Genomic DNA, 107,529 nt, shown 5'->3' with positions numbered 1-107,529 from the left:
CCTTCTCCGTTACCAACCTGCTATCTTTCAATGATCTTTCCGTTAACCCTTTTCCGCCAACGGGACGCAAAAGTAGGGGTCCTTTTTCATTCTACCAAAATTTTCATTGTTCCTGCACCACCACATCTCACCCATACCGCCACCATGGCCGGTTACAACGATCATATTTATTTTTGGACATTAGATGTTAGACATTAGATGTTAGAGGATTGGTTTTGGCGGGCGGGCGCAATTTGTATACTGCAAACCGCCAACTAAATTATTCCCACAGGAACAACACCATTTACCTTAAAATAAGATCGTTCGCAACCAACAATTACCAACAAAAAAACCGGCTGCATCTTACGATACAGCCGGCATCTGTTATTCCAAGCCTGGCAGGTGTTGCCTTCCTACCATATTTTAGCGCGTACGCTATCGGCACGCCACATTTTATCGCCTTCTTTTACATTGAACGCCTTATAGAAGGGCTCAAAGTTGCTCAGAGGACCGTTACAACGCCAGATACCGGGCGAGTGCGGATCGTTCTTGATCAGCTCCATAGAGGTCTTAGGCAGCGCCTTACCCCTCCATACCTGGGCCCAGCTGAGGAAGAAACGCTGATCGGGTGTAAAGCCGTCGATCTTCTCATTGCTCTGACCCTGCTTGGTCTTCTTAAACGCAGTGTAGGCAATGGTTACGCCACCCAGATCGGCAATGTTTTCGCCCAGGGTCAGCTCGCCCTGCACATGAATGCTGTCCAGTACGGTATAGCTGTTGAACTGATCAACAACTTTATGGGTTCTGGCTGCAAATTTCGTAGAATCTTCGGGTGTCCACCAGTTTTTCAGGTTACCGTCGGCATCGTATTGAGCGCCCTGGTCATCGAAGCCATGGGTCATTTCATGACCAATTACGCCGCCGATACCGCCATAATTCACTGCATCATCGGCATTGAAATCGAAGAAGGGGAACTGCAGGATCGCAGCGGGGAAAACGATCTCGTTAAACGCGGGGTTGTAGTAAGCGTTTACGGTAGGCGGCGTCATTCCCCACTCCGTCTTGTCTACAGGTTTGCCCAGCTTGCTGATCATATAGTTGTACTCGAAAGCGGAAGCGTTCATTACATTCTGTACATAGTTATCGGGAACAATCTTCAGGCTGCCGTAGTCTTTCCATTTGTCGGGATAGCCGATTTTCTTAATGAAAGTATTCAGCTTGGCAAGTGCTTTCTGCTTGGTTACATCGCTCATCCAGTCCAGACCTTTGATACGCTCTCCAAAAGTTTCCTGCAGGTTGTTCACCAGCTCCAGCATACGCTTCTTGGCTTCAGGCTTGAAGTGCTTGTCGACATACAACTGGCCCAGCTGGTCGCCCACAGCGTTGTTCACGATATGGATCACCCTTTTCCAGCGGGCTTTCTCTTCCTGCTGTCCTCTGAGGGATCTGCTGTAGAAATCGAAACGGGCATCGCTGAATTCTTTGCTCAGGTAAGGCGCCATATCGCTCACGGCGTTGTACGCCAGGTATTGCTTCCAGGTATCGATCGGGGTGGCTTTCATCTGGCGCGCCAGCTCCACAAAGAACTTGGGCATGCCTACGATGATGCTATCCTGGCCCTGGATCTTCAGCTTGCCCAACAGGGTTGCCCAATCAAGGCCTGCTGTTGCTTTGGTGATACCGGCAATATCGAATTTGTTGTACAGGCGCTGCGGATTACGCATTTCGATCGGCGTCAGCGAGGCGCCGGCCAGGGTTTTCTCCAGGTTGAAGATCTTCTGGGCATTGCCTTTGGCTGCGGCCTCATCCTGGCCCATCAGCTGCAGTATTTTCTGTACGTATTTCTGGTATTCAGCCCTGATCTCTGCAGAGCGGGCATCGGTCTTAAAATAATCGTCCCTGTTGGAAAGGCCCAGACCACCCTGGAAGAACTGGGTGATCATCCTGGTCACATTCTTATCATCAGGAGAGATGTAAAAGCTGAAAGCGGGATTCAGGCCTTCTGTATGCTCGAGCGCGATCTCGTCCATCAGCTGCTGCGCATTGGTTACGGCATTGATACGATCGAGCACCGGCTTCATCGGCGTAATACCGGCCTTGTTGATGTTAACGGTATCCATACCGCTTTTATAGAAGTCGCCGGCCATACGTTCCTTGCTTCCGGCTGCTGCTTTATCGTTCTTGGCGGCATCTTCGAGCAGGGTATGCAGGTCGTTGAGCGTACGCTCGCCCAGCTCATCAAAGCTGCCCCAGCGGGTCTGGTCGCCGGGAATCGTTGCTTTCTTCAGCCAGGCGCCGTTGGCATATTCGAAGAAGTTATCGGCCGGGCTTACCGTGGTGTCCATATTGGCCCGGTCTATGAATTTAAAATCAGCACTCTTCTCCGCCGATTTTTCCCCGCCTTCTTTGCAGGAGGTGATGCCTATGGTACCCAGGGCAGCGCCGGCGAGTAACAGTTTTGCAAATTTCATTTTAAATCGTTTTTTTAATGATAAGTGCAAATGTACTCTTTCATTCTACTTTTCCTATAGCGCAAAAAGGGGGAATTTTAGGGGGATAAAGAACAGGAATGAGGTCCAGCAGCAGGCGTATTTTTTATACATTTGCCTCAAAGCATCGACCATGCACCTGACAATCATTAACGGCCCCAACCTCAACCTGCTGGGCACAAGGGAACCCGAAATATACGGCAGCCGCAGCTTTGAAAGCTTCCTGGAGGAGCTGAAGACGCGGTTTCCTGCAGTTCGTTTCGACTATTTCCAAAGCAACGGGGAAGGCGCGCTGATCGACAGGATACAAGCCTGCATGGGCCGTACCGACGGCATTATCTTCAACGGCGCAGGCTATACGCACACGAGCATTGCTATAGCCGATGCCCTGGCTGCTGCTGCAGTACCCACAGTGGAAGTGCACATTTCCAATATCCATGCACGCGAAAGCTTTCGCCAGCACAGCTATACCGGCGCCAAAGCCATTGGCGTGATTACCGGCCTGGGCCTGGAAGGCTATGCGTTGGCGGTACAATACTTGCTGGACGCCCTGCAAAAGGAGAAGAACTAAAAGCGAATGTTTTCTTTTTGCTGCACGATTATTTTCATTGAATAATCCTCGTGCGCCATGTCATGGCTGCTCCCCACGCTACCTTAGTGTCACTAATAATCTATAAACACTTATTTATGACACTGGAAAACATGGCGGCCTTAAAGGCAGCTACAACAAGCACAACGGAAATTGCCACCATAAAAGGCTATCATACAGCAGGCGATGGCGGCGGTGGAGATTTCTACTGGGATTCGTCAGCCACAGAAGCGGATAACCAGGGAACCATTATCGAATCAACAACCACCGGTACCGGCCGATGGAAGCGGATCTACCCCGAGGGTAGTATCAATGTAAAATGGTTTGGAGCACAAACCGGTACTCTTACTGACCAAAGCGCCGCATTCAATAAGGCCATCCAGGCTTTAAGCGCCAGCGGAGGAGAGCTGTTCATTCCTGCCGGTGCTTATGAGCTGTATGGCGGCATTACGCTAGTCAGCAACCTGACGATTAACGGCCCGGGCGCCATACTCAAAGGAAATATGGCAGGCATAGATGTTCACCACGTCGTCATCCGTCCGGGACTGACGATGCAGCAGAACAATGGCAGTCACGTTATCTTTTTCAATGGGGCGCAGACTTCTTCTATCCGGATCAGCGGCATCAACATTGAAGGCAAACTGAACACTGGCTTTTCTTCCGATGGCATTTTATTTTATCAATGCGGTAAGGAATTTTGGGTAGAAGATTGCCGGATATCCGGCATCAACAGAATAGGCATTACAGTAGACACTTGTGCAGGCGAGGCTTATATACAGAATAACAACGTCAGTACCTGTCGAAACGGCATCCATATCGAAGGCTCCAGCGATGTGATCTGCAGTGGAAATATCCTGGACGATTGCGGCAACAGCAGCTATGGAAGCGCCGTCCATCCTTATTTTTCGCCTATCGTATTCAGCCATGCCAATAATCTCCGTTTTACCGCGAACACATTTAGAAACAACACCAGGACAATCGACATACAGATATGTCCCTGCGATAACGTCACGTTTTCGGACAACATCGGCCTGCCTTCAGTTGTAACCCATTCCATCGGCAGCAGCATTTATGTGTCCAATATGACCTTCCGTAACAATACAGGAGGCGGCCTCATCCCGGACCAGGATGGTATCGACTTCAGGGGAAGATTTATCTTCGAAAACAACAGTCAGTTCGGAGGTATCAATATCTCAGGCTTCCAGCATGTGCTGGTAAAAAACAATACCAACACAACAGCCCCATTCGATATCAGGGCCTTATCTACTCTTGCCAACAGTTATCTTGAAGTAACCGGCAACGTGCACACTTGTCAGTATTATGGCGTGCTTCAATCAGATATCGTTTTGTTCTGCAATAACAGTTTTTCTGCCAGCTACCATTCCGGTTACCCCGGCTATGTGGGCTACCGTTTTTACGGACCGGGTAAGGTTGTTGCACGCGATAACAGAAGCAGTGGCATTACCGGCTACCATTTCTGGTTTGATGATCCTAACGCCGATATTACGGTAGACAACAATACCCTGCTCGGCATCACAGTGATGAATACAGGAAATCCGGCCTACCCGGCCACTGCCGATCTGCATATCAAACAAAAGCCAGACATCTACCAAATGTCTGCAGCACCTACAAGCGGTACTTTCAAACGGGATGATATCGTCTTCAACACAGCGCCTTCGGCTGGAAGTCCGTCTGGCTGGGTTTGCACTGCCGCCGGCACACCCGGTACCTGGAGCGCACTGAGCACTTTATGAGAGCTGGTAAGGCAATACACAGACCCAACGCTACCTAATGCAAACCGCCCCATTGTCCATGGGGCGGTTTCTGTTGTGTCGAAGGGCATTCAGCTATATACTTTTCAGCTTTTGGATCATTTCAGCCGGATCGGGCGCACTAAACACCGTATTGCCCGCTACCAGCACATCGGCGCCGGCCTGAACGATTGTGGCTGCATTGTCCAGCGTTACGCCACCATCGATCTCGATCAGCGCTTTGCTGCCTGTGGCGGCGATGAGCGCTTTCAGCTGCGCGATCTTCTTCAGTGTGTGCGGGATGAATTTCTGTCCGCCAAAGCCGGGATTCACACTCATCATGCACACCAGGTCGATATCGGCGATAACGTCTTCCAGCGTGGCAATGGGCGTATGCGGATTAATGGCTACACCTGCTTTCATACCTTCGGCATGGATCATTTGTATCGCGCGATGCAGGTGCGGACAAGCTTCGATATGCACCGAAAGGTAATTGGCGCCGGCTCTGGCAAATTCACCGATGTATTTTTCCGGCTCGACGATCATCAGGTGCACATCCAGCGTTTTGGTCGCTTTGCGGTTTACCGCAGCGATTACGGGAAGACCGAAGCTGATGTTGGGCACAAAGCGGCCGTCCATCACATCGAGGTGAAACCAGTCGGCTTCGCTGCTGTTGATCATATCGACATCTCTTTCCAGGTTCAGGAAATCGGCAGAGAGCAGGGAGGGAGCGATTAAAGGCATGTTTAACGTTAAATTTTCAATTTGATTTTGGCGGGGAAAGGCAGCGGCAGCTACCGGTTAGCTTCCCCGATTTACGGCGCAAAAATAGGGATGTTTTCCCAGCCAGGCGATAGAAAACCGGCGCTCATTTTCCAAAAAAATCTTTATCAGTTTTTTACACATACCTCTGTGAACAAGCTGTGAATTAGGCTTAACTTTGGCCCAAAACAGTGGATAAAGCTGTGGATAGTATCGATCGGCGTGCGCACATGGTGTATAACCTGTTTATTGACGGATTAAAAAATTATTGTCCGAAATGTTTTACCGCTCTGCTTTTTGAACTTACCTTAGCCGTCCCTTAAAAAGTACTTAACCTTTTCTTAATAGTAGAATTTTAGACAATATATTGAGTATCCGGATGACGAAAACAAGCAGCACACTGGTTGCAGACGCATCAGGAGGAATACCATAAACCCATTGTTGAAACCGAAGCTTTGTTGCACACATTTGATCATCCCCGGTCACGCCATACCGGTAAAAGTTCCGGTTCCGCTAAAGGACCTCTGACAGGGAGATTCGAACAAGAAAAGGTTCTTTGACTTTGAAAGTTTTTGTTTTTAAAAACCAGGAGTGGCACCAACTCCATTCAAAGAAAAGAACGAAATGTCAGTAAATGTAAAGAAAGAACTGGGCAGGAGCCGCAAGCCTGACCTTAACAATGTAATGTACGGCAAGATACCCCCCCAGGCCAAAGAGCTGGAGGAAGCCGTACTGGGCGCAATCATGCTGGAGAAAGACAAACTTTCGGATGTGCTGGAAGTGCTGCCCTCGCCCGATTGTTTTTATGTCGACGCTCACCAGCGCATCTATGCTGCCATCAAACGGCTGCCTGAAAAGGGCCAGGTGGTGGATCTGCTTACCGTGACCGAAGAGCTGCGCAAAACCGATGAGCTCGAGCTGATCGGCGGCGCTTACTTTCTGACGCGCCTCACCATGAGCGTGGTCACGAGCGCCCACGTAATCGCCCACGCCCGTATCGTGATGGAAAAATACATCCAGCGCGAGCTGATCCGTATCTGCGGCGAGATGATCACCAATGCTTACGAAGACAAGACCGACGTCTTTGACCTGATGGACAAGGCCGAAACCGACCTGTTCGAGATCAGCAATAATTTCCTGCGCAAGAACTATTCCAGCATGCAGGATATCCTGGTGGAAACCATCGAACAGGTGGCCAAAGCCAGGGACGAGAAGGATGATGTTACCGGCGTTCCATCGGGCTTCCCTTCGCTCGATGCCATTACCGGCGGCTGGCAGCCATCCGACCTTATTATCCTGGCTGCCCGTCCGGCGGTAGGTAAGACCGCCTTCGCGCTGAACCTCGCCATGAATGCGGCGATGGATCCGCGCAAGCCCCGCGGCGTGGCGATCTTCTCGCTGGAAATGGGCAACACGCAGATCGTAAAGCGTATGCTGAGCTGTGTAACCCAGGTACGGCTGGAAAACATCAGCCGTGGCAAAATGGAAGACTATGAATTTACGCAGCTGACCCAGCGTATGGAGCCCCTGGCCAAGGCGCCCATCTTTATCGATGACCAGGCCGGCCTCAATATCTTCGAGCTGCGCGCCAAATGCCGCCGCCTGAAAACCAAGAACGATATCGGCATGATCATTATCGACTACCTGCAATTGATGCAGGGTTCCGATAAAGCCGGTAACCGTGAGCAGGAGATCAGTAAGATATCGAGGGAACTGAAAATGCTCGCCAAGGAGCTGAACGTGCCGGTGCTGGCGCTTTCCCAGCTGAGCCGTGCGGTGGAAACCCGCGGCGGCGACAAAGGTAAGATACCGCAGCTGAGCGATCTCCGTGAATCGGGTGCGATCGAGCAAGATGCCGACATGGTTATGTTCATCTATCGACCCGAGTATTATGGCATCAGCAACGACGACAGCACTGGACAGCCTTTCGACGGGGAAACGCATATCAATATCGCCAAGCACCGTAACGGCCGTCTCGACACCGTGAAGCTGAAAGCCATCCTGGAATACCAGCAATTCGTGGAGGCGCCCAAAGATGACTGGATGGGCGGCGGTGGCGGCTTTACCGGTGGCGGCTTCGACGATCCTTCTGCGGGCATACGCAAGCATCCCGATGATTTCGGCAACAGCAAGCTGATCATGAGCCAGAATTTCCAGACAATGCAATCCAAGGCCAACAATATGGATTTCGAAGACGATGAGTTCACACCCAAGTCCAGGCTGAAAGGTCCCAAGCCCAACAGCGATGACGACGCACCCTTCTAGTCCCGATCTTTATGCGAAAAATCTTTATCCTGTTTCTTCTCTCCGGCCTCTTCGTTATTCCTGCCAGCGGGCAGGAAATCAGGACGATCGTGCCGGGGCAAGCCGATACGGCGATCCGGATCAGCCGGGAGAGCAGCCCCGTCCTGTCGGTCCTGTTGAAAAAGAAAGCCACCTATCATATCTCTGTTCAGCAAAGAGGAATAGATGTCGTCGTCGTGCTGAAAGATCCCGGTGGAAAGGTGATCAAAGAGATCGACAGCCCGACCGGTACGGATGGCGAGGAGGTATATGAATATACCGCTGCTGATAACGGGGCGCATCAGCTGGTCGTTAAGCGGCTGGATGAAAGCGGTAATCCCGGGGAAGGAAAGATTGATGCCAGCGTATCGCTGATACCGGCTGCTACGCTGAAAGAGCGGGAGCGCATCCGCAAAGCGTTGGAGCCGGAGAACCGGAAAACTGTGCTCACAGCCGATATCGACCATTTCTGGGAAGCATTCGACCGCCTGCCGCAATGCAAAACTCATGCTGATAGCGTGCAAACCATTCAGAAGCTATACCTGGACAGGGCTACCGACGGCCTTATCGATTTCATCAGGGTGCGCCAGTTCACGGCCGAGAAATTCGTGAAAGCGATTGCCGCGCGTTCCCGGTTTTACCAATCCGTACGCCCCAATACGCTGGAAGCGAAAAAGGCTGTTCCCCAGATCGAAGACATCTTCCACAGGTTCCAGCAGCTTTATCCCGACTTCCGCCCCTTTAAGGTCTGCTTTGCAATAGGCATAGTAGGTTCCGGCGGCACCACTTCTGAACGCTTTGTGCTGGTAGGCACCGAAGTCGCCTTGTCCAGCGACAAGGTAGATCTGTCAGAGTTCAGGGACAATGCCTACAGCAAGCAGCTGATGGGTACAGAGCCCCTGCAGCAGAAGATACGGAACATTGTCGCTCATGAATGTGTTCACACCCAACAGGTATTCAGGCCCGATACTAATGCTGTCGTCTGCAGGCAGCTGTACCTCTCCCTGCATGAAGGTATAGCCGATTTTATCGGCGAGCTGCTGGCGCAAGGACAGCTCAATGCTTATATCCACAGCTATGGCGACCAGCATGAAGCAGCGCTGTGGCAGGCTTTCAAGGAAACCTTATGTAAAAACGACGCCACAGACTGGCTCTACAATTACAACGAGGTCAAAGGCAAGCCGGCGGACCTCGGCTACTATATGGGCTACAGGATCGCACAGGCGTATTACGAGCAGGCAAAGGACAAGCAGCAGGCCGTAAGAGAGATCATCCGGCTGCGGGATCCCCTGCAATTCCTGCAGGAAAGCGGTTATGACCGCAAAATGCTGCTGCATGCCGCCGCCGGCAATTAACGAACCATATTTCTTTTCACATGCGCGCTGTACTACAAAGGGTTTCGCAGGCTTCAGTCACCATCGACGGCACCGTGAAAGGCGCCATCGGCGCCGGGCTGCTGGTATTGCTGGGTATTGAAGCTGCCGATACGGATGCCGATATCAGCTGGCTGAGCAAAAAGATCGTACAGATGCGCATCTTCGGCGACGAGGCCGGATTGATGAACCGTTCGGTGCAGGATATCGGTGGTGAAATCCTGCTCATCAGCCAGTTTACCCTGCATGCCGCGACACAAAAAGGGAACCGGCCTTCCTTCATTAAGGCCGCCCGGCCGGAGCAGGCGATACCACTTTACGAAAAAATAATCCGGCAACTGGAAATCGACCTGGGCAGACCCGTGGCTACCGGTTCTTTCGGCGCCGATATGAAGGTGGCCCTCGTCAACGACGGCCCGGTAACTATCATTATCGATTCGCAAACACCTTTGTAAGCCTCACCTCACAGCCTTTTCCTCTACCGCTTTTGTAATGGAATTCGCCGTACTTTTGCAGCGATGACTGCACCTTATTCTACCGGCGAGCCGGCCTCCAGGGTAGTTCCCCTGCCCCATTCCGACCTGAGCAAAAAAGAGCAGGTAGCGGGTATGTTCGACCGTATTGCGGGCCGCTACGATTTCCTCAATCACTTCCTCTCGATGGGTATCGATAAAGGCTGGCGCAGGAAAGCGATCCAAAGCCTGAAACCCATACAGCCCCGCCAGATACTGGATGTGGCTACCGGTACCGGCGACCTGGCGATTGCTGCGCTTACGCTACAGCCCGAGCGGGTAACCGGTGTCGATATTTCGGAAGGGATGATGGAGATCGGCCGGAAAAAACTGGCAGAAAAAGGCTTGTCGGACAAGATTGTCCTGCAATATGGCGACAGCGAAGCCCTGCCCTTCGGTGACAGCAGCTTCGATGCGATCACCTGCGCTTACGGTGTCCGCAATTTTGAGCACCTGGAAAAGGGCCTGCAGCAAATGAGCCGGGTATTGCGTCCCGGCGGCCGTGTAGCCATCCTGGAGTTTTCCCAGCCAAAAAAGTTTCCCATCAAACAATTATACCGCTTTTACTTCCGTTATATACTGCCGGTGTTGGGCAAGAGCGTATCGAAGGATGCCACGGCATATACTTATCTGCCGGAATCCGTCGCCGCTTTTCCTGAAGGCGCTGCTTTTTGCACCATTATGGCGCGCAGCGGCTTTACCCACGTCAAAGCCCGGCCGCTGAGTTTCGGCATTACCACCCTGTACACTGCCGAAAAGGCCTGATTTTTAAGCAGGAAAACAACTATTGCTTATCTTCGTCAGATATGACCATAAAAGCGAAAGCATTAAAGACGGGTTTACTGATAGCCGTGCTACTGTGTAACCTGGCAGCCCGGGCACAGCACCATGTTCCCAACATGCCTGAACATGACTCAAAACTCTACTACTTCGGGATCACCTTTGGCTTCAATTATTCTGCTTTCCGGATCAACAATACGCAAAGCTTTGCCGAACACGATACTTTCCGGTCAGTGCAGCCTTCCTATGGCCCGGGATTTAACCTCGGTATTATGGGCAACCTGCGTCTGACCAAATTCGTCGATCTCCGTTTTATACCGGCTCTCGTTTTTTCCGATAAGAAAATAACGACCGTAGACCAGTTTAATAAAGAAGAAAGCCGTAGTGTCGAGTCCATTTATATGCAGTTGCCCCTGCAACTGAAGTTCAAAAGCGACCGTATCAACAATTTCCGTTTCTACGGTCTGCTGGGCGGCAAGCTCGACTACGATCTGTCGGCCAATTCGCGCAGCCGCCGCCAGGATGAATGGTTAAGGGTAAGTGCCGTGGATTACGGCGCCGAGGTGGGTATCGGCTTTGAGTTCTTTTATCCTAACTTCATCTTCTCCCCGGAGATCAAGCTGAGCCAGGGTTTCCGCAATACCAATTACAAGGACTCGCAAATCCCCCTTTCCAACACCATCGACGCCATGCGCACCCGCATGATCACCATATCGATCCACCTTGAAGGCTAAACCGGTGCACTTCCCAACCTTATATCATTTTACGATATACTTAAATTATTGTTTACGATTTGCAACTGTTTAGGACAGACCCTACTTTTGTGCCCTGCATTTGATGATTAAACTTTTTGATCGCAATCGCATTATTATTTGACATAAATCTTCAATTCCTAAACTGTAAATTATCTGATCATGGCACACACGCTTCCCGCCCTGCCTTACGCGCCCAATGCGCTGGAACCCCATATCGACGCTCAAACCATGGAGATCCACCATGGCAAGCACCACCAGGCTTATGTCGATAACCTGAACAAAGCAATCGAAGGTACCGATGCAGCGAATCTTTCCCTGGAAGAGCTGATGAAAAATATATCCAAGTATCCTGCTGCTGTGCGCAACAATGGCGGCGGCCATTACAACCACACGCAGTTCTGGACCATTATGAGTCCCAATGCCGCCACTGCGCCGCAAGGCAAGCTGGCCGATGCCATCAACGAAGCATTCGGCGGACTGGACGCGCTGAAAGAAAAGATCGCCAACGCCGGCGCTACGCGCTTCGGCAGCGGCTGGGCCTGGCTGATCGTGAAGGATGGCAAGCTGGAGGTTACTTCTACACCCAACCAGGACAATCCCCTGATGGATGTAGCTGAAGTAAAAGGTACTCCCATCTTCGGTATCGATGTATGGGAGCACGCTTATTATCTAAAATATCAGAATAAACGTCCTGACTACCTCAAGGCGATCTGGAACGTAATCGACTGGGCTGAAGCTGGCAAACGCTACGAAGCGGCCCTATAAGCGCTGCACATCAATCAATGAGCCGCCGGAATTGTTCCGGCGGCTCATTTGTTTTTTAACGGCGCTCCCCGATCTGCTGGCGCCACATCGCGTAGTACAGCCCGCGCGCAGCTACCAGGGCGTCATGGTTGCCCTGCTCCGCTATCTTTCCTTTTTCCAGCACGATAATGGTATCGGCATGCATCACGGTCGACAGGCGATGTGCGATGAGGATGGTGATCTGCTCGCGGCGCCCCGATATCTCCCGCACCGTTTCGGTAATCGCTTCTTCGGTAAGCGAATCGAGCGCAGAGGTGGCTTCGTCGAAGATGAGCAGGCGCGGCCTGCGTACCAACGCTCTTGCGATAGAGATCCTTTGCTTTTCCCCGCCCGACAGCTTCAGCCCTCCTTCTCCCAGCACTGTATAGATGCCCTGTCCGCTGCGCGACAGCAATGCATCGCAGGATGCCTTGTGCAGCGCCTCCTTTATTTCTTCATCGGTAGCATTGGGTTTTACATAGAGCAGGTTGTCTCTGATGGTACCGGCAAAGAGCTGCACATCCTGGGTAACGAAGCCGATCTGCCGGCGCATATCATTGTAGCGGATCTTCTCTGCCGGAATATCGTTAAAATAAATAGCCCCGCCTACCGGCCGGTACAAACCTACCAACAGCTTGATCAGGGTTGACTTACCCGAGCCAGAAGGGCCTACGAAGGCAATAGTATCGCCTACCTCTGCCCTGAAGGAGATGCCGTCGATCGCATTATCTGCTGCAGCGGCATGGCGGAAAACAACCTCGTCGAAACGCAGCTCGGATAAGGCGCCCAAAGGTTCCGGCTCTTCGGGGCGGCGCTCTACCGACTTCTGCATTAGCTGATCGAAAGTATAGATGGAAGCCTCGGCCTCTTTATAGGAGACCAGTATATTGCCCATATCCTGCAGCGGAGCGAAGATAGCGGTCGAAATAAACTGCATGGCAATGAGCTCGCCGGGGGTAAGCACATGCCTGAAAATAAGCCAGAGCAGGGTAAACAACACCGACTGCCGCAGCAGGTTGAGCGTGGTGCCCTGCCAGAAAGAAAGGAAACGGACCTGCTTTACTTTTTTCATCTCCAGGTCGAAGATCTGCTGTATATGCTCCCGCATGCGCCGCACCTCGGGATAAGTAAGCCCCAGGCTTCGTACCAGCTCAATGTTGCGTAGGGATTCGGTAATGAGACCCGAGAAGCGTGTCGTTTCTTTATTGATGCTGCGCTGCACCGTTTTGATCTGGCGGCTGAGCATACCGGTAAAGCCGCCAAGCACCACGAAGCCGATCAGGAACACGGGGATCAGCAGCCAGTGCTTGGTAATGGCATACCAAACAAGGAAGCCGAAGCCTACCAGGGAAGAGAAGAGAATATTGGTAAAAGCGCTCACAAACTTTTCGGTATCGGTGCGCACCTTCTGCAATATGGCAAGGGTCTCGCCGCTGCGCTGGTCTTCAAATTCACGGAAGGATAGGCGCAGGGTCTGCTTCAGCCCATCGTTAAAGATCTGCATACCGAAGCGCTGCACAGCCAGGCGCATGATATACTCCTGGAAGCTGCGGGCCAGCCGGGCCAGCAATGCGATGCTCAGCGCGATGAACAGCCAGAGCAGCACACCCTGCACCAATTGATCTTCAGGCAGCTTTCGGGGATTGGCAGCGTAGCCATCGATGATCTTGCCGAAGATCAACGGATCGATCATAGTGAGCAGCTGTGCGGCTCCGGCCAGCAGCAGCGCCAATATAATGAGCCGGCTATGCGGTTTCAGGTATTTCCAGAGTATTTTCATAGGCCAACATATACCGGGAAACAGCTGTCCCCGCCGGATGTTCGGGCGGGGACAGCAAGCAGTAAGTTTATGGCATCAGGGCTTTCTGCAGCCGGTCAAAAAATTCGGGCTGTGGTACCTGCCGGCCTATCACCCACATGGCGAAGTGCTCGGCCGATATTTCTTCAGGATGCAGGATATAAGGCGTGTTGCCACTGATCTGCGTCATCAGTTCCGGCACCTGGTCGATCTGGTATAGTACACCTGCGCCGTCTTTCATAACCGGCTTCTTGCTCTTATCGGTACCGGACACTTCCAGCAGGCCTACATTCATGTAATCGCCGAGATTGTATTCTTCTTTATAATCTCTCTGGCTGTACAGCTGCAGCACCAGGTCTTTCGGCTGTCCGTTCACATTTACCCGGATATAGTGTTCAATAAAGGGACAGTCGGGATTGGTGATCACTTTATTGTTCATCGCTTCACTGGTATTGATGCGGTTGCATTTTTTAAAGCCGAAGACCGCATAGACCTTATCCCTTTTCAGTTCGTTGAAACGGGAATACACATGGAACAGCTCATGTGCTACCAGGTGGGCGTCGATTGATTGCTGCGCACTGGTGTGTAGAATGATGCGGTTGCCGCGGGTATAGCCTTCCGCCTCAAACTCTTCTTTGCCGGCCGTCTTGATCAGCTGTATCGTAGCCGGCAGCTTCAGCTTTACTTTATGGTTTTTTAAGAATGTCTCGATCTCGGCAAAGGATTGCTTCAGCTGTTGTTGCTCTTCGGCCGGCCAGTTGCGCACTTGTTCGGCTGCTCGCGCCAGATAATCTTTTTCCGTAGCGTCTGCCTTACCCAGGCGGATCTGGAGGTCGAAAGGCTGCAGGGCTTTGGTATAGGCATCGGATTTGCTGTTGGCCGCAGCAGCGCCGGTACTGTCGAGTAGCTCAACCGTACAACCGGCAAAGGGAAATTTCAACTGGGTACCGGCTTCAGCCTGCAGCGTGCTTATGGCAAAAAGAAGTGTATATCCTATTTTTTTCAGCATCGTTTTCGGGTGATTTATTTGATTGGAACAAGCAGCAAGTTATTTAAAAATCGGCAACCGGCATAGCCCACATAACAGACCGGGCCGTCACTAACGACAAACGCCGCTCCGGAGAGCAGCGTTTGTTCCTGATAGAAATCTGTGTTAGCGGAAGCCGTTGCCGGTCTGCTTCACGATCTTTACGGTGTGCTTGCGGCTGCCGCTCACTACGATCACGAAGTAGGTTCCGTCGGCGTAGCCTTCAAGTGAGAAGCTGGAGAGCAATTCCTTCACCTGCTGCTTCTGCGCCAGAGTCTTGCCCGCGATATCGGTCAGCAGAATGCTGCAGCCTTCGTTCAGCAAAGGAGCATCCAGCCTTACATTGATCTGCGTTTCAGAAGGATTGGGATACACCTGGAAGGAGGCGTTTGCAGCAGTGGAAAGACCTGTAGCTGCCAGCGCTTGTTCCTGTTGAACGAGCGGCGTATCGGTAGGAGGTGCTGGCCGCTGACATTCAAGGGCGCGTTGGATGCGGTTGCCGTTCTCGTCATAGTAGATCTTGATCTTGCAGGTTTGGGCGTGTGTGCCTATAGCCATAAGCGCCAGGACCAAAGAAGATAATATCGTTTTCATTTTGATTTTCTTTTTTTGTACACAATCAGGAAGGTTGTTCCTGTATAAGATCGCAACTAAGCCAGGCATTACCTTGCACCGCGATACCAGGTATCCGCTTCAAACTCATTAGTTCCCGGCATACCATAAGAATCCTCTCCATAACGGATCTGCTCCCATATGCCTTTCAGCTGCATATTACCAAAGCCATTGAGCAGCTGCTGCATAAAGTGTCCGTACTCGTGCAGGTAAGTATATTTATCCTTCCCCGGTACAACCAGGCTCCGTCCCCAGGTAACGCCCCTGCCAAAGATAATGCCATAGATACTTCCCCTCCTGAACAGCGGTGTAAACTTACCCGGCGATGGCGCCTTGGCCAGCTCTTCTACCTTTTTCAATCCTTTCTGTACATCTTCATCAGGTACTATACCAGCGCCGAAAACAGATATCATCACGCCGGTCTGGGCCAGGTTTCCTTTGATACCGCCATCCATGCCCAGGAAGGCACCTTCCAGTATATTCCTGCCCGTAGAGGCCGCCGATATACCTCCGCTCACAAATCCTGCGGCAGCCCCGGTAACACCCGACTGTGCGATTTCACCAACAATGTTGGCAAAAGCTCCGCCTTCTACTCCCGAGAACTGAGGCATAGATCCAGCCACCAATCCGCCGGCAACGCTTCCGGCCAAGGTAAGGTCTATCTTATCACCCATGATCATTTTGGTGACCATCTGGCTGGTCGTCGCTTTTAGAATATTAAAACCTACAGACTGGAAGAATGCGCTGCTGCTTACACCTGCCGCAAAACTTCCGATACCGGCACTGAGACCACCTGCAATACCACCAAACAACGCGGCTTTACCGAAGCCACCCCAGGTCCAGCTACGTCCGGCCATAATGCTGTAGGCTGCCGCCGAAGATACGGCACCCAGCAACGCGCCATATGCAACTGCAACCAGCAGAGGAACGACTGCGACAAAATGTCCGCTGGGATCCGTATAACGTAAGGGGTTATTCAGTGCATAGGTATAGCGGTTATAGCCCTGAGTATTGTCCTGTCCCATAATAAAGGGATCGGGTCCAAGCATACGGCCCAGCAGCGGATCATAGATTCTTCCGTTCATATTGATGAGCCCGAACTGCGGCAGGTGCTCATGAGCGGTGTACCCGCGATCCCAGCCATTGCCCGGTCCGGTTACTGCCAGCGCCGCCCATGTCTGCGGATCACGCGCCCGGCCCCAGGCATCGAAGCTTTTTTCTTCAACAATCGTACCGCTTTCATCGAAGATCTGGGTGATGCTGCCCAGGTGATCGGTCGACACATAATATGTCCGGTCCACTCCGTCTTTCCGCTCCAGGATAGCGACAAGCGTTCCTTCCGGGCCGTAAACGTAAGTCCTCTCTCTTACACTGCCGGTAATTGCATCAATCTCCTTTTCAAAATTCTGAGCATAATATTTTGTCTTCTGCAGGACATTGTTCTGATAGATGTCCATCTTGCTTCTTTCGCCATCGGCCCAATAGGCGAAAGCGGCATTGCTGTTCCCTTCTGCTATGGTGGCTACCATTCTGAAAGGTGTATAAGTAAGATTTTGTTCAACCGAAGGTATATTGACATAAGGGGAGATTTCGCTTACTCTGTTGGCCTGATCGTAAGCGAAAGTACCGGCATCCGATTTTTTCCAGATATTTCCATTCTGATCCGGTGTGTAATCGACAGTCTGTGTTACCATCATTGCAGGGAAAGGCCCTGTTACTTGTCCCTGCGCAACAGTAAGACGATTCAGATCGTCGTAGGAGAAATCTTCCTGCAGGTTATACTTATAGTCTTTACGCCACGAAAGATTGCCGGTGGCAGGCTGGATCTGGTAGCCGAAGTTGCGCAAGGTTACTGCAGGAGAAGTATTGCTGCCCTGTATAATAGTCGACTGCCCGGTAAGGTATCCATAAGTATCGAAGCTTTGCGTCGATTTGAAGCTGAACGGTATCACGCCTAATGGTCCGGAAGTAAACTGGCTCTGATAGCCGGAAGTCGTTACCTGTCCGAAGGCATTTTTGTTGACCACCGAGTACATATATGCAGGCAATGGCCCCATTGGCGTACCGTATGTCGCGCCGGGTTTTCCTATAGCCGCCAGGCTGCCGTCGTTCTCATTGTAGGTGTATTCAACAGTCGCATTATTGGGATAAATAGTTGACTTTAGTCGTCCGTAGATGTCGTAAGTGTATTGGGTTTTGAATGATAAGCTTCCTGTAATCTGCTCTTCAAAGTTCACTTTGCTACCTAAACCATGATTATAGTTATGGGTAGCGCCGGGACCGGTAAGCATTGTCATTTTGCCGCAGCTGGGTCCTGCTGCAGCGGTATTGTAGGTGTAGGTATATACACCTTCAGGACCTGTCTTATCTTTCAGCGCACCCAGCTCATTATAGGTAAAGGTATAGGTTACGCCCTTAGGATCTTTCTGACTGATCATTTCATCGTACACATTGTAAGCATACTCAAAGCTGCCATAATTGGGATCCGTCTTTTTCTTTTGCCTTCCCAGATCATCATATTCAATAGTTTCTACGGCCACACCATTTAGAGTAGTCATTTTCTTGTTACCACTACTGTGATAGATATACTCGAGCATACCCCCATTATCTTCCGCAGCAACTATACGGCCGCTTTTGTCCATATAAGTCTTCTGCGCCTGGCCGGCAGCGTTGGTGGCTGTCGTAATATACTTGTCTCCCACCAGCGCGTAAGCGTAGGTAGTATTGTTGCCCCCAGGGATATTATGATAGGTTCGACGGCCATAGTTGTCGTAACCGAAAATACTGTTCTGCAGCGTCGTTCCCTCGAAATAAGGATTAGAACGCCGGGCGAGCTGCCCTTTACTGTCGTAGCGGTCGTCTACAAAGATCATCTGGCCGTTATAGCCGGTTACCGCCACACGGCTCACACGGCCCAGTCGGTCATAAAAGGTGTATGAAGGGCCTGCTGTATTGCTCAACTTTTGTACAGCGTACTGCGAGAAAGAAGTTGCATAGGGATTGCCTGCAGCCTGGATGTAATTCAGGGTAGTACTTTTACCGTTATTATCGGTAATCGTCTTCTCTCTGCCGAAAGCATCATAAGTATATGTGGTCGTATATCCATCGGGGTCCGTTTCCGTTAGCTTCAGACCGCTTATAGCATTGTATGTGGTCGTCTTTTTCACATTAGGGTAAGCCTCATTGTACGACTCTGTAACGTATCGTTTTGATCCCTCATAAGTCCAGCGCTGGATGCGGTTGGTCAGACCGGCAGCCGACTCCTGCTTTCTAACCAGATTACCATATTCATCGTACCAGTACGAACTGGTTAAAGCATTAGCCGTACCGGGATCTTTAACCGATTGGATGAGCCATCCAAAAGTATTGTTGTAGCTGAACGTCTCCTTACGGGTATATGAAGGTTGCCCCTGCCGCGTAGCAGTCGTCGTTACTGACGATGGCTTGGAATAAACATACACCGGCACCGGATTGCCGCCCATGACATCGGCATAATTCGGATAAGTGAAGGTTTGTGTAACCGTTTCCAGTCCGCTACCTTTGGTGATCGTCGTACTTGAAGGCTTACCAATATTAATGCTGTAGGTGACGCCAAATGGTATCAGCTGTGGAGGGAAAGTATAGTTGTTATTTGTTTTCACTGTAGCTCCGGTAATATAGTCGGAGGTGCCGGATTCTGACACATAAGGCAGTATCCGCTTATTGCCATAGTCGTAAAAAGCATAAGTACTGTATGAAGAATTCATAGTAACCCCTGCCTGCTGTGCCCATTTGCTTTGCAGGTAGGGATAAGCATAAGTACCGTTCAGCCCGAAGTTTTTTCCTTCGAGCATATCCTTCGTCACATTGTAAGCCGAGATCTGGTCAAAGCCCAGCAGGCCTTTTCCATGAGCATTCAGCTTAAGGCTTTTGTAAGAATAGTTAACATCATTTCCAGCCGTTCCGGTGCCATTGTCATTATTCACCACGGCCACTACCTTGATTGGCAGGGTTCTTTTTACAAAGGGATAGAGATACAGATTAGTGCCCGGACTGTACACCGAAGCATTCGTCAAGGGCTGATAGGTTACCTTAGTGGTAGCGCCCAGGCCCGACTTTACCTGTGTCAGCAGATGTCTCGATTCATTAGGATGGAAACTAACGACATAAGGCAGGCGATCTGAGATGAAACGTGTCGTAAAGTCGATTGCACCATCTCCGTTGAAATCACCCAGGAAATAGTCAATCGATTCGTAGCCCACCTTGGCAAGATCAAGGCCGGGCACTTCCGATACAAAAGTGTTGTTGCCCTTGGAGTAGCGGATAGTTGGGTCGTACAGCTGCCCGAACTCCATTACACTGCCTGTATAATCGTAGATATCATCCTTCCCATCTCCATTGAAATCACTGATCAATATGGGCCGCATCACATCAGGATCCATATTGCTGTAAGGCTGGGCCATCGACAGGCCCGCACCTGCAGTAAGGTTGATTTGCCCCGCGCCGTTGCCATAACCGACCTCCCATCCAACGCCGTCGTAGTAAGTCAGCACATCGGTAATGGCATCACCATTGAAATCACCGGTATATACATTGTGCCATTGAGAAGGATAGCCGCTGCTGCCAACAAGCCTGAACGCGGGAGAACCTACTACAGGAAGATTATTAGCATCATAGGTAACATTCATTTCATAGATATAGGCAGTACCACCGCTGATCTGCATAATATCCGACTTACCATCGCCATTGTAGTCTACCACAAACAGCTTAGCGCCATTGGCACCTGTAAAAGGCAGTCCGTAAAAGGACTTCGCAACATAGACGGGATACGGTGTAGGTGCATTAAATGGGCCGGTAGTGGTCGTTGCTGTATTGTAACGCTCCCCCATCATATAGGAAATATTATAGGAGGAATTGCTATTGGTGGATACTGCAAACAGCTCAGATTTACCATCGCCGTCAAAGTCACCGATAAGCGGCCAAAGGTTACCGAAGTTATCTGAAGTACCGGGATTGGCGGTGGGTACTATAGGGCGGTCCAAAGGGGTGATACTATTGCCGCTGGATAAATAGATATAAAATCTTTGCTTTAACGACTGGCAATTGCAGGGGCTGTATGCCTGGCTTTGAATATAGACGAAGTCATCCTTTCCGTCGCCGTTATAATCGAAAGCTATTGATTTTGCCTGATCTCTGGTTTTGATCGTATTTTTCAGGTTGTTGAATGCAGGATCGTAATTAAGTGTGCCGCTTTGTACCGGAACATAAGCATTGGGCTCGCCCTGGTTGATAAAGAGCGTAAAGCTGTTATCATTGTTCGCTGTGGAAAAGCGCAGCAGATCCGTTTTACCATCGCCATTATAATCACCCACGGCAAAAGAACTGTTTGCGCCCGACTGGAGCTCGCTATGAGCAGCCAATGCAGTAGGCGTGACCGGCCCATAGCTGAGCTCGGTAGCAGGCAAGGCTTCTGCCTGGTCTACACCTTGCTCTTTAACCCTCACCAGATGCGTATAAAAATCATCGCTGTATTCGGGAAGATAAGAGCGGTAATAATGCCATAACGTCCCTTCCTTTTGTATCACCGAAATCTTGTTGATCTTCTTTGTCGATGCGATCTTCCCTGCAGCAAGATAATTGAAATTGGGATCGGCGTTGGTTGTGTAGGAGAAGGAAACATAAGTCTGAAAAGTGGTACCGGTAATCTGGTTACAATTGTACTTGATCGTACTGGGCACTACTTCGCCGTTGTTGTTGACATATTCATAGGTAATGTAATTTCCTTTAAGATCGGTAACCTTGCTAAGCATCCACATATAAGGTTCTGTACGACCAGGCACAACTGCCTGAGCATTGGCCGTGGCGCCGTATTCATAAATGCGCCCCTCCTGATCGGTAATCGTAAATGAGGCAGGGCCATTACCAAGGGTACCATTGGCTACAACCGATCTGAAAGTCTCGATCTCAGTACGGTACTGAGAACCCGCTGCACCATATGCACCGGAAGTGACGAGCAAACGGTTACCATCCAGAACAAACTTATCAGCAGTAGTAAGTGCAACGCCGGTTACGACTTTATCGTTGTATATCGTATTGCCCGACCGGGTAATCGCCGAAAGGCCGCCGATCGACCATCCCATACCAAGCGGCCCGTTACCACCCTGGCTGTTGTAGGTTAATGATATTTCAGGCTGCAGGCCGCCAACACCCTCGGGGACTTTGATGGGAATAGCATAGCGCGCGCCTCCGAGATCCGAGACATCAAATACCCCCTCGGTGCTGCCGACCACCGTAATCTGTGCGGAGGAATGGAGTACCTGCAAGAAAAGAAGTAAAAAGCATAAAAATGATCTCATATATAAGGTATCTTTAGATCACAAAACTATAACGGTACCTTAACAAAAGCAATAGAAGATGGATATATTTTTATTTATAAACGATAAAACCCTGCAATTTGCAGGGTTTTTAATGATTTATAAACATTTGACAATAAAAAAGCTACTTCCCGATCTGCACCCTTAACGAAGCAAAAACACTGCGCCCGGTGGTCAGCATCAGGCCGCTTCCACCGCTGTGCGCTCCGCCGCCTACACCGGCCGCGGCAAGATTAGAAACATTAGCCAGGTTACGCACCCCTGCGGTGAGCTGGATCCGTTCTTTGTAAAATGATTTTTCTACTGAAGCATCGATATTGTGATAGCTACGCAGCCTTCCGGTAAACAACCCTCCTCCTTCAATACCGCCGATGACCGGCTGCGGTCCGGTGTACTTATAGAACACGGCAATACCGGCGCCCCATTTGGGTATATCATAACGCGCATTACCGGTCACTTCGAAATAATGGAAATTTGGCACAGTATCCAGGCCTGTAATGGTCTCCAGGCTCTTGGTATAGCTGGCTCCCAGGTTCACCCGCAGGTTTTCCCAGCGCAGCTCATTGTTCAGCTGGACCACAATAATACGGGTATGCCCTATATTGGAATTCGTAAAGCGATTGGTTATCCTTCCCGAGTCTTCCAATTGCCTTAAAGCGATCTGGTCTTTTACATCATCATAGAAGCCCGTCAGCGAGGTCAGCAGGCTGCGCCTTCCTTTTTCAAAGAAGGTATAGGCTGCCGATGCCTGGAAGTGATTGCTGTATTCGGCCTTAAGATCGGGATTTCCGTCGATGTTGTGGTTGCTGTCGTGAAAATCGAGATACAGCTCCTTTAGCGTAGGCGCGCGGAAACCGCGGCTGTAGGAGCCCCGGAAATGTAATGCCCTGGTAGGTTTGTACAGGAAGCTGAGCGACGGCGATATGGGCGCGTTGTACAGCGTATTGTGCGTAAAGCGTATAGCTGGCTGCAGCGTAAGCGTAGGCAGTGCTTTGATGTCCGTAGTCAGGAACAGGGCATAGTCGCCCATAGACTTGTTGCCGTCTTTGATCTTTTCTACACCCCGGGCAAATTCGGCGTTAATGTCGTAACCGAAGGTATAATTGAAGATGCCGGCTTTATTGTTATACGTGGTGCGCGATGTTATGTTGTCGAAAGTATTGACGCTCTGATCACCGGGAAGATCACTCAGCCGGCGTTCCAGCGTGCTCAGGTCAGTATTGTAAGTTGTCCGGCGGCGATGATACAAAGCATAGCTGTTGTTGCTTTCCCAATAGCCATTAGCGCCGGTCTTCCATCTCAACTGCAGGCGGTTGATGAAACGGGTGGTGCGGAAATACATATCCCTCGCCGTCTTGTTGAACTCGTTCAGCGGATCGGGCACAGCATCTTTGATCACGAGATTCTCAGTGGTCAGGTCGCCGCCATAAGTCAGCACTGTATTCTCGCTGAAGCGGTGGATATATTTGAGGTTGCCGATGTACTGCTCTTTGGGCTTCCAGTCGGGGTTCCTGGGCAACGGGCCTCCGGCCGAATCCCAGCCCTGGAAAAAGTTCCGGGTAAAGGTCAGCGAAAGATTGTCCTTTTCCCAGCTGCGGGCAAGGTCGGCGCCGAAGTTATAGCGGCCTATAGATTCGTAGAACGCATTGGCGCCGGCATTCCAGCTGTGCTTGTTGGTCTTGGTCGTCAGGTTGATCACGCCGCCTATCGCATCGGATCCGTACATCACGCTCATAGGCCCCTGCACAATCTCGATCTTTTCAATATTGGCCATATTGAATTGTCCCAGGTCCACATTGCTGGCTTCTCTGCCATTGACCGGCAGACCGTCGATCATGATCTTCACATTGGCGCCGCTCAGCGCGCGCATATTCATCTGGCCGCCCAACATGCCGTCCTGCGAGATATTGATGCCCGCCTGATTACGCAGCGCCTCCTGGAGGGTAACAGCTCCCTGGGCCCTGAGATCAGCAGCCGTAATAATCTTGTACACCGACACGGCTTCGTCGAGCCGGGTAGGCCGACCAACACCGGTAACCACCACTTCATTGAGCCCGGTATATTTCTGGTCCAGGCTGATGGTGAGCAGGCCGGCCGGCGCCGCATTCAATGTTCTCACCAGGGGAATAGAGCCCATATTGCTGATCTCGAGCTGCGCCGGGTAAGCCTGGATATTGATCCTGGCTTCGCCGTTCACATCGCTCAGGCTGCTTCCGGCCGGTTGGGCATCGCTTTTCAGCAGCTTCACCACCACACCGGGCAAGGCTTCTCCCGAAGCATCGACCAGCTTCACGGTCACCTCCTGCGCCGGCACGCGCACAGCAAAGCACAGCAGCAATAAGGGCCATATGATTCTGTACATAGCTTACAATCGTTGTTTATTGGAAAAAACATGCTCCGGCACCATCGTACCGAAGCATGTTCCTGTATGGTTGGTTATAAGCAAGCGCTTATTTTACGACCATTTTCTGTGTGGTATTGAAACCGGCTCCGGAAAGATTAATCATATATATGCCTGCGGGATACTGGCTTACATTCAACGGAATCTGCCGGAATCCGGATTTGATATCCTTAACGGTCTTCATTACCACGCGGCCGTTCAAATCAACGATGGTCAGCTGCGCATTTTTCAGGTCCTGCTTTACATCAACCAGCAGGTTGGTCACGCCGTTTACCGAGGGATTGGGCACCACAACCAGGTTGCTGACAAAAGCATTCACGGCTTCAATACCTACGGGCGGGGGCTTGGTATATACCTTACGTTTCTGCAGACCGATCCTGCGGAAACTGGTTCCGGACTGGGTTGCGAAATAATCAAAATAAACCTGCCAGATATCGCCGTTCAATACTTTGATGAAATAGCTGCGGTTCTCCGTAAGGCTCCATGACATGCCGTTCAGGAATTTCCAATCGTTGCCGATCGTATTCAAGGCAGAATCGTAGTTTGAAGCGGGAATGGTAGTATAGTCTACACTGCCCGGGGCAGTGCCGTCTGCCTGTGCTACGCTGACGTTATAATTCTGCAGCACACCGGTTACGCCCTGCAGACCCTGGCTGCCGTAAAGGTCCATGTAGTTGGAGAAGACAAAATCCCATGAGGTCCTTGCAGGCTCCCTGTCCAGGACTTGCTTCGTTTCAAGGTTGTAATATTTAAACAGCTTGTCTGATCCGGCGGTGCTGATGCTGATGGTATCCACATCAGTGCTGCCCAGCTCGCGATAGTACAGGGTCCATTCGTTACCGTTAACCAAAGCGCGGGGCCAGAAAACATAAGATTTGGAGATCGTTACCGGTCCGCCCATGCTGCTCGCTTCAAAGTTCAGCAGGAACAAAGTATCGCCGACCACGCTATGGTCGGGATAGCCGCCGGGAGCACCAGCCATATAATAATTGCCCCAGCCGTAGTTGAAGGGACTGCCGGTAGCAGCAGCGTTAAACGCGCCGTTCGCGTAAGAAGAGGTGTCGTTGTGCAAAGCATGCGCAGCGCCTGTTTTGCCAACCGTATCTGCCGCAGCGATTGTCATAAATTCCGTCGCGTTCTTACCCAGCGCATAGAGCTTTACAGAAGGGCCGTTCTTGCGGGCTTCGTTGGTCCATATACCGGCGCCGCCGTGGTAAGGCACGGCAAAAGAGATGGCCTGAACCGCAATATGCCAATTGGTTTCGGGCACTGCGGGTCCGGACTGACCATGCTCAAGGCTGTAGTAAATATTGTCTACATAGTTAACGCCCATGCTTACCGTGTCAGCGATCCAGCTTTGTGCCTGGGATGCTGTAGCCAGCGCAAGCGCTCCAACAGCCATTGTGTATTTTAATTTCATAGTACTTGTTTTTCGCCGGCAAAAGTACACCTGCAATTCCGCACATCATGTAGCTACATGATTTTATGACAGAAAAATGACAGTGCTCCCTGCTAATAACTCATTGATAATGCGCCAAAAAACTAAGGGGACGGAATGATCTTCGCCCCCTTGGTTTTCAGTCTTTTTTATCCAAAATTACTGTCCGGTTTAAATCGTAGCTGCGCTGGTTCGGGGCCGGTAAAAAAAGAAAAGCAGCAAGCCCCCGATCACCAGGCAGGCTGAGATGATCTCGGCCTGTGTAGGGTGAATGAATCCCCAGTCGTATTTGTAATTGACCCGCACCAGCTCGATCAGGAACCGCTCCAGTCCGTTCAGGACAAGGTAGATGCCGAATAATTGCAGCGGCCGGTTAAAGCGCCGCCGGATCGCCCACAGGAACAGGAACAGCAGGATACAAACTGTCGCCTCGTACATCGAAGTGGGGAATACGCCCGCAGGCAGCACATGCCGGTACTCGCCGCTGTCGCCGGGAATGGCGATGCCATCATTGTTCACATTATGCGGAAAATTCTGTGCAAACAACCAATCGGGAAGCCAGCCGGGCGCCGGTGCATATTTATTCGGGATCACCTGGTTCAAGTTCCTGTCAATAAATTGATCGGGATACCGCTTCAGCATAGCCTCGTAATCCTGGAAGGAGCTTTTGGCCAGGGTAGCGTCGGCCTGGGTTACATAAGCGCTGTTGAAGATACCCCAGTCGCCATCGCCCGAGAACTGGCAGCCGAGGCGTCCGACCCCGTATGCCAGCATTAGCGCCGGAGCAGCGGCATCGCAAAGATGAGCGAAGGAAAATTTCTTTTTACGGGCATACAGGTACAAGGCTACGGTAGCCGTGATCAGTCCGCCATAAAAGGTAAGTCCCGAAGGCGACAGCAGGTTACCTACCGGATCATGAATAAAATTGTCCCAGGTCTCGAAAGCATTGAACAGCTTGGCGCCGGCAAAGCCTGCGATCGCCGCAATGAACAGTATATCGGCAACACGGCTATGGGGATAAACAGCGACCTGTGTCTGCTTGCGGCCTGCGGCCTGCAATTTCTTTTTGCTGCTGTAACGCGAGTACACAAATACTGCTGCAAGCAGCACACCGCCCAGCAGGTTGCCCCGGGCCGAAAACAGGAAATCAACAGGGTTCTTCGATGCTTCCGAAGCGTTCAGGAACAGGCCCAGGACTTTAAAGCCAACCAGGAAACCCAGCACAGCCATCCATATCAGCTCTCCGGTAGACGCAGGCTTGCCGCTTTCTTCCATTATGATCTCAGGCTTGAAAAAGCCTTGCTCTTTTTTCCGCTTCAGCTCACGGGTTACCACCAGGGCGGCGCCAAGAAAGCTGAGCGCTACAAAAAAGCCGAAGGTCTTGACGAGGCTCAGGCCGGGAATATCGATCCCGAATAAAGATTGGAAGAGGTAATGAAAATCGGGATACATCTTGGATGGTATACAAAATTTGGAATGAGCAAAAGTAAATACGCCACAGGAGCGGTGGCGTTCCGGCGCTTCTAGCTCTTCATATTCACGTACTGCAGCGGCATTTCCAGGTTGGCGCCATTGCACAGCCGGATCACGTCCTGGAGATCGTCGATCTTCTTGCCCGTAACGCGGATAATGTCGTCCATGATCGCTGCCTGAACTTTGCTGCCGCTGTCTTTGATCAGCTTTACGATCTTCTTCGCGTTGTCTTTATCGATACCGTTGCGGATAGCCACTTCTTTGCGCACATATTTGCCCGAGGCCTGGAAGGGCTTGCTGAAGTCGAAGCATTTGGCATCCAGCCCCTGCTTCAGCGATTTGGAGATGATCACATCTTCCACCTGCTGCAGCTTCATATCACTTTCCACCTCAATCTTCAGCGTCATTGCTTTCTTATCCAGCTCTATCTCCACGTGGCTGCCTTTGAAATCGTAGCGGTTGGTAATTTCCTTTTTAACGACATTGATCGCATTGTCCAATGTCTGCACATCTACTTTACTGGCGATATCGAATGAGGGCATAAGTTTAAATTTAGGAGGAGCAAAGATACAAAAACAGAACGGAGCTGCCCAAAAGAGAAGGGGACAGCTCCGCCGTTACTTCCCGGGAACCGGTCAGGCCCCTGCGGGATTTTATTCATTTCCGTCCCAACGCTTATTTCAGGTTGAACGCTTTCTTTACTTTCGCTACATAATCCAGCTTTTCCCAGGTAAACAGCTCCACTTTTACTTTCTTCTCTTTACCATCGGGTGTGGTGAACACTTTGGTCACCACTTCGTTCTTGCGGCCCATATGACCGTAAGAAGCGGTTTCGCTGTAGATGGGATTGCGCAGCTTCAGGCGCTGCTCGATGAAGTAAGGACGCATATCGAAAATGCCTTCCACGATCTTTGCGATCTCACCATCGCTCATATCTACTTTGGCCGAACCATAAGTATTGATGTAAATGCCCATGGGCTGCGCCACGCCGATCGCATAGGAAACCTGTACCAGCACTTCGTCGGCAACGCCTGCAGCCACCAGGTTCTTGGCAATATGACGGGTAGCATAGGCTGCCGAACGATCCACTTTGGAAGGATCTTTACCCGAGAAGGCGCCACCGCCATGCGCACCTTTACCACCGTAAGTATCCACGATGATCTTACGGCCGGTAAGGCCGGTATCGCCGTGCGGGCCGCCGATCACGAATTTACCGGTGGGGTTGATGTGGTACTGGATCTTATCGTTGAACAGGCTGGCAAATTTCTTGTATTTCTTTTTCACGCGGGGGATCAGGATGCTGATGATATCCTTCTTGATCTTGTCCAGCATTTTAGCTTCTGTATCGAAATCGTCGTGCTGTGTGGAAACCACGATCGCATCGATGCGGATCGGTTGGTTGTTGTCGTTGTATTCCAGCGTTACCTGAGACTTGGCATCAGGACGCAGGTATTTGATCTGCTTGTTCTCGCGGCGCAGCTCGGCCAGCTCGATCAGGATCTTATGTGCCAGGTCAAGCGCCAGCGGCATATAGTCTTCGGTCTCGTTGGTAGCATAACCGAACATCATGCCCTGATCGCCGGCGCCCTGCTCTTCTTTTTTCTTGCGGTCAACACCCTGGTTGATATCGGCCGATTGCTCGTGAATGGCTGAAAATACACCGCAGGAGTTGGCCTCGAACATGTATTCACTCTTCGTATAGCCAATCTTCTTGATTACGTCGCGGGCAATGGTCTGAACATCCAGGTAAGCTTTAGACTTTACTTCGCCTGCCAGCACGACCTGACCGGTCGTTACCAGGGTTTCACAGGCAACTTTTGACTCGGCGTCAAAAGCCAGGAAATGATCGATTAAAGCGTCGGAGATCTGGTCTGCAACCTTATCAGGATGTCCTTCTGAAACGGACTCCGAAGTGAATAAGTAAGGCATATTTGATTAAACAGTTTATAAAAAAATTTCTCAAAGGTAGGGGAATGAGAATAAATACGCAAAGCGGGAACTTAATCTTCCTTATCCCGGATGGTATCGGCCGGGATACGTTCGACATCGACAGCCTTTTGCTCTTCTTCGATATAAAGCTCTTCTCCCCCGATAAGATCCAGGGTTGAAATATCAACCTTCCAGCGCTCGCGGCCTTCTATATCGCGCTGGCGCAGCAGCCGCAGCTTGTTGAATGGAAGGATCTTGGGCTCGGTGGTATAGGATACGATCACGGTACTGTCCGATTCCTTTTTATTACCGGTGATCTTTACTTTGAAATGCTCGGCCTTTTCTTTCTTGACCGACTCGGGGATTTCCTTGGCAAAGGACGCCCATATATCCAGCAGCTCCCAGGTATTCCTGGTCGACAGGGACCGGGCGGTCTCATAGTCCATCTGCACAAAGCTGTTGAGGAACTTTTCCGTAACCGCCTGGGGCGAATTGGTATTCTTGCAGGAGTACAGCACTGTTGCGGCAAGCAACATTACCATAAAGAGACTTGTTTGCTTTTTCATCATTTAACTTTCGGCATGCGAATTTACTGTATATAACCTATTCTGCAAACCAGCGCCATGTCCTTGCGGACAAACAGGTTGTCAACCGAAACAAAGCTGAAGCCGGAAGCCTCTGTCAGCGGGAGATACTTTTTATCGCCCGTCGTCTCCAGCATGGCCTTATACACAAACTCGGTGCAGTATAGAGCACTGTCGGTGGTCAGGTCGAAATGCGGATCAAAGCGGCGGCGCTCCTTAAAGTAACGGAGCGCAACGGTATACAGCTTTTCTGCCTGCGCGGGCCGCAGCCGGTAGCGATAAACCGCATAGCCCAGGTTTTCGGCGGGCGAAATATAGGCGCAGAGCGAATCGCGGCGCAGGAGCGCATCGGGATCGGCTGCGCTGCCGATACAATTGTATACGAAAGGATAGCCGTTCTCGATGAAAACAATACCGGCATGAGAGTAGTTTTTGTCGCGGGTATTGACCCGCTTGAACAATGCGCTGATGGCATCGCTGCCCGAACGCAGCACCAGGTCGCCATTGCGTACAATACGGATAGCGCTGTCGGCGCGGGCCCTGTTCCAGGAATGGGCAGCCCTGCGGTCGCCGGCGTTCAGCGTTGTGACCGCAGGCCGGGGATTCAGCTCGTTCCTGATCCAGCGCCGGTTGTACACAGCGACAAATAACAGCAGCATGACGATCAGCAGACCACCTTCTATCCTGCGATGCTTGTTTTCTGAAACCTCATGGCTCATGTGGGCAAATATAAGACACCTTGCTTTAGCAGGCGGGAAACAGCCCGGATGCTTAATTCAGCTGCGGATGCAAAGGCATATTGGCCAGGAAGGCGAAAGCGCTGCCCAGCGAACGGATGGAGTCTTGCCATACCCGGCCCGATTCGGTACCGAAAATGAGATCGTTGAAGCTGTCGGCTACCAGCCAGGCGCCTTCTTCAAGCTCCGCCTCCAGCTGCCCTTTGTCCCAGCCGGAATAGCCGATGAAAAGACGGAGCATGGCCGCGTCGGGCTCATGATGTTCCAGCACATACGCCAGGTGAGCATACGAACCGCCCCAGAATACCCCGGGCAGCACCTCGGCGCCACCCATCAGCTCCGGCATCTTGTGTATGAGATGCAGGGTATCGTTGCGTACGGGGCCGCCCTCGAATATCGGCAAGGATACATTGTTCAGCTCGGGCAGCAGATCGCTTATACTGCTGGACGAAGGCCGGTTCAATACAAAGCCGATGCTGCCGTCATCGCCGTGCTCGCAGAGCAGCACCACCGTGCGGGCAAAGCCCGGATCGGTAAGGAAAGGCTCAGCGATCAGCAGCTTTCCCGCTGCCGGCTTGATATTGGTCGATCTGCGCAAGTCAAGTATATCCATTAATGAACGGTTTGTCGTTATAAAATTAAACCACCGCTCCTTAAATCCAAGTTCTTCGTTTCATTATTTAGGCATACTCCCGTTTCTTAACAAAGCATTGTTTGTTAAAACTAAAAACCAAAACGTTAAGTATAAAGTAATAATCGCTTGCATCCTTTACCTTTGGCCAAGCTATGAAAAGAGTTTTCCCCTCCATTGTGATCCTTATCACCCTTTCCTTAGTGGGCCTTATGATGTTGCAGATGTCCTGGATCCAGAACGTGCTCCAGGTGCAGAAGCAGAACTACTACCTTGACCTGGAAAATGCATATGTGGGCATCGTTAAAGGCATCAAGGAACGGCTGGCTTCCGTGCTGGGCGTTAATCCCAAAACCGCGGCCTGGGAAAGCCGCGAAGCTTCCAATTACTTCTGGGAACAGCTTAACAGGATTCCTTCCAGTGAGATCAACGATCTCATCAAGCAGGAGCTGAACAAGAACGGGATCGATCTCAGCTACGAGTTTGCCATCATGAGCAACGACTGGAATTACAGCGCGATCAAATCGCCGGGCTATAACATGGACCTTATGTTCGCCAACTCTTTTCATAAATCGATCACTGCCGATAACCGCTACTTCATTTCCCTATACATCAACAAGCCCAAAAATTATATTCTCCGCCGTACCTCCTGGATGATCGGCGCATCTGTCCTGTTTACCGTGATCATCATTTCCGCTTTCGCCGTCACAGTGCGCACGGTATTCCGGCAAAAGCAGCTCTCAGAGATCAAGTCGGATTTCATCAATAACATGACGCATGAGTTTAAGACGCCGCTGGCGACCATATCACTGGCAGTCGATGCCCTGGGCAATCCGAAGGTACAGGGCCGCGGCGACCAGATCGATTATTATACCGGCATCATACGTGAAGAGAACAAACGGATGAACAAGCAGGTAGAGAAGATATTGCAGGCTGCTCAACTGGATACCAACGACCTCGAGCTGAACCTGCAGACAGTGGATGTGCATGACGTAGTCGCCAATGCTGCGGCCAATATTATGCTTATGGTGGAAGAGAAGCATGGCACCCTGGAGCAAAAGCTGGTGGCCAAACGCTGGTTTATCAAAGCCGACGAGGTGCATTTTTCCAATATCATCGCCAACCTGCTGGATAATGCTATCAAATATTCCAAGGATCCTACTCACATTGCGATCGAGACCAGCAATCCCAATGCCAAAACGATAGCGATCCGCATCAAAGACAATGGCATCGGCATGTCCAAAGAAACGATCGGCCATATTTTCGAGAAATTCTATCGCGCGCATACCGGCAACCTGCACAATGTAAAGGGTTTCGGGCTGGGCCTCAGCTATGTTAAATCGGTTGTCGATGCCCATCAGGGCAAAATAAAAGTCGACAGCACACCAGGCAAAGGCAGCACCTTTACCCTTGAATTCCCCATGACATAAGTCAATAAAATAAATATCTCTTTTTTGCGTTTGACAAGTGAACGTTCATTCAAACCCAATGCACAAAGGGTAAATGTAAGTCATATAATCATTTGTTTAACAAATACATAAAAAGACAATAATGTGACATAAGAAATAAATCCATCTTTATTTCTCCTTATTGACGAAGCCCGTTTTCATCATATTAACACGAGATTAACTGGCTTATATATGTCATCCCCCTAAGATATATTAGAAATTCGCTATCTTTGCCCGACACTACCCTATTCCCCTCCATTTATAAACCATAAAAGATTTGCTTATCGGACGTAATCTTACACAATTTATTTAATCACTTATCTTAAATAGTATATACAATGGAACAAACAGTGTCAGCAAACACTTTGGTAATTCGGAAAGAAGAAGCAAATGAGCCGATTAAGCTGGATTATGTGGCGGTGAAAAGTGCCGCAATGACCTTAAGAGCGATTAACCACAAACTGCGTCAACAAATCATAAAGCTGCTGGAAGAAAATAAAAGGATGAACGTTACTGACATTTATGTAAAGCTGCGCCTGGAGCAGTCGGTAGCTTCACAGCACCTTGCTATCCTGCGTCGCGCCGATATCGTGATCACGGAGCGTGACGGTAAATTCATCCACTATGCGCTCAATCATGCACGCATAGCCTCTGTTGGTCATTTCGTGAAAGAGCTGATCAATTCAGAAAAATAAAAACACTAAGCTAAAAAAATGAAGCCCCGCAAGGATTTGCGGGGCTTTTCCATTGAAGCAGAACGATGTATTCGGGTAAAATTGCGGTCGTACCTGAGCACGGGTGCTGAACCGTATACAGTGATCAGGTAAGGGGTTTCACAGGTTCAATGTTTTATTCGTTTTAAAGATAGGGCTTGTTTAAAGAATAAAAAGCAGGAGTAGATCGTTCGGTTCATTTTATCGGAATAGGGTTTTGTACGGGGCTAGTAATGGCTTTTGTGTTATTGCAATGTAAAGGTGCAATAAGCCCGGGGCTTCCACAATTAAAATATTCCGTTAAATTCAGTGATCAGAACAGGTCTTTGATCGCTTTAATTTGCCTCAAACGTATAATAATCAAAGTATTAGGACACTTTAATTTCTTCTTCATTTCAGTATTCCGGAATACCGTATCTTTATTATCGATAATATACTTTCAAACGGAAGTCCGATGTCTGCTACGGAAACACGTAAGAACGAGGTGCACCAATTGGTACGCAACCTGGAAGGGCATGAAAAGGCTTATTACAAAAAGATGGCCAAGCGCTACGCAGACCGTAACCAGTCCCTGCACCTCCAGCTTTTCGAACTGCTGGAAAACAGTGCCGTCAACGATGAGAAGCTGTTCATGAAGAAGATGGGCGTAAAAACAGCTTCCCATTTTTCAGGACTGAAGAACCATCTCTGGAACGATATCCTGTCGTCGATGGTCTACCAGCGCCGCAAAGATCCCCTCATCCGGCTGCAGTTCATTATGCTGGAAGCCGAGGCGCTGATGGCCAAGAACCTGGTGGCCTCAGCCGAAAAGCTTGCTGATATGGCCTGGGCTACAGCCTTGAAATATGAGCTGTACAGCACCCAGCTCAAGCTGCTACAGCTCTACTATAAAATACTGCCTTACTACGACTACAAGCATTTTAAGAAGGAGAGCGCCCGCCTGCTGCTGCTGCAACGAAAGGTGCTGCAACGGCTGCAATGGGAGCAGCAGCTGCAGGTCCTGCGCCGCGAGCTGATCACCTTCAAACAGTTCACCTATCTCCGCTGCACCCCGGAGCAATTGCAACGCATTGCCGCTATTGAAGACGAACTACACGGGATCGACCTGGATGAAGATTGCGTATTGCTGCAGCTCCTCCGCCATTTCAACCTTTGCGCCGCTGCCCACCTGGCTTACCGTTTCGGGCAATGCGCTGTTCATGTCAAGGCACTGACCCGGCTGTGGCAGCAGCATCCGCATCATATAGGACAAAGCCCCGCGCTGCTGTTCAATTGCTGCGATTATATATTTTACAATGCTTTTGCCCTGAAAGACCCGGAGGCGGCTGCACAATACCTGGACGTCTACGAGACACTGGCCGCCGGGCACCTGGACAGGAACGAGCTGGAACGCTGGGAGATCATGTCCTTTCATACCCGGCTGAAGATCTTTCACAAACAGGCGCAGTATGCCGAGGTGGCTGCGCTGCTTGAACGCAGCGCTGCCGATATTCTTGCCAAAACGCATCGCGCCCTGCCCCCGGTAATGGGCCTATCGATCATCTGCTCGCTCTGCATCTCCTACTTCGTGCTGGAAGCCTACGATAAAGCGGAAGACCTGCTGCTGGATGCCGTCAATATCAACCAGGACCTGCAGCGGGAAGATATCCTGTATTTCACCTCGATATTTTACCTGCTCATTCTCCTCGAAAAGAAAAGCTTCCTGCAGCTCAGCAATGCCATTTCCACCAATTACTTCCGCCTGTACAACAAGAAAAAGCTGCTGCCTTTTGAAAAAGACCTGATGCTCTTCCTGAAGCACCTGGTGGGCGCGGCCGGCGAAAAAGAGCGGCTGAACATCATCCGGGGCTTTATGGGACGGCTGGAACATTACCGCCACGACCCGGTAAAAGAGCTGTACTTTCTCTACTTCAACTACTACGGCTGGCTGGAAAGCAAGATCGAAAAGATCAGCTATACCGCCTATATCACCCGACAGGTGGCGGCTCAGTCGCCGGCCCCTGCTCAGACCTGACATTCCCACATTCGGCGGAGCTGCTGTCAATAACTTTTGGCGCCGCCACGCGGAACATTCTGAAATCAAAGTTATTTTTGCCTGGAACATGGCAAAGAAATCTGCAGAAGAAACCCCGTTGATGAAACAGCACCAGGCGATAAAAAGCCGTTACCCCGATGCGGTATTGCTGTTTCGCGTAGGCGATTTTTACGAAACCTTCAAAGAAGATGCGCTGATCGCATCCAAAGTGCTGGGCATTACCCTGACCAAAAGGGCCAATGGCGCGGCGTCCCATATCGAGCTCGCAGGCTTTCCTCATCACTCGCTCGACACCTACCTGCACAAGCTGGTCAAGGCAGGCCATCGCGTGGCGATCTGCGACCAGCTGGAAGATCCCAAGGCCGTAAAAGGCATCGTGAAACGTGGCGTTACCGAGATCGTAACGCCCGGTGTCGCCGTAAATGACAAGCTGCTCGAAAACAAAAGCAACAATTTCCTGGCTGCCGTATACCTCGACGAAAAAGAGAACGGCGTGGCCTTTCTCGATATCTCCACCGGGGAATTTTTCGTGGCCCAGGGCAATATGGAATACATGGATAAGCTGCTGCAAAGCTTTCAGCCTTCCGAGGTGCTGATCGCCAAAGGCAAACAACGCCTGTTCAAAGAAGCGCTGGACCAGAAGTATTATACCTTTTCCCTCGAAGACTGGATTTTCCAGCACCATTACGGCTACGAGACCCTGATGCGTCACTTCGATACGCAATCGCTCAAAGGCTATGGCATCGAAGAGTGGCCGGCAGCCATCATCGCCGCCGGCGCTGCCCTGCATTACCTCAAGGATACGGAGCACCCGCATATACAGCACATCAACTCCATACAGCGCATTACAGCCACCGAGTTCCTGTGGATGGACCGGTTTACAATACGTAACCTGGAGCTGATGCACAGCCCCGTGGAGAACGGCTATACCTTGCTGCAGGCCATGGATCATACCCTTACGCCCATGGGCTCGCGCCTCCTCAAGCGCTGGATCATTTTTCCTCTTGCTGATAAGGCGCAGATCGAACAGCGGCTCGACTGGGTTTCTGCTTTTATCCGCAACCAGGATGCTGCTGACGAATGCCGAAAGCACCTGAAGCAGATCGGCGATATTGAGCGTCTGGCCGCCAAGGTCCCTTTGAAAAAGATCGGCCCGCGGGAAGTGATCCAGCTGGGCCGCAGCCTTCAGCATTGCGCCGCTGTCAAAACCTTAGGCGGACAGATGGAAGGGCAGGTTGCCCTGCTAACGGCAGGCATTGACCCCTGTACCGATATCCAGGATACCATTACCAGCCAGCTGAACGAAGAAGCGCCGGTAGCCGTCAACAAAGGCGGCGCTATTAAAGAAGGTGTGCACGAGGAGCTGGACCAGCTGCGCAAGATCGCCTACAGCGGCAAGGAATACCTGCTGCAGATTCAGCAGGCCGAAAGCCAGCGTACCGGTATCCCTTCCCTCAAAGTCGCCTTCAACAATGTATTCGGCTATTATCTCGAGGTCACCAATACCCACAAGGATAAGGTACCGCCCGAATGGATACGCAAGCAAACGCTGGCCAACGCCGAACGTTACATTACGCCTGAGCTGAAAGAATACGAAGAAAAGATATTGGGCGCCGAAGAAAAGATCGCCAGCCTGGAGCTGCAGATCTACGATGCGCTTGTCGATAAGCTGCAAACCGCCCTGGGCCGCATGCAGCAGAATGCCCAGGCCATAGCGCGGATCGACTGCCTGCTGTCCTTTGCCCATATTGCCAGGGAATACCAGTATTGCCGCCCGCAGATGAGCGACGACCAGGTGCTGGACATCAGGCTGGGCCGGCATCCTGTGATCGAGCAGCACCTGCAGCCCGGCGACAGCTATGTGGCCAACGATATCCTCCTCAACAAAGAGGAGCAGCAGGTGATTATCCTCACCGGCCCCAATATGAGCGGTAAATCGGCCCTGCTGCGCCAGACCGCGCTCATTACCCTGATGGCGCATATGGGCAGCTACGTACCCGCAACGGCCGCCCTGATCGGCCTTACCGATAAGATATTTACCCGAGTGGGGGCCTCCGACAACCTGAGCGGCGGCGAGTCTACCTTTATGGTCGAGATGAACGAAACGGCCAGCATTGTCAACAACCTCAGTGCCCGAAGTCTCATCCTGCTTGACGAGATCGGCCGGGGCACCAGCACCTACGATGGTATCTCGATTGCCTGGGCGCTGGTAGAGCATATACAGGGCCACGCACACAAGCCCAAAACCTTATTTGCCACGCACTACCACGAGCTGAACGAACTGGAGCACAAGCTGGCCCGCGTAAAGAACTACCACATTACCCATAAGGAAACAGGCAACAAAGTGATTTTCCTGCGTAAGCTGGAGCCCGGCGGCAGCCGCCACAGTTTTGGTATCCAGGTAGCCCGTATGGCCGGCATGCCCGCATCGCTCACCGACCGAGCCAACGAAATACTGGCCGTGCTGGAAGAAAAACATGCCGACAACACGTCCACCGAAAGGGTAAAGAAGATACCGGTGCAGAATTTCCAGCTGAATATCTTCGATGGCCTGGGCGAAGACCTGCGCCGGATACAGACCCAGCTGTTCACGGTAGACATCAATACCCTTACCCCCGTGGAGGCCCTCCTGAAGCTGAACGAGCTGAAAGATATTGTAAAGGTGTATCAATAATTTTATACCCCTGTTCACTGCAGAGACGTTGCATGCAACGTCTCTGCAGATAAAAGTGGCGAATTAATGATTTCATTCCCGGGGCATATAGCGAATACAACCATTATTGCCGAAGTTTGTTGGTAAAGCAAATTCCGGGAAAAGATGGAAGTAACAGTAAGACAATTACAATCAGATGATTATGCAGGGCTGCGCGCGGCCATGATCGAGGCCTACGACGGTATCGGCGGGGTATGGCGCGAAGCCAATATCGACAAGCTCCTGGACATATTCCCCGAAGGACAATTTTGCGTGGAGGTAGACGGCAAGGTAGCTGCCTGCGCCCTATCTATTATCGTGCAATACGAACTGTTCGGCGACGAGCACACCTACGAAGAGATCACCGGTAATTATACCTTCGATACCCATTTCGACGATGGGGATGTGCTGTATGGTATAGAAGTGTTCGTGCATCCCGACTATCGCCAGCTGCGCCTGGCCCGCCGCCTTTACGATGCGCGGAAAGAGCTGTGCGAAAACCTGAACCTGCGCGAGATCATGGTAGGCGGACGCATTCCCAACTACCACCTGTACAGCGAGCAGCTCAGCCCCAAGCAGTATATCGAAAAGGTGAAAGCAAAGGAGATCTACGATCCTGTACTCAGCTTCCAGCTGTCCAACGATTTTCACGTAGCCAAAATACTGACCAATTACCTCAGGGGCGACAAACAATCGCATGAATATGCCGTGCTCCTGGAGTGGAACAACATTTACTATTCCCGGAAGAAGAATGCCCTCAGCGACAGCATCATCCGCATTGGCCTGGTGCAATGGCAAATGCGTCCTTTCGCCGACATGGATAAATTCTTTGAACAGGTAGAGTTCTTTGTGGATGTGCTAAGCGAATACAAATCGGACTTCGCCGTGTTTCCCGAATTCTTCAACTCTCCGCTGCTGGCCGAGTTCAATCACCTCAGCGAATACGAAGCCATGCGCGAACTGGCCAAGAAGACCGAAGAGATACGGAAAAAGATTGCCGAATATGCCATTGCTTATAATGTCAATATCATTGCCGGCAGCATGCCCGTAGTGGAAGGCGGGCACTTGTATAATGTCGCTTATCTCTGTCACCGCAACGGCAAAATGAGCGAATACCGCAAAATCCATATCACGCCCAATGAGACCAAGTACTACGGTATTACGGGTGGTGACAAGATCAGCGTGATCAATACCGACTGTGGCAAGATCGGCATCCTTATCTGCTACGACGTGGAATTTCCCGAACTCTCCCGCCTGCTGGCCCTGCAAGGTATGAAGCTCCTGTTTGTGCCTTACCTTACCGATACCCAGAACGCTTATATACGGGTGCGGCATTGCGCCATGGCCCGGGCTATCGAAAATGAATGCTTTGTGGCTATCGCCGGTTGCGTGGGCAATCTTCCAGGGGTCAACAATATGGACATCCAGTTTGGACAGGCTGCCGTATTTACGCCTTCTGACTTTGCCTTTCCCATGAATGCGATCAAGGCGGAAGCAACCCCCAATACCGAGATGACCCTTATTGCCGATGTAGACCTCAACCTGCTTAAGGAGCTGCATCACTATGGCTCGGTGCGTACAATGACCGACAGGCGCACAGATCTCTATGAGGTAAGCATGCGGAAGAAATAAGCGTTTAACAGAGCCTTATGTATTTAGCGGGTTACCTTTTCAATCTTCCGGGTATAAACAGGTAACTCTAAAACTTACAGCGATGAAAAAACTGATCTTAATGATGGCCGTAGTTGCCGGATTCGGTATGACTGCCTGTAACAATGCCACCGAGAATAAAAATGATGCAGCTGCCGATTCTGTAAAGGAGCAGGCGCAACAAACGGCCTCCGACATGAAGGAAAATGCCGCTGCAGCCTCCGACACCATCAAGTCTGCAGCCAATGCAATGGAAGATTCTACCAAAGCAGCGGCTAAAGCCGTAGAAAAAGCCGGGGAGGAGAAGGCGAAAGAAATGAAAGACCAAAAGAAATAAGTAAGCCTGAAAGCAAAAACAAAAGCAACGGCGCCGGTAAACCGGCGCCGTTCGCATTATTATGGATGTTTCTTCATCATTACTTATTGTGCAGCTTGGCTTGCTTGCCCAGCAGCTCCTCTACTGTTTCCCGGTACATTTCATCGGGAATGCAGCAATCCACAGGGCATACTGCAGCGCATTGCGGCTCTTCGTGGAAGCCCTGGCATTCTGTACATTTATCAGGAGTGATGTAATAAGTGTCTACAGCAACCGGGTCATGCGGCGCCGTTGCGGTGGTCACAGAGCCATCCATTAGTGTAAAATCGCCTTTTACGGTCGTACCATCAGCAATCTTCCATTCTACGCCACCTTCATAAATGGCGGTATTAGGGCATTCCGGCTCACAGGCTCCGCAGTTAATGCACTCGTCAGTTATTTTTATAGCCATAATAATATGCTTATTTGTGATCGTGGCCCGGCGCTGAATCCCGGTGATCCCCCCATCCGGCCACCCTTGTCGATTAAAAATTGTTTATCCGGCTGCAAAACTACAATTTCGCAGTCAGAAAATTGCATTTCTATGTCAGTATTGGATGAAAGAATCGCCCTTATGGTACGCCTGGGCCATTACCTCGCAGATAACAGTGAAGCCTGGCAAAATGTTGTGGCACAAGCGCACCGGATGAACGCCTGGTTCGTGCCCGAATATACGCAGCTCGCCGTTACCGGTATTGCCGAAGCTTTTTTACAGGAAGACCGGCTCAGGAGCTGGCTGGCAGCCTATCCTGCCCTGACCGGACAGCCTTCGGATAAGACCGTGGGCCTGGTGATGGCCGGCAACCTGCCACTGGTCGGCTTCCACGATTTTCTCTGCGTCTATCTCAGCGGCCTTAAGCTGGTCATCAAGCTGTCGTCGAAAGATACTGTGCTCTGGGAGCACCTGCTGGGCCTGCTGGGCGAATGGGATCCCGCCTTCCGCGACCAGGTGAGCACCGGCGATATGCTGAAGGGCTGCGATGCCTATATCGCGACCGGCAGCAACAATTCCGCCCGTTACTTTGAGCAGTATTTTCAAAAATACCCGCACATTATCCGCAAGAACAGGACCTCCGTTGCCCTGCTGGACGGCACCGAGACGCCGGAGCAGCTCGACGGCCTGGCGCAGGATGTCTGCACTTATTTCGGTCTCGGCTGCCGCAATGTAACCAAACTGTATGTGCCCGAAGGTTATCGTTTCGAAGACCTGCTGCCCGTGTTCAATACCTTCAGCAGTCATATGGATCACCATAAATACAAGAACAATTACGATTTTCAGCTGGCCATTTACCTGCTGAACAAGGTGGCATACATGAGCAACGGCAGCCTGTTGCTGGTGCCCGGCGAAAGCCCTTTTGCACCCATCGGCGTGCTGCATTATGAATATTATACCGATAGGGAAGCCCTGCTGGCGCAGCTGGCAAGCGACGACCGGCTGCAATGCATCACGCTTAAGGGGGCCGCTGCACTGCCCGGGACTACTACAGCAACCCATGCTTTTGCCGTGCCTGCCGTAGAGACCCGCGTCTTTGGGACCAACCAACGGCCGCAGCTGAACGACTATGCCGATGGTATCGATACCATGGCATTTCTCTCTTCCCTGCTGTGAGGCCACGACTTGCGGCCGGTAATTTTAAACGCTGGAAGCAATCGCGGGTCAAAGAGGGACGTGTAAAGCCAGTCCCGTTTCTTAAAAAACCTCAAAAAACAAATTCTTAACCATCCTGTATCTCAAAGCAATGTATTTTTGGTACAGCTAAAAAGTTAAAATTCTCTCCGTTAAAATTTATGGTGAAACTCTACGTTTAAATAAGCATCCAATTACCTATTAAAACAAGAGAGCAGAACTATGAAGAAAATAATTGTTCCGGTAGTCGTTACCGCAGCGGTAACTTCCCTGCTGACCATGTGGGGCTTCAGCAAACTTTCAGATAAGAAGCTTTTCCTTTCCGGCAACAACGATATCCCAATCCATTATGCGTCCAATACGGGCATGACGGCAACACAGCCGGTCGATTTTTCACCCGCTGCAGAAGCTTCGGTCAGATCGGTGGTGCATGTGAAAACCCTGACCCAGGGCAAAACCGTGCTGGCCCAGGATCCTTTCGGTTTCTACGGACCGCAGCAGTACCGTATGCCCGACCAGATGGGCGCGGGATCGGGCGTGATCATTTCCCGCGACGGCTACATCATCACCAATAACCACGTGGTGCAGGGCGCCGACCAGGTACAGGTAACTTTTAATGACCGCAATACGCAAATCGCCAAGGTAGTGGGCACCGATCCCGGTACCGATATCGCCGTGCTGAAGATCGACGGCAGCGATCTGCCCTATATGGAGCTGGGTAATTCGGATAATGTCAAGCTGGGCCAATGGGTACTGGCTGTAGGCTATCCGCTGAACCTGGACGCTACGGTTACGGCAGGTATCGTAAGTGCCAAAGGCCGCGCTATCGGGCTGAATGCTGCCCGTGCGAAAAGCGGCGCAGTGGAATCGTACATCCAGACCGATGCCGCTGTGAACCCCGGCAACAGCGGCGGCGCCCTGGTGAACACACAGGGACAGCTGATCGGTATCAATGCCGCCATCGCATCGCCCACAGGCAGCTATGCAGGCTATTCTTACGCAATCCCCTCCAACCTGGCCCAGAAAGTGGCCGGCGACATTATCAAATACGGATCCGTACAAAGGGGTTTCCTGGGCCTGACGCTTGTGGACCTGAATAAGATGACCGAACAGTCGGCCGAGCAATATGGCTTGAGCAGCGGCGCCTTCCGTGACGCCAAAGGAGTGCTGGTGCAAAGTACCGTACCCAACAGCGGCGCAGCGGCAGCCGGTTTAAAACGCGGCGATATCATCACGTCGATCAACGGTGTTTCCGTAACCAGCGCCAACCAGCTCACCGAGCAGGTAGCCCGTTTCCACCCCGGTGATAAGATCAGTGTTGGCTATATCCGCAGCGGCAACCTGGCCAATGTTTCCGTGGAGCTGCGCAACCTGTCGGGCGCCGGCAGCGTGGGCAAGGGAGCCAGCATGGCCTATTCCGGCGCTACCCTGCGCAACCTCACCGATATGGAAGCCAGCAACCTGGGTGTCGACGGTGGTGTTATGGTAACCGATATTGCCAACGGCAGCGCGGCCAAACGCGCAAATATCCAGAAGGGCTTCGTGATCCTGAGCGTGAACGATGAAATCATATCCAACCTTAGCGACTTCCAGAGTGCCGTGGCGCAAGCCAATGACGGCGTGCAGGTAGGCGGTATGTATCCTGGCAGAAGGGGCATGTATTACTATGGCTTAAACGACAACAACGGCGGCAGCTATTAAGCGCACTGACCGTTTTACAAAGAATACTTGAACGCCGCCCACCCCTGATGTACAGGGTGGGCGGCGCTGCTTTTACCGTATGCGTTCATCCTGCCAAAGGATTTTCCCCTGAACAAAGGAAGATACTTATCTTGCAGGCATCAACAGATATTGCCTTTGGAAGAAAACCGTACGATATCCAGGAAGCTACGCCGCAACAAGCCGGCCCTTATAGCGCTGGGCTTTATCCTGCTGACGGCGCTGATGGCGCTCTTCGCCTATCCCCTGGCCGCCGACAATACACCGCTGGCCAACAATATGGTGGTAGAGATCAGCGCCAGGCCCGCGGGTTACCGGCAGCAATTCCTGCTGGTGCCCAAGCAAAGGGTGCCGCAGCAACCTGGCTGGCTTAACGGCCTGCTCAATGGCAAACCTTCTGCGTACGCTTATGTCCCCATCAACGGCTATTTTATCTCCGGAGACACCTTAAAAGCCCGGCATCACGTAGATATAGGGCTGGAAGATACCCTGAGCTACCCGCTCAGCAGGCTGGGCCTTCCGGCAGGGCAAACCGCCAAGAGCTGGATAGACCAGCATCGCATTACAGAAAGACGCTTCCTGCTGGGCACCGACCGCTATGGCCGGGATATCCTGTCGCGCCTGCTCATTGGCGCCAGGGTGAGCATTACGGTGGGTATCATTTCCGTATTGCTGTCGCTGAGCATCGGTATCCTGCTGGGCTCGCTGGCCGGCTGGTATGGCGGGGCCACCGACAACGCGATCATGTACCTGATCAATATCCTCTGGTCTATCCCCACCCTGCTGCTGGTTTTTGCCATCACCCTTACCATCGGCAAGGGGTTCTGGGAGATCTTCATTGCCATAGGGCTTACCTCCTGGGTAAGCGCGGCCAGGCTTATCCGGGGCCAGGTGATGCAGCTTAAGGAAATGGATTTTATTGTTGCAGCGAAAGCATTGGGCTTTAAAGACAGCCGCATCATTTTCCGGCATATCCTGCCCAATATTGCAGGCCCCATCATGGTGATCGCCGCCGCCAACTTCGCCACGGCCATCCTGGTAGAAGCCGGCCTCAGCTTCCTGGGCGTGGGGGTTCAGCCGCCGACTCCTTCCTGGGGGCTCATGATCAAGGAGCATTACAATTTCCTGATCGCGGGGCACCCGATGCCGGCATTAATACCCGGTATGGCCATCATGGTGCTGGTGCTGGCCTTCAATATACTCGGCAACGCCCTGAGAGACGCGATCGATGTACGCTAAGATTTCTGTATCCTTATTTGCCTTACCCTAATCCCGAATCCATTATTTTTGCACCTGTATATCATCAACCTTTATATTAACCTGATTTAATGTTACCCATACAACTATTCCGGCAAGATAAAGACCTTATCCTGGCCGGGCTGAAAAAGAAGCATTTCAAAGAACTGCACCTCGTGGACGAGATCATCGCCCTCGACGAAGAGAAAAGACAGATACAACAACAGAGCGAAGCACTCTCCGCCGCATCCAACGCGGCATCCAAAAGCATAGGCCAGCTGATTGCCGCCGGGAAGAAAGAAGAAGCAGAAGAGAAGAAGCAGGAAGTAACCCGGCACCGCGAAACAGCCAAAGAGCTGGCCAACCGGCTGGCGGAGGCCGAACAGCGCCTGCACCAGCTGCTACTGAGCCTGCCCAACCTGCCGCATGCCTCTGTACCCGAAGGCAGAACGCCCGAGGAAAACGAGGTGGTACGCCAGGGCGGACAGCTGCCCGAGCTGCACACCGATGCCAAGCCCCACTGGGACCTGGCGCATCAATACAACCTGATCGATTTTGAGCTGGGCACCCGCATTACCGGCAGTGGTTTCCCTGTATACATCAATAAGGGAGCCAGGCTGCAGCGGGCCCTTATCCAGTATTTTCTCGATTACAATACTGCAGCCGGCTATACCGAATACCAGGTACCGCACCTGGTCAATGAAGACAGCGCCTATGGTACCGGACAATTGCCCGATAAGGAGGGCCAGATGTATCATGTAACGGAAGACAAATTCTTCCTCATCCCAACCTCAGAGGTGCCCCTGACCAATATCTATCGCGACGAGATCGTGAAAGAAGATCAGCTGCCTTTGCGTATGACGGCTTATACACCCTGTTTCCGCAGGGAAGCCGGCTCTTACGGCAAAGATGTGCGCGGCCTTAACCGTCTGCACCAGTTCGACAAGGTGGAGATCGTACAGATCGCTCACCCGGAGCAATCTTATGAAGCCCTCGAGCAGATGGTAACGCATGTGGAACAGCTGTTGCAGAGCCTTGAGCTGCCTTATCGTATCCTGCGCCTCTGCGGCGGCGACATGGGCTTTACTTCTGCCCTGACTTACGACTTCGAGGTATACAGCGCGGCGCAGCAGCGCTGGCTGGAAGTGAGCTCCGTATCCAACTTCGAATCCTACCAAACCAACCGGATGAAAATCCGTTATAAGGACGAGCAGGGCAAAACGCAGCAAGCGCATTCGCTTAACGGCAGCTCATTGGCGCTGCCCCGAATTATGGCCTGCCTGCTGGAAAACAACCAGACAGCAGCAGGCATTCAGCTGCCGGCCGTTTTGAACAAGTACCTGAACGATACGCTCATCCGCTAATTGGCGCGAACCTGCGGCGCGCAATGCCCGCAGCTTATTGTCCATCTTAAACGAACATTATGATACAACGCATTCAATCATTATGGCTGTTGCTGGCCGCCATCGTTATGGCCACCATCTTCTACTTTCCCACCTATGTCTTAACCGGGACCAGCGCCCTGAACCGTACCGTAGGCAATGATCCGCTGGCCATCATCCTGGCGGTGCTCAGCATCGTACTGAGCCTGGTGACCCTCTTCCGCTTCAAGAACCGGAAGAACCAGCTCAGCCTTACCTGGCTGAATATACTGGCCTGTATCGGCCTGCAGGCCTGGCTGTTTATCGGTATCAATAATTTCCGCAGCGCTGCCGGAAACGCTACGCTTCCCGGACATTACTGGGTCGGCACTTTCCTGCCGCTAGTGACCCTGCTCCTGCTCTTTATGGCCAGGGCAGGCATCCGGAAGGATGAAAAGCTGGTCAAATCGCTGGATCGCCTGCGCTGAGAAGGCGGTAACGGCATCGATAATCACAATGTATCTATAAAGCAGCGCAGGCCACGGAGCCGTGCTGCTTTTCTTTTTATAATTTTGTATCCTTAAAAGACCCCTTCTTATCCCCCTATGAGCCTTGATCTGAGCGCTATCCGCCACTATTGTGCTTACCAGGAGCGTTGTCACAGCGACGTACGGTATAAGCTGCTGGAGCTGGGCTTTCGTGGCCCGGAGCTGGAAGAAGCCCTGGCCGCGCTGATCGCTGACGACTTTTTAAACGAAGAACGTTTTGCCCGGTCTTATAGTGGAGGAAAATTCAGGGTATTGCACTGGGGCCGGCGGAAGATCGAGCAGGGCCTCAGGCAAAAGCAGGTATCGGAATATTGTATCAGGAAAGGCTTGCAGGAAATTGACGCCTCCGAATACTATCACACCTTGCAGCAGCTGGCCGGCAGGAAATGGCTGGAGCTCAGGAGCGAGAAAATGCCCCGGATACGAAAACAGAAAGTCCTCCGTTATTTATTACAAAAGGGCTATGAAGCAGATTTGATTACCGAAGTACTACAGGAACAGCAATACACAAAAAGTGGAAAACAGGATGCCCGAGGATAACGGAAATTTGATATTTTTACATAGCGCCATACAAAATGGAGCCCGCAAAGGTTTAGAGATATGATACAGCAAGTAACAGAAGGGGTCAGTATTACAGTAGAGACGTTTTATCAGCCGGAGCAAAGCAACCCCATTAATTCCGACTACCTGTTTGCCTACAGGATCACCATCGAGAATTTCTCATCCGTTCCGGTAAAGCTGCTGCGCCGTCACTGGCATATACTGGATTCCAACGGCAATCACAGGCAGGTAGAAGGGGAAGGCGTTGTGGGCACACAGCCGATACTGGAGCCGGGCGCATCGTATCAATATGTATCGGCATCCAGCCTACGCAGCGATATGGGTAAGATGTACGGTAGCTACCAGATGGAGAACCTGTACAATAAAAAATTATTTTCAGTAGCAATACCGGAATTTGAGCTGGTTGCCCCTTTCAAAATGAACTAAGGCGTGCATCAGCACCGAACGCAAAGAGGCCGGGCAAAATAGCCCGGCCCTTTTTTGTTTTGCATGGTTGATCAACTTTCATGATTCTATCACGGACACTTAGCCGTTCACGGGGCCATTCGCTGAAAAGCCGGCAGCCGCGGAACCCGGATAAAATCACCCCTGCGGCCCGGAGGCCGGGATGGAGAACCAGTCCATAACCACCACAAACATAGTACGATCCCCGATGTCTCCACCGGCAATTGTAGATCCGTCCAGCCCTTGTCGTTAATTGCTGTTGTTTGCACAAAATCCGTTACAGGCAGAGCATCCATTGAACAGCCTAGTTCTCATCCATGGTGACATCGCCCTTAGCATCAGCCGTAAAGGGCAGCTCGTAATAATTGGTGACCAGGCGGCGTCCCTGCAGGGAAGTCGCTCCTTTCTTAGGCTTACCATTCAGGACCATATGGTGCTTTACCAGTGCCGGGTCCTTGTCCATCCCGATGCTGTAGCTGTGCGTACCGGCATTGTCCAGCTCCTGCGCCGATACTTGCCGGGCAGCCTTTTCAAGATTGGTATAGATGACGCTGTAATCCAGGTTTTTTATGGATGCAGCTTTTTCCAGCTCTTTCTTCAGCAGAAATTCGCTCCTGTTCAGGAATACCTCTTTACTATCTTCCATTTTATCGCCGGCCAGGTCGATCTTCATTTCCTTCAGCCGTTGAGGGTTGGCCGGGTCGACATAGGTAATGCTCACTGATTCCATAATGTCGGTAAAATGCTTGGCACTGGTAGGCATAAAAGTCAGCTCCGTTACCTGCATATCCGGTTTGACATACTTGTTGATCTTTGCCGGCAATGTAGCCAGCTGCTCTTTATCATAAATATTGACGCCGAGATTGCTGTCGCAGGAGCAGAAGCCCAGCAGGACACATAAAAGGAATAAGAGGGACAGACATTGACGTTGATTGATTGCGCTCATGAGTATCTTTTATTTTTAGAGAAACAAACGATGGACCGGAACAAATTACACCTCATGATTTCTTCCCCGGCCGGCATTTGCATATGCGCTTTGTTACGCACAGGATACGTGAGCAGAAGAAGTAAATCCGCTCAAAAGAGGGCAAAGCAGGCTGTTTATCAGCCTTGTAATCGTTTAAAAAAAGTGAAATAATTCCCAACAAAAAAGAAGGCTGCTGCTTTGCTTCTATATTTGTTCCCAAAACAATCATATTATGCTTCGTGTACTGATCGTAGACGACGAGCCGATTATCCGGAAAGACCTGGAAGCGTTGCTCAAACCTTATTCCGGCTTCATTGTAGTGGGTACCTGCGGTTCGGTAACCGAAGCGAAAATACTGATCAATGCCACGCAGCCCGATCTGCTGCTGCTCGATATCCAGCTGAGCGATGGCACAGGCTTCGACCTGCTGCAATCGCTGGAAAAGATCAGCTTCCATACCATCTTCATTACCGCTTACAATGAGTATGCGATCAAGGCGATCAAATACGGCGCCCTGGATTACCTGCTGAAGCCTATCGATGAGCTGGAGCTGAAAGATGCGCTGGAAAAAGTAAAGGCCGGCAGGAAAGAAGCGCTTGAAGTGAGGGAAAGCCTGGAGGTAGCCCGGGCACACATGAACAGTGACAACAAAGCGATCCGCAGCCGTATTGTATTGCGGTCCCAGTACTTCCTGCAAGTGGTAGCCTTCGACGAGATCATCTATTGCCAGAACGATGGCGGCTATACCCATTTTCATTTGGTGGATAAGCGGAAGATCGTCGTAAGCAAGTCGATCAAGGAATACGATGAGCTGCTGCCGCGGCAGCTCTTCCTGCGCCCCCACCAGTCGTACCTGGTCAATGTGAGCTTCATCGACCGGTTCCACAAAGAAGGCTACCTGATCCTGAAAGGCGGACAGGAGATTCCCGTTTCTACCCGGAAGAAAGAGCATGTTATTTCTTTTCTAACCGGTGGCTAATTTTGTGCTTCCATGGAAAAAAATCTACGCTCCAGGCATCCGGCAGTAAGCGCGCTGCTCTTCCTTATTATTGTCCTCCTGCAGGCCTGCACTGGCAAGCCAGACGGCGCTGCTATGCAGCCCGACATTTCGCTCTCGGAAGAAGAGCAGCTGTACCGTGCCTATGTGGATTCGGCGCTGTCCCGCAACAGTGCGGGCTTCCTCAGCCGGCTTGACAGCGTGCTGCCGGCCAAGTTCCGCGACGATTACCGCATCATAGGTTACCGCCAGTTCCTGCAAGGTTACAAAGCTTATAAAAAAGGCAATAAGGCGGCGGCTGCACAGCTGTTTCACCGCATGCTGCATTATGCCAAAGTAGATACCGCCAGGGACTACGACCTCATCACGCTGAAAGAGTCGGCGCTGGTACGGATACAGATGGACAGCAGCGTAGGCGCCGGTACCTTTGCTTTGCTGGTGCCGGTGATGCAGCTCAATGAGCGGCAGGGTACCCGGTCCCGCTTCCGCTGGTGGACATATAACCTGGCCGCCGAGATCTCTTTCCGGGCAGGAGATCCCAACCGCGCATCCCAATTCCTCGATGTCTCCCAGCAAGCTTTTGCCGATACAGGCGACTACAGTGTCAGGGCACAGTTTATGTCGCAGCATTCGCGTATTGCCAGCGCCATGGATGATTTCAGGAAGGCGCTGTACTATGAGGACAGCGCTTATGCACTGGCTAAAAAAGCCGGCGACGAGAACATGATGGCGATCAGCACTGCAGCCAAGGGTGTGCTCTATATCCGTATGGGCGACCGGGCCAAAGGCTATGCTTTGCAGAACGAAGCTTTTGAGCTGAAAAAAAAGCTCCAGACACCCGACCTCGCGCAGGAATACCTGAATATGGCCTATTCGCATTACGATGAGCAGGATTTTACCGGCGCGCTGAAATACGCGAGAGCAGCGCAGGCTATTGCCGAAAGCAAAAAAGACGAAGAGGCTAAGTTCAGGACCTATGAGGAGCTGGCCAAGATCTACCGCTCGCTTAAAGAATATGATTCGGCCTTCAACTACCTGATCATGGCCTTTAACACCAGCGAACGCATCTCCGCGATGCAGAAGCGTGAAGAGCTCGCCGCGTTGGACCTCAACTACAACCTGAGACAGCAAAAGCAGCGTACGGAGCAATTATCCCTGCAAAACAAATCGCAGGCAACGATTCTCAAACAGCAGCGCTTCCTCATCTTCGCCTTCGGCTTCTCGCTGCTGGTATCGGTATTACTGGCCTATGTATTCATCCGTCAAAGAAAGCTGAGGGCAGCCAATGAAAGCATGGAGCTGGAACAACGCCTGCTGCGCAGCCAGATGGATCCTCACTTTATCTTCAACACCCTTTCTTCCCTGCAGGGATTCATACGCAACGATGAGAAAGATAAATCGATCCGCTATCTTAACCAGTTTGCCCGCCTGCTGCGCGTAAGCCTTGAAAATTCAAGGGAGTCTTTCGTATCCCTGGAAAAAGAAGTAGATGGCCTGAAAAATTACCTGAGCCTGCAATACATGCGCTTTGAAAACCTCTTTGACTACCACATCGGGCTATACGAAGGCTATGATGAAGATGAGATCCTTATTCCGCCTATGCTCATTCAGCCCTTCGTGGAAAATGCGATACAGTATGGTGTTCAGAACCTGTCTTCCAAAGGCCATATCGAGGTCGGCATCGAGCGGATGGATGGTATTCTCCGCTGCACGATCGAGGACAACGGCAATGGTATGCAGCCCAGGGTAACCGGCTCGGGCAAACAATCCCTTTCGACCTATATTACCCGCGAGCGCCTGGAGCTGCTGAGTAAGAATACCGGGAAGAAAGCCGACCTCCGCATTATCGATAAGGCCAGCGAAGGGAAAGGAAAAGGTATTCTCGTGATCATGGATATTCCCTATCTCATCAATGGTAAGGCATAAGGTTTGTCTCACTTTTTATGAGACATATGTACCGATAATGGTAAATGCGTATCTTCAGGGTACCAAAAAACGGCTACCATACTATAAGAGATAAGTGCACCTCTTATCTTTTATGAACCGCATTCCGAAAAATCCTGCGCTGTTACCTGCGCATCCTTTCCTGTGGCTGCTTACCGCGCTCTGCGCCGGCATATTGCTTCATGGCTTTATCTCTCATACCGCTCCTCTGCTATGGTTCCTGTGCTGCCTGGGGTCCGGTATCGCCGCGCTGGCCTTGCATCTGCCCCGCAGCGTCAGCAATACAGCGCAACCGCTTCGTATGCTCAGTCTCAGCCAGGCATTCCTGTTCCTCGGCGCTACCCTAAGCAGCCTGCAGGATGTACGAAGCAGCAAACGATGGTATGGTCATTACCTGAAACAAGCCGATGCGCTTGTGGTATCGGTCAGCGATGATCCGCAGCCGAAAACCCGGACGCTGTTGCTCCCTGTTAAAGTAGAACGTATACGGTACCGGGAGCATTGGCTGCCGGTAGAAGGTTGGCTGCAATTGTATCTCTATAAAAAAGACAGCCTGCCTGCTTTCCGTCCCGGGCAGAAATGGCTGATCCCCGCAAAGGTCAACCGCATCAGGGCTTCCGGCAATCCCAATGCTTTCGACTATGCCGCTTACGCTGCACGCCAGGGCATCTTTTACCAGGCTTTCCTATCACCCGCTGATATTCGCCTGCTGCAGGAAGCGCACCAGGCAACTGCGTCATTAACCTCCCTGCGCCGGGCCATGGCGCATTGTCTCGAGGTAACCGTAAAGGATAGCATTACGCGTTCGCTGATCGCCGCTACGGTGCTGAATGAGCGGGCAACACTCGATGAGCAGCTCTGGCAGGCCTATTCAGTAACAGGGATCGTGCATATCATTGCGATATCCGGCATGCATATCGTGTTGCTGGCGGCCTTCATCCTGCTTTTATTCAAATGGCTGCCTTTCCCCCGGCTCAATCCCTTCAAATACTTGCTGGCTATGGCTGCAGTATGGCTCTACGTGGCGCTCACGGCTTTTCCGCCATCTGCTGTAAGAGCCGCGGTAATGTTCAGCCTGAGCATGCTGGGCCTGCTGTTGCAGCGGAATAGCCCGCCGGTCAATACCTGGGCCGCTGCTGGTTTCCTGTTGCTCTGCTACAACCCCAACTGGCTCTACAATATCGGCGTACAGCTTTCTTTTCTCGCCGTGCTCTCCATCCTTTTGTTTTACCCTACGATACGCAGCTGGTATAAGCCGGCGCATCGTATCGGCGCCTGGCTCTGGGATGCCCTGGCGGTAAGCCTTGCAGCCCAGGTGCTGGTCGCCCCGCTGGTGATCTATTATTTCCACCAATTCCCCTTGCTGAGACTAGTGGCCAATCTACCTGCAGCGTTATTCAGCATGTTGCTGCTCTATGGCTCCGCCTGCCTGTTCCTGCTGTATGCTATCGGCCTGCCCTGTCAATGGCTGGGTACAGCGCTCAGCCTGCTCACCAATGCCTTTAATGGCCTTGTCCGTATCCTGGCGGCTTACACACCGGCACGCATGCAGACGCTGTATATCGATACGTTTGAGTACTGGCTGCTGATGCTGGCCACTGCCGGTATCTGCCTTTTCCTGAAATACAGGAGCAGCCGCTATCTGTTTGCAGGCGGCCTCTGTGGCCTGATCCTGCTGGCCGACCTCATGATCAAAGATCAGATCGCGTTAAGACAAAAACGGGTAGTGGTGTATAATACCGCGCGTATTTCGCTGGCCGATGTTTTCTCCGGCAGGCGCAGCTACCCTGTATATAAAGACAGCATCCCCGACCGAAAAACAGAACAGTACACGAGATGGCCCGCCAGGCTTGCCTTCCGGGCTATGGATACGGCTGCGGCACTACCGCAGCGCGTATACCGTATTGGCGGCAAGCGTATTCTTTTCCTGGATCACAGCGGCGCCATAGCGCCTGGCAGCTATTTCCCCGTGGACTTCCTGGTGGTTTCCTCCCGCTGCGCTTTCGATCCTGAAGCCTGGTATAATACCTTTCACCCGGGAAAAATTATTATCGATGGAAGCCTGCCCCGCTGGAAGGCATTGCAATGGAGCGCGCAACTGAAAGCCCTGGGCGCACCGGTGTATTGGGTGCAGGAAGAGGGAGCATGGGTCTACCCTCCCCTGCCCTGAGATCGTTATTTTATAATCAGTGCAGCTATTTAGCGGATCAGGAACTGATCGGCATCCCGAAGAAAAGGAAAATGATTCCGGATTTCGACTAATGCTTCCGGCTCAAAGGTATGTGTGTAGACAGCCGGTTCATCGGCTTGCTGCCATAACGTATTTCCCAGCGGATCGACCAGCATGCTGTCGCCGCTGTGGTAGATGCCATTGCCATCATCGCCGATACGGTTTACCCCGATGACATAACACTGGTTCTCGATAGCCCGCGCCTGCAGCAAGGTTTTCCAGGGATGGCTGCGGCGCTGCGGCCAGTTGGCCACGTATACCAGGATATCATACTCTGCCTCGCCGGTTGCAGATTGCTGCCGGGCCCATACCGGGAAACGGAGATCGTAACAAACCTGCAGACACAGCTTCCAGCCATTAACGCGTACAATAAGGCGCTTATCTCCTGCGCTGTAATGCTGGTCTTCCCCGGCGTAGCCAAAGAGATGCCTTTTGTCGTAATGATGAAAGACACCATTGGGCAGCATCCAGATAAGGCGGTTGTAATAATGCCCGTCTTCTTCAATGATCACACTGCCGGTAATGATCTTTCGGTATTGCCGGGCGGTTTCCCTCATCCAGGACAGGGTTGGTCCGTCCATGTTTTCTGCCAGGGCCTCCGGCTTCATACTGAAACCTGTGCTGAACATTTCGGGCAGCACTGCTACCTGGGCCGCAGGCGGCAAGGCGGCAATAACCTCGCCAAATTGCTGCAGGTTCTTCTCTTTATCTTCCCAGTGCAGCGCGCGCTGGATAAGGCTGATGGTCAGTGAAGGCATACTGCAATTTAATTAAAAATACTTTTCCCTCGCGGCGACACAGCGACGCAGCTGTTTATTTCATTACCAGGCTTTGGAATAGTATGATCAGCTTTTCCGTAAACACCACGCTGTCATCCCGAAAGCAGCTTACGAGCATGTGGAATGAAGAATCCTGATCGCTTTGTTGCTCTAACCTTTATACAATATTGCTCACCAAGGCGCGTAGACACGAAGAAGGATGACTATTTCTTTTCTCGCAGCGCCGCTGTGGTGTTGCGAGATCTTATTTAATCTCTTTGCGCCTCCGTGAGCAAATAAAAAGCAGCCTTCGTGCTCGTGGTAACCTATAAAGTCCCTTCAGGAAAGGCTTGCGGAGATCAAAAAAGAAAGGCTATCCTCGACAGGACAGCCTTCGGAAATATATCCGTGTGTATGAAGAAAGGTTAAACGCCGAAGAAGCGGATGCCGATGCAATAAGGGTTTTGCACCAGGCTGTTCTGGTACATGTTCGTTATCTGGTAAGTGCCGTAAAACCGGATATACCCGTTGATGCCGATCTCTCCGCTCAGGTTAAGGTTGAATTTCTGGAAGTTGAACTGGTCATGGTTCTTTTGCTTTCCTCTTTCATCGGATATCTGCTTGGTCCAGGAGTCGAAGCAATAGCCACCGATAACACCCAGCCCGTAAGTGACCCAGAAATTGCCGCCCATGCGGGTTTTGAAGTTAACCATAAGCGGTATGCTGACATAAGCAAAGGCCAGCTTGTTCTTGCTGAACTGCACAGTGTCCTCAATCAGCATAGGGCTGGTGTTGTTGAGATAGGTGATGTCCTTGTTGAACTTAAAATTGTACAGCTGTAATCCGGCCCCGGTGTACAGAGAGATCTTCTGGCTGCGGGTCTTCAGCAACCGGATGTCCATCAATACGGGCCATATATTCACATTGATCGATTTGCCCTGCCGCAGTGAGAACAAGTTGCTGTTCTTCTTATCGCCGGGCACCTGCAGGTATTGCTGCGCTGCGGGTGAGCTGTAGTCGGTACGGTCGTTGAGGGCATTGATACCGAGGTCGAGCATCAGGAAGTGCAACTTCACCTTACGGCCCTGGTTAATACTGTCGAGCCTTTTGGAGCTTACCTTAATACCATCAGTACCCAGCGAAACATAGGTATGGCTCCTGGCAGTATCTTCTTTGCCGATGTGCAACCGGGCATCAACGTTCCTATCCTCGTCCTCTTTTTTTTCCTGTGCCGCAGCTGCCAGGCCTAAGCAGCACAAAATGGCGCTGATAATTGTAAAGCGTTTCATATATCGCATCATGTTTTTTGTTCAGGAAACCCGGGCACTTCCGCTCAGCGACCCAGAGCAATCAAATCTTTATCCCCGATACGGATCACGAAGCTGGCCCTCTTCAGCACCTTCGCTTTTGCGGCAAGGTTATCGCGCAGCTCCTGCACCTGGCTTACCAGGTCGTTGACACCATCGAGACTTTCTTCTTTAACCGGCACCCAGCCCGGCAGCTCCTTCCGGCCGGCTGTAAGGGCCGGAACCGATTCCCGGTCTATCGCCTGTATGATGGGTGCGGGGCTTTCTTCCGCAATCGTCGCCGGTAAAGTGGCAGCAGCCAGAGGCGCAATCTCTTCACGCTCCCTGCGCTTTACAGGCGCTACTGCTGCCTGGTCCGGGTATGCTGTCTTTGCAGCGACCGGCAGCCTTCTGTTGGGGTATACATTCGCCAGAGCCGTTGATGGTGGAGGCGTTGATGGCTTCGGCACTTCTTCTTGCTGCAGTTTTTTGTTTTGCGTTATTGCGCCGGCGCTGGGCGAAGGGGAGCTTATTTCCTTACCATCTTTACGTGCTACGAGCAATGTCAGCACCAGTCCTGTACCCAGCAATAAAGCCACTGCTGCCGCCTGCCGCCACATACGGAAAGGTTTTATGGTTCCGAAGAGCATTGCCGGCGTCTCCTGCCGCAGCAGGCTTTCCTTTTCGGGGAAAACATAAGGCGCTTCCCCGGTGTCCGGTTTTGTAGCACGATACAGCTCCAGGAGAGAACGGCATTCCTCATGCTGCATCACAAAAGCGTTCACTTCTGCTGCTTCGGCAGCGTCCAGTTCGTTGTCGACCAGGAGCAGCAGGTATTCTTCAATATTTTCTTTGGTCAGCTTCATCCGTATCAGATTACATGTTCCTTACTCACAAGGTAATTTTTCAGCGATTTCCGTGCCCGATGCAGGTATACTTTCACCTGGGTTGTGTTAAGCGCTGTCATTCCGGCTATTTCTTCGTAACTGTATCCTTCATAGTCTTTTAATAAAACGAGGTTGCGGGATTGCTGATCGAGTGTCGCCAGCGCCTGCTGTAATATTTTTTTGAGCTCATTCGTCCTGGGGGCTTCCGTAAGGGCATTTTCATGCAGCCGTTCCGTCCCTGTCGTTCGTCCTCTGGCCCGGTGCACATCCATGCATTTCCGGTAGGCGACGGTAAACAGGAAGCTCTTTCCTTTTTCCGGCGGCACCTCCGCCCTCTTTTCCCATAATACCGTAAAAGCCTGCTGCACCATATCCTTTGCCTCTTCGGCCTCACCTATACTTTTCCACGCAAAACGATACAGGCTGTCTGACAGCTCATGTACGCAGCGGTTGTATTCAGAGGTCGTCATTTTGCAGATAGATCGGCGGCACAGGAGAAAAGTTACAAGGAACGGAATATTTTCTGAAAAGCCGCAAGGCACGGGCTGCCAGTGTTATGTTTTCTGTTCCCGCCAACCCCAACCGGCCCCTGTTTGTTGTATCCATAGAGGATTCCGCATGGCCGCAAAATCCAGGTTATGGAAATCAATCGAATGGTGCTTGGGATCATTGTGCTGCTGGTGCTCTGTCTCGTCCTTTTTGTCGTGATCAAAAACAAGCGGGATCGGAAAAAGCTGGAAAACAGGCTGAACGAACCCGATATGCGGCCGGAGCGGCATGAAGAAGAAGAATAAACCGGTACATGGTATCATCTTAACGACCCTTGTGGTCAAAAATGCAGCAAGGGCCGGATCGCTCCGGCCCTTGTCAGGACTACTCTTAGCCTGACCGGCTTAGTTGGTTACCTCGACATTCACTTTAGGTGCTGCAGCAAGGATCTCCTCGTTAGCCTGATCGGCGTATTTCTCAAAGTTCTTTACAAACAGGCCGGCCAGCTCGCTGGCTTTCTTATCGTAAGCTTCTTTGTCGCTCCAGGTATCGCGGGGATTCAGGATCTCGGAAGGCACACCGTTAACGGCCTGGGGCATCTGCACACCGAATACATTATGGGGAGCATATGCTACATTGTCCAGCTCGCCGTTCATAGCAGCAGTGATCATTGCACGGGTATACTTCAGGCTCATGCGATGACCGGTGCCATAAGCGCCGCCGCTCCAGCCGGTATTCACCAGCCATACATTCACATCGGGATGCTCTTCCAGCTTTTTACCCAGCAGCTCGGCATATTTGGTCGGATGCAGGGGCAGGAATACGCGGCCGAAGCAGGCTGAGAAAGTAGTCTGCGGCTCGGTTACTCCTACTTCTGTACCGGCTACCTTTGCGGTATAGCCGCTGATGAAATGGTACATGGCCTGGCCCTTGCTCAGCTTCGAAATGGGCGGCAGGATACCGAAGGCATCACAGGTAAGGAAGAAAATATTTTTGGGATCGCCGCCGAAAGAAGGCTCTTTGGCATTAGCGATATAATCGATCGGGTAAGCGGCACGGGTGTTTTCCGTAATGCTGCCGTCGTGATAATCTACGGTATGCGTACCCTCGATGAACTTGATGTTCTCCAGCAGGGCGCCGGGCTTGATCGCGTTGTAAATCTGGGGTTCTTTTTCTGCGCTCAGGTCGATGCATTTGGCATAGCAGCCGCCTTCGAAGTTGAATACGGAACCATCGGCCCAGCCATGCTCGTCGTCGCCGATGAGGGCGCGGTTGGGATCTGCGCTCAGGGTGGTTTTACCGGTACCGCTGAGGCCGAAGAATAGGGCTACGTCGCCGTCTTTGCCTTCATTGGCCGAGCAGTGCATAGACAGCACCTTATGATCGTGGGGCAGTACAAAGTTCAGTACGCCGAAGATACCTTTCTTCATTTCGCCGGTATAAGCGCTGCCGCCGATCAGGATCACTTTGCGGGTAAAGTTCACGATAGTGAAGTTGCCCTGACGGGTACCATCGGTAGCAGGATCGGCCAGGAAGCCGGGCGCCTGCAGAATGAGCCAATCGGGATTCTGGGATTTGATCTCTTCTTCGGTCGGACGCAGGAACAGGTCGTTGCAGAACAGGTTGGCCCAGGGGGTTTCGTTCACCACGCGGATGTTCAGGCGATACTTGGGATCGGCACAGGCATAAGCATCGCGTACCCATACTTCTTTTCCGGATAAGTAAGCGCACACTTTATCATACAGCTTATCAAAAGTCTCGGGAGCAATGGGAATATTAACATCACCCCAATCTACTGAATGTTCAGTGATGGCATCCTTCACAGTAAATTTGTCTTTGGGAGAACGGCCCGTGAATTTTCCCGTGCTGACACATAAAGCGCCGGTATCGTTCAATACACCCTGACCCAGTTCAATCGTTTTTTGGGTAAGCACCTCCGGAGACAGGTTCCAGTGGGCAATCGCAACATTTAAACCTGCGGCAGCGAGGTTTGCCGAGGCATTTTTGAGGCCGTATTCTTGCATGTTTTTTTTGTTTTGAAAACTGGCTGCAAAATTAATACAAAATCGCATACGCCGTAAAGAATTAACACTTTACGGTGGGTTATTACTCACCGCGAACTTCCCCGGCAATTAAAGCTTACTGTACTTACAGCGCAACGGTGCAGAGTAACAGACAAGTGTTAAAATACATTTATTACCAACAGCTTAGAAAGAGGCGGACGATTTATTGTTTACTTTAGGGTTTAAAATTGTGCTTCATTTATGAAAATATCCTTTCACGGGGCCGCCCGTACCGTTACCGGCTCCAAGCATGTGATCCATCTCAACCCCGGCAAGCAAGTGCTGCTCGATTGCGGTATGTTCCAGGGTATGGGAAAAGATACACTCAGGCTTAACCAGGAATTCGGCTTTGATCCGGAGGAGATCGATGTCGTGATTATTTCTCACGCGCATATCGATCATATAGGCCTGCTGCCCAAGCTGGTCAAAGAAGGATACAAGGGTAAGATCTATTGCACCAAGGCTACAGCCGCGCTTGCCGATGTGCTGCTGCGCGACAGCGCGCACATACAGGAGATGGATCTGAAGTTTGCCAATAAGGTAAAGGCGGGGAAAGGCAAGCCGCCGGAAGAACCGCTATACACTACCGAAGACGCGCTAAAGGTGTTTCCCCTGCTGGAGATCATTCCGATGGACCAGTGGACCCGTATAGACGACCAGGTGGAGCTGCTGTACACCGATGCAGGGCATATTATCGGCAGCGCCTGCGTACACCTTAAGCTGAGGGAGAACGGCAAAACAGTACGCCTTACTTTCAGCGGCGACATAGGCCGTTATGGCGACGACATCCTGAAGTCGCCGGCCATCTTCCCACAGGCGGACTACATTATTATGGAATCGACTTACGGCGACCGGCTGCACCCGCTGTCCACACCTCCGGCCGAGCACCTGCTCTCGCAGATCGAAGCGACCTGCCTGCACAAAAAGGGCAAGCTGATCATCCCGGCTTTCAGCGTAGGCCGCACGCAGGAGCTGCTGTATGCGCTTAACCAGCTGGAGCTTGAAAATCGCCTGCCCAAGCTGGATTACTTTGTCGACAGCCCCATGTCGGTAGCCACTACAGAGGTCGTGAAGCGATTCCCGGAACTGTTCAACAGCAAGGTGCAGGAGGTATTGAAGAAGGACGAGGACCCCTTTATGTTCAACGGGCTTACCATGATCGAGGATGTAGAAGTATCGAAGGCGCTGAACTTCAAGAAAGAGCCCTGCGTCATTATCTCGGCCTCCGGTATGGCCGAAGCGGGCAGGGTAAAGCATCATATTGCCAACAATATCGAGAACCCTAACAATACGATCCTGATCGTGGGTTACTGCGAGCCGGAATCGTTGGGCGGCAGGCTGAGAGCGGGAGCAAAAGAGGTAAGCATCTTCGGCCAGGAGTACAAGGTGCTGGCTGATGTGGTCGTGATCGAAAGCCTGAGCGCGCATGGCGATTATGAAGACATGAGCCAGTGGCTGGCTTGCCAGGATCCGCAGCAGGTGCGCAAGCTATTCCTGGTACACGGCGAATACGAGGTGCAGCAAAAATTCAGCCAGCGCCTGCAGCGCAAGGGTTTCCGCGATGTGGAGATACCGGCGCAGCACCAGTCCATAGGTCTTGGCGACCTGGGCTAAGTAAGCCGTTGCCTGTATGCTGTTTATCGAAACGCAGGCTATTGCAACGCGGAGCGCTTGCATACAAGGGCTCCCAATGAAGGAAAAGGAATAATGTATTGTCTGTTTAGCGTAGAGCCATTGTCCGCAATGGCTCTACGCATGAAAAGCATACCTTGCCATGCGGCTGCTTTATGAAGGCGTATGCGGCACAGCAATACCGGCAGTATTGTTTCAAGGTGGATGGGGGTTAATGGCTACACATACTGCGCGTACACCTTTTCCGGCGTAAAGCGTACAAAATTGCTGCGGTCCATATTCAGCTGATCCAATAGCCGGGGACTGTTATTGGAGCTGACATGGATATAGAATTCAACAATTTTGCCGTGGATATCGCGGTAGGCTTCAATGGGGCGGTGGCTGAGCAGCTGATAGTCGCTGAGGGTAATTCCCAGCAGCCGGGCAATGGCGTGGTCCGGCAAGCGGACCCGGTATTCGGGTACTTCTGTCCTCTTTTCCATAAAATCGTGTGTTGGTTGGTTTCAGCTAATTTAAGTCTATCTTTTGGCAAGGTTATGCCAATTAGGAAAACTTTAGTCCGTTGCCGCTTTTCGACTGTTTCGGCCGGCCGTAAAAAAAGCGCTTCCAATGGAAGCGCTTTTAAAATATGGTTTTGAAACCGGCTTATTCGCCTACAACTTCAAATTCCAGCTCTACTACGTTCTCTTTACCGAAATCGATCTGGGCTTTGAACGTACCGGCTTCTTTCACCTCGTCGATGATGCTGATACGGCGACGGTCGATCTCGTATCCTTTCTGCTCGCGGATAGCGCGGGCCAGCTGGATAGCGGTAACGGAACCGAAGATCTTACCGGAAACGCCGATCTTGGCGCCCAGCTTTACGGGAGAGGCTTTCAGCACTTCGGAAACCTTGGCGATCTCGGCCATCAGCTTCTCTTCGCGCTTCTGTAATTGTTTGCGGCGTTCTTCCAGCACTTTTTTGTTGGAAACGCTTGCTTCGATAGCGTACTTCTGAGGGATCAGATAGTTACGGGCATAGCCGGGACGCACTTCAACCAGTTCGTGGGCTGCGCCTAAGTTATCAACGTCTTTTATTAATATAACTTCCATTGTTTATTTTACTTTAAAAGGTCAGTAACATAAGGCAGGATAGCCATCTGGCGCGCCTTCTTTACAGCATGGCCCAGTTTACGCTGGTATTTCAGGGAAGTACCGGTAATGCGGCGGGGCAGCATTTTACCTTGCTCATTCAGGAATTTTTTCAGGAACTCGGCATCTTTATAGTCGATGTATTTGATGCCCAGCTTTTTAAAACGGCAGTATTTCTTCTGACGCTTTTCTACCCTGGTGGTAGTCAGGTATTTTATATCGTTAGGTCTAGCCATTGTCGATTGAGATTAAAAGGGGATTAGGAAACGGTTTCTTCAGTTTTCACTTCAGCTTTTGCAGGCGCATTGCGTTTGCGCTCGTTGTAAGCCACAGCGTATTTGTCCAGATGCGTGATCATGTGACGCATTACGTTTTCATCGCGGTTCAGCTGAAGCTCCACTTTTGCGTTCAGATCGGTAGGGGCTTTGTACTCTACGACAACGTAGAGGCCTGTTGTCTTTTTCTGAATCGGGTAAGCCAGGGATTTCAATCCCCATGCGTTCTCATGAACGATCTCACCGCCATGTTCCTTGATCAAGGAAACGAATTTCTTATGAGCTGCCTTGAATTCATCATCTGCCAGAACAGGTGTGAAAATCAACATCATCTCATAATTCTGAATGTTGGTTGTTGCCATTACTAAATGATTTTTTAAAAATGAACCCGTCGTTTACGCCAACTGCAACACATGGTCACTGAGGAAGTCTCAAGTGGTCGGCGTAATTTTTCGGACGGCAAAGGTAAGCCTACCTGATAAATAAACCAAATTTAAAATTTGTCGGGATTCCTGGTATTGAGTATCAGGTATTATGTACCAGGTATTAATTTCCAATTTCCAAACTGCCAAATATTTACATTCACTTACATCCATGTCTAATCTCTAACTTCTACATTTCCCTCAAAACCAGCTTCCTTATCTCCGCCTCATAGAAATAGGCAATATCAAAATTATCATAGGCCTGGTTTTCCAGGATTACCACGCTGGTACCGCTGGCCGGGTAATAGAGGTTGACCGCGGTAAAGCCCTGCTCTGCAGCATAACCGGTATGGCCATACTCTTTTACCTTGCCCCCGTCGTTGATCCGCAAGCCGTAGCCATATCCGATCTCCTGCGGTCCGAAGACGGGATGACTGTTTTTGGTATGATAGTGTACCATCAGGCTATAGGTTTCGGGGCGCAGCAGCTTACCGGTATGCAGCAGCTCGTTCCACAGCGAAAGATCTCCGGCTGTGGAGATCATGCCGCCGAAAGGTACCTGCTCCGTGCTGAAGACAATACCTTTCACCGGCGTTACGCTGCCATCAGCCTTGTGCCGGTAACCCATCACCAGATTTTGCTGGTTGCTGCTGTCAGGGAAAAGGCTGTGCGTCATCCCGTGCTTTTTGAACAGGGCCCTGATCTGCGTTGCATAAGACTTACCGCTGGAATGCTCGGTAATCTGCGCCAGCAGCGCATAGCCTGCATTGGAGTACTGGTAGCTGGTCCCGGGGCGGAAAGCCAGCGGCCGGTCCGGCATTATCACACCGGAAGTGTGGTTCAGCAATTGATCTACTGTTACCGTATCGGCCCAGCTTTGCTCCAATGCGGGGAGATATTTACGGATGGGTACATCCAGCTTTATATGTCCTTTCTCCACTTCCTGCAGCACCAGCACTGCGGTCATTTGCTTGGTGTTGGATAAAATGGAAAGCTGGTCATCGATCTTCAGGGGCATCTTCGTCTCGTTGTTGGCCATGCCGTAAGCTTTTGCGAACCGCAGCTTGCCTTTTTGCCGGATCATGATCACGCCGCTGAAAGGACGGGGATTGCCCGGGGCGGTAATGAGCGAATCGATAGCACGGGTATAGCTGGTTCCCTGTGCATATAAAGACAGGTTTGCTGCCAGCAGCAGGTATAAAAAGGGAAAAAAACGCATAAGTATGGCGGTTTAGGGGGATGGTTCAGGGTTAGCGGAGCGAATATTTACGAATGGCATCAGCCGATCAGCTTGACTTCAGAAAGCGCGGGGAAAAGATAGACATAACCGGTGCCAACTTCCTTGCAGCGAAAGCGGGTGCGTAGCTTCTCGATCTTCTGGAAGATACGCCCGTCGTGGGTTTCAAAATGCTCGTTCAGCGGCACTTCTTCTACCAGGCGCATATGCTTTTTGCGGCGGTCGTGCTTCTTCAGCGCGCGGTACAGCTCGGGATCGCTGCAGGTAGAGGCTTTGATCTTTTTTCCGTTGTCCTGGTACTTGGCCAGGGCCTCTTCTACATTGTCGGGGAAAATACCTCTTCCGGTGTATTTGCTCAGCAGCTCTCCGAAGATCGCCTGCCATTCCTGTCCGTGCGGCATTATGGCACGCCGGTATTGAATATAGGCCAGCATATGCGCCAGCTCGTGCAGCAGGGTAATGAGAAAGCTGTAAGGATTAAGGGAACCGTTGATGCTGATGCGATGGGCAGGATATTCGCGGGAAGGAGAGCGGTAATTACCCAGGATGGTCACCCGGTCGTGCGCTATGGTTAAATGAATGTCGTAGTCTCTGAAAAAAGGAGCGACCTTACGATAGGTGCCTTCCGGTAAAAACTGCTCCAGCACGTGAAAAGGAGCTTCCTGCTTGCTCATACAAATCCATCATTTTTTCTTGGCCAGTTGGGAAAGTGGCACTGCTTCTATCGCCGAATACACTACGTACATTCCTAAAAACAAAAATAAGGAAGGCTTGTGAACCATACGGTCCTTAACAAAAATATAAATGAGCAGGATCGCGATGCAGATGAAAAACTTGAGCATAGTGCCCGTCATCTTGGCCCGCACAAAGGCGTTGGGATTGTCGGCGCGGATGCCCCGTTTGATAATATTGAAAGACAATAGCGACACCAACGCCAGGGTAATATTGCCGATCAGGAGCGAGGCAAAATCATATGCAGGATTCTGCGTGTACAGGTAATAGATCAGCCCCGACAGGATAAGGCATACAACAATTACCGTGATCACAAATTTGTGCTGCATAGGTGCTGGTTTGAGATTGAGCTTTCAAAGATAAAACAAGATATAGAAAACTCATGAGGCGATCTTTTATTATTTGATGATGAGGGTATTTTCTGCCGTATTTTTGCCACCCTCAGGGGCCGGGAAAGGCAATTTCTCTTTTTTTGGTTCGCATTAGAAAAAGTTTTACCTTTGCGCCCTTATTTCACGCATGATTAGAAACCATGCTCAAACGATAATACAATGAAAAAAGGCATTCACCCCGAAAATTACAGGCTTGTTGTCTTCAAAGACATGTCCAATGATGAAACATTCATCACCCGTTCTACCGCACCCAGCCGGGAGACCATCACCCTCGACGGTGTGGAATATCCGCTGATCAAGGTCGAAATTTCCAATACTTCACACCCCTTCTATACCGGTAAATCCATGTTTATCGATACTGCGGGCCGTATTGAGAAATTCAAGAAGCGTTACGCCAAGAAAGACTAATACGAATCTTCAAAATAGCAAAAGCGCTGTTCCCGCCGGAACAGCGCTTTTTTTACTGTTAATTACATTTTGAATCATTCCATTTACAATCAATGGGCAGAATGTAATCGCACTTGAAGGCTGGTTTGTAATTTGGGAATCTGGTCTTAACATCAACCAACTGATACGTGCAAGGCAATGAATAGAGCTTATACAGCGAATCAACTAAGCCGGGGTGGTTCAGAATATTTCTGCTTGTACTTAGCTTGACGTATCCTTTTCCTCTATACATGGCTTCGGCCTCACAATCTTTGACCACAAGCGCAATATTCACAATGTCATTTTCTTGCAATTGATATTCCTGCTCCATCTCTTTATATATGGGATTAGGACAATCCACATGATAAATACCTACTATCAATAGATATTTGTGTGCTTTCTTATTGTAAAGCAACCGAAGGTTATGTGCCATCGCATCAAATCTTTTATCCCATTCCGTTTCTATAGCAGTATTTGTACAAATCTCTTTCACTACATACCCATTGTCATATATCGAGCTGTAGTATTTTACATTTGAATTGTAGATGGACATGCACTTTTGAATAACAGCGCTCCGTTCTGGTATCAATGAATCATTTTTATACAAATTCAGGATCGTATCGGGTAATGCTGCTAAGTATCTGTAAAGTTCATTGTTGGTGTTTCCTGTTTTTTTCAATACCCGCTTTAGTGCCGGCACTATAGACATCCGTTCAAAATCAACTCCGTGAATTCTTATCGGTTTTCCTGACGGTAATTTATACCTGCGAAATGCTTTCCAATAATCTCTGTCCCTTTGTGTAAATAAAGGAAAACTGCGCATGATACCAGTATCACCGGTTGCTATGTATTCGTTCAGCAAATAGGCTGTAGATTTTCCTGTTTCTAAAACAAGATCGGTCAACCCGTCGTCCCTATATAGCTTTTCAATTAGCTTACGTTTGTATAGGGGAAAGAGGTCCGATAAATGCCATTCCGATAATATAATAACTTTTGCGCGGCGTATAAGGCCTGTGTCTGTAGCAGTCAGCACCTGGCCCAAACAATATGCGGGATTACACAAAATGACTATCAGTGATATTAGTTTATACAATTTAATAAAACTGGCTCGCTGCATCATACATTTCTCGTTTATAATAGCCCTCTAACATTATGTTAGAGGGCTTGGGAATAAGTTGCAAAACATTCTCTTTCGTTAAAAACGTGGGCAGACACCACAATCATCACAACGCGTGTCGCCAGGGTTTGGGGGCACGCAGTATACAGAAGTCCCCGTTTGCATGATCACATCGCAAAACCTTGTATAGTCGGCGCACACCGCATAATATGTTCCTCCTATTATTAATCCAGCATATTCGTCGGTCAATTCGGCAATCTTCTCTTTGTTTAGTTGCAATTTTGCAATGTTCAATTTAGTCTTTTTCATGTTGTTTTTTTAATTTATAGGATTCCTCTCCTGTCTTTACGCCAATGGAGCGGTTGTTCAGCGTTTTTTACTTTTTTGAGGGTAAACGGCCGTGCTGTTTTGGTTGGGTTATCTCCAGCATCTCATTGCACTTGCCAGCTTGACATTCTTAACGATTATAGCATAAACATTATTATATAATTGCATATAATTTATTTAATAATTTTATTTATATCTCGGATTAATGATGGACTGCGATCCGGATCACGGCCGAAGCGTCGCCGGCAGCGGCAACCAGCCTGCAACAGTAAACACCGGCAGGCAGGTGGCCCAGATCCAGGCGCTGCTGCTGTTGTCCCCGCTGCAGGGAGTATTGCTGCACTACCCTGCCCGCCAGGTCGGTGAGCTGCAGACTGCCGGCGCTACCGGGCAACCGGAACGATACCATTGTATTACCGGTAGCCGGGTTGGGTGCTGCCGACAGGTATATCTTTTCAGTACGCTTTTCCTCTACACCTACCCCCGTTTCTCCTATCTTGTGTACTATCATCTCGTCGAAGTAAAAGCCGTCTTTTTCCCGGCCGGCATCGCTGTGCAACGCAAAACGAAGCTTGATCTTTTTACCGGCATAATCATTCAGATCGATCATCTCCCTTACCCAGTCGTGCTGCAAGCCGTCATACATCGCCGCTACCTCGCCCTGGTTGTGGTTGCCTTTGCGCGTGTATAAACCACACAGCGGGCTATACACCGATCCATTCTCCGAAGCTTCTACCGTTACATAGTCAAATCCTTTTTCAATATCCCAGCGGGCGTCGAAGGATAAATAGGCGGCATCCGCTCCTGTAAGGTCGATAAAGTCTTTGGTTGCGATCAGGCTGGTCGTATTTGAGGCATAATCGCCGTTGGGGCTGTCAGTGATGCTGCCACCGACAGTAGTAAACTGCGTGCTGCTAATACCCCAGGTTGTTGTTATAAAAGGATCGAGCGAGCTACCCTCGCTGTGGAACACCGGGACGTCGGTACCGTACACGCGGGTAATGGTATCGGCTGCCGTATAGCCATCACTGTTTTGCCATTGCAGAGCATAGCGTACCGTGCTGCCGCCGGTGATGCCGCTGCTTAGCGTCAGCGATATGGAGTCGGTCAGCTGCTGCAGCTGCGCAGGATTGGTAAAGCCGCGGGGCGCCCCTACCGCAGCGATATTGGCGGAGAGGGGGATAACAGATACGGTAAAGGTCCCGTTTCCCAATCCCGTCCTGCGGAAGCGGAAGGGTACATGGCTGCTGATATTCGTAATAAATGGCTCGCTCAGCGGCTTCACTTCGGCATAGGCCGTCGCGAGCCGGGCAGCGTCCAGGTTCTGGTCCATAGTCTGCTTCGCAATAGGTATAATGCGGGACGATACCGGCCAGAAGCCGTCGGACTGGTCGCCGGCCTCGGGTGTCAGCGAGAAGATCTTGCCTTTGGTGCTCTGCTCTTCATACATCCAGTCGTCGCTGTCGCCGTTCGTTACATAGCCTACCGTCTGATCGCCGGTGCCGGCCGCAAAGCCGCTGCACTCCGTCATATCGGCAGCGATAGCCTGAAAGATCATGGAGTCGGGCGTCTGGAAAGAAGGGGTATGACCATAGGGATAGATCAGCAGGTTGCTGAAGGTATGGGCATTAAGCGCAATGCGGAACTGGCGCGTATTGCAGAAGTCGCGTATGGCCTGCGTTTCCGGCTCCGAAAAGCCGGAAGTACCGCGATAAGTATCGCTGCTGCCGCTGGGCGAAGAGCCGATATTATCATAGCCCCAGAAAGCGCCGTAGTTGCGGTTGATATCCACCCCGAAAGAGCTGCCGTTGTTTCGCCGGTTCTTGCGCCACATCCCGCCGCCGCCGGGATCGGTAGTAGCGTTGTATATATAACCATCGGGATTGACACAGGGTACGAAATACAGTTCGGTATGGTCGACCAGGTATTTGATCTGCACATCGGTACTGTAATTTTCGAGCAGGTACCACATATAAAAAATGAGCTGCGACAGGGATTCCGGCTCGCGGGCATGGTGCAGCGCAGTGTACAGTACTTCCGGCTCATTCTCGTCATTGTCGGGATTATCGCTGATCTTGACGTAGTAGAGGGGCCGGCCTTCCAGTGTAGTAGTTGTGCCCAGGGTTTGCTTTACCGTTACCAGCTGCGGATATTTACTTCTCATACTATCCAGCATGGCCAGCATTTCGGGATAGGTAAAGAAGCCGCCCATGCTACCCAGCTGAAAGTTGGCCGGTGTAGGGTAATCCAGGCAATCGGTACAGCCGGCATCGGTCGGCTTTGCTGCTTCAGTGGTCTTGTTGCGGTCGCGGTAATAAGCGCTTACATCATTGATAAGTACCGTGTATTGCAGGCCGGTCGCCTGCACCTGCTGCAGCTCGGTATCCGACAGGTCGCTGATGAAATAAAAGCCTTCCTTAAAGGCGCCATGATCGACGGCTATCCCGGCACGGGCAAGGCGTGCAAGACCGTCTTCACCTGTGTTCACTTGTACACGGTGGTATTTTTCTGCCTGCTGGCTAAAGGCAGACGGAGCCAGCAGCAGGCCCATGACGAGGAGTATGCGATGCATCATTGCTTTTCATTTTTACAGGCCGGACCTCAGGTCCTGCGCCCGTTTATGTATGGGGAAATTTTATATTAAGACAGCTATTTACAGAAAAAGTACTATATAGTGTAAACAGATTTGCTAGCCTGCTTCCTGGCCAAACTGCAGCAGACATCGGGCGAACGGATTTAGCTTCATGGCAGCGGATTATTTGCTTTTTTTGTATCTGATTTCCACGGGTACCACCCCGTCGTCGACCATGCCCAGCCGCCGGGCGGCTTTTCTGCTCAGGTCGATAATGCGTCCGTCGACGAAGGGCCCGCGATCGTTGATCCTTACTTTGACTGTTTTCCCATTCTTCAGGTTGGTCACTTTTACTTTCGTACCAAAAGGTAATGTCCGGTGGGCTGCGGTCAGCTTCCGCTGGCGGAAGGTTTCGCCGTTGGAAGTCTTCCGCCCTTTAAAGAAATCGGCGTAATAGGAGGCCTTTCCTGTTTCGGCTACCTTGGGTGTACAGGAGACCAGCAGAAGAAGCAAGGCCGGCAAACATCCCCGTTCCGGGTGGCTAAAACATCTTTTCATAGCAGGCCATGCATAAAACACGAATCTGAGGCTTAACAAGGACTTTATCTTGCGAAAAAGCGCCGTTTTCAGGCCAAATCCAAAGGTCATATGATTTGATTTTGAAAATTATATAAATTAAAGTTCTGCTTTTCTTTTTTGCATAAAAAAAGTTATCCACGCTTCCAACAACCATTCCTAATTTTTTTATAATTAAATGCTATCTTTGCCCACTTATAAAAAAAATTTACTAAGATTCTAACAGATTACCTATGCAGCTTAAAGGAATGGTAAAGTTCTTTACCGCGGCCCTGATCCTATTCTCGTTATGGCGCCTGTCGTTTACTTTTATCGCTCACAATGCAGATGTCAAAAATAAGGCTAAGGCCGAGAAGATGGTATCTGCTTCGGCTCCCGAGGTTAAAGGAGCCGATCGCGATCTGCTGATCGACAAAGCGCTGCAGCACATTACTGACAGTCTGCGCGATGAAACGGTATTCAATTTCCTGGGCCTTAAGTATACCTACAAGCAGGTTAAAGAAAAGGAATTGCAGCTGGGCCTGGACCTCCAGGGCGGTATGAGCGTAACGCTTGAAGTAGGTGTGGATGAGCTGGTGGCTTCTATGAGCAACAATGCTCATGATGCGAACCTGAAGAAAGCGATCGACCTGGCCAACCAGAAGAAAGCCAACAGCGATGCCGACTTCGTGAAGCTCTTCGGTGAGGCTTACCAGCAGATTGTGCCTGGTGGCCGCCTGGCGCCCCTCTTTACCAAAGCCAGCCAGGCCAAGATCACACAAAGCTCTACCAACGAACAAGTGTTGAAAGTGATCAGCGACGCTGCCAAAGAAGCGGTGCACAGCACCTACAACGTACTGACCAAGCGTATCGATAAATTCGGCGTATCCCAACCCTCCATCAACCTGGATGAGAATAAAGGTATCATCACCGTGGAGCTGGCTGGTGTAAAAGACCCGGAATCTGTTCGTAAAGTATTGCAGGCAACTGCCAAACTGCAGTTTTGGGAAGTAGCCACGCTGGAAGAGATCGGCAGCTCACTCGGCCGTGCCAACGAGATACTGACCAATTACCTGAAGAACGGCAAAACGACTCCTGCTGCAAAAGATACCGCTGCCGTAGCAGTAAACGATTCTTCCGCTAAAAAAGACACCGCTAAAGTTGCTGCGAATAGTGCTGCCGACACCGGAAGCCTGGCCAGCCTTGTCGCCAAAGGCGACAGCGCCGGCAACAAAGGCGCCAACAGCAATGGCCTTAACGGCAAAGGCGAAGAAAGCCTGTTCTCTATCATGGCCCCTGCAGTAAATCAGCAGGGCCAGACCTACGGCGCCTCCTACATCGGTATGGTGGCCCGCAAAGATGCGGACAAGCTGCTGGGCTACCTGAACATGGATATCATTAAAAACCAGTTCCCCCCCAATATTAAATTCCTGAAAGGCGACCTGCCCGGCCGTAAGACCGGCGACAAAGAGCCTCCTTACGCAATCTATGCGATCAAGACCGTGAACGGCAGCGATAAAGCCAAGCTGGAAGGCGATCGCGTGAAGACTGCCCGCTTCGACTACCAGAATGGCAAAGCGGAGATCAGCCTGGAAATGGACCAGCAAGGTACTGCTCTCTGGGCCAGGCTCACCGGCGCTAACGTAGGTAAGCCCATCGCGATCACGCTCGACGATTATGTATACTCTGCTCCCAATGTAAATGAAAAGATTTCCGGCGGACGTTCTTCCATCACCGGTGATTTCACCGCTGCTGAAGGTACCGACCTCGCCAATATCCTGCAGACCGGCAAGCTGGATGCTCCCGCTACCATCGTACAGGAGCAGGTGGTAGGCCCTACCCTGGGCCAGGAGTCTATCGACGGCGGTATGACTTCTTTCGGCGTAGCCTTCCTGGTGATCTTCGTGCTGATGATCGTTTACTACAGCACCGGCGGTATCGTGGCTAACATTGCCCTGATCCTGAACATGCTGTTCACCTTCGGTATCCTGGCCAATATGGGCGCTACCCTCACTATGGCCGGTATCGCCGGTATCGTGCTGGGTATCGGTATGGCGGTAGATACCAACGTAATTATCTTTGAAAGGATCAAGGAAGAGCTGGCCCTGGGCGATACTTACCAGGAGGCGGTGTCCAAAGGTTACAAGCGCTCTTATGCGCCGGTGCTCGATGGTCACATCACCAGCCTGATCACAGCCATTATCCTGTACGCATTCGGTCTTGGTCCCATCAAAGGCTTTGCGACCACCCAGATCCTGGCGCTGCTGCTGTCGCTCTTCACCGGTATCCTGGTATCCCGTTTGATTACCGACACCTATATGAAGCGTGGTCGTCACTTCAACTACTTTACCAAGCTGTCTAAATCCATTTTCCAGAAAGCGCATTTCAAATTCATCCAGAAACGTAAGATCGCCTATGTTTTCTCTTCGATCCTGATCCTGGCAGGTATTGCGTCTTTCTTCAATGGCTTTAACTACGGCGTTGAATTTGACGGAGGCCGCAGCTATACCATCAAGTTCGACCAGCCTCATAAAGTGAGCGAAGTGCGCGAGCACCTGTACAAATACCTGGGTAACCACCCTGTAGTGAAAACCATCGGCGCTTCCGGCGACCAGCTGAACATCACTACCGACTACCTGATCAGCAAACCCGGCCGCGAGGTGCAAGCCGAAGTGGAAGCCAAGCTGTATGAAGGTCTGAAGAATGAGAAGCTGATCCCCGCCGATGTAGACCAGGCAACGTTTACCAGCAAATATGTGCAGAGCCGCCAGACTGTGCTGCCGACCATTTCCAAAGACCTGAAGCAAGGTGCTATCTATGCAACCATCGTTGCCGTGCTGGCCATCTTCATCTATATCTTCGTACGGTTCCGCAAGTGGCAGTACTCCCTGGGCACTATCGTGGCGATTGTGCACGACGTGGCTGTTACCCTGGCTGTGTTCTCCTTCTTTAAGAACATCGTACCCTTCGCCCTGGAGATCGACCAGCACTTTATCGCAGCCCTGCTGACGGTGATCGGTTTCTCCATGAACGATACCGTGATCGTGTTCGACCGTATCCGCGAGTATTTCCGTAAGACACCTAACGGTAAGAAAGAGGAAGTGGTGAACCGCGCTATCAACGATACCCTGAGCCGTACCATTATGACCTCGCTCACCGTATTCCTTACCGCTGTTATCCTGTTCATCTTCGGTGGAGAGGTACTGCGCGGCTTCGCCTTTGCGATGTCCATCGGCGTGCTGGCCGGTACTTATTCTTCCATCTTCGTGGCGGCGCCTATCCTGGTAGACATGGATAAGAGCGATAGCCTGCGTGTTGAGGAAGACAAGGACGAAAGGATCCGCCAGCTGAAAGAACAAGCTTAATCATATTCCAATAATAGAAAAAGCCCCGCGGTAATCGCGGGGCTTTTTTTGTCATTCTGTTCTCGCGGCGATGCAAGCGCTCCTTTTCTCATGAACTCACAGAACCTAAGTATTAAATAATTTCTCGCAGCGCCGCTGTGGCGCTGCGAGAAAAGGAACATTTGAAATAAGCGAGTTGTGGCGCAGCGGGAAAATGTTTCAAATACACTTGCGTTTCAATTGGCGCAGATGTGGGTCAAGAGCCTAGCATGCATCTCCATAAACACTAAGCGGTAACTTTTAAGTTCCTTATTTGCTCACCAAAGCCAAGCCCGTACTCCAGTGCAAGCCAGGGTAATGGCCGCATGCCCCTACGGGGTAAAAGGCTTGTAGCAATATTCCTATTGCCCTTACGGGGGTAATACACAATAACCCGCACCAACCAATATCCCTACCGCTAGGTATTTCCCACCCTGTCACGCCGATCTACCTTTGCCTTACCAAACCTTATTCGATGATCCTTTTTCCCGATGAACAGGAGCTGATCAGCTCCAATGGCCACAAGGTTGTCCTCACCAGCCAACGCATTCACATGAACAGCCAATCCTGGGGATATGCTTACCAGGTTACGCTCTTCCTCGAAGACATCAGCTCGGTAACACTTCGGTACAAAAGCAATGTCGCATTCATTGTTGTTGCGATTTTATGTTTTTTGTGCAGCGTTCCGGCATTGCTGTATTTCGATAGCGATAATTCATCATTTACGGCTTCTCTGGTAACCGGATTAGTATTTCTCACGCTCTGGTGGTTTTCCAGGAAACACCTGGTATCCATTCATCCCCATGGCGGCAGGCCGCTTGAATTTGAAGTTGATACCATCTCGGGCTTACAGCTCGAAAACTTCCTGCACAAGCTGCAATGGGCCAAAGCGCAAAGGATCAACAAGCTATACCGTTTATGAAATACCTGCCTTTCTTAATCCCGGAACGTGCACGGGTACTGCCGCATTACTTTAAGCCGCTACCGCTGCCTTTCACCAATGGCAAAAAGACCAGCAGGGCCCTGCAATGGGTGCTGGGCATGCTTTTCGGCATGCTGGCGATCATGTCGCTCATACACCCGCTACTGTCGCTGCTCTGGCTGCTATGCGGCTTTATCGCCTTTCCCCCGGGACATCACTTTCTCGAAAAGAAGCTACGCTTCCGGCTTACAACCAGCATCAAAACCGTCACCTTGCTACTGCTCTTTATCAGCTCTTCTTTCCTGGTGTTACATTATGGGGCAAAAGAAGAACAAGCGGCACAACAGCAGCAACTCATTGCCGATCGTGCAGCACAGAAGCGGGCAGTAACCGCCAGGCAGGATGCACAACGTAAAGATACCCTGGCCAGCTACCTGTGGCAAAGCCGTAAGCTCAGCCAGGCGGGGCAATGGGGTGCGGCAAGGCTTCAGCTGCAGCAGGCAATGACGTATGCTAAAAGCAGTGAAGAAAAGAGCGAAATTCTCGGCGTCGTGGCCGACATGCAGATCAACCGGGCTGCAGGGCTGGTAAAGGCCGGTAAGTATAAAGCCGCGCTACCCCTGCTCGATAGCGCAATGGCCAATCACAACGATGATCCTCAGCTTCGCTACAACAGGGCTTTATGCTATAGCAAAACGGGGAAGACCGCGGAAGCCGTATCGGATCTGAAAGCATTGATGAAGGACGGCAATAAAGATGCCGAAAAGCTGCACGATAAGGTCAACCCGCTGCGCAAACGGATCGTAGGCTATGAAACCCTTTGCTGCGACGGCTCGACCTCCGATGCAAGGGGCCGCGGCGCCTGCTCGCATCATGGCGGCGTATGCGACTGGAACCACCCTGTTTACGAGGAGTACAGAAAATACGAATAATGAACGGAAATGTATACCAGGTGCATCCGCTGCAAGGGCGCAGCCTGCTGCAACGCTGCTTCGGACAGGTACCCGAAGACAACGCCATCATCGAGGTCAACAACCTGCTGGCCACCAAACCCATCCGCAGCATCGATGTGTACGACATCAGGGCAGTGGAGCACCGCTATAAGTTACGCCTGATGCTGGTATATCCCCGCAACCTGGAAGAGTTCTATGCGGTATACCTCAACCATTGTCTTGCCGATAAGCAGCTCGACAATGAGGAGCTGGACAACCTGCGCCATCTGCAGTATATCCTTGGTCTCAGCAACAAGCAGACAGAACAGCTGCATACCTGGCTGGGCGAGCTTCTTTACCGGCAATCCTTTAAGGAAGCTGTTGCCGACGGACGGCTTACCCGTGAAGAAGAACAATGGCTCAGCAAGCTGGAAAGCAACCTGGGGCTGCCTAAAGCCCTGGCCGAAAAGATATCGGCCGAAACCCGTACTACTTTCGTACAGGATCATGTTGCGGGCATACTGAGCCATAAACACCTGTCGCCGGCCGAAGAGCAGGAGCTGCAAGCCATAGCCGCCAGTCTGCGCGTATCGCTGCAATTCAATACACAGACCCAGGAGCAGCTCAATAAGCTGAAGCAATACTGGGCGCTCGAAAACCTGGAGCTGCCGGTCGTTACAGCCGGCACCAGCCTGCATAAGGGAGAGCTTTGTTATTTCAAAGGTATCCAGGCTACCTGGTACGAAAAGCGTAGCGCGCAGCGTACCCCCGCTTCCTACAGCTTCAGCAGTATCCGGCAGGCTTACCTGCAGCCCGGGCAGCTACAGCAGATACGCAACAGGGCGGCCATGCTGAAGTACATTGAAAGAGGTACTGTATACCTTACTGATAAACGGGTCTTCTTTACCGGTTCCGGTAAGAACGCCCAGGTACGGCTTGAAAAGATAACCGGTCTGCAGCCCTATGCCGATGGCCTGTGCATAGAAAAGGATACTGGTAAGCACATCGTGATACAGCTGTCGCAGCAGGCCGACAGCTGCTGCCTTACGCTGGAACGCCTGCTGCGCGGGCAATAGCCGCGGTAGTCCAGGCAACCCTACAAATACGGGGTACGAAAATGGAGTTGCCAGCGCCGGAAGAAATATTAACCTTTGACTCAATTCATAACAAAACCCTGTACCATGGATTTTAAAGACCTGATCCGCCAGCTGGGCGAGCGCGTTACCAAGCTTAAAGCCCAGGTAACCACAGAGGAGGCTACCAAGAATGCCTTCATTATGCCTTTCATCAAAGAGCTGGGCTACGACGTATTTAACCCGCTGGAAGTGGTGCCCGAGTTTGTCGCCGACATCGGCATCAAAGTAGGCGAGAAGATCGACTATGCCATTATGAAAGATGGTGCACCCGTTATCCTTATCGAATGCAAATCGCATACCGCACCGCTCAATGTGCACAATGCTTCTCAGCTATTCCGCTACTTCCATACCACCAATGCGAAGTTCTCTATACTGACGAACGGTATCGAGTACCGCTTCTATACCGATCTCGATACACCCAATAAAATGGATGAAAAGCCTTTCTTCACCTTCGACATTACCGATATCAAAGATGCACAGGTAGAAGAGCTGAAGAAGTTTCATAAAGCCTATTTTGACTTCGGCAACATCGTCAATACTGCCAGCGAGCTTAAGTACACAAACGAGCTGAAGCAGCTGATCGCTAACGAGCTGCTGGCGCCCGGCCCCGACTTCGTACGGCATTTCGCCCGTCAAGTCTATCCCGGCATGATCACACAGAAGATACTGGACCAGTTCTCCGAACTGACCAAGAAATCGTTCCAGCAGCACATCAATGACCTTATTACCGAGCGGCTCAAATCGGCGCTTACCAAAGAAGCTGAGACCCAGAAACAGGAAGCGTTGTCCGAAGGCGAGCCGCTGACCGGGGAACCCGGCGGTATTGTTACCACGGAAGAAGAGCTGGAAGGCTTTATGATCGTGAAGACCATACTGCGCCAGGCCATACCCGTGAGTCGTGTAGTGTACCGCGATGCGCTCTCCTACTTCGCCATCCTGCTCGACGACAACAACCGCAAAACCATATGCCGCCTGCATTTCAACGGTAACCGCAAATACCTCGGCCTCTTCGACGAGAACAAGAAGGAAACCAAAGTAGAGCTCTTCTCCCTCGACGATATCTTTTTACATGCTAACGCACTGATCAAATGTGTGGAAGCCTACGACAATAAGAAGGCAGGAGTGGGAGATGCGGAGGTGTTGAATTGAGGGAGGTATACGCAAAGTCGTATGTGCGTATACTGATAAATACTTAACAAAAAAAGTCATACCATTGTAAATGTAATTTTCACAAGAATAATTGGCTAATGAAGAACTTTCATCCTATTTCATGCTGAAGTCTGCGCAGCAACCGAAGCATCCCGGGACAAAAAGGAAGATGCGGGAAGCATACGTTCCAGGCATCCTGTATGTTTTTGAGAGAGCAGCAGAACGTTCAGGCTGCTATCCATCCCGACCGTTCTTACCGCTTCAGCACTTTACCGTAAAACTGCCGGCCGCTTTCCTGGTCGGTGATGCGGATAACATAAAGTCCCGGCACCCTTCCATCCATATTGAGCCGGTCACAATTTCGCACTTCCTGTAGTAATCGCCCGCCCGCATCGCGCAGCTGCACGTTAAATCGGCGCAGCGATGCGGGCAGTTGCAGCTGCAACATCTGGTTCACCGGGTTCGGATATAGCTGTACCTGAAGCGAATGGCTGCCTGAGCTTTGAATACTGGTCCCCCCTGCTCCGCTGAGGGAGACCTCTTGAGTCAGCGTATCGGAGCAGGCGCCGAAGTAGGCCACCAACTGAAGGATATAGGTACCCGCCTGATTGAAGGTATAGTTTACTTGGGCAGTGGTTTTTGGTGCGCTGCCGGGCAGGAACCATTTCAGGGAATCGTACCCTTCACTCTGGTTGTGCAATTGAACAGTAAGCTGATCAGCAGTATGGCTGAAACGTGCACGGTGCCAGTTCGTATCGATACGCCACCGTCCGGGATAGCGCAGCACTATCGAATCTGCTACACGCTGGTAGTATTGCGCGTCGGCTATGGTATTGCCGTTGTAGATCGTATTGCCAGCCGAAGGCTTGTGAAAGATCGATGCATAGAACACACAGCTGGCCATGTAGGATCCCTTTATATTGGGATGGATATCGCCCGGCGCCTGCCAGAGCAATACCGAAGGATCCTGGTTCCATACATAACGAAAAGCTTCGCCCGCAGGCGCAAAAGAAAGACCTGTCGAATCGGCCAGGTAACCGGCAGTGGTACGGATATTGTCCATAGTAGTATTGTATTGCGTCACCTGGGCTGCTGTACTGCCAAACACGCCATAGGATATCTCGTAAAACAGGATGCGTGCACAGGGATTGTAATGCAGAGCCGAGTCGATCAATACGCGGGCCTGCTGCAAAGTAAGCGCCCGTGGCTGGGTAGGCGGTACGCCTACCGATTCGCTGGAGCCGGGCTGCAGTACGATCACCTCCCAACCGCCTTCCCGGAAATGATGAAACACCGCAGGGTCGATATAATGATGCTGGAAGCCGGTACCACCCGGAGCATACATTGTCAGATCCACACTGTCGCCTTTCTGGTTGGCGATATCCCGGAAAATCCGGGGCATGTCGTTGAAATAGGTAATACTATTGCCAATGAACAGTATTTTTTTCTTTGGGGCAGCATAAGATGCCGATGATGTGATGGTAACAAGAAGCAGGAGCAGAGAAAGCGCCTTGCGATAATATAAACTCATAATCGGATATCTTTTCAATAGAGACACTCTTAACACTCCGGCATACCCCACATAAAAGTGTAAGCCTGCGCGGCATTCCGGAGGTCCTCCGGGAAAGGCAACAGCAACACGTTCAGGGGCGCCGTGCATCCCGTATTTTGGGCGGAACTGCAGAACGTTCAGGTTGCTGCTGCGCGTCCCGTTCCCGCCGGTAATGGGACGCGGCAGGGGCCTGAACGCCACAACCGGCAAGGTCTTACCAAAAACGTAAGACGCCCGGGAGCGGTGCCCCGGGCATCTTACGTTTTTTTAGGAATTGCGGGCATTCAGGCCGTTGCACATCCTGTATCTTTTGGGCGGAACTGCAAAACGTTCAGGTCACTGCTGCGCGTCCCGACCGTTCCTGCCGGTGCGGAAGATCATCCGTTGAGCGCTCCCATCATGTGCTCGGGATAGCGCGCGCCGGCTGGTCCGTCGATGAAGACGCTGTCGAGCGTAGTCAGCTCTTCGTTGCTCAGGCTTACGGTTACCGCGCCGGCATTGTCTTCCAGGTATTTCACGCGCTTGGTTCCCGGTATGGGGAAGATGTTGTCGCCCTGCGCCAATACCCAGGCCAGGGCTAACTGTGAAGCCGTTACGCCTTTACGTTTGGCCATGGCTTCGATCTCAGCGACCAGGTCCAGGTTCTTCCGGAAATTGTCGCCCTGGAAACGGGGCGAATGACGGCGGTAATCATCCGCATCGAAGTCTTCAAACTTGCGGATTTGCCCCGTAAGGAAGCCGCGGCCCAATGGGCTGTAGGGTACGAAGGCAATGCCCAGCTCTTTACAGGCCTGCAGCACGCCATTCTGTTCCGGGTCGCGCGTCCACAGCGAGTATTCGCTTTGAATGGCCGTAAGCGGATGCACTGCATGCGCCTTGCGCAAGGTTTCTTCCGATACTTCGCTGAGGCCTATGCCCCTTATCTTTCCGGCTTTCACCAGCTCGGCCATAGCGCCCACAGTATCTTCGATAGGTGTACCGGGATCGCGGCGATGCAGGTAATACAGGTCGATCACATCGGTGCCCAGGCGCTTCAGGCTGCCGTCAACCGAAGACTTCACGTATTCAGGCTTACCATTGATCCCTCTTTTCTGCGGATCGTTGGGATCGCGTATGATACCGAATTTAGTGGCCAGCGTAATTTTGCTGCGATGTGTTTTCAGGGCACGGCCTACCAGCTCTTCGTTAGTGTATGGACCGTACATATCGGCCGTATCCCAGAAGGTAATCCCCAATTCTACGGCGCGATCCAGTACGCGGAGGCTTTCTTCATCGTCGCGGCTGCCGTAAAAGTCGCTCATACCCATACAGCCGAGCCCGAGACGGGAAGCCATAATTCCTTGTGAACCCAATTGATGTTGTTCTATCATAATCGTTTGGTGCATTTTAAAGGTTAAAGTTCCGGCATATCCTTCTGAAGCCGTATCATTTTTTGTTATCATTCAAATAACAAACCGTTATCCTCTTTTTATTTCTCCTGTTCGTGAACCCGGTCATCCTTTCATTGAACCAGGAAAGCCAGATCATGAACTACAGCTCGGAGCGAACGAGGGAATACGCCAAATTGAGGTTTATTGTTCACACCTAAAAACGGACCGAATGAAAAAGAAGAAAGCAATGACGGGGCCAAAGCTGCGCCTGACCAGGAAAATCATACACCACCTGGACGCAGTGCGACAGCAGGCGCTTAAAGGCGGCGGATGGACGGTAGATATTCCTTGTCTTTCGCACAAGCCCAACAGCGTCTGCGACGACTGCTGATCCTGCCTCTTACAACAGCGATGGCGCTGCTCCGGTAAGAGCAGCGCCATCGCATAAAAAGAGATCCACGTATTACTTGATCAGCTTGGAAAGGTCGTTGAGGTCCACATCGCCGTCGCCGTCTTTGTCAAGACCCAGCTTGGCGCCGATATTGCTGAGGCCGTCCATGAGACCGCCGCCGGAAGCCTGGGGCTGACCTTGCGCCGGAGCGTTGCCGCCGGTGAGCGAAGACAGCAGACCACCCAGGTCGAAGCCGCCACCGCCGCCGCTTTGCTGGCCGCCACGGTTCATAATTTTGCTCAGCACCATGGGAATAACGGCAGAAGCGATCATGGCTGCAGTGCCTTTGTTCAGGTTGAACTTTTCCATGATACTGCCCATGAAATTGTTGGAAATATTCTGTACAGCGGGAAGCTGTTCTACAGACTGCCCGTTCTGCGCCGCTTCCATCACGGTATTCAGCTCGCCGGTATCGGCCAGGCCTTGCAAGCCGCTGGTAATGCTTTGCTGGGCTTCATTGAGAATCGCATCGTTGTGCTCATTGGGCACTTCGGCATTGTCAATTACAGAAGACTGGCCGCTTTGCTGTATCATTTGCATCAATTGTTCAAGCATAAGATTCGTTTTAGAAGGATGAGAAAATTCTGGTTAGCATTTCAAGTTGCAAATTCTGTGCCAAAAACCATTATTACCATTCCGTTAATGCCCTGATGCCTGCCGGACGATCCTTTGTAAGGAGCCTAAAGTTAGGCGTTCTGCAACACTTCCGTATCAATCCTGCGTTAAAATTTCTGCGGGGCGGGCAACCGGATCGGACCTTCCCGCCCCCGGTTGTACAGTATTCCGCTTTCTGCACCAGGAGCACATTCCAGGTGAAAATCTTCATTGCCAGTGCAGCTCCTAGCACCGACTCTCCCTATAGTTGTATCTCAATTTAAAGCGGGTGAAAGCCTGCGCCTGCGGGCCTTCAATGCAGCAGCACCACAATAAAACGGGCTGCACCGCTAAAACAGGTGCAGCCCGTTTGAGCGCCAGTCGCCGCAGAAGCTATTCGCTCAATTCGAGCCAGCGCATTTCTTTTTCTTCCAGCAGGGCCACGATCATAGCAATGCGGTCGCCATGCTGCTGCAGGGCTTCAAAGCCCAGGTTGCCGGTGCTCATTTCCTCTTCAAGCCGTCTTTTCTCCGCTTCGAGGTCTGGCATTTCTTTCTCCAGCTGCTCCAGCTCCCGCTTTTCTTTGAAGGAAAGCTTGCGTCCCTCATTTTTCGCAACCGGCGCAGCTGCTTCTGCTTTTGGCGCCTTCTGCTGCTCTGCCTCGCGCTCCTGCTCCGATTTAAAGCGCTCCTCTTCCCTTGCGATCTCACGGTACTGCGAATAGTTGCCGGGGAAATCGCGCACCACACCCTCGCCTTCGAATACAAAGAGGTGATCGACCAATTTATCCATGAAGTAGCGGTCGTGCGAAACGATAATCAGGCAGCCCTGGAAGTCCATCAGGAATTCCTCCAGGATATCCAGCGTAGGCAGATCCAGATCGTTGGTAGGCTCATCGAGCACCAGGAAATTGGGATTGCGAAACAGTATAGACAGCAGCTGCAGGCGTTTCTTTTCGCCACCGCTCAGCTTGGAAATGTAGGTATATTGTTTTTCGGGCGAGAACAGGAAACGCTGCAGGAAGATGGCTGCGCTCACCTTGGTGCCATCGGCCAGGGGAAAGAACTCGGCGATATTCTTCACGTATTCGATCACCCGCACATCCTCTTTGAACTGCAGGCCTTCCTGGGAAAAATCGCCGAAGACGATCGTATCGCCTACATTGATCTTACCGCTGTCGGCAGGCTCTTTGCCCAACAGCATATTGATGAAGGTGGATTTACCCGCGCCGTTCTTACCAACCACACCTACCCGCTCTCCCCGCTTGAACGTATAGTCGAAGCCTTTCAGGATCACCTTATCACCGTAAGATTTATACAGCTTCTTCAGCTCGAGTATCTTGCCGCCCAGGCGGGTCATCTTTACCTGCAGCTCCAGTTCGGCTGCTTTAATTTTCTGCGTCGCTTTCTCCTTCCAGTCGTAAAAAGCATCCTGGCGCGATTTCGACTTGGTGGTACGGGCCTTGGGCTGCTTGCGCATCCATTCCAGCTCCTTGCGGTAGCGGTTACGGGCCTTTTCCAGGCTCGCCTGCTCATTCTCGAGCCGGGCGGCCTTCTGCTCCATATATTTCTCGTAGTTACCCCGGGTAATGTAAAGCTGCTGATCGTCGATCTCGATGATCTCGTTGCAGATGGCGTCGAGAAAATAGCGGTCGTGCGTTACGAGCAGCAGGGTCACATGCTCCTGCCCCAGGTAATGTTCCAGCCATTCGATCATCTGCACATCCAGGTGGTTGGTCGGCTCGTCCATGATGAGCAGGGTATGCCGGTGCTCAAAATCCATATCGATCAGCACCTTGGCCAGCGCAATCCTTTTCTTCTGCCCGCCGGAAAGCGTGCCCACCTCCTGCTCAAGGCGATGGATATTCAGCTTACCCAGAATTTCTTTAACCTTGGCGTCGAAGTGCCAGGCATTGAGCTCGTCCATTTCCTGCATGGCCATGGCCAGCTGTTCCGGGTCGGGCTCCTGCCCGCTTTCGGTAAGGGCTTCGTAGCGCTTGATGGCATTCAGCACCGGGTGGTCGTGGTCGAAAATATTTTCGAGGATATTCCGTTTATCATTGATGACCGGGTCCTGGTCCAGCAGCACCACCTTGACCTCCTTGTGCACCCATACTTTGCCTTCGTCGGGTATCTCTATGCCGCAAAGGATCTTGAGCAAGGTAGATTTTCCGGAGCCGTTGAGGGCTACCAGCGCGATCTTGTCGCCCTCGTTCACGTGAAAGGAAATATGTTCAAAAAGCGGCTTGTCGGCGTAGGATTTGCCCAGGTTCTCAACTGAAAGGTAATGCATGGCGCAAAGGTAAGACGAAGTACCGAGAGCTGTGGATATGGGGTAAAACAAGCCGGAAGCCACAAGGCGTTTCAAAGGGGAAACCCTATATTTGCGGATGACCGATCTCCCGGGCAACAGCAAACTGACCAGAAGACTATAAAGTATTATGAGCTTATTCAACCGATTTTTGTTCCTGTTGTTCCTTGGCGCAGCCTGCACAGCGGAAGCCCAGGAGCGCCTGGCCCCGCTGATGGAGAATACTGCGCTGCAGCATCTGCCGGCGGAAACGGGCGGCCCGGCACATAAGCCTACTGCGCTTACCTTGCCTTTCTTCGAAGACTTTACCGACCCGTCCCCCTATCCCAGCAGCGAACGCTGGACGGATAAATATGTGTACATCAACAACACCATGGGCCGCGATATGGTCAGCCGTGGTGTCGCCACGTTCGATGCGCTCAATACGGTGGGCAAGCCTTATTACGATACCGTATCCAACTATACGACCATTTACGCCGATAGCCTGACTTCCCTGCCCTTTGCCCTCAGCAGCCGCGCCCCGGCCGATTCGGTATACCTCAGCTTCTTTTACCAGCCCAGGGGTAATGGCTTTTCGCCCAAACCCTACGATTCGCTGATGCTCTACTTTCTCAGGTCCAACGGCACCTGGGTCAAAGTATGGTCTGCCAACGGCGATACCGGCAGGCTACCTTTCCGGCAAGTGATGATCCCCCTCACCGACCCCGGGTATTTCAGCGATAACTTCCAGATGCGCTGGATCAATACGGCCACGATCGGAATCAGCAATTCGCACTGGAACCTGGACTACATACGGCTCGACGCCGGGCGTAACCTGTTTGACACGACGGTGCAGGATGTCGCTTTTACCAAAGAGCCGGCTTCTATCCTGAACGATTTCAGCGCCATGCCCTTCCGGCATTTTAAAACCAACCCTGCATCTTTTCTGAATACAAACCTGACCGCCACCTTAAAGAATTATGGTCCGCTGACGCCGAATATCCCCTCGGGCTTCCGGGCGACAACGGGAGCCACCAACCTCGGCTCAGGAACGGCCAATGTGAGCCTCCCGCCCCGCCAGGAGACCGATGCCCTGTACCCTATGTACAATGCCGGGGCCTTCAGTCCGGGTAATCCCAACGACCGCGTGGTGTATGACCATCTGTTTTACTGTACGGGTAATTACCCCGGAGAGTCCAGGGCCAACGATACGATACGCTTCCAGCAGGTGTTCGACAATTATTTTGCCTACGATGACGGCACCGCCGAGCAATCTTATTTCCTCAACCTGCAGCCCAGCGCTCCCGGCTATACTGCCGTGGAGTTTGCAGCCTACCAGCCCGATACGCTCCGGGGCATCGCTATCCGGTTTGCGCCGGTGCTGCCACCCGCTACTTTGAAAGAATTCAGCATTGCCGTGTATCGCGATATCGCCGTCAACGGAGGCACCGACGATCTGCTGTACCACGAGGATTTCCTGCTTCCCGAATATCCCGATACCGTCAACAAGTTTGCGGTGTACGCTTTCGAGCAACCCGTAATGCTCAATACCGGTGTTTTCTACATCAGCATTATACAATCTGCCGGCGGTATCAGCGATTCCCTGCAGATCGCGCTGGACGCCAACCGTACGGGCGCCAATCATCGCTACTTCAAGGTGAATAACAGCTGGGAGCCTTCGCTGCTCGACGGCGCTTTGCTGCTGCGCCCTTTGCTGGGCGCTCAATTGCCCGTTGGCATTAAAGAAACGGGACTGCCACGCCTGGCCTGGAGCCTGAGCCCCAACCCTTCCAGCGACCATGTTCACATCAGCATTCCGAAGCTGGGCAATGCTGCAGCACAATACCAGCTGAGCGATGTACAGGGCCGGACCTTACTGGCAGGTAAGCTGAAAACAGATACCGACATCGATATCAGTAGCCTGACTCCCGGTATGTATTTCGTCAGCATCCGCACCGCTGCCGGCAGGGCACAGCCGGCAAAGCTGATCAAACGGTAAACCGTTCTTATCTTCGCATCATGATCTATTCTTTCAAAGGCTTTATTCCCGTGGTGCATCCCTCTTCTTTTGTGCATCCCCTGGCCACCGTCACCGGCAATGTGATCATCGGCAAAGATGTGTATATCGGTCCCGGCTGCGCCCTGCGCGGCGACTGGGGCGGCATCGAGATCGCCGACGGCTGCAATGTGCAGGAGAACTGCACCATTCATATGTTCCCGGGTGTTACGGTAAAGCTGGAAGAAGCCGCGCATATCGGCCACGGTGCCATTATTCACGGTGCACATATCGGCCGCAATGTGATGGTGGGTATGAATGCCGTGGTGATGGATGAAGTGGAAGTAGGCGATGAGTCCATTATCGGCGCTATGACCTTTGTGCCGGCCAACACCATTATCCCTCCCCGTTCGCTGGTGATCGGCAATCCGGGTAAAGTGATCAAGCAGGTCAGCGATGAGATGATCGCCTGGAAAACCAAAGGCACACAGCTTTATCAAAGCCTGCCAGGGGACATGCGGGAGCACTGGGCGCCCTGCGAAGCGCTGCCCGAGCTACCCGCCGACCGGCCTTCGCAGGAGAAGCTATACGAGATCTGGAATAAGATCAAAAGCCAGTAGCGCTAAGCCTCATTGCGTACAGCGATCAGCGGCAGCGCCCGCTGAAAAAAGCTTTGCCGCTGGAATTGCTCCTCCACCTCTTCAATCGCCAGCATCAGGTTGTTCTGCGTCCGGATCAGATCCGTAGTAGCCGCTACGATCACGTCCCATACCGGCTCCATCTGCGCGACCAGATGGCGCCCCTTTGCACTCAGCTGCAACAGCCGTTTGCGTTCATCGGCCTTATCTTTCTTCGAGCGGATCAGCTTTTCCTTCTCCAGCTCTTTCAGCAAAGTGATGGTGGAAGGATGCGAATAGCCGATCTCATTGGCGAGCTCCACTACACTCAGGGTGTCCCTGCGGTGCAGTACATAGATCACCGGGAACCACTTCGGCTCAAAGGCAAGGCCCATAGCCTTATAGATCTCCTGTCCGTCTTTGCGTATCCGGTCGCTGAGGCGCTGCAGCCGCGTCGATATCGCCAGCACGCCGGCTGCGTCGATCACATTCATAGTTGCTGGTCAAGGTTTAGATGATAAAAAAGCACGTCTACTTCCACGCGCGGATAGTATGCCGGTAAAGCCGCTGCATCGATCTGCCGGAAGCCGTTGCGCTCGTAAAACCGTTGCGCCGCCTTCATCTGCGCTACCGTCCCGAGGTAAATATCCCGGATATTTCCCGTAGCGCAATGGCGCAGCAGGTGTTCGAGCAATTGCTGCGCAATACCTTGCTCTTTTCCCCGGTAGGCCTCGCGAACAAACATCTTTCTCAGCGCACCGGCTCCATGGCCGATTGCCTTGATGGCAATTGTACCCACAAGCTGCTCCCCGTCAAAAGCACCCCAGAGGTTGCCCCCGCCAGGCCGGTAGTACGATTCGATACCGACCAGGTCGGGCTGATCTTCGATGCTGATCGGTACTTTAAATTCCTGCTGCTGTATCGGCAGAATAAGGGCCGTTACGCTGCTGCTGTCGCCATCATCAAGAGGACGGATCGTGATCTTGTCATTCATAGTACAAATTTACGTAGTTAACTACATAAATAAAAACATTTTTACAGAAACGGTTCTCCTCTTTCGGGGAAGCAAAAAGCAGGGAACAGCGAGGGTAAAGGCCGGTTGAATTGTCTTATAGCGGACAGATAATACAAAGATCGCAGGCTATGGCCGCGGAAACGGGACTGATAACACAGGAAACCCTAAATTTTCAGTAACTTCGCGCACCATTTAAGAAATATGAAGAATATCCGCAATTTTTGCATTATTGCCCACATCGATCACGGGAAAAGCACACTAGCCGACCGCCTCCTGGAACATACCAAGACCATTTCGGAACGCGAAATGCAGGCCCAGGTGCTTGATGATATGGACCTGGAGCGGGAAAAAGGCATTACGATCAAAAGTCATGCCATCCAGATCGACCATGTGCATAAAGGCGAAAAATATACCCTTAACCTGATCGATACCCCGGGTCACGTAGACTTTTCCTACGAGGTGAGCCGTGCGCTGGCCGCCTGCGAAGGCGCTCTGTTGCTGGTCGACGCTTCACAGGGCATACAGGCGCAGACTATTTCCAACCTGTACCTGGCCATCGATAACGATCTCGAGATCATCCCGGTGATCAACAAAATCGATATGGAAGGCGCTATGATCCCCGAAGTGACGGACCAGATCGTGGACCTGATCGGCTGCAAGCCGGAAGACATCATCTTGGCCAGCGGCAAAAGCGGCATCGGTATCGACGATATCCTGGAAGCCATTATCGAACGCATACCATCGCCCAAGGGCGACGAACAGGCGCCGCTTCAGGCGCTGATCTTCGACTCGGTGTTCAACTCCTTCCGTGGCATTATCGTGTATTACCGCGTGATCAACGGAACGATCAAAAAGAATGATAAAGTAAAATTCGTACATACCGGCAAGGAATACGGCGCCGACGAGGTAGGTATCCTGAAGCTGGCGCTTACGCCGAAGAACGAAGTAAAAGCCGGCGACGTAGGCTATATCATTACCGGCATCAAGAATGCCAAGGAAGTAAAAGTGGGCGATACCCTTACGCTGGTGAGCAACCCCACACAGGAGGCCGTTAAGGGCTTCGAGGATGTGAAGCCGATGGTGTTTGCCGGCATTTTCCCGGTGAATACGGACGAGTTTGAGGAGCTGCGCGATTGCATGGAAAAGCTGCAGCTGAACGACGCTTCGCTCACCTTCGAACCGGAGACCTCGCAGGCCCTGGGCTTTGGCTTCCGATGCGGCTTCCTGGGTATGCTGCACATGGAAATTATCCAGGAAAGGCTGGAGCGCGAATTCAACCAGACGGTGATCACCACGGTACCTAACGTAAGCTTCCATGCCTACACCACCAGGGAAAAGGATGTAAGGATCATTGTCAACAATCCCTCGGAAATGCCCGATCCGAGCCGCATCGACCGTATTGAAGAGCCGTTTATCCGTGCGCAGATCATTACGCTGCCCGACTATATCGGCAATATCATGACACTGTGCCTGGGCAAACGCGGCCTGCTGATCAACCAAAACTACCTGACCGCCACCCGCGTGGAGCTGATCTTTGAAATGCCCCTGGCCGAGATCGTATTCGACTTCTACGACAAGCTGAAGTCGTCGACCCGTGGCTATGCCTCGTTCGATTATCAGCCGCTGGATTACCGCGAGAGCGATATTACCAAAATGGATATTCTCCTGAACGGCGACAAAGTAGACGCCTTAAGCGCGCTGATCCACCGCAGCCGGGCGCAGGATTTCGGGCGTAAGCTCTGCTCCAAGCTGAAGGAGCTGCTGCCCCGCCAGCAGTTCATGATCGCCATACAGGCAGCCCTGGGCGCCAAGATCGTGGCCAGGGAAACCATATCGGCCATGCGCAAGGACGTAACCGCAAAATGTTACGGCGGCGATATTTCCCGTAAGCGCAAGCTGCTGGAAAAACAAAAAGAGGGCAAGAAACGCATGCGCCAGATCGGCAACGTAGAAGTGCCCCAGGAAGCCTTCCTGGCCGTACTGAAGCTGGACGATTAAGCGCTGCGAAAGATCTTTCTGAGCACGAAATGGAATAAAGGAGCTAAACCGGCATCACGGGACCAGCTCCTTTTTCCGTAAAAGCAATAAGCAATGAAACAAATACTGGCACTGTTCACCGCACTTCTGCTTTGCTGCGGCAACAGCACCGCACAGGCGCCGAAGATAGTGAAGCTGAAACCTGCGGAAACACCTGTAGCCTTACAGCAGGTATATATCAATACCGTTACGGACGATAGGGAAGACACCGGCAATATAGGAACAATGCGCGCGGGGATCACCAATAAAATAGTTCCGGTCGATCTTTCCGGTGGCGCTGCTATGGCGATCGGCCAATTCATCGGCAATCATACGATACGTCCGCTGCAGGCCGATACCTTTTCACTGCATATCCTGAAATTACAGGTAAGCGAAAGCCGGAAGGGCCTGCAGGAACAGGCCGAGCTCAATACGACCTATGCTTTTTTTGCCAGGGGAAAGAAGATCGTCGACTACAGCGGCAATTATACAGCCCGTACCGGCGCCGATGCCAGCGCCTATATTGGTAAGCTCGTCAGCCAGAGTGTCGAACAGGTATTGAAAGAATTCGACAGCTGGTGGGGCGTCAACCGGGAACGTTACGGCGATTCCGGGCAGCAGGAAGTTAAGGTAACGGTACTGCTGAAAAACCAGGCTACCGATCCCGACCATATCGGCTACGACAGCAACCGCCCGCTCCGGATTGATGATTTTTCCGGCAAGCCCGACAAGCTGAGCCTGGCGCTGGCGGCTACATACAGCGGATTTTCCCTGCAATACCAGCTATCGAGCGATCAGAAAAGCGCTGCAGCGACCATTAGCCTGCTCCCCTATTTCGACAAGAACCGTTCCTGGATGAAGCCCGGCGGACAGAATGTCTATGTGTTGCAGCACGAGCAGCTTCATTTTGATATTGCGGCGCTGAAGACCTATGAGCTGGCGACAGCCTTGCGCAACCTCCAATACAACAGCGCTACCTTTAAAGAGGCCGTGGACAACCTGCAACGGCAATACAGCAAGGAGGCGGAAGCTTTGCAGGCTGCATATGATGAGGAAACGGCGCATGGCACACAAAAAGACCGACAGCGGCAATGGACGGAACGTATCAGGGCCGAGCTGAGCAGCAGGGAAGCAGCCGCTGCCGACTGAGGACCGCAACTGGCTTTATTTCTTTATCTTTGAGCGCATATTTTACCGTTTTTTTTCAATCATAACAATACAGGAAGATGAATAATGAATGGCCGCTCTGGGAGATCTTTATCCGCAGCAAGACGGGACTCGACCACAAGCATGTAGGCAGCCTGCATGCGGTAGATGCCGCGATGGCGATCGAGAATGCCCGCGACGTCTATACCCGTCGCATGGAGGGGGTAAGCATATGGGCAGTGGAGAGTAAGTACATCCATGCATCCAATCCCGATGATGCCGGCGAGTTGTACGATCCCGCCAACGACAAAGTGTACCGCCACCCTACTTTTTACGAACTGCCGATCGAGCTGAAGCACATGTAATGCCTGCATCGCTGCGGGAAGCCGATCCATCAGAAAATAAGGACAATGACGTCTATCCATCAATTGAATTATGTGCTGCAGCTTGCAGACAACGCCCTTATACTGGGCCACCGCATCAGCGAATGGACCGGCCACGGCCCCATCCTGGAGCAGGATATAGCCATTACCAATACAGCGCTTGACCACCTGGGGCAGGCCCGCAGCCTGTACCAATATGCGGCCGAGCTGTACAATATGCTGCCTGCCGAAACGCAGGGAGAGGTCTTTTCAAGCCCTGCTTTCCTGAACCATACACAGCCTGCTACGGAAGACAGCCTGGCCTACCTGCGCGATGCCTGGGATTTCAGGAATGTATTGCTGACCGAACAGGACAACGGCGACTGGGCTTACACCATCGCCCGCTCCTTTTTTTACGACAACCACTCCGTGCTGCTGTACACGGCCCTGAAAGACAGCAAAGATGCGACCATCGCTGCCGTCGCCGAAAAATCGCTGAAGGAGGCCCTCTATCACCGCCGCTGGAGCAGCGAATGGGTGATCCGCCTGGGCGATGGTACAGAGGAGAGCAAAGCCCGTATGCAGGACGCGATACATGCCCGCTGGGAATATACCGGTGAGCTGTTCGACATGTCGGAGGCCGACAAAGCCATGCTGGAAGCAGGCACCGGCGCCGACCTGGCGCTGATCAAAAGCCAATGGCTGGCGCAGGTGGCTGAAGTGCTCAGCGAAGCCACCCTGGAAATGCCTCCTGCCGATGCCTGGATGCAGACCGGCGGGAAGACAGGCCAACACTCCGAGCACCTGGGCTATATTCTGGCAGAGATGCAGTACATGCAGCGCGCCTATCCCGGCATGGAATGGTAAAGTAAAGCAGCCCTATGAAGCACCTGCCCGCCGTACTCATCCTGCTCCTGCAAGCGTTAAGCGGCTTTGCCAATATGGCTTCGCCGGTACGCCCCGGCACCACCTTGCTGGCTACGGCATTTTCCAGCAGGAATATCGATATCCTGCACGAAACGATCCGTATCGATATCGATACCGACTTTACCTATGCCCGGTATGCTGTCGAATACCTGGTCGATGTTCCGGAAGGCATGCAGATCCCGCTGCTCTTCGTGGCAAAGAACCTGGAACAGCACCTCGACGTATGGGTGGACGACCGTCCCCAGGCGGTGCAACCTGTTCCGGACACTTTGGGGACCCGGATGCCGGCCTTGTTCAATGGCTTTAAAGAGGGAATGCCCGGCGCAGTATACGATGCGGCAGTGATCGACTGGGGCAATTATGCAACCGGTATTTACGCACTCAACGAGCTGCAGTATTTTAAAACTGCCCTGAGCAAAGGGCAGCACCGGATCAGGGTCGCCTACAAAGCTGATGTGTGGGAAGATGTATCGGACTGGCTGATCTGTTACAGCCACCGCTACTCTCTTTCCCCGGCGCGGTACTGGCGCTCTTTTCACGCGCTGGATGTTATACTAAAAGCCGATCTTCCTTCCAATATCGCCCTCAGCACCAACCTGGGCGCCCCTCAGCAGAGAGACAGCATTAGCCATTGGCATTTCGACAAGCTTCCGGGCGATTACATCGCGATCACCTTGCAGCCGCAGGTCGGCTCCTTTGCACAAACCATGATGCACTCAGGCCCGGGGAGCTTCATGGTCATTGCCGCAGTGCTGCTGGTATCGCTGCACTTATATGCGATCTACCGATTCCGTAAAGCAAGGCCCGGCAGGAAATATTCGCCGGTGCTGATCCTCGGCAGCTTTATCGTTCCTTTTCTGGTGCTCGGAACTTACGTACAATCCTTCAGCTGGATCGATATGCTGTTGGAACCTTATGCGTCAGGACGCCATGGTTACGTCTTCCTTGTTTTTATCTTTTATCCTTTCCTTCTCCCGGTTTATTTCCTGCTTTTATGGCTGGCCGACCGGCTGATCAAAAAGAGGCTGAGCACGGCCCAACCATTTACTCATCTTTAAAAACGACACTGTCCGCTGAACTCGAAGTTTCATTATACCTTGCTTTTCTTTATCCTGCTGGTGCTGCATGTTGCCGCAGGGATCTATTTCAACGGCTATTCAGCCTGGTGGCTTCTTGCCTGTGTGCTGGCACTGGTAAGTATCCTGGCGCTCGGCAGCATTTTGATCCATTGGAATTTCTATATGCCTTCGGTCAATACTTTGCCGATACTCAAAGTGAATTTCAACCGGGGCCAGCTTTCTGTGCTGCAAAGAGGCCGACAGGTCGCCCTGACCTTTGATGACGGCCCGGCCGCCCACACAGAAGCAATACTGGATATATTGAAAAAAGAGGGAGTACAAGCCACCTTCTTCCTGATCGGAAAAAATATTGAAGGCCGGGAGGCACTGGTGCAAAGAATGCTGGCCGAAGGACACAGTATCGGCAACCACAGCTTCGATCACGGGTTCAACTTCGACTGGCAAAGTGCTGCTAAGATGGAGCAGGAGATCCTGCGTACCAACGAAGCGATCGAAGCCATAACGGGCACGCCGGTAAAGCTGTTCCGCCCGCCTTACGGCGTTACCAATCCCAACCTGGCCAAAGCCGTGCGCAACAGCGGCATGAAAAGCATGGGCTGGAGCTTACGCTCTATGGACACCGTAGCAAAGGATAAGGACCAGCTGCTGGGCAAGATCATGAGTAAGGTCAAAGCAGGCGACATTATCCTGCTGCACGATCGTTGCGCGATTACAGAAACGGTATTGCCGGAGCTCATCAAATCATTAAAAGAGCAGGACTATACCTTTGCTTCGCTTTAAGCCTCCGGAGGCAGGACGGCGTTTACCTGCGTGTATTATCCGGTTCTGAAAACAAGACAATACTAAATGCTCTTCCGGCTTTAACGTATCAGGATCACATCTCCTTTTTTATAGACGGTACGGTCATCGCGGCAGCTGATGGTAATGCTGTAAAAATAGCTGCCGGGCTGTAAAGGCTGCCCGTGAAAAGTGCCGTCCCAGGGCCGGTTGAAGCTATACTGCTGAAAGACACGCTGTCCCCAGCGGTTGAAGATATCGATCTGCAGGATCTTGCTGTCATGGTCGAGCTTCAGCTCAAAAGCATCGTTGAGCCCGTCGCCATTGGGAGAAAACGCGCCCGGTACGAAAAGATCATCGCCGCAGCAGCGCTCTACAACAACCGCTATGGGTACCCGCTCGCTTTCACAGTCGCCATAAGACTGCGTCACGTAAAACGTTTGCCTGCCGGCCGTATGGCTGTTGACCACAGGTATTTCCTTGGATGCGCTTCCGCCCTGCGCTTCCGTGTACCAGCTCAGGTCTTTGCCGGAGGCTTGCAACGGCTTCTGCTCATCGATGCAATATTTTACCGGAGATACAACAACGGGTAAAGGCGGACTGACAACAACATTCAGGTAAACAGAATCGATCACCGGCGGACAGCCCGGTGAGCTGACGGCCAATTGGTACCAGCCGCTGTTGTCGACCTGCGGCGCAATAATCTCCGCGTTCTTCACCATGGCGCTAAAATCTTTAGGACCGGACCAGCGGTAATCAAACGTTCCGCTCTCCGGCTGCACCTGCGGCTGGAACACCACCGGCGTATTGATACAAAGATCGATATCGCTACCGGCATCAACAACCGAGGGCGCAGGGATCATATTTATCGTAACGGTATCGGATGCCGGAGCACAGCCACTGTTGGGCAGGTTGGCAGTCATGGTATAGTTAATATTGTCCAAAGGCGTAACCACAGGCTCTTTGACCAAAGTATTGCCGATACCCGAAGCCGGTGACCAGCTGTACTCCAGGCTGTTGCTGCCCTGCACGCGCATGCTGAAGCTGGCGCCAGCACATATGGACGTATCGGGGGTAAGAATAGCGGCCTGGGGTTTATCGACAATATCGATCAGGGCCGAATCGGAAAGCGCCGCCTGCCCGTTACAGTTATAGGGAGAAACCACCGAAACCTTTAGTGTACGGGGTCCCATCGGTGTTGCTGAAGCCGGCGCAGTTACTGGGATTGACACGCTGATGGCATTGGCTGGTATCGTAACGGTTGCCGGCAATGCGAGGTAGTCGATACCGGCTATAGCATTCCCTCCGGTCTGCAGCTGCAGGGTTTGCGCGGCAGGCCTGGCCTGGGCCCGCCTGAAGGTAAGGCTGCCGGGTGCACAGCCACGGGCCACGAAAGGTTGCGTGCTGGTGGCAACAGGGCCCTGCGCTTCCACGGTAAAGGAGGCCGATTGAAGGCTGCCGGCCTTGATGAATACGCCAGAGTCGTAGAGCGCATTCTGTGCATCCGCTACCGTCAGCTTCAGGTGATAGGTCTGGCAGGGCGTTACTGCACTCGCTGCGGTAAGCACCCTGGTAAAGCCGCGATAGGCAACGGTGCTGCCGCCGGCATTATCGACATAGTAAGCCGTGAAAGGGGAGCCGGGTCCCATATTGGTACAGTTGGCCAGTCCGCCGGCAAGCGAGCCCGGGATACCGTTGTTGATGGAATTTACGGTAACGGGAATATTGGTCCCGGGTACGCGGGCCATATTTGCCGTGCCGGTAATACCCGGCCCTGAGATAAAAAAAGCGAAGGCATCGTTGTACGGGCCGCATACCGAATTGATATACTCTTCCGATGCGAACACGTAGTCGAAGCGCACCTCATCGCCTTTAGGCACCATATCGAATTCGAGGATACAGGCGTCTCTTGTATTGGAGGCGCCGGAAAGGGTTTGCAGCGCGGGATCGCCGGGCGTATTGTTCGCCGCGCTGGTCGGTCCCGGCTCCGCCTGGTTAATGTTCAGCACGAGGCCGGTAGACAATACGATACCGCTATCCAGCCCCAGATTGCTGCTTTGCACTGCGAAGCGGCCATTGGCTCCCCCCGCGCAGGTAAGCGAGGCATTGGTGATGGTAATCCCCTGCCCTGCCAGGCGTTGCGCCAGCGTATTGGCCGCCTGGTCGGCCGTGATCAGCACCTGCGCATTCAAGGCTGTATGGCTGACCAGGAGCAGCAGCAACAGGGTATAGGCGGTTCCTGTCTTGCGGAGAAAAAAATAAAGCATACAGCAAATGAAAGCAGCCTTATCCCCTAATCCGGTAAGAAAGGCTGCTTTTCGCCGCAAAGGTATGACCTGAATATGAACAGCTCATTAAGTTTCCTTTACCTATATCAGTCCATAGAAGAAGTCAAGTTTCAAAACTTGACTTCTTCTATGGACTCAGGCTTTCAGGCCGCCCATTTTCAGGATCAGCTTATATTCTGCTTCCGACACACGGGATACCGACAGGCGGCCCAACCGGATGAGCTCCATTTGCTCCAGGCCCGGCGTCTGCTTGATCTCGGCCAATGTCACCGGCGTTTTCAAGGGTTTGACCGGCTTGAAATCTACCGCCACCCAGGTATCGTCGTTGATGGTCGGATCGGGGTAAGACTCCTTCGCCACTTCGGCAATACCTACTACACAGAGGCCTTCGTTACTGTGATAGAAGAGCACCTTCTCTCCCTTTTTCATTTCCCTCAGGTTGTTGCGCGCGGCATAGTTGCGCACCCCGTCCCAGAAGGTTTTGCCATCTTTTACGAATTGGTCCCAGCTATATTTAAAGGGTTCCGATTTGATCAGCCAGTAGTTCATTTTAGATATTAGATGTGAGATATTAGATGTGAGATATTAGACGTAAGCGATTGTAAGTATTGGGTATACGCAGTTGGCAGTTTGGAAATTGGAATTTGGAATTTGGTACTTAGTACCTGATATTATTCATACAACGGCACGTCAATGCTTCCTTTGAAAACAAATACGGCGCCGCCGGTCAATACGATATCCGTTGCCGAGCCGGCATCCTTTTTTTCAAAAGATACGGATAAAGAGCCGCCTATTGCGCGCACCGGTATCTGGAAATGCCCGGTCTCCGTGCCCACGGCGGCTATAGCGGCGGCCGTCACACCGGTGCCACAAGCCAGGGTCTCGTCCTCTACGCCCCGCTCATAAGTGCGGATCAGCAGGTCTTTCCCCGATCGCTGCACAAAGTTGACATTGATCCCTTTTGGCTGAAAGGCTTCCCTGTTGCGGATCGCACGGCCTTCGTCAAAAACAGCTACCGCATCGACGTCGTTCACCCATTGAATATAATGTGGCGAACCGGTATCGAGGATCGCATAGTCTTCATGACATTCGATCTGCTGCACATCCTGCATATGCAGCGCTACGGTTCCATCCGGGTGTATTGTGGCTTCGTGCAGGCCGTCTATCGCTTTAAAACGCATGGTCTTTCCGGCGATACCCAGCTGGTGCGCAAAGGCAGCAATACAGCGGCCGCCATTGCCGCACATGGTGCTTTCGTTGCCATCGGCATTAAAATAGACCATTTCAAAATCTGCAGCCGGCGCAGTCTGCAGCAGCATCAGGCCATCGGCGCCGATACCGAAATGGCGGTGACACAGCCAGGCGATCTGCTTTGTATTGAGCTGTATATGCCCTTCGCGGTTATCGGCCAGTATAAAATCGTTGCCGGCGCCGTGGTATTTATAAAAAGAAAGCTCCATGATACAAAAATAAAGGCTTTAAGGTAAAAGCCACCTGTTGTTCCGTATAGGCATAAGCAGCCTGTATACCGGCATAACCATTTTGCATTCCATCAGGTATACTTTAATTTCGCGGCACATCTTTACAGCATGAACACAACCAGCTATCCCAAGGATAAAATCCGGATACTTTTCCTGGAAAACATCAGCCCTAAGGCGGTACAGCTGTTCTCCGACAATGGCTACACCCAGGTAGAGCAGGTGTCCGGCGCCTTGAGCGAGGACGAGCTGATCCGGGCGATCGGTCATGTGCACCTGCTGGGCATACGCTCCAAAACTCATATTTCGGAGCGGGTGCTGCAGGCGGCGCCAAAGCTGCAGGCCATCGGATGCTTCTGTATCGGTGTCAACCAGGTAGACCTTGATGCGGCTACGCGATACGGTGTGTCGGTGTTCAATGCCCCCTACAGCAATACCCGCAGCGTGGCCGAGCTGGTGGCCGGGTTGTCGGTAATGCTGATGCGCCGCGTGATCGACAAGCATACTGCGGCCCACCAGGGCATATGGCTTAAGGATGCCAGGGGCAGCCATGAGCTGCGGGGCAAAACCATGGGCATTATCGGCTATGGCAATATCGGCTCGCAGGTAAGCGTGATTGCTGAAGCGCTGGGCATGAAGGTGCTATATTACGACCAGGAAACCAAGCTCCCGCTGGGCAATGCCAAAGCCTGCGCTACCATGGAAGCGCTGCTGCAGGACAGCGACATTGTAAGCCTGCATGTACCCGGAACGGTCCACACCTGCAACCTGATCCATGCGGGTAACCTGCCATTGTTCAAAAAAGGGGCGATGCTGATCAACTGTTCCCGCGGTGAGGTGGTAGACCTTGAAGCGCTCGCCGGTGCGCTCAGGACAGGAGCATTGGGCGGCGCAGCAGCAGACGTGTTTCCCCTGGAGCCTGAAAAGAACGGCGATACTTTCGAGACACCTTTGCAGGGCCTGCCCAATGTGATCCTTACCCCGCATATCGGCGGCTCTACAGAAGAGGCCCAGGTCAATATCGGCGAAGATGTGGGCCATAAGCTTTTCCAGTACCTGGAAAAAGGCGTGTCCTACGGTTCGCATACCGTGCCGCCCATCAGCCTGCCGCCTATCGACGGCGCACACCGTATCCTTCATATCCACAACAATGTCCCCGGCGTGCTGAGCGAGATCAATACGCTGCTGGCCGCTAACGGGGTGAATATCGAAGGCCAGTACCTGAAAACCAACGATCGTATCGGCTATGTAGTGCTGGATGTGAACAAGCAGCTGTCGCAGCAGGCCATCGCGCTGTTACGCGGGGTAAAGGAGACGATAAAATTACGCCTGCTTTATTAACGTAAACAATTGCTTTTCTTAACAGTTTTTGCCACAGAACACAATAAAATTTTAAAACGGCTGTTAAAAGGAAACCCATCATCACATTCATTTTCATTTAATCTTATCTTTACTTTTCATCAAGAACCAAAAACTGTTTTTTTCCCATAATGCGTTTCTCCATTAAAAGAGCAGGATATTGTGCTGTTGTCTTTCTTTTTGCCGCCAGTATTTCCTTCAGCCTCCGGGCGCAAACCGATGTCAATACTTTCAAATCTTACCAGCTGAGCTCACCCCGCGTGGCTAAAGCTTATGCGCAGTATAACGAGTCGCTGCGCAGGGATTTCCAGCAAAAGAACCTGGCATATCCTCCCAAGGAAATGTACATCAGGGCCTTTAAGGCGCACAATGAAATGGAAGTATGGGTGCGCAATCCCGATGCGGATACGTTTACGTTGTTCAAGCAGTACAAGATCTGCGCGCTGTCGGGCTCGCTGGGTCCCAAGCGCTGGGAAGGCGACCGCCAGGTGCCCGAAGGTTTCTACTTCATTTCCGACTTCAATCCCAAAAGCGATTTTTACCTGTCGCTGATGCTGAATTATCCTAACTATTCAGACCTTATCCTGGGCAATAAAGCTACGCCCGGCGGCGATATCTACATCCATGGCGGTTGTGTCACCGTAGGCTGCATGCCCATGAAAGACGAGGGCATACAGGAGATTTACACACTTTGCCTGGCAGCAAGGTTCAATGGAGAGACCAATATCCCTGTGCATGTATTCCCTGTACGTTTCAATAAGACGGGACTGAATTTTCTCGGCCGGGAATATGCCGATGATACAACGCGACAACGCTTCTGGATCAACCTGAAAGCGGGCTATGATTATTTTGAGAAGCACCATACCATACTCCCGGTGATGTACAACCAGGAGGGTAAATACATTTTCTGATGCGGGGTCTTTACCCCGGTGCAAAAAGAGCGATACTCCCTTGCGTATCGTTCTTTTTTTGTGCCCTGCCCAGGCCGCTACTACGTCCCGACCGGCCTGGGCGGGATAAACCGTGCGGGCAACGTACCTTTGCCAAAATTTTTTTGCATGAGATTCAATAAGGCCGCACTCCTGTGCATGGCTTGCTGCAGCACAACGCTGCTGCAGGCGCAGGACAAAACCACAACTAAAGATTCCCTCGTCTTTGAAGGGGAAAAGCACTTCAGGAACATCCGTCAGCTGACCTTCGGCGGCGATAATGCCGAGGCGTATTTCAGCCTCGACGGCAAAGCGATCTCCTTCCAGCGCACTGCTCCCAAAGACGGCATTACCTGCGACCAGATCTTCTATGCCAAAGTACCGAAGAACGCCAAAGAACCTTTCCGCTATAAAATGGTGAGCACAGGCAAAGGTCGTACCACCTGCGCGTACATAATGCCCAATGGCAAAGAGGTGCTGTATGCATCCACACACCTGGGCAGCCCCGATTGCCCGCCGGTACCGGACCGCAGCGTAGTTAAAAAATATATCTGGCCTATCTACGAAAGCTATGACATCTTTGTTGCCGACCTGAACGGTAAGATTATAAAGCAGCTGACTAAAGAGCCCGGCTATGACGGCGAAGCGGTGGTATCGCCCAAGGGCGATAAGATTATCTTTACTTCAATGCGCAACGGCGACCTCGACCTCTATGTGATGGACCTTGACGGCAGCAATGTAAAGCAGCTTACCCATGAGCTGGGCTACGACGGCGGCGCCTGGTTCAGCCCCGACGGTAGCAAGATCGTATGGCGCGCTTCCCGCCCCAAAACCGGAGAAGAGGTAAAAGAATACAAAGATCTGCTGTCGCAGGGCATGGTAATGCCGACGAATATGGAGGTATTTGTGGCCAATGCCGATGGCAGCGATGCCCGCCAGATCACGCACCTGGGACAGGCCAACTGGGCGCCCAACTTTACCCCCGACGGTAAGCATATTATCTTCTCCTCCAACCACGAGTACAAGCGGGGCTTCCCCTTCAACATTTATGTGATCGATATCGATGGCAACCACCTGGAAAAGATATCCAGGGACAACGGCTTCGACGCCTTCCCCATGTTCTCGCCCGATGGGAAAAAGATGATCTTCAGCTCTAACCGCAACAACGGGGGCACCCGCGATACCAACCTGTTCCTATGCGATTGGGTAGATTAACCGTATCGCTTATCAAAAAAGAGCGTAGCCTTCAAGGCTACGCTCTTTTTTGATGATGCTGCCGGCGGTCCAGGCCGCTACGTGTCCCGACCGGCGCGATAAAAAAAGGAACGGCCTTTGCAGGTCGTTCCGTTCACCGGTATACTAAGTATTTTTATTCCTTCCTTTCCTTCAGGCAAGGCTCTGCTTCATTTCTTTGGCTTCGGCCACCCATTGCAGGGCCAGCTTCAGCTGCTCTTCACGGCTCATCTCGCTGTTGTCGAGCAGGCGGGCATCTTCGGCGCGGCGCAGGGGGCTTTCTTCGCGGTTGCTGTCGATATAATCCCTCATTTCAAGGTTGTGCCTTACTTCATCGAGGGTGATCAGGGGATTGGTGGGATACAATTCCTGAAAGCGGCGTTTGACGCGGATCTCCGGGTCGGCGGTCATGAATATTTTCAGCTCTGCATCGGGGAACACTACGGTGCCGATATCACGGCCGTCCATCACCAGGCCTTTATGCTTGCCCATCTTTTGCTGCTGCTCTACGGCAAAATGCCGTACTTCTTTGATAGCAGCCACTTCGCTTACCTTATCGGCCACGATCATATCCCGGATATTGCGGGCGACATTCTCATCGTTAAGGTACATTTCGGAACCGCGGGTTTCGGGATTCAGCTCAAAATGCAGGTTGATGTTCTTCAGCGCTGCTTCGATCTCCTCCTTATGCTTCAGGGAAACATTTTCGCGCAGGAAATAGAGGGTAATGGCACGGTACATGGCGCCGGTATCGATGTAGGCATAGTGCATCTGCTCAGCCAGCTCTTTGGCCAGCGTGCTTTTTCCACAGGAAGAATAACCGTCTATCGCAATAATGATCTTCATAATTCTCCGGTTTGTTTGGGGCAGCACCTTATGCCGGTCAGGGGATCTTGATCCTTCTGCCTCTGCAAAAGTAACCTTTATTACCGGAATATTAAAGCCCTGCGCTGCCCTGGAAATTGCTACCTTTGCAGCTCTTTCTCCTGGTTATGACAACAAGTCCGACTACGCTGCAAACGCTGAGCCTAGGCTTCAGCCCCTGCCCCAACGATACTTTTATTTTCGATGCGATGGTGAACCGGAAAATGGATACCGGCGCGCTGCAATTCGACTATGTGCTCGAAGATGTGGAAACGCTGAACCAATGGGCCTTTGAAGGCTGGCTGGCGATCACCAAGCTCAGCTACAACACCTTGCTGCAGGTAAGCGACCGCTATGCCCTGCTCGACAGCGGCAGCGCATTGGGAAGAGGTGTGGGCCCGCTCGTGATCCGAAAGGCAGGCGCTGCGCCGGTAACAGACCTGGCTGCATTCCTTTCCACAGCCCGTATTGCTATTCCCGGTAAGCATACTACTGCCAACCTGCTGTTTTCCCTGGCCTTTCCCGGCGCTAAAGATAAAACGGAGGTTTTGTTCAGCGAGATCGAGGACAAGGTGCTGAAGGGTGAGTTTGATTGCGGCCTGGTGATCCATGAGAGCCGCTTTACCTACCAGCAGCGCGGCCTGGAAAAGCTGATCGATATGGGCGATTGGTGGGAGCAGACCAGCGGATCGGCCATCCCGCTGGGCGGCATTTGTATCCGCAGGGATGTGCCTATGGAAACGGCGCTGCAGGTGGAACAGCTGATCAGGAAAAGCCTGCAATACAGCTGGAAAAGCTATCCTGCGCTCTCGGACTTTGTGACCCGCCATGCGCAGGAAATGGAGGAAGAGGTGATGCGCAGGCATATCAACCTCTATGTAAACGAATACTCCGATTCGCTTGGCGCTGAAGGGCGCCGGGCTGTTGATACCTTGTTTGCCAAAGCCCGTGAGAACGGCCTGATACAGGCTTCGGGCCCTGGTGTGTACCTGGGCTAAAAATGCAGGTGCTTTACCGTGAGCCCATTGTTGATGAGCTGCTTCAGCGAATCGATACCGATCTTCAGGTGCAGCTCGGCAAAGAGCTTGGTGACTTTGGCGTCTCCCTTAGAAGTCTTCACCCCTTCCGGGATCATCGGCTGATCCGACACTAGCAATAAGGCGCCGGTCGGTATCTTATTGGCAAAGCCGGTGATGAAGATCGTTGCGGTTTCCATATCGATAGCCATGGCGCGTATCCGCTTCAGGTAAAGCTTGAATTCTTCATCGTGCTCCCATACCCTTCTGTTGGTGGTATAGCAGGTCCCGGTCCAGTAATCGCGGGCATAGTCCCGAATGGTGGTGGAGATCGCTTTCTGTAGCGCAAACGCAGGCAGGGCGGGCACTTCGGCAGGAAAATAGTCGTTGCTGGTCCCTTCCCCCCTTATTGCCGCGATCGGCAGGATAAGGTCGCCTACTTTGTTCTTCTTTTTCAGACCGCCACATTTGCCCAGGAACAGGACGGCATTGGGATGAATGGCCGACAACAGGTCCATAATGGTCGCCGCACCAGGGCTTCCCATGCCGAAATTAATGATAGTGATCCCATCTGCAGTGGCGCAGGGCATAGGCTTGTCCAGCCCCACAATCGGTACATCGTGCATGGACGCAAACAGCTCTACGTACTTATAGAAATTGCAGAGCAGGATGTACTTCCCGAACTGATCGAGCTCCAGGCCTGTATATCGCGGCAGCCAGTTCTCGACAATCTCTTCTTTTTCCTTCATACTTGTCTTTTTTAAAGTAATCTAAGGTAAACCAATTTCCAAATTTATCGATCCGGTCAAATAGCGGTATATGAATTCTTTATCAACAAAAAAAAGGCTGCAGGGAACACCTGCAGCCTTGAGGGGATATTGCTTTTTGTTAGCGAAGCACTTCAAATTTCCGGATCACGAATCCTTTATCAGTCAGGATACGCACCGAATATATGCCATTGGCCATTCCCGACACGGACAGCCGGTGCTGCTTATCGCTATCGGCTTTATGCCGGTACACTAAGGCGCCCAGGGTGTTGAACACGGCCACTTCCTGCATCTTCACGGCACTCTTATTGCTGATCGACAGCTGATCGCGGGAAGGATTGGGATAGAGCAGCACTTCAGCCTCCTCTTTACCCAGGGTAGCAAGGCCGGTAGCCAGATCTACATGGATCTGCTGGCTGATGCTGTAATCGCTGCAGTTGTTAAATACTTTCAGGGTTACAGTGTAAGCCCCAGTGGCTGCATAGACATGTGTCGGTGTCATTTGGGTCACTGTAGGCGAGCCGTCGCCAAAATTCCATTCGTAGGTGGCTACATCGGTTGGATGCAGGGGCGTGAATTTCACTTTACCCAGATCCTCGTAGAACATAGGGATGAAATTGAACCCTTCCACGCGGGGCGAAGGCAGATAGGCAATATGCTTGTCTTCGGTATTCACGCAATTATAAGGCGTGGTCACGGTTACCGTATAGGTACCCGAGTCGGTAATATTGATCATCTGGGTCGCCGCAGCTGTATTCCAGAGATAGGTATAGCCTGCATTGCCGGCGTCAAGCGTAATCTGGGCGCCTTCGCAGATGCTGGTGTCGTTGCCCAGGGCGGGTACCGGCAAGGGACGGATGATCACATTCGTGGAACTGTTGATCACGCAGCCGTTCACGCTTTTGATCTGCGCGGAATAAGTACCGCCGGCAGTTACATTAATCGTTTGCGTCGTATTGCTGCCGGGCGTCCACAGGAAGGTGCTGCCTGCATTGCCGGCGTTGAGGGTCGCAGTGCTGCCCGAGCAGAGGTCGGTCGTTGCCGGAAGCACATTCACAGGCACGATACCGGCAGTAATGGTGCGGGCATCAGAGCCGCTGCAGCTGTTTACGGTTACCGCTACGGAGTAAGTGCCGGCGGTGTTTACGTTGATAGTAGGTGTCGTTGCCCCGGTATTCCAGGCATAGGTAGCACCGGTAGTGGTAGCATTCAGCGTGTAGGTAACACCAGGACATATGGTTGTATCGTTACCGATATTCACGGTAGGAATGGGCCGTATGGTCGCTACTACCGCCTGTCGCGGACTGGTTTCACAGGTACCGCTGGCCGCAGCGATGTAATAAGTTGTGGTAGCAGAAATGGAGGCTGTAGTATAGGTGTTGCCTGTTGCCAATGTGGTACCGCCGGTAAGGTTGGCATACCACTTGATGCTGTTGCCTGCAGTAGTAGTAGCTGCAAGCGTTACTGCGCCGGGGCCGCAGCTGAAGCTATCCGTTTTGGTGAGGATCGGGGGCGCATTACAGGTAGTGGTAAAATTTGTTACCGGCGACCAGAGGCTGGTGTCGTTGGGACCACATACCGCCCTGACAAAATACGAGTAGCCGGTTGAAGGAGTCAGCGGCGGATTTAAGGTATAGGGCTTGGTGCTGGTAAAAATGGAAGTGCCGCCGGTAGCTACAGGAAAGCCGGTAGGACCGTACTTGATCTGCCACTGGCCGGGTGTCCCGGTCTGGGCCCAGTCGAGCACTGCCGAGGTGGGCGTAATCGAAGTTGCTGTAGGGCTGGTCGGCGCAGCGCAGGTAACCACCGTTTCCACGCTCACGGCAAACACGTTCAGCACAGATCCTGCGGCGCTGGCAGATGCTTTGGTGATCTGAACACTGGCGATCTGCTTGGTCTGATTGGCCGTATTAATGGGTATGGCAATCTGGTACAGGCGAGGATTGCCAAAAGGGTTCTCCGTAAGATTAGAAAGATAGCCCACCCTGCCGAAGCCTGAGGCCGCCACCGGCTGCAGTGTTGAGCTGAACCAGTCGGGTACCACAATCGCGGTAGAGATCGGCTGATTGGTTGCATCGGTAAAGTTGATCTGGCCGGTAAAATAGCTGTTACCGCTACCGGAAGTAGCCAGGATATACAGGTTGCTTGCTGTAGGATTGCTGGCAAAGACCAGTGTCCCGGAACTACCATTGGTTGCGATCCGCAACGAGTTGTTCCCGGTATAGGGTGTGGCAGTAGGCCCTATATTGAAAGAAAGGCCTGATGTAGCAGCGCTGTTGATCACACCGCCGGCAGGCAGGCCGAACGAAACCGGCGTGCTGCTCGCCGTTTGCTGCCAGCCAATAGCCATAAAGCTGAAATTGGCGCCGTCCACATCGGCAGATGTGGTAGCCACCACCGTACCCACACCATTGGCGATTACATCAGCTGTCAATCCTGTAGTGATTGGCAAGGGTACGTAAGCTGCCTGCGCAGCATAGCTTGACCAAGCCAGCAGGGAAGCTAAAAGTAATTTTGATTTCATCTATTATTTAATTTATTCAGGAGAATGTGAAAATTTGTACTTTCCTTAAGCTATACTAAGAAATTTTGTTTCAAAAACCCCATTAAGACAAGAAACTACATCAATATGCAGGATGCTTTTCTACCCAAGATTTCCCAAATGGGAAGACGGAGAAAAAGCAAAGAAGTGAGGGGTAAAGCGATAAAAAAACGCGCTCCTTTCCTTTGGGAAAGCAGGGCTTTATTTCTCCGCATTATTCAATTACCTTTGCACCTCTTCAACCAGAAAAATAATACAGATTTAAATAATGGACAACCAGAATCAGGATCAACAGCAGATCAATATCGAGCTTACAGAAGAAGTAGCAGATGGTACTTACGCCAACCTGGCGATCATTACCCACTCTTTCGCAGAATTCGTAATCGATTTTGTTAATGTAATGCCCGGCCTGCCCAAAGCCAAAGTAAAATCAAGAGTGGTGATGACCCCGCAGCATGCCAAGAAGCTGATGCGCGCCCTGATCGATAATGTAAAGCGCTACGAGAGCCAGAACGGCGTGATCAAAGACCAGGAGCAGAGCAGCCTGCCTTTCACTTTCGGAGGACCTGCTGCCGAAGCCTGAGCCACCGGGCTTAATCATACCGTAAAGATATTACCCAAGCATAATGACTGAAAAAATCCTCATTCTCGATTTCGGTTCCCAGTACACCCAGCTGATCGCCCGCGGCGTAAGGGAATTGAATATCTATTGCGAGATCGTACCCTGCCTGAAACCCGTAGCGATCACACCCGACGTAAAAGGGATCATCCTTTCCGGAAGCCCTTTCTCGGTAAACGAGCCCAATGCGCCCAAACCTGACATTTCGGTACTGGCGCAGTCCGTTCCGGTTTTGGGTGTCTGTTACGGCGCGCAGCTTATTGCCCAGCAAAACGGCGGCGTGGTCGCTAAATCCAACAGCCGGGAATATGGTCGCGCCCACCTTCACTTTACGGCCAAGGAAACGCTGTTTGATACTGTAACGGAAGAAACCCAGGTGTGGATGAGCCACAGCGATTCCGTAATGGAATTACCGGAAGGCTTTCAGCTGCTGGCGACTACCCAAAGCATACCGGTGGCCGCTTATAAAGCTTCCGGCTACCCTAACCCGGTATACGGTATCCAATTCCACCCGGAGGTGACGCACAGCACCGAGGGCCGGCAGATCATCAAGAATTTTGTCGTGGATGTATGTGGCTGCGACCAGAGCTTTACGCCCGCCGCCTTTGTAGAAGAATCTGTTGCTGCTATCAAAGCGAAAGTAGGCAACGGTAAGGTAGTGATGGCGCTCAGCGGCGGTGTGGATTCCACGGTAGCGGCAACCCTGATCCATAAGGCGATCGGCGACCGCCTGTTCTGCATTTTTGTAGACAACGGCCTGCTGCGCAAGAACGAATTTGAGCAGGTAATGGAGGGTTACAAGCATCTCGGCCTGAATGTAAAAGGCGTCGATGCGAAAGAACGCTTTTACGGCG

General features: G+C 51.8%; 92 protein-coding genes (1 of these 92 cut by a window edge). 48 read left to right on the top strand and 44 right to left on the bottom strand.

What is annotated here, in order from left to right; genetic code table 11:
* On the top strand, positions 1-198 hold a 198-nt coding region (locus DZC79_RS21680; protein WP_232831863.1), incomplete at its 5' end, for a hypothetical protein.
* Between the two features lie 194 nt (positions 199-392).
* On the opposite strand, the gene DZC79_RS16935 is transcribed toward DZC79_RS21680, so the two are convergent.
* Positions 393-2,450 (bottom strand): M13 family metallopeptidase, encoded by a 2,058-nt coding sequence (locus tag DZC79_RS16935; protein ID WP_118952791.1) that lies wholly within the window; start codon positions 2,448-2,450, stop codon positions 393-395.
* 151 nt (positions 2,451-2,601) lie between these two features.
* Between DZC79_RS16935 and aroQ the strand changes: the two genes are divergently transcribed.
* Together aroQ and DZC79_RS16925 are read left to right on the top strand one after the other, a co-directional pair.
* Positions 2,602-3,039 (top strand): type II 3-dehydroquinate dehydratase, encoded by a 438-nt coding sequence (aroQ, locus tag DZC79_RS16930; RefSeq protein WP_118952790.1) that lies wholly within the window; start codon positions 2,602-2,604, stop codon positions 3,037-3,039.
* Positions 3,040-3,155: 116 nt separating this feature from the next.
* On the top strand, positions 3,156-4,811 hold the full coding sequence (locus DZC79_RS16925; protein ID WP_157977224.1) for a glycosyl hydrolase family 28-related protein: 1,656 nt from the start codon (positions 3,156-3,158) through the stop codon (positions 4,809-4,811).
* A 93-nt stretch (positions 4,812-4,904) separates the two neighbouring features.
* On the opposite strand, the gene rpe is transcribed toward DZC79_RS16925, so the two are convergent.
* Positions 4,905-5,552 carry a ribulose-phosphate 3-epimerase gene (gene rpe, locus DZC79_RS16920; protein ID WP_118952788.1) on the bottom strand — a complete coding sequence of 216 codons (648 nt, stop codon included), beginning with the start codon at positions 5,550-5,552 and terminating at the stop codon, positions 4,905-4,907.
* 609 nt (positions 5,553-6,161) lie between these two features.
* On the opposite strand from rpe, the gene dnaB reads away from it, so the two are divergent.
* The 6 genes from dnaB to DZC79_RS16890 all read left to right on the top strand — a co-directional run bounded on the left by dnaB (position 6,162) and on the right by DZC79_RS16890 (position 12,038).
* Positions 6,162-7,835 carry a replicative DNA helicase gene (gene dnaB / locus DZC79_RS16915; protein ID WP_232831862.1) on the top strand — a complete coding sequence of 558 codons (1,674 nt, stop codon included), beginning with the start codon at positions 6,162-6,164 and terminating at the stop codon, positions 7,833-7,835.
* Between the two features lie 11 nt (positions 7,836-7,846).
* Positions 7,847-9,208 carry a DUF2268 domain-containing putative Zn-dependent protease gene (locus DZC79_RS16910; protein ID WP_118952786.1) on the top strand — a complete coding sequence of 454 codons (1,362 nt, stop codon included), beginning with the start codon at positions 7,847-7,849 and terminating at the stop codon, positions 9,206-9,208.
* Between the two features lie 20 nt (positions 9,209-9,228).
* Complete coding sequence (gene dtd, locus DZC79_RS16905) at positions 9,229-9,681, top strand: D-aminoacyl-tRNA deacylase (protein WP_118952785.1); 453 nt, start codon at positions 9,229-9,231, stop codon at positions 9,679-9,681.
* 63 nt (positions 9,682-9,744) lie between these two features.
* On the top strand, positions 9,745-10,503 hold the full coding sequence (gene ubiE, locus DZC79_RS16900) for a bifunctional demethylmenaquinone methyltransferase/2-methoxy-6-polyprenyl-1,4-benzoquinol methylase UbiE (protein ID WP_118952784.1): 759 nt from the start codon (positions 9,745-9,747) through the stop codon (positions 10,501-10,503).
* Positions 10,504-10,544: 41 nt separating this feature from the next.
* Positions 10,545-11,252 (top strand): type IX secretion/gliding motility protein PorT/SprT, encoded by a 708-nt coding sequence (gene porT / locus DZC79_RS16895; protein WP_118952783.1) that lies wholly within the window; start codon positions 10,545-10,547, stop codon positions 11,250-11,252.
* A gap of 180 nt (positions 11,253-11,432) precedes the next feature.
* Entirely contained in the window at positions 11,433-12,038 is a 606-nt protein-coding gene (locus DZC79_RS16890; RefSeq protein ID WP_118952782.1) for a superoxide dismutase, read from the top strand.
* Positions 12,039-12,093: 55 nt separating this feature from the next.
* Here DZC79_RS16890 and DZC79_RS16885 read toward each other — a convergent pair whose 3' ends face one another.
* The 12 genes from DZC79_RS16885 to DZC79_RS16830 all read right to left on the bottom strand — a co-directional run bounded on the left by DZC79_RS16885 (position 12,094) and on the right by DZC79_RS16830 (position 31,021).
* Complete coding sequence (locus DZC79_RS16885) at positions 12,094-13,836, bottom strand: ABC transporter ATP-binding protein (RefSeq protein ID WP_118952781.1); 1,743 nt, start codon at positions 13,834-13,836, stop codon at positions 12,094-12,096.
* 67 nt (positions 13,837-13,903) lie between these two features.
* The gene (locus DZC79_RS16880; protein WP_118952780.1) at positions 13,904-14,863 is read right to left on the bottom strand and encodes an eCIS core domain-containing protein; all 960 of its coding nucleotides are present in this window, start codon (positions 14,861-14,863) and stop codon (positions 13,904-13,906) included.
* A 144-nt stretch (positions 14,864-15,007) separates the two neighbouring features.
* Positions 15,008-15,475: a T9SS type A sorting domain-containing protein gene (locus DZC79_RS16875; RefSeq protein WP_157977223.1), complete on the bottom strand. Its 468-nt coding sequence runs from the start codon at positions 15,473-15,475 to the stop codon at positions 15,008-15,010.
* Between the two features lie 68 nt (positions 15,476-15,543).
* The gene (locus tag DZC79_RS16870; protein WP_198666927.1) at positions 15,544-21,795 is read right to left on the bottom strand and encodes an FG-GAP-like repeat-containing protein; all 6,252 of its coding nucleotides are present in this window, start codon (positions 21,793-21,795) and stop codon (positions 15,544-15,546) included.
* 175 nt (positions 21,796-21,970) lie between these two features.
* Entirely contained in the window at positions 21,971-24,208 is a 2,238-nt protein-coding gene (locus DZC79_RS16865; RefSeq protein ID WP_118952777.1) for a TonB-dependent receptor plug domain-containing protein, read from the bottom strand.
* Between the two features lie 88 nt (positions 24,209-24,296).
* Positions 24,297-25,667 carry a T9SS type A sorting domain-containing protein gene (locus DZC79_RS16860; protein ID WP_118952776.1) on the bottom strand — a complete coding sequence of 457 codons (1,371 nt, stop codon included), beginning with the start codon at positions 25,665-25,667 and terminating at the stop codon, positions 24,297-24,299.
* 189 nt (positions 25,668-25,856) lie between these two features.
* On the bottom strand, positions 25,857-27,137 hold the full coding sequence (locus tag DZC79_RS16855) for a prolipoprotein diacylglyceryl transferase (protein WP_118952775.1): 1,281 nt from the start codon (positions 27,135-27,137) through the stop codon (positions 25,857-25,859).
* Between the two features lie 71 nt (positions 27,138-27,208).
* Complete coding sequence (locus DZC79_RS16850) at positions 27,209-27,700, bottom strand: YajQ family cyclic di-GMP-binding protein (RefSeq protein ID WP_118952774.1); 492 nt, start codon at positions 27,698-27,700, stop codon at positions 27,209-27,211.
* 133 nt (positions 27,701-27,833) lie between these two features.
* Positions 27,834-29,087 (bottom strand): methionine adenosyltransferase, encoded by a 1,254-nt coding sequence (metK, locus tag DZC79_RS16845; RefSeq protein ID WP_118952773.1) that lies wholly within the window; start codon positions 29,085-29,087, stop codon positions 27,834-27,836.
* 71 nt (positions 29,088-29,158) lie between these two features.
* Positions 29,159-29,653, bottom strand: coding sequence for a hypothetical protein (locus DZC79_RS16840; RefSeq protein WP_157977222.1), 495 nt, complete (start codon positions 29,651-29,653; stop codon positions 29,159-29,161).
* 23 nt (positions 29,654-29,676) lie between these two features.
* Positions 29,677-30,390 carry a C40 family peptidase gene (locus DZC79_RS16835; RefSeq protein ID WP_118952771.1) on the bottom strand — a complete coding sequence of 238 codons (714 nt, stop codon included), beginning with the start codon at positions 30,388-30,390 and terminating at the stop codon, positions 29,677-29,679.
* Between the two features lie 52 nt (positions 30,391-30,442).
* Positions 30,443-31,021, bottom strand: a complete 579-nt coding sequence (locus tag DZC79_RS16830) for a YqgE/AlgH family protein (RefSeq protein ID WP_118952770.1) — start codon at positions 31,019-31,021, stop codon at positions 30,443-30,445.
* A gap of 173 nt (positions 31,022-31,194) precedes the next feature.
* On the opposite strand from DZC79_RS16830, the gene DZC79_RS16825 reads away from it, so the two are divergent.
* From DZC79_RS16825 to DZC79_RS16800, 6 genes are all read left to right on the top strand, one after another.
* Positions 31,195-32,469 carry a sensor histidine kinase gene (locus DZC79_RS16825; protein WP_118952769.1) on the top strand — a complete coding sequence of 425 codons (1,275 nt, stop codon included), beginning with the start codon at positions 31,195-31,197 and terminating at the stop codon, positions 32,467-32,469.
* A gap of 356 nt (positions 32,470-32,825) precedes the next feature.
* Positions 32,826-33,182 carry an ArsR/SmtB family transcription factor gene (locus DZC79_RS16820; protein WP_118952768.1) on the top strand — a complete coding sequence of 119 codons (357 nt, stop codon included), beginning with the start codon at positions 32,826-32,828 and terminating at the stop codon, positions 33,180-33,182.
* A gap of 472 nt (positions 33,183-33,654) precedes the next feature.
* Complete coding sequence (locus DZC79_RS16815) at positions 33,655-35,214, top strand: hypothetical protein (RefSeq protein WP_118952767.1); 1,560 nt, start codon at positions 33,655-33,657, stop codon at positions 35,212-35,214.
* A gap of 88 nt (positions 35,215-35,302) precedes the next feature.
* Entirely contained in the window at positions 35,303-37,909 is a 2,607-nt protein-coding gene (mutS, locus tag DZC79_RS16810; RefSeq protein WP_118952766.1) for a DNA mismatch repair protein MutS, read from the top strand.
* A gap of 144 nt (positions 37,910-38,053) precedes the next feature.
* On the top strand, positions 38,054-39,559 hold the full coding sequence (locus DZC79_RS16805) for a carbon-nitrogen hydrolase family protein (protein ID WP_118952765.1): 1,506 nt from the start codon (positions 38,054-38,056) through the stop codon (positions 39,557-39,559).
* Positions 39,560-39,641: 82 nt separating this feature from the next.
* Positions 39,642-39,914 (top strand): hypothetical protein, encoded by a 273-nt coding sequence (locus DZC79_RS16800; protein WP_118952764.1) that lies wholly within the window; start codon positions 39,642-39,644, stop codon positions 39,912-39,914.
* Positions 39,915-39,993: 79 nt separating this feature from the next.
* On the opposite strand, the gene DZC79_RS16795 is transcribed toward DZC79_RS16800, so the two are convergent.
* The gene (locus DZC79_RS16795) at positions 39,994-40,344 is read right to left on the bottom strand and encodes a 4Fe-4S dicluster domain-containing protein (protein WP_118952763.1); all 351 of its coding nucleotides are present in this window, start codon (positions 40,342-40,344) and stop codon (positions 39,994-39,996) included.
* Positions 40,345-40,476: 132 nt separating this feature from the next.
* On the opposite strand from DZC79_RS16795, the gene DZC79_RS16790 reads away from it, so the two are divergent.
* The 7 genes from DZC79_RS16790 to apaG all read left to right on the top strand — a co-directional run bounded on the left by DZC79_RS16790 (position 40,477) and on the right by apaG (position 47,410).
* The gene (locus DZC79_RS16790; RefSeq protein WP_118952762.1) at positions 40,477-41,541 is read left to right on the top strand and encodes an acyl-CoA reductase; all 1,065 of its coding nucleotides are present in this window, start codon (positions 40,477-40,479) and stop codon (positions 41,539-41,541) included.
* 240 nt (positions 41,542-41,781) lie between these two features.
* Positions 41,782-43,260, top strand: coding sequence for a trypsin-like peptidase domain-containing protein (locus tag DZC79_RS16785; RefSeq protein ID WP_118952761.1), 1,479 nt, complete (start codon positions 41,782-41,784; stop codon positions 43,258-43,260).
* A gap of 156 nt (positions 43,261-43,416) precedes the next feature.
* Positions 43,417-44,517, top strand: coding sequence for an ABC transporter permease (locus DZC79_RS16780; protein WP_232831861.1), 1,101 nt, complete (start codon positions 43,417-43,419; stop codon positions 44,515-44,517).
* An 89-nt stretch (positions 44,518-44,606) separates the two neighbouring features.
* Positions 44,607-45,878: a serine--tRNA ligase gene (serS, locus tag DZC79_RS16775; protein ID WP_118952760.1), complete on the top strand. Its 1,272-nt coding sequence runs from the start codon at positions 44,607-44,609 to the stop codon at positions 45,876-45,878.
* Between the two features lie 59 nt (positions 45,879-45,937).
* The gene (locus DZC79_RS16770; protein ID WP_118952759.1) at positions 45,938-46,363 is read left to right on the top strand and encodes a DUF4293 domain-containing protein; all 426 of its coding nucleotides are present in this window, start codon (positions 45,938-45,940) and stop codon (positions 46,361-46,363) included.
* Positions 46,364-46,480: 117 nt separating this feature from the next.
* Complete coding sequence (locus DZC79_RS16765) at positions 46,481-46,963, top strand: regulatory protein RecX (RefSeq protein ID WP_118952758.1); 483 nt, start codon at positions 46,481-46,483, stop codon at positions 46,961-46,963.
* 60 nt (positions 46,964-47,023) lie between these two features.
* Positions 47,024-47,410 (top strand): Co2+/Mg2+ efflux protein ApaG, encoded by a 387-nt coding sequence (apaG, locus tag DZC79_RS16760; protein ID WP_118952757.1) that lies wholly within the window; start codon positions 47,024-47,026, stop codon positions 47,408-47,410.
* A 322-nt stretch (positions 47,411-47,732) separates the two neighbouring features.
* On the opposite strand, the gene DZC79_RS16755 is transcribed toward apaG, so the two are convergent.
* On the bottom strand, positions 47,733-48,374 hold the full coding sequence (locus DZC79_RS16755) for a hypothetical protein (RefSeq protein ID WP_118952756.1): 642 nt from the start codon (positions 48,372-48,374) through the stop codon (positions 47,733-47,735).
* 253 nt (positions 48,375-48,627) lie between these two features.
* Between DZC79_RS16755 and DZC79_RS16750 the strand changes: the two genes are divergently transcribed.
* The 3 genes from DZC79_RS16750 to DZC79_RS16740 all read left to right on the top strand — a co-directional run bounded on the left by DZC79_RS16750 (position 48,628) and on the right by DZC79_RS16740 (position 53,506).
* On the top strand, positions 48,628-49,374 hold the full coding sequence (locus DZC79_RS16750; protein WP_118952755.1) for a LytR/AlgR family response regulator transcription factor: 747 nt from the start codon (positions 48,628-48,630) through the stop codon (positions 49,372-49,374).
* Between the two features lie 12 nt (positions 49,375-49,386).
* On the top strand, positions 49,387-51,318 hold the full coding sequence (locus DZC79_RS16745) for a histidine kinase (protein WP_118952754.1): 1,932 nt from the start codon (positions 49,387-49,389) through the stop codon (positions 51,316-51,318).
* 112 nt (positions 51,319-51,430) lie between these two features.
* Positions 51,431-53,506 (top strand): ComEC/Rec2 family competence protein, encoded by a 2,076-nt coding sequence (locus DZC79_RS16740; protein ID WP_118952753.1) that lies wholly within the window; start codon positions 51,431-51,433, stop codon positions 53,504-53,506.
* A gap of 29 nt (positions 53,507-53,535) precedes the next feature.
* Here DZC79_RS16740 and DZC79_RS16735 read toward each other — a convergent pair whose 3' ends face one another.
* From DZC79_RS16735 to DZC79_RS16720, 4 genes are all read right to left on the bottom strand, one after another.
* Positions 53,536-54,324 carry an amidohydrolase gene (locus tag DZC79_RS16735; protein WP_118952752.1) on the bottom strand — a complete coding sequence of 263 codons (789 nt, stop codon included), beginning with the start codon at positions 54,322-54,324 and terminating at the stop codon, positions 53,536-53,538.
* 425 nt (positions 54,325-54,749) lie between these two features.
* Positions 54,750-55,613 carry a hypothetical protein gene (locus DZC79_RS16730; RefSeq protein ID WP_157977221.1) on the bottom strand — a complete coding sequence of 288 codons (864 nt, stop codon included), beginning with the start codon at positions 55,611-55,613 and terminating at the stop codon, positions 54,750-54,752.
* A 44-nt stretch (positions 55,614-55,657) separates the two neighbouring features.
* On the bottom strand, positions 55,658-56,476 hold the full coding sequence (locus DZC79_RS16725; RefSeq protein WP_118952750.1) for an anti-sigma factor family protein: 819 nt from the start codon (positions 56,474-56,476) through the stop codon (positions 55,658-55,660).
* A 5-nt stretch (positions 56,477-56,481) separates the two neighbouring features.
* Positions 56,482-56,967: an RNA polymerase sigma factor gene (locus DZC79_RS16720; RefSeq protein ID WP_118952749.1), complete on the bottom strand. Its 486-nt coding sequence runs from the start codon at positions 56,965-56,967 to the stop codon at positions 56,482-56,484.
* A gap of 168 nt (positions 56,968-57,135) precedes the next feature.
* On the opposite strand from DZC79_RS16720, the gene DZC79_RS21355 reads away from it, so the two are divergent.
* Positions 57,136-57,291: a hypothetical protein gene (locus DZC79_RS21355; protein WP_157977220.1), complete on the top strand. Its 156-nt coding sequence runs from the start codon at positions 57,136-57,138 to the stop codon at positions 57,289-57,291.
* Between the two features lie 99 nt (positions 57,292-57,390).
* Here DZC79_RS21355 and pckA read toward each other — a convergent pair whose 3' ends face one another.
* Entirely contained in the window at positions 57,391-59,010 is a 1,620-nt protein-coding gene (gene pckA / locus DZC79_RS16715) for a phosphoenolpyruvate carboxykinase (ATP) (RefSeq protein WP_118952748.1), read from the bottom strand.
* Positions 59,011-59,250: 240 nt separating this feature from the next.
* Between pckA and DZC79_RS16710 the strand changes: the two genes are divergently transcribed.
* A complete protein-coding gene (locus DZC79_RS16710; protein WP_118952747.1) occupies positions 59,251-60,663 on the top strand; it encodes an MBL fold metallo-hydrolase in 1,413 nt (470 codons plus the stop codon).
* Between the two features lie 236 nt (positions 60,664-60,899).
* On the opposite strand, the gene DZC79_RS16705 is transcribed toward DZC79_RS16710, so the two are convergent.
* The 7 genes from DZC79_RS16705 to DZC79_RS16675 all read right to left on the bottom strand — a co-directional run bounded on the left by DZC79_RS16705 (position 60,900) and on the right by DZC79_RS16675 (position 64,807).
* On the bottom strand, positions 60,900-61,163 hold the full coding sequence (locus DZC79_RS16705) for a hypothetical protein (protein ID WP_118952746.1): 264 nt from the start codon (positions 61,161-61,163) through the stop codon (positions 60,900-60,902).
* A 163-nt stretch (positions 61,164-61,326) separates the two neighbouring features.
* Positions 61,327-61,773, bottom strand: a complete 447-nt coding sequence (rplI, locus tag DZC79_RS16700) for a 50S ribosomal protein L9 (protein ID WP_118952745.1) — start codon at positions 61,771-61,773, stop codon at positions 61,327-61,329.
* An 8-nt stretch (positions 61,774-61,781) separates the two neighbouring features.
* Positions 61,782-62,048 carry a 30S ribosomal protein S18 gene (gene rpsR / locus DZC79_RS16695; protein WP_118952744.1) on the bottom strand — a complete coding sequence of 89 codons (267 nt, stop codon included), beginning with the start codon at positions 62,046-62,048 and terminating at the stop codon, positions 61,782-61,784.
* Between the two features lie 23 nt (positions 62,049-62,071).
* Positions 62,072-62,449, bottom strand: a complete 378-nt coding sequence (gene rpsF / locus DZC79_RS16690) for a 30S ribosomal protein S6 (RefSeq protein WP_232831860.1) — start codon at positions 62,447-62,449, stop codon at positions 62,072-62,074.
* 250 nt (positions 62,450-62,699) lie between these two features.
* Positions 62,700-63,728 (bottom strand): serine hydrolase domain-containing protein, encoded by a 1,029-nt coding sequence (locus tag DZC79_RS16685; RefSeq protein ID WP_118952743.1) that lies wholly within the window; start codon positions 63,726-63,728, stop codon positions 62,700-62,702.
* Between the two features lie 59 nt (positions 63,729-63,787).
* Entirely contained in the window at positions 63,788-64,420 is a 633-nt protein-coding gene (locus tag DZC79_RS16680) for a SprT-like domain-containing protein (protein WP_118952742.1), read from the bottom strand.
* Between the two features lie 9 nt (positions 64,421-64,429).
* Positions 64,430-64,807 carry a hypothetical protein gene (locus DZC79_RS16675; protein WP_118952741.1) on the bottom strand — a complete coding sequence of 126 codons (378 nt, stop codon included), beginning with the start codon at positions 64,805-64,807 and terminating at the stop codon, positions 64,430-64,432.
* 222 nt (positions 64,808-65,029) lie between these two features.
* On the opposite strand from DZC79_RS16675, the gene DZC79_RS16670 reads away from it, so the two are divergent.
* A complete protein-coding gene (locus tag DZC79_RS16670; protein WP_118952740.1) occupies positions 65,030-65,278 on the top strand; it encodes a type B 50S ribosomal protein L31 in 249 nt (82 codons plus the stop codon).
* Between the two features lie 58 nt (positions 65,279-65,336).
* On the opposite strand, the gene DZC79_RS16665 is transcribed toward DZC79_RS16670, so the two are convergent.
* From DZC79_RS16665 to DZC79_RS16655, 4 genes are all read right to left on the bottom strand, one after another.
* Positions 65,337-66,416, bottom strand: coding sequence for a TraB/GumN family protein (locus tag DZC79_RS16665; RefSeq protein WP_198666926.1), 1,080 nt, complete (start codon positions 66,414-66,416; stop codon positions 65,337-65,339).
* 75 nt (positions 66,417-66,491) lie between these two features.
* Entirely contained in the window at positions 66,492-66,722 is a 231-nt protein-coding gene (locus tag DZC79_RS21350; protein WP_157977219.1) for a class I lanthipeptide, read from the bottom strand.
* A gap of 220 nt (positions 66,723-66,942) precedes the next feature.
* Positions 66,943-69,315 carry a M14 family zinc carboxypeptidase gene (locus DZC79_RS16660; protein ID WP_118952738.1) on the bottom strand — a complete coding sequence of 791 codons (2,373 nt, stop codon included), beginning with the start codon at positions 69,313-69,315 and terminating at the stop codon, positions 66,943-66,945.
* A 180-nt stretch (positions 69,316-69,495) separates the two neighbouring features.
* Positions 69,496-69,870, bottom strand: coding sequence for a septal ring lytic transglycosylase RlpA family protein (locus DZC79_RS16655; protein WP_118952800.1), 375 nt, complete (start codon positions 69,868-69,870; stop codon positions 69,496-69,498).
* 251 nt (positions 69,871-70,121) lie between these two features.
* Here DZC79_RS16655 and secDF point away from each other — a divergent pair, with 251 nt between their 5' ends.
* The 5 genes from secDF (at position 70,122) to DZC79_RS16630 (ending at position 77,389) form a co-directional block, all read left to right on the top strand.
* The gene (secDF, locus tag DZC79_RS16650) at positions 70,122-73,232 is read left to right on the top strand and encodes a protein translocase subunit SecDF (RefSeq protein ID WP_118952737.1); all 3,111 of its coding nucleotides are present in this window, start codon (positions 70,122-70,124) and stop codon (positions 73,230-73,232) included.
* Positions 73,233-73,725: 493 nt separating this feature from the next.
* Entirely contained in the window at positions 73,726-74,172 is a 447-nt protein-coding gene (locus DZC79_RS16645; RefSeq protein ID WP_118952736.1) for a hypothetical protein, read from the top strand.
* Positions 74,169-75,104, top strand: coding sequence for a tetratricopeptide repeat protein (locus DZC79_RS16640; protein ID WP_157977218.1), 936 nt, complete (start codon positions 74,169-74,171; stop codon positions 75,102-75,104). Before DZC79_RS16645 ends, DZC79_RS16640 begins: the two co-directional genes overlap by 4 nt.
* Positions 75,104-76,180, top strand: a complete 1,077-nt coding sequence (locus DZC79_RS16635) for a hypothetical protein (protein WP_157977217.1) — start codon at positions 75,104-75,106, stop codon at positions 76,178-76,180. The genes DZC79_RS16640 and DZC79_RS16635 overlap by 1 nt, the downstream gene beginning before the upstream one ends.
* A 105-nt stretch (positions 76,181-76,285) precedes the next feature.
* Positions 76,286-77,389, top strand: a complete 1,104-nt coding sequence (locus DZC79_RS16630) for a type I restriction endonuclease (protein WP_118952733.1) — start codon at positions 76,286-76,288, stop codon at positions 77,387-77,389.
* A gap of 253 nt (positions 77,390-77,642) precedes the next feature.
* On the opposite strand, the gene DZC79_RS16625 is transcribed toward DZC79_RS16630, so the two are convergent.
* Both DZC79_RS16625 and DZC79_RS16620 read right to left on the bottom strand, forming a co-directional pair.
* Complete coding sequence (locus DZC79_RS16625) at positions 77,643-78,920, bottom strand: hypothetical protein (RefSeq protein WP_118952732.1); 1,278 nt, start codon at positions 78,918-78,920, stop codon at positions 77,643-77,645.
* 398 nt (positions 78,921-79,318) lie between these two features.
* Positions 79,319-80,311 (bottom strand): aldo/keto reductase, encoded by a 993-nt coding sequence (locus DZC79_RS16620; protein WP_232831859.1) that lies wholly within the window; start codon positions 80,309-80,311, stop codon positions 79,319-79,321.
* 229 nt (positions 80,312-80,540) lie between these two features.
* On the opposite strand from DZC79_RS16620, the gene DZC79_RS21345 reads away from it, so the two are divergent.
* Positions 80,541-80,702 (top strand): hypothetical protein, encoded by a 162-nt coding sequence (locus DZC79_RS21345; protein WP_157977216.1) that lies wholly within the window; start codon positions 80,541-80,543, stop codon positions 80,700-80,702.
* Positions 80,703-80,774: 72 nt separating this feature from the next.
* Here DZC79_RS21345 and DZC79_RS16615 read toward each other — a convergent pair whose 3' ends face one another.
* Together DZC79_RS16615 and DZC79_RS16610 are read right to left on the bottom strand one after the other, a co-directional pair.
* On the bottom strand, positions 80,775-81,317 hold the full coding sequence (locus DZC79_RS16615) for a hypothetical protein (RefSeq protein ID WP_118952731.1): 543 nt from the start codon (positions 81,315-81,317) through the stop codon (positions 80,775-80,777).
* Positions 81,318-81,749: 432 nt separating this feature from the next.
* Positions 81,750-83,723 carry an ABC-F family ATP-binding cassette domain-containing protein gene (locus DZC79_RS16610; RefSeq protein WP_232831858.1) on the bottom strand — a complete coding sequence of 658 codons (1,974 nt, stop codon included), beginning with the start codon at positions 83,721-83,723 and terminating at the stop codon, positions 81,750-81,752.
* A gap of 73 nt (positions 83,724-83,796) precedes the next feature.
* Here DZC79_RS16610 and DZC79_RS16605 point away from each other — a divergent pair, with 73 nt between their 5' ends.
* The gene (locus DZC79_RS16605; RefSeq protein WP_118952729.1) at positions 83,797-85,644 is read left to right on the top strand and encodes a T9SS type A sorting domain-containing protein; all 1,848 of its coding nucleotides are present in this window, start codon (positions 83,797-83,799) and stop codon (positions 85,642-85,644) included.
* A 20-nt stretch (positions 85,645-85,664) separates the two neighbouring features.
* Positions 85,665-86,261 carry an acyltransferase gene (locus DZC79_RS16600; protein ID WP_118952728.1) on the top strand — a complete coding sequence of 199 codons (597 nt, stop codon included), beginning with the start codon at positions 85,665-85,667 and terminating at the stop codon, positions 86,259-86,261.
* Positions 86,262-86,263: 2 nt separating this feature from the next.
* On the opposite strand, the gene DZC79_RS16595 is transcribed toward DZC79_RS16600, so the two are convergent.
* Complete coding sequence (locus tag DZC79_RS16595) at positions 86,264-86,752, bottom strand: MarR family winged helix-turn-helix transcriptional regulator (protein WP_118952727.1); 489 nt, start codon at positions 86,750-86,752, stop codon at positions 86,264-86,266.
* On the bottom strand, positions 86,749-87,252 hold the full coding sequence (locus DZC79_RS16590) for a GNAT family N-acetyltransferase (protein WP_118952726.1): 504 nt from the start codon (positions 87,250-87,252) through the stop codon (positions 86,749-86,751). Before DZC79_RS16590 ends, DZC79_RS16595 begins: the two co-directional genes overlap by 4 nt.
* Positions 87,253-87,474: 222 nt before the next feature.
* On the opposite strand from DZC79_RS16590, the gene lepA reads away from it, so the two are divergent.
* From lepA to DZC79_RS16560, 6 genes are all read left to right on the top strand, one after another.
* On the top strand, positions 87,475-89,271 hold the full coding sequence (lepA, locus tag DZC79_RS16585; protein ID WP_118952725.1) for a translation elongation factor 4: 1,797 nt from the start codon (positions 87,475-87,477) through the stop codon (positions 89,269-89,271).
* A gap of 93 nt (positions 89,272-89,364) precedes the next feature.
* Positions 89,365-90,438 (top strand): DUF922 domain-containing protein, encoded by a 1,074-nt coding sequence (locus DZC79_RS16580; protein ID WP_118952724.1) that lies wholly within the window; start codon positions 89,365-89,367, stop codon positions 90,436-90,438.
* Between the two features lie 77 nt (positions 90,439-90,515).
* Positions 90,516-90,800: a 1,2-phenylacetyl-CoA epoxidase subunit PaaB gene (gene paaB / locus DZC79_RS16575; RefSeq protein ID WP_118952723.1), complete on the top strand. Its 285-nt coding sequence runs from the start codon at positions 90,516-90,518 to the stop codon at positions 90,798-90,800.
* 45 nt (positions 90,801-90,845) lie between these two features.
* The gene (gene paaC / locus DZC79_RS16570) at positions 90,846-91,664 is read left to right on the top strand and encodes a 1,2-phenylacetyl-CoA epoxidase subunit PaaC (protein WP_118952722.1); all 819 of its coding nucleotides are present in this window, start codon (positions 90,846-90,848) and stop codon (positions 91,662-91,664) included.
* A gap of 14 nt (positions 91,665-91,678) precedes the next feature.
* Complete coding sequence (locus tag DZC79_RS16565) at positions 91,679-92,782, top strand: hypothetical protein (protein WP_118952721.1); 1,104 nt, start codon at positions 91,679-91,681, stop codon at positions 92,780-92,782.
* 39 nt (positions 92,783-92,821) lie between these two features.
* Positions 92,822-93,583 (top strand): polysaccharide deacetylase family protein, encoded by a 762-nt coding sequence (locus tag DZC79_RS16560; protein WP_118952720.1) that lies wholly within the window; start codon positions 92,822-92,824, stop codon positions 93,581-93,583.
* An 80-nt stretch (positions 93,584-93,663) separates the two neighbouring features.
* On the opposite strand, the gene DZC79_RS16555 is transcribed toward DZC79_RS16560, so the two are convergent.
* The 3 genes from DZC79_RS16555 to dapF all read right to left on the bottom strand — a co-directional run bounded on the left by DZC79_RS16555 (position 93,664) and on the right by dapF (position 97,328).
* Entirely contained in the window at positions 93,664-95,847 is a 2,184-nt protein-coding gene (locus tag DZC79_RS16555) for a choice-of-anchor L domain-containing protein (protein WP_118952719.1), read from the bottom strand.
* A gap of 156 nt (positions 95,848-96,003) precedes the next feature.
* Positions 96,004-96,417, bottom strand: a complete 414-nt coding sequence (locus DZC79_RS16550; protein WP_118952718.1) for an EVE domain-containing protein — start codon at positions 96,415-96,417, stop codon at positions 96,004-96,006.
* A gap of 122 nt (positions 96,418-96,539) precedes the next feature.
* A complete protein-coding gene (gene dapF, locus DZC79_RS16545; RefSeq protein WP_118952717.1) occupies positions 96,540-97,328 on the bottom strand; it encodes a diaminopimelate epimerase in 789 nt (262 codons plus the stop codon).
* 129 nt (positions 97,329-97,457) lie between these two features.
* Here dapF and serA point away from each other — a divergent pair, with 129 nt between their 5' ends.
* The 3 genes from serA (at position 97,458) to DZC79_RS16530 (ending at position 100,849) form a co-directional block, all read left to right on the top strand.
* Positions 97,458-98,687 (top strand): phosphoglycerate dehydrogenase, encoded by a 1,230-nt coding sequence (serA, locus tag DZC79_RS16540; RefSeq protein WP_118952716.1) that lies wholly within the window; start codon positions 97,458-97,460, stop codon positions 98,685-98,687.
* A 149-nt stretch (positions 98,688-98,836) separates the two neighbouring features.
* Positions 98,837-99,616: a L,D-transpeptidase family protein gene (locus DZC79_RS16535; protein WP_118952715.1), complete on the top strand. Its 780-nt coding sequence runs from the start codon at positions 98,837-98,839 to the stop codon at positions 99,614-99,616.
* A gap of 147 nt (positions 99,617-99,763) precedes the next feature.
* Positions 99,764-100,849, top strand: coding sequence for a TolB family protein (locus DZC79_RS16530; RefSeq protein WP_118952714.1), 1,086 nt, complete (start codon positions 99,764-99,766; stop codon positions 100,847-100,849).
* A gap of 171 nt (positions 100,850-101,020) precedes the next feature.
* Here DZC79_RS16530 and cmk read toward each other — a convergent pair whose 3' ends face one another.
* Positions 101,021-101,713, bottom strand: a complete 693-nt coding sequence (gene cmk / locus DZC79_RS16525; RefSeq protein WP_262607323.1) for a (d)CMP kinase — start codon at positions 101,711-101,713, stop codon at positions 101,021-101,023.
* Between the two features lie 146 nt (positions 101,714-101,859).
* On the opposite strand from cmk, the gene DZC79_RS16520 reads away from it, so the two are divergent.
* Positions 101,860-102,729, top strand: a complete 870-nt coding sequence (locus DZC79_RS16520; RefSeq protein WP_118952713.1) for a 1,4-dihydroxy-6-naphthoate synthase — start codon at positions 101,860-101,862, stop codon at positions 102,727-102,729.
* On the opposite strand, the gene DZC79_RS16515 is transcribed toward DZC79_RS16520, so the two are convergent.
* The gene (locus DZC79_RS16515; protein WP_118952712.1) at positions 102,726-103,496 is read right to left on the bottom strand and encodes an AMP nucleosidase; all 771 of its coding nucleotides are present in this window, start codon (positions 103,494-103,496) and stop codon (positions 102,726-102,728) included. The genes DZC79_RS16520 and DZC79_RS16515 overlap by 4 nt on opposite strands.
* Before the next feature lie 139 nt (positions 103,497-103,635).
* Positions 103,636-106,038 carry an Ig-like domain-containing protein gene (locus DZC79_RS16510; RefSeq protein ID WP_118952711.1) on the bottom strand — a complete coding sequence of 801 codons (2,403 nt, stop codon included), beginning with the start codon at positions 106,036-106,038 and terminating at the stop codon, positions 103,636-103,638.
* Positions 106,039-106,324: 286 nt separating this feature from the next.
* On the opposite strand from DZC79_RS16510, the gene DZC79_RS16505 reads away from it, so the two are divergent.
* Together DZC79_RS16505 and guaA are read left to right on the top strand one after the other, a co-directional pair.
* Entirely contained in the window at positions 106,325-106,639 is a 315-nt protein-coding gene (locus tag DZC79_RS16505; RefSeq protein WP_118952710.1) for a DUF3467 domain-containing protein, read from the top strand.
* Between the two features lie 43 nt (positions 106,640-106,682).
* Positions 106,683-107,529, top strand: the 5' portion of a protein-coding gene (guaA, locus tag DZC79_RS16500) for a glutamine-hydrolyzing GMP synthase (RefSeq protein WP_118952709.1). Its footprint extends 686 nt past the window's final position; 847 of the gene's 1,533 nt are visible here — the first part of the coding sequence; its start codon is at positions 106,683-106,685; the stop codon falls past the right edge of the window.

The organism is Taibaiella helva (assembly GCF_003545695.1).
GTDB classification, from domain to species: domain Bacteria; phylum Bacteroidota; class Bacteroidia; order Chitinophagales; family Chitinophagaceae; genus Taibaiella; species Taibaiella helva.
This window is presented reverse-complemented; position numbering and strand designations above follow the sequence as displayed.

What these genes read in the sequence shown, in the direction of transcription:
- DZC79_RS16630 (WP_118952733.1), top strand. Translation starts at nt 76,286, where the DNA reads ATGGATTTTAAAGACCTGATCCGCCAGCTGGGCGAGCGCGTTACCAAG.
- DZC79_RS16825 (WP_118952769.1), top strand. Translation starts at nt 31,195, where the DNA reads ATGAAAAGAGTTTTCCCCTCCATTGTGATCCTTATCACCCTTTCCTTA.
- DZC79_RS16635 (WP_157977217.1), top strand. Translation starts at nt 75,104, where the DNA reads ATGAACGGAAATGTATACCAGGTGCATCCGCTGCAAGGGCGCAGCCTG.
- metK (WP_118952773.1), bottom strand. Translation starts at nt 29,087, where the DNA reads ATGCCTTACTTATTCACTTCGGAGTCCGTTTCAGAAGGACATCCTGAT.
- DZC79_RS16505 (WP_118952710.1), top strand. Translation starts at nt 106,325, where the DNA reads ATGGACAACCAGAATCAGGATCAACAGCAGATCAATATCGAGCTTACA.
- DZC79_RS16670 (WP_118952740.1), top strand. Translation starts at nt 65,030, where the DNA reads ATGAAAAAAGGCATTCACCCCGAAAATTACAGGCTTGTTGTCTTCAAA.
- DZC79_RS16555 (WP_118952719.1), bottom strand. Translation starts at nt 95,847, where the DNA reads ATGCTTTATTTTTTTCTCCGCAAGACAGGAACCGCCTATACCCTGTTG.
- DZC79_RS16885 (WP_118952781.1), bottom strand. Translation starts at nt 13,836, where the DNA reads ATGAAAATACTCTGGAAATACCTGAAACCGCATAGCCGGCTCATTATA.
- rpsF (WP_232831860.1), bottom strand. Translation starts at nt 62,449, where the DNA reads ATGGCAACAACCAACATTCAGAATTATGAGATGATGTTGATTTTCACA.
- DZC79_RS16850 (WP_118952774.1), bottom strand. Translation starts at nt 27,700, where the DNA reads ATGCCCTCATTCGATATCGCCAGTAAAGTAGATGTGCAGACATTGGAC.
- DZC79_RS16840 (WP_157977222.1), bottom strand. Translation starts at nt 29,653, where the DNA reads ATGAAAAAGCAAACAAGTCTCTTTATGGTAATGTTGCTTGCCGCAACA.
- dtd (WP_118952785.1), top strand. Translation starts at nt 9,229, where the DNA reads ATGCGCGCTGTACTACAAAGGGTTTCGCAGGCTTCAGTCACCATCGAC.
- DZC79_RS16675 (WP_118952741.1), bottom strand. Translation starts at nt 64,807, where the DNA reads ATGCAGCACAAATTTGTGATCACGGTAATTGTTGTATGCCTTATCCTG.
- DZC79_RS16765 (WP_118952758.1), top strand. Translation starts at nt 46,481, where the DNA reads ATGAGCCTTGATCTGAGCGCTATCCGCCACTATTGTGCTTACCAGGAG.
- DZC79_RS16785 (WP_118952761.1), top strand. Translation starts at nt 41,782, where the DNA reads ATGAAGAAAATAATTGTTCCGGTAGTCGTTACCGCAGCGGTAACTTCC.
- DZC79_RS16705 (WP_118952746.1), bottom strand. Translation starts at nt 61,163, where the DNA reads ATGGAAAAGAGGACAGAAGTACCCGAATACCGGGTCCGCTTGCCGGAC.
- DZC79_RS16625 (WP_118952732.1), bottom strand. Translation starts at nt 78,920, where the DNA reads ATGAGTTTATATTATCGCAAGGCGCTTTCTCTGCTCCTGCTTCTTGTT.
- cmk (WP_262607323.1), bottom strand. Translation starts at nt 101,713, where the DNA reads ATGAAGATCATTATTGCGATAGACGGTTATTCTTCCTGTGGAAAAAGC.
- rplI (WP_118952745.1), bottom strand. Translation starts at nt 61,773, where the DNA reads ATGGAAGTTATATTAATAAAAGACGTTGATAACTTAGGCGCAGCCCAC.
- DZC79_RS16725 (WP_118952750.1), bottom strand. Translation starts at nt 56,476, where the DNA reads ATGAAGCTGACCAAAGAAAATATTGAAGAATACCTGCTGCTCCTGGTC.
- DZC79_RS16800 (WP_118952764.1), top strand. Translation starts at nt 39,642, where the DNA reads ATGAAAAAACTGATCTTAATGATGGCCGTAGTTGCCGGATTCGGTATG.
- dapF (WP_118952717.1), bottom strand. Translation starts at nt 97,328, where the DNA reads ATGGAGCTTTCTTTTTATAAATACCACGGCGCCGGCAACGATTTTATA.
- DZC79_RS16875 (WP_157977223.1), bottom strand. Translation starts at nt 15,475, where the DNA reads ATGAAAACGATATTATCTTCTTTGGTCCTGGCGCTTATGGCTATAGGC.
- DZC79_RS16820 (WP_118952768.1), top strand. Translation starts at nt 32,826, where the DNA reads ATGGAACAAACAGTGTCAGCAAACACTTTGGTAATTCGGAAAGAAGAA.
- DZC79_RS21355 (WP_157977220.1), top strand. Translation starts at nt 57,136, where the DNA reads ATGGAAATCAATCGAATGGTGCTTGGGATCATTGTGCTGCTGGTGCTC.
- DZC79_RS21345 (WP_157977216.1), top strand. Translation starts at nt 80,541, where the DNA reads ATGAAAAAGAAGAAAGCAATGACGGGGCCAAAGCTGCGCCTGACCAGG.
- DZC79_RS16740 (WP_118952753.1), top strand. Translation starts at nt 51,431, where the DNA reads ATGAACCGCATTCCGAAAAATCCTGCGCTGTTACCTGCGCATCCTTTC.
- DZC79_RS16595 (WP_118952727.1), bottom strand. Translation starts at nt 86,752, where the DNA reads ATGAATGTGATCGACGCAGCCGGCGTGCTGGCGATATCGACGCGGCTG.
- DZC79_RS16655 (WP_118952800.1), bottom strand. Translation starts at nt 69,870, where the DNA reads ATGAAAAGATGTTTTAGCCACCCGGAACGGGGATGTTTGCCGGCCTTG.
- secDF (WP_118952737.1), top strand. Translation starts at nt 70,122, where the DNA reads ATGCAGCTTAAAGGAATGGTAAAGTTCTTTACCGCGGCCCTGATCCTA.
- DZC79_RS16685 (WP_118952743.1), bottom strand. Translation starts at nt 63,728, where the DNA reads ATGCGTTTTTTTCCCTTTTTATACCTGCTGCTGGCAGCAAACCTGTCT.
- DZC79_RS16805 (WP_118952765.1), top strand. Translation starts at nt 38,054, where the DNA reads ATGGAAGTAACAGTAAGACAATTACAATCAGATGATTATGCAGGGCTG.
- pckA (WP_118952748.1), bottom strand. Translation starts at nt 59,010, where the DNA reads ATGCAAGAATACGGCCTCAAAAATGCCTCGGCAAACCTCGCTGCCGCA.
- DZC79_RS16830 (WP_118952770.1), bottom strand. Translation starts at nt 31,021, where the DNA reads ATGGATATACTTGACTTGCGCAGATCGACCAATATCAAGCCGGCAGCG.
- DZC79_RS16710 (WP_118952747.1), top strand. Translation starts at nt 59,251, where the DNA reads ATGAAAATATCCTTTCACGGGGCCGCCCGTACCGTTACCGGCTCCAAG.
- DZC79_RS16550 (WP_118952718.1), bottom strand. Translation starts at nt 96,417, where the DNA reads ATGAACTACTGGCTGATCAAATCGGAACCCTTTAAATATAGCTGGGAC.
- DZC79_RS16510 (WP_118952711.1), bottom strand. Translation starts at nt 106,038, where the DNA reads ATGAAATCAAAATTACTTTTAGCTTCCCTGCTGGCTTGGTCAAGCTAT.
- aroQ (WP_118952790.1), top strand. Translation starts at nt 2,602, where the DNA reads ATGCACCTGACAATCATTAACGGCCCCAACCTCAACCTGCTGGGCACA.
- DZC79_RS16735 (WP_118952752.1), bottom strand. Translation starts at nt 54,324, where the DNA reads ATGCCTTCACTGACCATCAGCCTTATCCAGCGCGCGCTGCACTGGGAA.
- rpsR (WP_118952744.1), bottom strand. Translation starts at nt 62,048, where the DNA reads ATGGCTAGACCTAACGATATAAAATACCTGACTACCACCAGGGTAGAA.
- DZC79_RS16615 (WP_118952731.1), bottom strand. Translation starts at nt 81,317, where the DNA reads ATGCTTGAACAATTGATGCAAATGATACAGCAAAGCGGCCAGTCTTCT.
- DZC79_RS16680 (WP_118952742.1), bottom strand. Translation starts at nt 64,420, where the DNA reads ATGAGCAAGCAGGAAGCTCCTTTTCACGTGCTGGAGCAGTTTTTACCG.
- DZC79_RS16865 (WP_118952777.1), bottom strand. Translation starts at nt 24,208, where the DNA reads ATGTACAGAATCATATGGCCCTTATTGCTGCTGTGCTTTGCTGTGCGC.
- DZC79_RS16720 (WP_118952749.1), bottom strand. Translation starts at nt 56,967, where the DNA reads ATGACGACCTCTGAATACAACCGCTGCGTACATGAGCTGTCAGACAGC.
- DZC79_RS16645 (WP_118952736.1), top strand. Translation starts at nt 73,726, where the DNA reads ATGATCCTTTTTCCCGATGAACAGGAGCTGATCAGCTCCAATGGCCAC.
- DZC79_RS16755 (WP_118952756.1), bottom strand. Translation starts at nt 48,374, where the DNA reads ATGAGCGCAATCAATCAACGTCAATGTCTGTCCCTCTTATTCCTTTTA.
- DZC79_RS16605 (WP_118952729.1), top strand. Translation starts at nt 83,797, where the DNA reads ATGAGCTTATTCAACCGATTTTTGTTCCTGTTGTTCCTTGGCGCAGCC.
- paaC (WP_118952722.1), top strand. Translation starts at nt 90,846, where the DNA reads ATGACGTCTATCCATCAATTGAATTATGTGCTGCAGCTTGCAGACAAC.
- DZC79_RS16590 (WP_118952726.1), bottom strand. Translation starts at nt 87,252, where the DNA reads ATGAATGACAAGATCACGATCCGTCCTCTTGATGATGGCGACAGCAGC.
- serA (WP_118952716.1), top strand. Translation starts at nt 97,458, where the DNA reads ATGAACACAACCAGCTATCCCAAGGATAAAATCCGGATACTTTTCCTG.
- lepA (WP_118952725.1), top strand. Translation starts at nt 87,475, where the DNA reads ATGAAGAATATCCGCAATTTTTGCATTATTGCCCACATCGATCACGGG.
- DZC79_RS16730 (WP_157977221.1), bottom strand. Translation starts at nt 55,613, where the DNA reads ATGAAACGCTTTACAATTATCAGCGCCATTTTGTGCTGCTTAGGCCTG.
- DZC79_RS16580 (WP_118952724.1), top strand. Translation starts at nt 89,365, where the DNA reads ATGAAACAAATACTGGCACTGTTCACCGCACTTCTGCTTTGCTGCGGC.
- DZC79_RS16935 (WP_118952791.1), bottom strand. Translation starts at nt 2,450, where the DNA reads ATGAAATTTGCAAAACTGTTACTCGCCGGCGCTGCCCTGGGTACCATA.
- DZC79_RS16515 (WP_118952712.1), bottom strand. Translation starts at nt 103,496, where the DNA reads ATGAAGGAAAAAGAAGAGATTGTCGAGAACTGGCTGCCGCGATATACA.
- DZC79_RS16530 (WP_118952714.1), top strand. Translation starts at nt 99,764, where the DNA reads ATGAGATTCAATAAGGCCGCACTCCTGTGCATGGCTTGCTGCAGCACA.
- porT (WP_118952783.1), top strand. Translation starts at nt 10,545, where the DNA reads ATGACCATAAAAGCGAAAGCATTAAAGACGGGTTTACTGATAGCCGTG.
- DZC79_RS16520 (WP_118952713.1), top strand. Translation starts at nt 101,860, where the DNA reads ATGACAACAAGTCCGACTACGCTGCAAACGCTGAGCCTAGGCTTCAGC.
- DZC79_RS16835 (WP_118952771.1), bottom strand. Translation starts at nt 30,390, where the DNA reads ATGAGCCATGAGGTTTCAGAAAACAAGCATCGCAGGATAGAAGGTGGT.
- DZC79_RS16925 (WP_157977224.1), top strand. Translation starts at nt 3,156, where the DNA reads ATGACACTGGAAAACATGGCGGCCTTAAAGGCAGCTACAACAAGCACA.
- DZC79_RS21350 (WP_157977219.1), bottom strand. Translation starts at nt 66,722, where the DNA reads ATGAAAAAGACTAAATTGAACATTGCAAAATTGCAACTAAACAAAGAG.
- DZC79_RS16855 (WP_118952775.1), bottom strand. Translation starts at nt 27,137, where the DNA reads ATGTATCCCGATTTTCATTACCTCTTCCAATCTTTATTCGGGATCGAT.
- DZC79_RS16815 (WP_118952767.1), top strand. Translation starts at nt 33,655, where the DNA reads ATGTCTGCTACGGAAACACGTAAGAACGAGGTGCACCAATTGGTACGC.
- apaG (WP_118952757.1), top strand. Translation starts at nt 47,024, where the DNA reads ATGATACAGCAAGTAACAGAAGGGGTCAGTATTACAGTAGAGACGTTT.
- DZC79_RS16790 (WP_118952762.1), top strand. Translation starts at nt 40,477, where the DNA reads ATGTCAGTATTGGATGAAAGAATCGCCCTTATGGTACGCCTGGGCCAT.
- DZC79_RS16890 (WP_118952782.1), top strand. Translation starts at nt 11,433, where the DNA reads ATGGCACACACGCTTCCCGCCCTGCCTTACGCGCCCAATGCGCTGGAA.
- DZC79_RS16910 (WP_118952786.1), top strand. Translation starts at nt 7,847, where the DNA reads ATGCGAAAAATCTTTATCCTGTTTCTTCTCTCCGGCCTCTTCGTTATT.
- DZC79_RS16745 (WP_118952754.1), top strand. Translation starts at nt 49,387, where the DNA reads ATGGAAAAAAATCTACGCTCCAGGCATCCGGCAGTAAGCGCGCTGCTC.
- ubiE (WP_118952784.1), top strand. Translation starts at nt 9,745, where the DNA reads ATGACTGCACCTTATTCTACCGGCGAGCCGGCCTCCAGGGTAGTTCCC.
- rpe (WP_118952788.1), bottom strand. Translation starts at nt 5,552, where the DNA reads ATGCCTTTAATCGCTCCCTCCCTGCTCTCTGCCGATTTCCTGAACCTG.
- DZC79_RS16860 (WP_118952776.1), bottom strand. Translation starts at nt 25,667, where the DNA reads ATGAAATTAAAATACACAATGGCTGTTGGAGCGCTTGCGCTGGCTACA.
- mutS (WP_118952766.1), top strand. Translation starts at nt 35,303, where the DNA reads ATGGCAAAGAAATCTGCAGAAGAAACCCCGTTGATGAAACAGCACCAG.
- DZC79_RS16565 (WP_118952721.1), top strand. Translation starts at nt 91,679, where the DNA reads ATGAAGCACCTGCCCGCCGTACTCATCCTGCTCCTGCAAGCGTTAAGC.
- DZC79_RS16660 (WP_118952738.1), bottom strand. Translation starts at nt 69,315, where the DNA reads ATGATGCATCGCATACTCCTCGTCATGGGCCTGCTGCTGGCTCCGTCT.
- DZC79_RS16640 (WP_157977218.1), top strand. Translation starts at nt 74,169, where the DNA reads ATGAAATACCTGCCTTTCTTAATCCCGGAACGTGCACGGGTACTGCCG.
- DZC79_RS16750 (WP_118952755.1), top strand. Translation starts at nt 48,628, where the DNA reads ATGCTTCGTGTACTGATCGTAGACGACGAGCCGATTATCCGGAAAGAC.
- DZC79_RS16795 (WP_118952763.1), bottom strand. Translation starts at nt 40,344, where the DNA reads ATGGCTATAAAAATAACTGACGAGTGCATTAACTGCGGAGCCTGTGAG.
- serS (WP_118952760.1), top strand. Translation starts at nt 44,607, where the DNA reads ATGTTACCCATACAACTATTCCGGCAAGATAAAGACCTTATCCTGGCC.
- DZC79_RS16665 (WP_198666926.1), bottom strand. Translation starts at nt 66,416, where the DNA reads ATGATGCAGCGAGCCAGTTTTATTAAATTGTATAAACTAATATCACTG.
- paaB (WP_118952723.1), top strand. Translation starts at nt 90,516, where the DNA reads ATGAATAATGAATGGCCGCTCTGGGAGATCTTTATCCGCAGCAAGACG.
- DZC79_RS16535 (WP_118952715.1), top strand. Translation starts at nt 98,837, where the DNA reads ATGCGTTTCTCCATTAAAAGAGCAGGATATTGTGCTGTTGTCTTTCTT.
- DZC79_RS16600 (WP_118952728.1), top strand. Translation starts at nt 85,665, where the DNA reads ATGATCTATTCTTTCAAAGGCTTTATTCCCGTGGTGCATCCCTCTTCT.
- DZC79_RS16770 (WP_118952759.1), top strand. Translation starts at nt 45,938, where the DNA reads ATGATACAACGCATTCAATCATTATGGCTGTTGCTGGCCGCCATCGTT.
- DZC79_RS16620 (WP_232831859.1), bottom strand. Translation starts at nt 80,311, where the DNA reads ATGATAGAACAACATCAATTGGGTTCACAAGGAATTATGGCTTCCCGT.
- DZC79_RS16880 (WP_118952780.1), bottom strand. Translation starts at nt 14,863, where the DNA reads ATGCTGAAAAAAATAGGATATACACTTCTTTTTGCCATAAGCACGCTG.